Genomic DNA, 115,343 nt, shown 5'->3' on the forward strand with positions numbered 1-115,343 from the left:
CTCATGGTTTCGGAACTCTTGGTAAAACAGGTGCTGGTGTAGGTGAAGAACAGGATTGTAACGACCAGATTGATGTTTACTTTTCTACTTTTGCTAAATCTATGGCAGGTTTCGGAGCATTCCTTGCGGGTGATAAAGAAATCATCAGATATCTGAAATTCAACCTGAGATCACAAATCTTTGCAAAATCTCTTACAATGCCAATGGTAATCGGAGGTTTAAAAAGATTGGAGCTTTTGAGATCAAGACCTGAGATCAAAGCTAAACTTTGGGAGAATGTTGAAAAACTACAGAGCGGACTTAAAGAAAGAGGATTCAATATTGGTGACACGAATACTTGTGTAACTCCGGTAATGATGCAGGGAACCCCGGTAGAAGCTACTCTATTGGTTAAAGATTTAAGGGAAAATTACGGTATTTTCACCTCTGTGGTGGTTTATCCGGTCATTCCGAAGGGAATGATTCTCTTAAGACTGATTCCTACCGCTTCTCATACAGATGCAGAGATCAATGAAACCCTTGCAGCGTTTGAAGCAATTCATGATAAATTAGTAGGTGGCTACTACAAAGAGCAGGAACAAAAATTACTGCAGGAACAAGGATTGAGTTTTAAACCGATTTAATCTTAAAAAATAAAGAAAGCCACTGAATCAATCAGTGGCTTTTTTGTTTAATACCTATAAAAGCAAATGAAACTTAGAGGTTACACACTGGGAATTTTATCAGCCGTTTCATATGGTCTGATTCCGATTTTTATACTGCCCGTTAAGCAGGCACATTTTTCAATGGATATCACACTGTTTTACAGATTTTTCTTTTCAGCTTTAATGGTGGGAGGATATCTGCTGTATTCCAGAGAAAATTTTAAAATCAATAAGAAAGAAGCCTTAATTCTTGCCATCCTTGGAGTGTGTTATGCCCTTTCTTCTGAATTTTTGTTTTTAGGATATGATTTCCTAACACCAGGAATTGCCTCCACCGTTTTATTTGTTTATCCGGTCATTGTAGCATTGATCATGTTTTTCTTTTACAAAGAGAAGCTTACCAGATTATCCGGAGTTTCTTTACTTCTGGCATTCGCGGGAGTTATTGTTTTATGTTTAAAAGGAAATGGGCTGGAAATCAATTTTGCAGGATTGGGAATCGTCATGCTTAGTTCACTGTTCTATGCCTTATATATGGTTATCGTCAACAAATCGAATATCAGGGTATCCGGATTCAAGCTTACGTTTTACTCAATGCTTTTCACCTCAATGTTCTTTATGTCCAAAGCTGTAACAGCTCATGCGTCGTTTGCTATACCTTCAACAGAGATTTTCATTAATTTTCTTGTTTTTGCATTTCTTACTACGGTGATCTCCAGTCTTTGTCTGGTATATGCTATTAAATATATCGGTTCTACTCCTGTTGCTATTTTAGGAGCTTTGGAACCTGTAGTTGCTGTACTGATCAGTGTCCTGATGTTTCATGAAAAATTTACTCCCAATTTACTTATCGGGATTACTTTAATTCTTTTGGGAGTTACCCTGAATGTGATTGGAGACCAAAAGAAAACAGGTCACATTTAGGATAATTTATTTGACTGATATAAAAATATAATGCAAAGCCGGACTTCTTGATGAGTCTGGCTTTTCTATTGATTGAGCTTTCTCAAGACTTACCATTTTTCAAAGCAAACTCATGCAGAACCTCCAAAACTAATTGTGAAATAATCTGATATTTCCGCTCAAAAAGTCATCCGTAAGAAAAATATTAAAAAAAATAAATCCTTTACTTTATGGCATAACAAAATTTATCTGACTATATTGCATCTGTCTATTAATAGGTGTTTCCCCACTGAAAAGACCCATGTATATACTTTTAAAAGCCCATGAAAGAATTGCAAAAACTTACCAAAGATCAACTATACAAACAGCTCAAAGAAAAATCAGAAAATCTATACAGCATTGCTCATGAAGCTCTGGAAAACAATTTTTTCAATGAAAGCTATTTAGATGAGGAAAGTCTTGCTGAATTTCTCGAAATGCTGGATGATGAAACAGCGGAAAAGATAAAAGAAGCCTCTCTGCATATTAATCATGAAGATGATGCTCCTGAGATTGTGCTTATACAAAATGAAAATGATAATTCCCTTGAACTGATTACCGAAGAAGGTGAAGGCTATAAAATTATTCTTATAGAAGGCGATCTTTATGTATCCAAGAAACTGTTTGTTGAAGATTATATTGTTCTTATAGTTACCGGTAATATACAGGCAGAAAATATCATCATCAATGGGTCACTGTATTGCTCTGGAAATGTTACCTCAAAAGTATTGTTTGGTGCTTCAGGGAATGATAATGAAACCTACATCGGAGGAAGTATTATGACTTCCCTTATTGCAGAAAACGGACATTACACTGTTGCTGAAGGAAATATTTATTCAAGATACTTAATCAGTTTTCACAACGAGATCACAGGCAAGACCGGCAAATTTATTGAAAATATCAGCCTGGAAAAGCCCAGTGAAATCGAATTATTAAATCCGGTAATTCTTGATGAAGATGGATATTTTGATGAAAATGCTTTCCTAAGTTTTATTGAGAATAATACAACCGATGCTTTGTTTAACAGACCTGTGAATTTATTCTAAACTACTTTTTTATTTTTATAGAGTGGAAATGAAAGAATTGTGACAGAATCAGATTTTAATAAGACGCAATATTTCTAAGACTTTTTCTCAATGTTTATAATCAGGAGAAAAAATTTTTTTCTAAAAAAACTTTAGAATAACTTTGCAAAAAATTTCTGTTGAAAGACCTGCTTCTTATTACTCCGCCTTTTACCCAACTTAACACTCCTTATCCTGCAACAGCTTATATTAAAGGATTTTTAAATACCAAAGATATTTCCAGTTATCAGGCAGATTTGGGGATCGATGTTATTTTGGAATTATTTTCAAAGGATGGAATCCGCAAGGTTTTCAATACAGAAATTGATCTTCAGAACACCTCTGAAAACTCACAGAGAATTTATGCCTTAAGAGAAGAGTATTTAAAAACAATAGATCAGGTAATTCCTTTTTTACAGGGAAAAACACCTACACTGGCCAGACAGATCTGCAGCATGAACTTCCTTCCCGAAGCTTCCCGTTTCAACCAGCTGGATGATATGGAATTTGCTTTTGGAAACATGGGTCTTCAGGATAAAGCCAAACATCTGGCAACGCTTTATTTAGAAGATATTTCCGATTATATTGTAGAAAATATCGATGCTGATTTTGGTTTCAGCAGATATGCGGAACGTCTCGGAAAAAGTGCCAATTCTTTTGACGAACTCTATTCAAAACTATCTGGTGAGCCTACATTTATTGATGAATTTACATTAAAAATTCTTCGTGAAAAAATAGAAACTGTTCAGCCAAAAATGGTTTGCTTTTCAATACCGTTTCCCGGCAACCTGTATTCCGGTTTCAAATGTGCCCAATGGATCAAAAAGCATTATCCTCACATTAAAATCGCTATGGGAGGAGGATTTCCCAATACCGAATTAAGAGAAGTCAAAGATCAGAGAGTATTCGAATTTTTTGACTTTATTACTTTAGATGATGGTGAGCTTCCGTTGGAACTTCTTCACCAAAATTTAGAAATTGCCACTGAGGAAGGTGAGTTTAAAAGAACTTTTCTTCTCGAAAATAAAGAAGTCGTCTATAAGAACAATTCTAAAAGACATGACTTCAAACAGTCTGAAACAGGAACTCCCGATTATACAGATTTAAAACTGGATCAATATATTTCCGTTATTGAAATCGCCAATCCGATGCACAGTTTATGGAGCGACGGCCGATGGAACAAACTGACGATGGCGCACGGATGCTACTGGGGAAAATGTACATTCTGTGATATTTCTTTAGATTATATTAAAATCTACGAACCTATTTCTGCTAAAATTCTGGTAGACCGGATTGAAGAATTAATCCGGACAACCGGTGAAACCGGATTTCATTTTGTAGATGAAGCTGCGCCGCCTGCTCTTATGAGAGAGGTTGCTCTAGAAATTCTCAGAAGAAATCTTGTGGTAACGTGGTGGACCAATATCCGTTTTGAAAAAAGTTTTACCCGCGATTTATGTTATCTCCTGAAGCTTTCGGGATGCGTGGCTGTTTCCGGAGGACTTGAAGTAGCGAGTGACAGACTGCTGAAATTAATTGATAAAGGAGTTTCTGTAGAACAGGTTGCCAATGTAACCAGAAATTTTACAGAAGCAGGAATTATGGTTCATGCTTATCTGATGTATGGCTACCCTACACAAACGGTTCAGGAAACTGTCGATTCCTTAGAAATGGTAAGGCAAATGTTTGAGATGGGAATTCTTCAAAGTGGTTTCTGGCATCAGTTTGCGATGACTGCACATTCACCAGTAGGAATAAGTCCTGAAGATTTTGGAGTAATTCCGGTAAAGCAGGAAATTCTGTTTGCCAATAATGATATTGACTTTAAGGATAAAACAGGAATTGATCATAACAAGTTCAGCTTCGGGTTAAAAAAATCTTTGTTCAATTATATGCATGGAGTCAACTTCGAACTGCCGCTTCAGGAATGGTTTGATTTTAAAATTCCAAGAACAACCATTCATCCGGATTATATTCACGATTGTCTTTTGGAAGATGGGCAGTTTCAATTGAAGACCAATGCCAAAGTCATCTTTTTAACCAAAAACGTAATCGCTGAGAATCGCGTAAAAAATAAAAAGAAATATTCTGGTACGTATACGTTGCTTACATTCCACCTAAAAACCAATATTGTAAAGGTTGAACTGGAACAGGAAAAGGCAGAATGGCTGATGAATATATTGGAAGAAAATGCTATTGAAAATTCTAAAAAGCCTACGATTCAGCAACTTAAAAATCAATTTGAGGAAAATTTCGATGATTTTGAGCTGTTTTGGTTCTCAAAACCGATGCAGCAATTGAAGGAAAATGGAGTTATTTTAAGCTTATAAAAATTTTCATTTTTTTCTCAGGGATTTTTAAAATTGGTGAATTTTTTGTAAATTTTTCTTTTTCTGAATGAATAAGACTTGTTTTGATTAAAATATAATCTCTCACAGATTTCACGGATTACACAAATTCAAATTTTTATTTAAGAGAATAAAATCTTCTATTTTTTATACTAAGGAATCAAAACCAAATTTCTAACTACAATATATAGACCGGCAAAATATTCTGCTCCTCCGGAGGGGTGTCAAAAATTCAAAGAATTTTTGACGGGGTGGTTTTAAAGTTTTGGCTAAAGCCGGATGAATTTGATCCATAATAAAAAACGGACTAAAGCCCGTTCCTATTGATAAAATCTGTATTACATTAATTAGGGCTCTCTTTTGAAACAGTACCTACGTTTACTTTTTCCTGTATTTTAATAAAATTGGGATCCATAATCGCCATGCGCTCAGCCAGTGCTTTGTAGGTCGGGAATTTCAGGATTGAAGCTCTTCCGGACATTTCTCTGTAGATCGTAAAAGACTTTCCTCCCGCTGTTTTCAGCTGTTTTGTTGTGGTGATGTACCTTCCGATAAGTTTACTTTTAGCATCATAAATTTCAATATCAATAGGTGTCTTGTCCATAATGGTATCTTCCGAACCAAAACTTACCGGCAGATTGGTAAAATACCCCACCGGAACGCCATTACTAAGGATCTCTCCCACTTTATTGACCTCAATATTCATCTTGTCTATTTTCTTTCGGATGGCATAAGCATCTTTTGTTTTTGTATCCAGTTTTCTCTTGGGTACATTGGAGAAAAGTTCATCAAGATTTTTGACATTGATCCCTTTGTTATCAATTATTTTAAGGTCCTTAACTGATGTAAAGACTGCAGATTTTTCTTCTCCGGAAAATGCAGAAGGTGATGAATAATCAATTTCGATGGTTTTATCCCTGTTATATACTCTGTTGACACTGATATAGCTGTCGCGAACAGAATCAACGATGCTTTTGTCAATGAATTTTATAGTATACATCGGGGTCTCCTTCAGATCCATAAACGTATATTCGCTGGATTTACTGGATATTTTAGCTACCGGAACCCCGTCAAGATTAATAATTCCTCTTTTGGTTTTGATATTCTGAGCATGGAGGAAAACGCCCAGAACTGTAAATAATATGATTATGCCTCTCTTCATACAATCAGACTTTTACAAATAAAAAAAGTGTAACACAAAGTTACACTTTCTTGAAAATATATTTAGCTTTTCATTTAATTATTCACAAAGGATAATTCCTTTATTATGATTAAATTCTACAACACCGCTTTTGATAGCATAAGCAAAAACAGAGTCTTTTCCGGTTTCTTTAGTGAAGTTTTTAGCATAAGCCTCATCAATAGAATTAGCAAAAAGCTTTACATCACCTCCGATTAAAGAAGAAACAATTCCTGCGTGGTTTTTCATGATGTGAAATTCACCATTTTTTCCAGGCAATAATACTGAGTCTACTTCTCCTTCAAAAACTACGTACTCTGGTGTTAAAATTTTTATATTCATTTTTTATGAATTATAGATTATAGATTTTAAATTTTAAATGATTTTTTTTCAATCTAAAATCTAAAATTTAACATTTAAAATTTTCTTAAGCGTTTTCAGCTAACATTTTTTGTCCTGCTTCGATAGCTTCTTCGATGGTTCCTTTCAGGTTGAAAGCCGCTTCTGGTAAGTGATCTAATTCACCATCCATAATCATGTTAAATCCTTTGATAGTATCTTTGATGTCTACCAATGATCCTGGAATACCTGTAAACTGCTCCGCTACGTGGAAAGGCTGAGATAGGAATCTCTGAACTTTTCTTGCACGGTATACAACAGCTTTATCTTCTTCAGAAAGTTCTTCCATACCAAGGATCGCAATGATATCCTGAAGTGCTTTATATCTTTGAAGGATTTCTTTTACTCTTTGAGCACAGTTGTAGTGATCATTACCTAGAATTTCAGGATTTAGGATTCTGGAAGTAGAAGAAAGTGGATCTACCGCTGGATAGATACCTAATGAAGCAATCTTTCTGTCAAGTACCGTAGTTGCATCCAAGTGAGCAAACGTAGTTGCAGGAGCCGGGTCAGTTAAGTCATCCGCAGGTACGTATACCGCCTGTACTGAAGTAATTGAACCATTTTTAGTTGAAGTAATTCTTTCCTGCATCGCACCCATTTCAGAAGCAAGGGTTGGTTGGTAACCTACCGCTGATGGCATACGACCAAGAAGTGCAGATACCTCAGAACCAGCCTGTGTAAAACGGAAGATGTTGTCTACGAAGAAAAGTACGTCTCTACCTTGTCCGCTTTCTCCACCATCTCTGTAGTACTCAGCTAATGTAAGACCAGAAAGTGCTACTCTGGCTCTTGCACCTGGCGGCTCGTTCATCTGTCCGAAAACGAATGCTGCTTTTGAATCTTTCATAGCTTCTAAGTCTACTTTAGAAAGATCCCAACCTCCGTTTTCCATAGAGTGCATGAAATCATCACCATACTTGATAATACCTGATTCCAACATCTCTCTCAAAAGGTCATTTCCTTCCCTCGTTCTTTCACCTACTCCGGCGAATACAGAAAGACCTCCGTGCCCTTTTGCAATATTGTTAATCAACTCCTGAATCAATACTGTTTTACCTACACCGGCACCACCGAACAATCCAATTTTACCCCCTTTTGCGTAAGGCTCAACCAGGTCGATTACTTTAATACCTGTAAATAAAACTTCTGCTGAAGTTGATAATTGATCAAATTTTGGAGCTGGTCTGTGAATTGGAAGACCACCATCCTTAGAAATATCTTGAAGTCCATCGATAGCATCACCAACAACGTTGAATAGTCTTCCGTTTACCGCCTCTCCGATAGGCATCATAATAGGATTTCCGTATCCAATTACGTCCTGCCCTCTTTTAAGACCGTCAGTAGCGTCCATTGCGATACATCTTACTGTATCTTCGCCAATATGTTGTTCTACCTCTAAAACTACTTTTTCACCGTTTTCTTTTGTAATTTCTAACGCGTCATAGATTGCTGGAACAGCTTCCACATCTGTGAAGACAACGTCGATTACCGGACCAATAATTTGAGAAATTTTACCTTTAATTTGGTTTGCCATTGCTAAATTTTTTCTTGGTGCAAATATAGTGATTCTTCATAAACCCGCAATTGGTAAAAAAAAGATTTTTATCATGCTTTTCAAGAGACGAATGAGTTTATTGTTTAATGGGTAAAATTCAATATTTATCATTATATTTAACAGCAAATCTGCAATTCATTAATTTGTCACTATTATCATACAATATAATGTAAATTATTTTCAGAATTTTTCATTTTCAAATTTTCCCTTTCCCACCATTACATTAAAAATAAAGGTTTTATATTTGCAATCAAAATTTTTCCGTTTTGAAAGTTTTCAAGAATTTTACAGATTATTCCTCACAGAAGCCTTTAGCATTGTCTTTAGGAATGTTTGACGGGGTACATCTCGGGCACAAGAGTATTATCGATGAACTTGCTAAAATAGGGACAGAAAACAATCTGGAAACTGCAATCCTTACTTTCTGGCCGCATCCAAGATTTGTTTTTAATCCTAATGAAGATTTAAAACTTCTGAATACATTAGAGGAAAAGAAACAGCTGGTTGAGAGATATGGCATTGATAATCTGTTCCTAAAAGAATTTGATGAAGAATTCAGAAATCTGACCGGAGAAGAATTTGTACGTCAGATTTTAGTTGATAAACTGAATGTAAAGTACCTTATTATTGGATACGACCATTCTTTCGGAAAAAATAAAAGCGGAAATTTTGAGCTTCTTCAGAAATTATCAAAAGAACTCTATTTTGAAGTAGAGCAAATGGAAGCGATCAATATTCATGAAAATAATATCAGTTCCACGAAAGTACGTAATGCACTTTTAGCAGGAAATATTAAAGAGGCCAACGAAATGTTGGGATACTCCTACTCTGTTTCCGGAACTGTAGTTCATGGGAAAAAGATTGGGAGAACCATTGGATATCCGACAGCCAATATTGATACTGAATCGATTAAGCTATTGCCTAAAAAAGGAGCTTATATTGTTGAAGTATTTGTAAAGGACAATCAATATAAAGGTATGCTGAGCATTGGAACCAATCCTACGGTAAATGGAGAAAAACTAACTGTGGAGGTTTATATCCTTGATTTTGATGATGATATTTATGATGAAAAGATTACGATAAGTTTCAGGGATTTTCTTCATGATGAAATCAAATTTGAAAGTCTTGACAAGTTAATTGAAAGACTGGATGAGGATAAAAAAATAACAGAAAAATTCAATTTTTAAAATACAGGCTATTCAGAAATGAATAGCCTTTTTTGATTATTTTAATATTTTTAAATAGACTTTTTGTGGTTCACCGTTTAATTTCACATTGGGGAATTCTTTATCGTGGTCTATGTAGATATCTCTTTTTTCACCTGCTTTACCATTGCCGTCAGAGTCCCATTCTATTGAGACGTAATATTTCATATCTCCGGCTGCTTTGGGATTAATACGGCTGGCAGCATCTTTAGGTACGGGAAGATCAATAGTAAAAGGAACGGATGTTTGCTCATACTCCTTTTCTGTAATTAATGTAGCTGGAGCATCAGCTAAAAGGGGATCATGGGCATATAAACTTACCTTTAACTTTGGATTTTTGATATTAAAATTATCGGTCCCTGTAAATTCTAATTTTAAATTCTCCTGATCATCAGACGGATTTGACTTTTCAGATTTCGCCTCAGTATTCTCAGAAAGAGCTTTCTTATCACTGTTATTACAGCTGAATACTATAGCAGACAATGTTCCTGCAGCCATTAATAATGTAAGATGTTTTCTCATTTGTTATTTATTTTATTAATGTTAAGTATATTATTTCACCGGTAATAGATAACAAATTCCGTACCTCAATTTATTTTATTTACTATAAAGAATTTACTTCATTCTGAGCTTTTTTAGTCAGGGATTTAAAAACCAGATCATAGGATTGATCAATAAGCTTAAAGATCAGATCTCTTTTCAATCCATCTACAGTTACAGAATTCCAGTGGGTTTTATTCATGTGATAGGCACCTGTAATCTGAGGATATTGCTCTCTAAGCTCTGCGCTCCATTCAGGATCTGTTTTTACATTAATAGCCAACGGTTGTCTCTCAAGTCCCATCAGCAAAAACATTTTGGTGTCTACTTTCATCACAAGAGTTTCATTATCAAACGGAAAACTTTCCGTAACTCCTTTTTTGGCAAGACAGTAATCTAAAATTTCGTTGGCATCCATATCAAATATAAATAATGAGTGATCAGTAATGGGTAATGGGTAATGGGTAATGGGTAATGATTAAATCATATCTGAGATAATTCTTTAATCTTTGATTCAAATTTACTAAATTTAAGAAAGAAATAATCTCACAAAACCACAATTATTATGAAAGCTCTGGTAATAGGTGCTACAGGTGCCACAGGAAAAGATCTTGTCAATCAGTTATTGAATGATAAAGAGTTTGATGAAGTGGATATCTTTGTCAGAAAGCCAGTTGATATTCAAAATGATAAGCTAAAAGTTCATGTGGTGAATTTTGAAAAACCGGAGGAATGGAAAGAGATGGTGAAGGGAGATGTGGCGTTTTCGTGTCTGGGAACCACTTTAAAGGATGCCGGAAGCAAAGAAGCCCAGAAGAAAGTGGATTTTGGCTACCAATATGAATTTGCGAAAGCTGCGAAAGATAATGAAGTGGAAGATTATATTCTGGTCTCTGCTTACGGTGCGAATCCACAGTCTAAGATTTTCTATTCCAAAATGAAGGGTGAGCTGGAAGAAGCTGTAAAACAGTTACATTTTAATAAGATCACCATTTTTAAACCGGGAATGCTTGAACGAAAAGACTCTGAAAGAACCGGAGAAGTTTTGGGAAGCCGCATTATCAAATTTGCTAATAAACTTGGGTTATTAGAAAGTCAAAAACCTCTGCCGACAGATATTCTGGCAAAGGCCATGATCAATTCTTCGAAAATAAAAAGTAATGGTTATTCGAGTATCAAGCTGGGGAACATTTTCTGTTTTGCAGAGAAAAGTAATGACTAGAATTTGAGAACTTGAATGATAAAAAAGCTTCGACTCCGCTCAGCGTGACATTTCTAATACTTTCTGTATTTTCTAAGCTGTCACACTGGGCGGAGTCGAAGTGTTGTTTTTATAACTTTATCTTATTTCAGATACTTTGTAATAGCCTCGTCAGTAGGCTTTGTAGTACTTACAAAAGAATCAATCAGTTTTCCGTTTTCGTCCACCAGGAATTTGGTGAAGTTCCAAAGAATGCTTGTATTTTTTACTCCGTTCAATTCCTTTTCACTAAGGTATTTAAAGATGGGTGCAGTATCATCTCCTTTTACAGAAACTTTAGCGGCCATTGGGAATGTTACTCCATAATTTTTCTGGCAGAAAGCCCCAATTTCGGTGTTGGTTCCAGGTTCCTGTCCACCAAAATTATTAGCGGGAAATCCTATCACAACCAATTTATCTTTATATTGTTCGTACACCTTTTCAAGATCTGCATACTGTGGGGTAAATCCACACTCTGAAGCCGTATTGACAATCAGGATTTTCTTTCCTTTGAAATCTGCGAAATTGATTTCTTTGCCATCAAGACCTTCTACTTTGAAGTCATATATTGTTTTTCCCATAAGTTCTGTGGTTTTAGCTTTAGAAATTTCACTTTTTTGGTTGTTGCAGCTTTGCAGGAATGCCATGAAAGAAAACAGCAGTAAAAAAATCTTTTTCATTTCTTATAATTTTGCGCAGAGAACTGCAGTTGAGTTAAAACTTAAAAATATTAGCGGGGAATACTTTATTGATGTCTACTCTGTTTAATAACATCACATAATCTCCGTCTTTTTTAGCACTTGAAGATTCAATTCTGAAAGGCATGATTATGTTTCCAACTTTTTTAAAATCAGAATAGATCAGCGTTTCATCTTTTTTCACTTCTTTGATCAACATATAAGTTTTTGTATCAAAATAATACATATTCTTATTTACATTTTTGGTAAGTTCTACCTTATGGCAGTAGATCTCTCCTACTTTTTCTTTTCCGAGATATCTGGCATCAAACCCTTTGTTTTCCCAATCAATGAAATCATTATCAAAGCTTTCCGGTACATATTCAGGATATTCCTGAAGCTTGTTGGCTGCATAATTCATGGCATACCCTTTTGTACCATCAAAACCTTCAATTGCGGTTTCTTTTCCACCTGTAGTAATCAATGTCTTAGTAAGATTTGGACGTTGCTGAAAAATTCTGATCGGATATTCATCTTTAATTCCTAATATTACTTTTCCCTGAAGCAATACTGAGTTTAACAATTTCCAATTGGTTAGCCCTCCGGATAATTCAATGTTCTTGTCAATAATTTCCTTTGCGGTCTGTCCGAATATCACATGCGAAAATATCAGTCCAAATACTAATAGTAACTTCTTCATTAATTTTATTTATAAATTCAAATATAGGGGGATTTATGTAAAATTGCAAAAAGGCAAAATGATAAAGGTCAATTTGCTAATTTCAGATCAGTTTCCGGGCTTTTTCAAGATCTTCCGGAGTATCAATACCAACTCCTACGAAATTGGTTTCTATCATTTTGATTTTCATTCCATATTCAAGATAGCGGATGCATTCAATCTTTTCGGATATTTCCAAAGGTTTCATAGCCAGCTTTGAAAACTGTAATAAAGCTTCTTTCCTGAACGCATATACTCCAATATGTTTAAAATAGCTTACATCATAGGAAACTTCTCTGTGGAAAGGAATTACGGAACGGCTAAAATATAAAGCGAAATCATTATTATCAGTAATCACTTTTACATTATTCGGGTTTTCAATTTCTTCTTTTTCATGCAGTTGAATTTTTAAAGAAGCTAAAGATATTTCCTGTTGATTATCATTTTTGAAAACTTCAATCAGCTGCTGTAAAGGTTCGAGCTTAAGGAAAGGTTCATCTCCCTGAACATTGATCACGATGTCACAGTCTATAGTCTGTACTGCTTCAGCAATACGGTCGCTTCCCGTCTCGTGCTGCCCTGTCATCACGGCTTTTCCGTTGTTTTTTACAATTTCATCAAAAATAATTTCTGAGTCTGTGGCGACAAACACTTCATCAAACAGTCCGGTTTCCACTACATTCTGATAGGTAGTGGTAATAACTGTTTTTTCTCCTAAAATCTGCATTAATTTCCCCGGAAAACGGCTTGCTTCGTAACGGGCAGGGATAACAGCGATTATTTTCATTCAATACAATATTAAGTAATTCTTTTAAAATCAGCAGGTTTCATTCCGGTAATTATAAAAATCCGAAAATCCTTTTATCCTGAGATCAAATGTAGTGAAAAGTATCTTATTTACTCAAAAAAACAGAGATTTCAGCAGTTTAAAAAGAGAGTTTTACACCTACCATATTGTATTCCCATTGGCGGGATGCTATAAAGTTGAGATTATACTTTGTCTTTCCGATTGTTCCTTCTGATGATGTGTATCTGCTTTTTGAGATGGTTTTTCCTATAAAATATCCCATTAATAAAGCCAGAGGGTAGTCTGAAGCCCAGTGAACCTTACTCTGCATCATTTGAAAGCATAACGCTCCGGCTAAGGTATATCCTACCGGTTTTATCCATTTTGCATCCGGATAATTGTCTGCAATTACTGTAATCCCAGCCATGAAGGTGGTTAAATGCCCTGATGGCATTGCATCGTAATTCGAAGTATTTTTGCTGAATGCCGAAAAGCTTGGAAACGGGTTCCACGCCCCTCCTTTATGGCCATATTCTTCAGCAATAAAAGGGCTTTCTCTTCCGGTAATTCTTTTAAGGGTTTGGGTAAAAACTCCTGAAAGAATTAAGCTTTCCATTAAACCACTGGCGGTAGCCTGGGCTCTGTAATCATCTTTTATCAGTCCATAGGTTCCGAAACCAATACCTAACAATACTAGTGTAGAACCATTTCCGATCAGGTACAGGGTAGATCCAATGTCTTTAGGAATTTTAAAAACACCTCCCAGTTTGTGATAATTGTTATCCTTATCCATTCCCCATCTTTCTGCCAGTTCTCTTGAATTGTCAATCAGTTTCTGGTCAAATGGTATGAGAATCAACGTCGATGCAACAGCTCCTCCCAGATAGTAAGCGTGGTCTTTTGCTACAAAATCTTTATTGGTATTGATAAAGTTTCTGGGTAATTTGGTTACAAAGTCCAGAAGTTTAGGTTTCGGATACGTTCGGACAGATCCGTCTTTTAAAGTGTAAGTTTGCACTTTTGGAAGCTCAACTTCCTTAGCAAATTCCTGTACCTTCAAAGTATCAACCTCTTGTGAGCATACCAGTATTGAAACTGGCAAGAATAGAAATCTCAGTTTTTTCATCGTGTAATTTTCGACTTATTATATTCAGGTGTGTAAAAACCCCAAAGGTAATTCCTAACTGGGTGTAGAAAAAGTGATTATTCAACTTTTAATATTTATTTAATTTTTTGATCAATAAACGCAGCTTCAATTCAAATATTTGATCATAAAAATAATTCCATACATCCAGGAGATATAGAGAAAAGAATAAATAAGTCCGAATCCAAGACTTTTTAATATATTTCCTTTACATTTCCCTGAATTTTTAAAAACCAATCTGAAGGCTCTGAAAAATATCCAGTATAAAATTGCACCCAGCAAGAATACGGACGACCAAAAGAAAAGTCCGAAAAAATAAGAAAGAAAGATGAGTAGAATGGAAATTACAATCCAAGCAAGAATGGAAAGAATAGTACCTCCTATTCCATCACCTACATCTGGCGGATCAAATTCGAAACCATTAAATTTTGGCGTTTTATCAGCATATCTTTGTATTCTTTCCTTGTTTAAAATATTTCCGATATTATCTTTTAGTTTCAAGCCAGAATACAATCCTACTGTAATAAACAGGAAAAATGCTCCAGCTAAAACAGAGGTTGACAAGATTGAATTCTGAAATAGTGAACGATGATCTGCTTTTCCTGAAAACCAAACACTTAAGATTACTACTGTAATAATCACCAGCGTTGAAAAAAACACATATTTTGTTTCAAGAAAGGATTTCTTCGGAAGTTTCATGGTTTTATAGAATGTGTAAAAAACGTTTCGACTCCGCTCAGCGTGACATTGCTAATACTCATTTTTAGGTTTTAACGATGTCATGCCGGGCAGAGTCGAAGCTTATATTTTATTAGAAAATTACTTTAATTTGTTCAAAGCACTTTCCAGTTTTGGAAGCATTACTTTGATCTCATCTACAGCCAATCCTCCTACAGAAGCACGGAACCAAGGTTCTGTTTTTTCTTCTCCGAAGGCTGAGAACGGTACTAATGCCACTCCTGCTTCATTAATTAAGTAGAAAACCAGATCTGAAGAGTTTTCAATGACTGCTCCGTCTGGTTTTGTTTTTCCGATATAGTCTAATTTAATAGTAAGATAAAGCGCTCCCATTGGTTCAATGCTGTCAACAGCAAGCCCTTTTCCTTTTAAATCCTGAACTCCGTTGTGAAGAACTTTTAAGCTGTTTTCAAGTTTAGCTTTAAAATCATCAACAAAAGTATCTACGTTCTCTGAATTTTCATAGAATTTAGCGGTTGCTTCCTGCTCTGGTTTTGGTGCCCATGCTCCAACGTGTGTAAGAAGCGCTTTCATTTTATCAAGAATATGAGCAGGTCCGAATCCCCATCCTACACGTACTCCGGTTGCTGCAAGGCATTTTGAAATACCGTCGATGTAGATTGTATAATCTTTCATTTCAGGGAAAAGAGAAACCGGATCTACATGTTCAGCACCGAAAGTAAGGCAAGAATAAATCTGGTCATACATTAAGTATAACGGTTTTTCGTCTGCTCCTCTTTTTTTGTTTTCGGCGATCACCAATTCACAGATTTCTGAAAGCTGCTCTCTTGTAAACATGGTTCCTGTAGGGTTCAATGGAGAACATAAAGCTAATAACACAGCTCCATCCAAATGAGGTCTTAAGTCATCAGCAGTCGGAAGGAAATTGGTTTCCGGTTTTGTTTTCACTTCTACAGCATTGGCTGAAGTAAGGTAAGCATAGTGATTGTTGTTCCATGATGGTGTAGGATACACTACCTTATCTCCTTCGTCTACAATGGTTTTGTATACGGCATAGATCAAAGGTCTTGATCCTGCGGTAATCAGAATATTCTCTGGAGAGTAATCAAGATTCCATCTTTTTTTAAGGTCTTTGGAAACTTCTTTTCTTAAAGATAAAAGTCCGTTCGCAGGCGGATAGTTCGTCAGATTATTCTGATATGCTTTCTGAATCTCTTCCTTCAGTAATGCCGGAATAGGATAGATATTAGAATTCAGATCACCAATAGTAAGATTGGCAATTTCCGCTCCTTTTGCTTTTAGATCATTTACTTCGTTACCAATTTTTACAATTTCAGAACCGATCAGGTTCGCTGCTAATTTTGAAACTTTCACTTTTTCTTATTTTAAATTTATATTATCTTTCTCCATGAATCTTCTTGTTTTCATGATCACCTGCTCTTTTCAGAGCATTAATCCAGCTTTAAATCTGTTTTAACGGCTCCGATTTTTGCTTCCAATGATTTTAATTTATCTCTGAAATCTGCTTCTGAAGTAATGGAATCCTTCACTGAAACATAGAACTTGATTTTTGGCTCTGTTCCTGAAGGTCTTACGCATACTTTTGTTCCGTCTTGTGTGTAATAGATCAAAACGTTAGACTTAGGAATATCATTCATTACTTTTTTCTCATTCGTAGAAATGGTAAGGTTTGTCTGTTCTTTAAAGTCTTTCACTTCTTCTACTAATGAACCAGCCAGTTCCTTTGGAGGATTTTCACGGAAATCTTTCATCATATTCTGAATTTCTTCAGCACCTTCTTTTCCTTTTCTTACGATATTGATCAATCCTTCATAATACATTCCAAGATCCTCATAGATCTCAATCATGTACTGATACATTGTTTTTCCGTTGGCTTTGCACCATGCAGCAATTTCGCAGGCTAAAAGAATACTTCCGCAAGAGTCTTTATCACGAACAAAATCTCCGGTCATGAATCCGAAACTTTCCTCACCACCACATACAAATTTCTGTGTTCCTTCTGCTTCACGGATCATTTTTCCGATCCATTTGAATCCGGTAAGACCTACTTTACATTCTACTCCGAATTTCTGGGCAATATCAAAGAAGATATCCGAAGTTACAATCGTAGAACCGATGAACTCTTTTCCGGTAATTCTTCCCTGTTTTCTCCATTCATTCAGGATATAGTAAGTAAGAATGGTATTGGTCTGGTTTCCGTTCAACAGCTGCATTTCACCATCAAGGTTTCTTACCGCAATTCCCAATCTGTCCCCATCCGGGTCTGTACCAATCACGATATCTGCATTCGTAATTCTTGCAAGATCCATTGCCATTTCCAATGCTGCCGGCTCTTCAGGATTTGGAGAATCTACTGTAGGGAAATTTCCGCTTGGTATCATTTGTTCTCTCACAAGATCCACCTTTTTGAATCCTGCTTTTTCAAGGGCTTTAGGAACAGTTGTATAGGTTGTTCCATGGATAGAGGTGAAAACAATATTTAAATTTTCTTTTCCAACATTCTGATAGGTAGAGTTTTCAATACATGCATCAATATATACGTCATCCTGCTCCTCTCCGATCCACTCGATAAGATCATCATTTCCGTTGAATTTAATTTCTTCAAACTTTACAGAATATACTTCATTGATAATGGCTTCATCATTAGGCGGAACAATCTGTGCTCCATCATTCCAGTATACTTTGTAACCGTTGTATTCCGGCGGGTTGTGAGAAGCTGTCAATACAATTCCTCCATTACATTTTTTATCACGAACAGTGAAAGACAATTCCGGAGTCGGTCTGTGATCTTTGAAAAGCAGTACTTTAATTCCGTTAGCCGTCAAAACGTCTGCTACCAGTTTCCCGAATTCTTTTGAGTTATTACGAACATCATAAGCGATGGCCACTTTAATTTCTTCTCCTTTGAACTGCTGTAACATATAGTTGGCCAATCCCTGAGTAGCCTGTCCCAATGTATATTTATTCAAGCGGTTGGTTCCTACTCCCATTATCCCACGCATTCCTCCTGTACCGAATTCCAGTTCTCTGTAGAAAGAATCTTCCAGATCAGGGGAATTGCTGTCGATCAAAGCCTGTACAGCATCTCTCGTTTCTTTATCGAAGGTATCACTTAACCAAAGTTTCGCTTTTTCTAGTGTATTCATATTTATGTCTAAGTTTTTTAAGCTGGAAGTGGGAAGCGGGAGGCTGGAAGTTATATTCTGCCCGGCTTCAAAATTCCGGCTTTGTTTTATTTTTTCTATTTTTTATTTTTCAAATTTGGAAGAAAATTTTCAATCTTGAAAACAATAAGTATGAAAAACCAACATTACTCCCAGCTTCCAGCTTCTCTCTTCCAGCCAAATCTATTCTTTTATCTGATTCCTAAAAGCTATAATCTGGTTCATAAGATTATAGCTTTCAGAATATAGTTTATTAAATTCTTCTTCTATGATATATTCTCTATTTTTAGCTTTATATAAACAGGTTACTGTTTCTGCCAAAGATCGGATTGAATATCCCAAAAATTTTTTAAATTCTAATTTTGACTGCAAAATACATCCCTCAGAAATATTCAGTGCAATCGAATCGCAAGCTCGTCTTATTTGTGAAGTTAAATTAAACATTTCATCTTTTGGAAACTTTTGAGACAATTTAAAAATAGACTCTCCAAAATCCATAGATTTTTGCCAAATTACTAACTTTTCAAATTTAAAACTCATATTTTTTTTAAGCTGGAAGTTGGAAGCGGGAGGCGGGAAGTTATATCCTACCCGGCTTCAAAATTCCGGCTTTGTTTTATTTTTTCTATTTTTTATTTTTCAAATTTGGAAGAAAATTTTCAATCTTGAAAACAAGAAGTATGAAAAACCAACATTACTCCTAGCTTCCAGCTTCCCACTTCCAGCCCAAATTACTCTAATTTCTTATTCTCAACCTTCGTCGTCTTATCAATCTTAAAAGCCCTGATCGGGTCGTTGTAATAGATAAATTTTGCAGTATTCTGAATATGTCCTTCTAACGAATCTTTTACATTGACTTCTGCATAATTTCCGTTTTTAGAATCAATATTCAGATTGGTAATTTTCCAGTAAGGAGCAATTAAACTTGCTGTATCTGAAATCTTTATAACAGCATCTTTAGACAATCCCAGAAAGTTGGCGCGACTTCTGTTGTGCATTTCCAATTCTGCTCTTCTGGTGTTTACAGATCCCATGAAGCTTGCATTGTTTTTCATAGTAAGCCTGAAATTGTCTGTTTTGATCTCACTTGAAATATTCACTTCAACAGAGTCGGAAACTGCTACTTTTTCCAGATTATATTTGGAATAAATTGTCACGTTATAAAAATCCACTCCTTTTGTAGCTCTTTTTTCTTTAATGAAAAGTGTTTTGTCTTTTACATCTACATCAAGATTCCCTGCCACATTGGGATAGGTTTCTATTTCTACAAAATTCTTTGGACCTTTGGCATAAAATACACGGAATTTTCCTTCCAGATCAAGGTTGACGAACTCCGAAACATCCACATCTTTCTTTTCAATATTTCCTTTTGGGGAAACTTTCCCGCAGGAAACCACTACCACCAGCATCAATGTGTATAAAACTTTTTTCATATTTAATTTTAAATATTACATTACAATCGTAACGATCTTTACTGAAAATCTCTGAAAAGTTTTTTCATGGCTCTCACAGGACTTTCAATATTACTTTGAACAAAAATAGGATTAAAATTTCTAAAAATCTTTGTCTTTTGACAATAAAATACCTGATAATTTTCAATTTTCTGGCTTTTGAGAAAAAGTCTGTTTCTGATTCTCTTTTTCTTTTACTTTTTAATCTGATAAGTTCAAAAATACAAAAAGCACTCTGTTTTTTGCAGAGTGCTTTTTGTATTGGGATTGAAGTTATTATTATCCAGCTAACCACCCCGTCAAAAATTCTTTGAATTTTCGCCACCCCTCCAAAGGATGGGAATGGTCATACATCGAATGGTTATTTATACTAACAGATTGATTTTCATTCTGTTTTGAATGAATAACTTTCTGTTTTATATCACTTCATCAATATTATAATTCTTATGCTCACGGTTGGTTCTGATAATCATTTCTCCCAAGAATCCTGCGACAAACAGAAGGCTTCCCATAATCATCATGGTTAAGGCAATATAAAACCAAGGATTATTGGTAATTAAATGTCCGTAGATTCCTCTTGCTACATCAATCAGTTTAGAAATTCCTAACCAAAGTGCTGAAAGAAAACCAACAATGAACATTAAAGTACCAACAGCTCCAAAGAAATGCATGGGTCTTCCTCCGAAACGGCTTACAAACCAAAGCGTTATCAAATCCAGAAATCCTCTGATAAATCTTTCGGTTCCGAATTTTGAAGTTCCGTAAGGTCTTGCCTGGTGCTGAACTTCTTTTTCAGTAATCCTTCTGAAACCTGCATTGGCAGCCAGTACCGGAATATAACGGTGCATATCTCCGTATACATCAACAGATTTTACCACCTGTTTTTTATAAGCTTTCAGACCACAATTGAAATCGTGAAGATAAACTCCCGAAACTTTTCTTGCTGCCGCATTGAATAGTTTTGACGGAATATTTTTCGTCATTACATTATCAAAACGCTTCTTTTTCCAACCGGAAACGATATCATAATTATCATGAATGACCATATTATAGAGTTCCGGAATTTCTTCCGGGAAATCCTGTAAATCGGCATCCATTGTAATCACTACATCACCGTTTGTTCTTTCAAAAGCAGCATGAAGCGCCTGTGATTTTCCATAATTTCTGGAAAATTTAATAGCGTGGATCTGAGGATACTGAACTTTCATATTCTCAATAATACTCCACGACAAATCCGTACTTCCATCGTCTACAAACCAGATCTCATAAGATAAATTGCTGGTTGTGCATACTTTGTCAATTCTTGAAAAAAGCTCTTCCAGAGAGTCTTCTTCGTTCAGTAACGGAATAACTATAGATAAATTCATTTAATTTTAATAAAAATTAGGCTTGATTTGTTTCTTCGGGCTGATGTATCGTTCTTGTTCTGAAAAACGCTCCGAAAAACACCGACAAAACTACGTAAAATATAAGAATTGCTGCAAAATATCCTGAAAAATGACTTGCGGTAAGCATATCTTTTCCTTTAACCGCCTCAGGAGTGAAGCTTTGCAATCTTTCTTTGTATTTCTGATCAAGTTCATCAATATCCTTCTGATGCTTCAGAATTTTTCTTGCAGAAGTGTATTCTGTATCCAGTTCTGATTTTTGTCTCTGAACATATTGATAATTCAACAGGCTTTTAGCTGCAGGATCTACAAAAGTTAAAAAAGCATAAATACTGAAGATGGAAAGAATTCCTCCGATGAACATCGGAACGAAAGCTCTTTTAAAAGCTTCTTTGAATTTTACCACTCTATGGTTGTTCCAAAATGATTTTACCGACCAGAAAGCAACTCCGGCATATAAAAGAGGTAAAACAAAAGCATTGGCTTTCAAAGAGATATCAAAATAATTGATTCCTGAGAAAAAAGTATATACTACAAAGAAAACGATCATTGTAGCGATAAAAAGTATAATTCCTAGTGTTGATGGACTTTTCGTCATATGTAAATTTTTAAAAAAAGTTGAAAAATTTTCCCTCTAAATGTCAGGCGTTTAGCTTTACCACTGCATTTTTTCAACTAATTTTCTTTAATAAAGTTTTGAAGTTTATAAAATATTCCTACCTTTGCAACGGCAAGTCCTAAACAACCAGCTCCTGAGAATCCTCCAGGGTGGGAACGCAGCAAAGGTAATCGGTCGTAGCGGTGTGATTTAGGTAGCTTGCCATTTTTTTTTGGTTTAAAGTAAGAAGAGAGGTAATTTGATAATTATCTTTTTTTGTTTTTAATACCTTACACATCATTTTCATTTTTCTAATTTTCAGATTACCTCCGGTTCAGTTATTGATTAAAATTCGAAAGTCTCACCTAATTTTGGTAAAACCAATTCTACATTTTTATCTGCAAAATGCTTTAATGCACTTTCATGGTTAATTTCAATAGCAGGGAAAGTATCAAAATGACATCCGATTACTTTCGGTGTTTTTAATAGCTCTGCCGCTGCAAAAGAAGCTTTTCTAGGGCACATCGTGTAGTGGCTTCCGATGGGAAGGATAGAAAGGTCAATGTTTCCGTATAGTCTCGGGAACAGTTCCATATCTGCCATTACTCCAGTATCACCTGCCAAATAGATGTTTTTACCTTCAGGAAGTCTGAAGATATACCCTACAGGAACACCTCCGTAGCTTCCATCCGGGAAAGAACTTGTATGATGAGCCGGAACCATGGAAATTTTAAGATCGTCGATTTTTGCCGACCCTCCTAAGTTCACATCATCTTTATTTTTTGCCTGCTGGAAGTAACCGCATACTTCAGGAACTCCAATGATGGTAGCTTCCGGATAATGCTGCAACACCTCTGCTACATCGGCAATATGATCACCATGCGCATGGGTCAGCAGGATGTAATCGATTTTTTGAGCAGCAATATCAAAACCTGATTCTGCTTTCTTGTAGTTGTAAAAAGGGTCGCTCAGAATTGTTTTGTCCTTGTACATGAACAGGAAACAATTTTGCCCTAAGAATTGTATTTTCATTTTAAATTTAATTTTAAAATTTTTGAAAAAAAAATGATTCATCAACCTAAGTGAAAGAAACATCTTTTTTAATCTAAGAACACCCCATTGGGGGTTTTAAAAAAAACTCATATACCAACAGACATGTTGGTATTATTATTAAAATCTGGAGAACCAATAGCGGTTTCATTGCTTGCAATTTACCGATTAACACATAAAAAGCTAAGACAGCATTAGAAATGATAATCAAAGTAATCAGGGCGGGAATAAAATCAATTTCAAAAACGGACATTCCCCCCCTTAGCTCATCAATCAAATAATAGATAAACAGTACAGCTAAAACAATCGACAGAGAAGAAGTTATCTTTAAAGCAGTCTTCATGATTTTTATTTCTGCGGGAATTTATCTTCAATTAAGTTGAGATTAATTCCATGTTCCAGATAAGCTTTACAACCGTCTAGAACTGTTGTAAAACCTCCCGTATTGTCATTAATTACTTTTAGCAGATCTTCACCAGTCTGGCTGAATCCATAGCTTTTAATGATCACAAGAGTTCCTTTTTCCATGGTTTTGAATTCATAGTCTACATTTGTTGAAGGTTCTCCCCACTCTGTTCTGATGAGCTGGTTCAGAATTATCTGACGAATTTTCACTTCGGATTTTACTCCGTACATTTCCCATTCCCAGATAACAGTTTTGCCTTCTTCCAGCTTTCCGGTAGATTTTGTAAACCAGAAATTGGTAGTTACTTCCGGATTGATAAATGCTTCAAAAACATCTTCAACCGGTTTTCTGATAAGCATTTGAGCTTCAACATAGATAGTAGAACTCATGATATACTATTTTGGATTAGTTAAACAAATTAAGTCCGGCTGCCGTTAGAATTGCCATTACAAATGTCATGATTCCTACCTGCTTTAAATATTGATCCAGTTCTTTCGGTTCTTTTACAGATAGAATCTTTCTTCTTAGCTTTGATAGTGGAAATAACAGAATCATGACGATGAAAACGTAATAGTTTTGCTGCTGCATAAATCCATTCATTCCTAAAAACACAAGAATAAGCAATAATGGAAGCTGCAACAGAACCATTTCATAGATCATTGCATTTTTGAATCCGATCCTCAATGCAAAGCTGTTTTTTCCAGATAATCTATCACTTTCGATATCTCTCATATTGTTCAGGTTAAGAACAGCCATACTCATCATTCCAACAGCTGTTCCGGGCAACAATATATCCCAGCTGAAAGTTTTCGTAAATAAGAAATAGCTTCCGCATACAGAAACCAGTCCAAAGAAGATAAACACAAAGATATCCCCCAACCCCAGATAACCATAAGGTTTTTTACCTACTGTATATCCAATGGCTGCAAGGATACTTGCTACTCCTAATCCTATGAAGATATAGAATTCATTCATATAGTTTGGAATGAAAGCTACATACAATAAAGCGATGGTAGCAATGAGAGATAAAGCAGCGAAAATAATCACAGCATTTTTCATCTGTTTTGCCGTAATTTTCCCTGATGCTACAGCTCTTGCTTCTGCTTCATTGATTCTTTTGGCATCTGTTCCTTTTACTCCATCACCGTAATCATTGGCATAGTTTGATAAAATCTGGTATAAAAGCGTCACCAAAAGGGCAAGCGCAAAAATCTTCCAATCCCAGGTTCCGCCTTCTCCGTAAAGTCTCCATTTTGCAATGAAAGACCCCATAATAATCCCGCTTAAGGAAAGCGGTAAAGTTCTTAGCCTTGCGGCCTTTATCCAATCCGTCATAAATTTATAAGTAATAGGCAATGGTTAATAAGTAATGAAGAATATTGCTCATTACTTATTACTCATCACTCATGTTATGATATCCATTGATCTTCTCCGAAGTTGGGCTTTCTTTTTTCAAGAAAAGCATTTCTTCCTTCCTGAGCTTCTTCTGTCATATAAGCAAGACGGGTTGCTTCTCCTGCGAAAACCTGCTGCCCCACCATACCATCGTCTGTAAGGTTCATGGCAAATTTCAGCATTCTGATAGAAGTTGGCGATTTGGCTAATATTTCCTGTGCCCATTCGTAAGCAGTATCTTCCAATTCCGCATGAGGAACTACTTTATTCACCATTCCCATTTCGAAAGCTTCCTGAGCGGAATAATTTCTTCCTAAAAAGAAGATTTCACGGGCTTTTTTCTGTCCTACCATCTTAGCAAGATAAGCAGAACCGTAACCGCCGTCAAAACTAGTAACATCGGCATCTGTCTGTTTGAAGATAGCATGTTCTTCACTTGCTAAAGTAAGGTCACATACTACGTGAAGAGAGTGTCCTCCACCAACTGCCCATCCGGGAACAACAGCGATCACCACTTTCGGCATAAAACGGATCAGACGCTGAACTTCAAGAATGTTCAGACGATGTCTTCCATCTTCTCCTACATATCCCTGGTGCCCTCTGGCTTTCTGATCTCCTCCGCTGCAAAATGCCCATCCTCCGTCTTTTGGACTTGGTCCTTCTCCTGACAGCAATACAACCCCTATTGAAGGATCTTCATAGGCATCATAAAAAGCATCATATAATTCTGAAGTTGTTTTAGGTCTGAAAGCATTACGTACTTCAGGTCTGTTGAAAGCAATTCTTGCTACTCCGTTAGATTTTTTATAGGTAATATCTTCGTATTCCTTGGCGGTTTTCCACTCGATCATCTTATAAAAATTTTTCTCAAAGATACGGAATTACAGAGAAATTTTCAGGTTGAAATTGAAGGTTCATCTCTATAAAAAAAGAAATTTTGAATGCATGAATCCGGCATGAAAAATTTTCAACAGAAACTGCATATTAGGGCCGGTAATAAATCAAACCTAACAGGTTTTAAAAACCTGTTAGGTTTACAGATTTAATTCAAAATCATAAAAGGTCTGCAAGACTTCTATATGAAACATAAAATCCTGATAAGAACTTCAGTACTTTGTGTTTACAATAAAAAAAACGGAACATTTCTGTTCCGTTTTTTTTTATCTGTTGTGTCAAAAAATGATTATTTTGCTCCAGCAGCTGTAAGTTCAGCTTCTTTAGCTTTCATTTCTTTAACTTTATCCATGTTTTTAGTTACAATGTAAATTTCTTTTAACGCAGTAACCGCATCAAGACTCTTTGGATTTGCTTTATACCATCCTTCAGCAAATGGTAATGCTTTTCCGAATCTTTCTCTTCTTGCATCAATCAGCTTAGAAGCTTCATCTGGCTTGTCTTTTCTTAATGCATTGATCTCTCCTACTACTTTAGCATCATCACCAATAGTAGTATATACTAAATTCTGATAGGCATCAGAGAAATCGGGCTTCAGCTCAATAGCTTTTTTGAATGCTTCCAAAGCATCATTAACAGTAGCCGGGTTTTTAGCCTGCATTACCCCAAGGTTATACCAGTTGGTAGCATCGTTAGGGTTTTTAGCCAACTGCTCTTTTAATCCGGAAACGAACTTATCTGTATTTCCAGACTGAAGATATGCTGTAGTCTGAGCTTCTTTAAGCTTAGCATTGTTTGGAAACTTAACCAAACCTTTTTCGATAATAGTAAGAGCTTCGGTTGGTTTTTTTGCATTCAAAAGTAATGAAGACAAAGTTTCATACAAATCAGATTCTATACTTTTAGTCTGTTCTGTTTTGAAATCACTATAATCCGGGTTCTTTTTCATTAGTTCCCAGGTAGCTTTATCAAGATTTACCACCTGACCACTTTTCTTTTCTTTTGCAGTATAAGTAGTTTCTACTCCTGTAAAACCGGAATTGATAAGGTCTGTATATATTTTGATAGACTGATCAGTGTTATTAGCTAACGCATGACTAAGCCCTGCATAATACATGTATATTTTATTGTCCTGACCGCTAGATTTTAATAAGTCATAAACTTCAATAAACTTAGGTGCTGCTGCTGCATAATTTTTTGCATTATATGCGTCCATAGCCACTTTATTAGCTTCCTGAAGCTGAGCATTCAGAGCATTGGCATCTTTTTTCTGCCCAAAAGCAAAAGCAGACGCCACGATAGCCATTCCTAAAATTAGTTTCTTCATAATAACTATTTATATTTAATTGTACAATTTATTCTTCAGAATCAGAATTCTCATTTTCCTCTGCGGAATTTTCATTTTCAGCCTGAGGTGCCTCGTCGTTTTCCTGGTTATCAAATAGCGATCCTACAACTCCTTCTTCTGTTTCTTCAAGTTCTTCAGAATCTTCTTCTACATCTTTATCCATTTCTACTTTTGCAATGGCTGCAATTTCGTCATTTTTTTTCAGGTTGATCAGTTTTACTCCCTGAGTATTTCTACCCATTACTCTCATTTCATCCATTCCCATTCTTATGGCAACACCGGATTTGTTGATGATCATCAATCCGTCTTCGTCTGTTACGTTCTGAATAGCAATAAGATTTCCTGTTTTTTCGGTAATATTAAGAGTAATAACTCCTTTTCCTCCTCTGTTGGTAATTCTGTAGTCTTCCACCGCAGTTCTCTTACCATATCCTTTTTCAGATACCACAAGTACTGTTTCGTTTTCCACATCATTCACAACAATCATACCAATAGCTTCGTCACCATCTTCAAGCAGGATTCCTCTCACCCCGATAGATCCTCTACCAACTTCTCTTACTTTCTCTTCAGGGAAACGGATACATTTACCATTTTTAGTAGCAATCATGATCTGAGATGTTCCATTGGTAAGATAAGCTCCTAATAACTGGTCATTATCTCTGATCTCGATAGCATTTACTCCATTTACTCTTGGTCTTGAATAGGCTTCTAATGATGTTTTCTTGATGGTTCCGTTTTTAGTTACCATCACAACACTCATTTGATTTACATATTCGGAATCCTTAAGGTTGTTGGTTCTGATATATGCCTTGATCTTATCATCCGGTTCAATATTGATAAGGTTTTGTACCGCTCTTCCTTTTGCCGTTTTGGAGCCTTCCGGAATTTCAAATACTCTTAGCCAGTAACATCTTCCTTTTTCGGTAAAGAACAGCATGTACTGGTGGTTGGTTGCTGAAACAATATACTCAAGGAAGTCGGAATCCCTTGTTGTTGCAGCTTTATTACCTACACCACCTCTACTTTGAATTTTGTATTCTGAAAGCGAAGTTCTCTTGATGTATCCTGCGTGAGAGATGGTAAGAACTACAGATTCATTCGGGATGATATCTTCAATAGACATCTCTCCTCCTGAATAATCAATTTCAGTTCTTCTTTCGTCTCCGTATTTTTCTTTGATTTCTATCAGTTCATCTTTGATGATCTGGAATCTTCTTGGCTCATTCGCTAAGATATCTTCCAAATTTGCAATTTCTTTCATGATTGCATCATATTCATCACGGATTTTATCAAGCTCCATTCCTGTAAGACGAGCTAACCTAAGATCCAGAATTGCCTGAGCCTGAATGTCTGAAAGTTCAAAAGCCTCAATCAAGCCTTCTTTCGCCGCCTGAGGGTTGGCACTGTGACGGATAATAGAGATTGCTCTATCCAGGGAATCCTGAGTTCCGATCACTTTCATGAATCCTTCAAGGATGTGTGCTCTTTCCTTTGCTTTTTTAAGCTCAAACTGAGTTCTTCTTACAATGACCTCATGTCTGTGCTCTACAAAGTGATGAATAATATCTTTAAGGTTTAGCTGCTCCGGTCTTCCGTGTACCAATGCAATATTGTTTACACTGAAAGAGGTCTGAAGTGCTGTATATTTATATAATAGGTTAAGAACTACATTCGGAATAGCATCGTTTTTCAATTCGTAAACAATACGAAGTCCTTTTCTATCCGATTCGTCTCTGATTTCATGAATTCCAGGGATTTTTTCGTCCTTAACAAGCTCTGCTGTTCTGGCGATCATTTCAGCTTTGTTTACCTGATAAGGGATTTCAGTAACGATGATTGCGTTTCTGTTCCCAATTTCGTCAAAGTTCACCTTAGCTCTTAAAACCACTCTACCTCTACCTGTATGGAAAGCATCTCTTACTCCATCATATCCATAGATGATACCACCTGTAGGGAAATCCGGTGCAATGATGTGCTGCATCAGTTCGTCAATCGTAATTTCTTTATTATCAATGTAAGCACAGATTGCATCTACAGATTCTGAAAGGTTATGAGGCGCCATATTCGTTGCCATACCTACTGCAATACCTGAAGTACCATTGACCAAAAGGTTCGGAACTTTAGTTGGCATTACTGTCGGCTCCTGTAAACTGTCATCAAAGTTATTCTGAAAATCAACTGTTTCTTTATCCAGGTCTGAAAGAACCTCATCAGAGATTTTTTTCAATCTTGCCTCGGTGTAACGCATTGCTGCAGGCGGGTCACCATCCATAGAACCGAAGTTACCCTGCCCGTCTACCTGAGGATAACGTAAGCTCCAATCCTGTGCCATTCTTACCATAGCATCATATACAGAGGAATCTCCGTGCGGGTGATATTTACCTAATACATCTCCAACAATTCTCGCAGATTTCAAATATTTTCTGTTAGAAAATACCCCTAGTCCATACATACCATAAAGTACCCTTCTATGAACGGGTTTCAAGCCGTCTCTTACATCCGGCAACGCTCTTGAAACGATAACGGACATCGAATAATCGATATAAGACGACTTCATTTCATCAACAATGTTGATAGGAATCAGTCTTTCTCCTTCTTTTTGCATAAACAAATTTTATTGTAATGATATTCAAACTCTTAGCTGTAGGTTTGAAAATTATTTATTTCCAATTTTTATTAACGGGCTAATTTACGAAAAAAATGCCGATTTTTGCGGTAGAATTTATCCAAAAAATCTTAAAAATTCATAAAAAAATGAGCGTATTAAGTTTAACTTTCCACTGCACAAAAGATAACCTGGAAGAATGGGAAAATTATATTGATGAAACACTGGTTTTGATGACTGAAAACCTGATGGATGTCAACAAATATATTCTTTCCGAAGTTCACAGTGACTTTATCGAGGAAGGCAAAAATTATAATCTCCTGTTAATTTTTGATAATGAAGAATTACGTGAAGACTTCATTAAAAGTGAACTTTTAAATATTTCTGAAAGAATTGAGAAAAAGTTTGGACAGGAAGTTATGGTTTTTAATACTTTTCTTAATCCCAAAAAATCGAGATTATAACTGATCATAAAAAAGCACTGAAAAAATTTCAGTGCTTTTCTTTTTATCTGTGATGTCCATGGCCGCGACCTTTGTGATGATGACCACGATCGTCATAAATATGGACTTTCTTTACCTGGCCGGGTGCATAGTACCTTGCACTTCCGCCATAATACCTTTTGGCATGGCCCGGAGGCATTCTTCTTCCATGATGCTCATGTACAACACAAGAAGACAGCATTAATACGACTACAGCTACCCCAGCCATTTTCAACATACTTTTCATTATTTTCACTTTTTCAATTTCGATAGCGAAATATATCAATGTTAATGCCAAAAGAAATTGAAATTAAGCTAACACATGTTAAAAATGACTATTGTTTTTTTTATTTTGGATATTGTTAATTACCACTTCTTTTTTTCACCTGTCCCGGAGCATAGTCTTTTGCACTTCCTCCAAACACTTTCTTAGCCTGACCTGGAGGGATTGTATTTCCTCTCGCTCCATTGTCATGAACTACACATGATGACAGCATAAGCATCACCACAAGAACTCCGGTAATTTTAATTATATTTTTCATTATTTCTACTTTTTCAACTTTACTTATTATAACAATGGTAATGCCAAAAGTTCAAAATTCAAGGTTTAAGGTTTAAATATAAAGCCTTTTATTGTCAATGGTCAATTTTGCTTCGCAGGTCAATTGTGAATTTTGTTATGGAAATTAGTGTGCTTATCAAACAAATTCATCATTCATCATTCATCATTCATCATTCATCATTCATCATTCATCATTTATAATTTTTTAAATGACTTCGCTTCTTTTTTCCATCAGGATAAGATCTTTCCACTCTCCGTTCAGCTTTCCGATTTTTTTTCGGACACCTACCATTCTGAAACCGTTTTTCTGATGAGATTTAATGGCCATTTCATTTTCGGAGAAGATGTTGGTCTGTAATGTCCAGAATCCGTGATCTTCGCTATCCAAAATTATCTTTTTAAGCAATACGGAACCCAATCCCTTTCCTTGATATTCATTATCAAAATAAATGCTTACTTCTGCGACCCCTTTAAAACATTCCCGTTTGCTGACTGGTTTCAGGGCACACCATCCTATTACTTCATTATTGTCATTTTCCAGCACCCAACGGCAGTCGTTAAAATATTCCATGCTCCAGGCTTCAGCTGTAGGGACTTCTGTTTCCAAAGTTGCGATACCGCCGTCTACTCCCTGCTTAAAAATCTCAAGAACTCTGGGCTCATCACTGGGAAGCATTTCTCTAAGTTCGTAATTCATCTTATTTAATGGTATTTTCTTTTAATTTTTCTTTTAATTCTTGAATAGTGAGTCTGTTTACTCTTTTCATCCTGAGAAACAACACTGATATTTCCATCCACTTCAAGAACGGAAAGTTTTACATCATCTATTTTTTCAATTCCGTGTTCTCTTATAGCTTCTTCCAATTCGCTTTCGGTGATTTTTACCCGATTCAGGGCTGCCTGATCAGCTACTCCATCTCTGATCAAAATAACCGGCTCATCTTCCATAAGAGTCTGAAAGGAGCGGCTGGAAAACATGATCCTTTTCAAAATAAAATTAGCAACAAACAAAACCAATGCCGCAATAATTCCGCCCTGAAGAGAGGTATCAGGACCTACCATTGCGTTTTGAACAGCATTTGAAATTAACAGCAGTAATACAACATCCCCTGCATTAAGCTGGGAAAGCTGATTTTTACCAAATAAACGGATAGCAATTACCATAAAAAGGTAAACACAGAGGGAACGGACGGCAACGTTAAGAATAGGATCCACAATTTTTTTATCTACTCAAATGTATCGATTTTTGTGATTGGTAAAAAATATTTTATGGACAGATAAAGGATGGAGAGTAGATAATGTTACTTTTGATCCCATAGGAAATTCTAAAGATCTTAAAGCCAGATTAACAGAATTTGTTCAAAGTGCAAAATAAGAAAAGCCGCTGATAAAAGCGGCTTTATTTTTAAGGGCACTGAACGATTGGAATTTCGCTGCAAATTACTTTATTCGCCCATTCGCAAAATGTACAGTATTTTACAGGTTCTCCTCCATTCACTGACTTCAAATCTGACTTTGTCAGCTTCTTTAAATTTTTCATATCGTTTTAATTTTATGGTAGCCCAAAATTAAAATCTTATATTCTATTGTTTATTATAACTTCATGTGATAAGTTTTCATTATTCACACATTATTGAATAATATGCAGTAAATACTATCTGTTATGGATCTCTACTGTCACCGGCATTACGTAAGTATAGGCAACCATATTATCAGTCAGTTTTTTGCGGTCTACCTTGTAATCAAGATCACTTAATACCGTTTCAATTTCTTTGCTTACGGTTTTGCAATCTCCGCTGGAATGAACATTTACAATTTTCCCGTTTTTTGCAATATCAAATTTTACCACGGAATTTACGGTTCCCTGTTTGTAATCAGGGTTGGTAAGGTCAAAATTGGCTTCCAGTTTATTTCTGATATCGTTAAACGTTTCACTTTTGTTCAACTGAATTTCCTGAATGGTATTATGATCTGTAGTTTGAGCTTTAGCAGTGTTCAAAACAGCAGCAAATCCGCAAACGAAAAGTGAGGCGATCAATATTTGAATTTTATTTTTCATAACTATTTGGTTTTAAATATTATACTAACCTTATTTTGTATCTCTTACCCAAAGTTATTAAAAATAATTCATATTAATTTTACATTCAGTTAACATTGAGTTAACATTAAAATATAAAATACTGAATATCAGTGTAATAAATTTTAAAAATAATTGAAAATTTAATATTGGAGGGTTATTTTAAGCATAAAAAAAGGCTAAACATGATGAGTTTAGCCAATTATTATCTCGATTTTTATATTAAGCGTTGATCAATATTATAACGTAAATTATTTAGATTCCTTCAGAGTGACAAAATACCGCATAATTTTATGAATACTTATTCCAGTTCCCTCTTCAAAAACTTCCCGGTCAAGCTTTTCTTAGACTTCACAATTTCCTCAGGAGTTCCCTGTGCTACGATCTGTCCGCCGTGTTTTCCTCCTTCCGGACCAACGTCGATGATATGGTCTGCTAATTTGATGACATCCATATTATGTTCGATGATGATGAAAGAGTTTCCAAGCTCTACCAGTTGGTTGATAGCATCCATCAGGATTTTTACGTCTTCAAAATGAAGTCCTGTAGTTGGTTCGTCAAGGATATAAAGGGTGTTTCCGGTTTGTCTTTTCGCCAGTTCGGTTGCTAACTTGATACGTTGCGCTTCACCTCCGGAAAGAGTCGTCGATTGTTGTCCAAGGGTAATATATCCCAAACCTACATCCTGTAATGTTTTTACTTTTGCAAAAATCTTAGGAATCGGCTGGAAGAAATCTACGGCTTCATCAATCGTCATATCTAGGACGTCAGAAATTGATTTTCCTTTGTAACGAACTTCCAGGGTTTCTCTGTTGAAACGTTTTCCGTTGCATGTTTCGCAGTGTACGTATACATCCGGAAGGAAATTCATTTCGATTACTTTCAATCCTCCACCCTGACAGGTTTCGCATCTTCCACCTTTTACGTTGAAAGAGAATCTTCCAGGCTTATACCCACGGATTTTACTTTCCGGCAGCTCTGCAAAAAGGTTTCTGATATCGGTAAACATTCCGGTATACGTAGCAGGATTTGAACGTGGCGTTCTTCCGATTGGAGTCTGATCTACGTCCACAATTTTATCAATATTCTCTAACCCTTCAATCTTTTTGTATGGTAACGGTTCCTGAACCGCTCTGTAGAAGTGTTTGTTTAGGATTGGATATAATGTTCCGTTAATCAGGGAAGATTTTCCGCTTCCTGAGATTCCGGTTACTACTACCAGTTTTCCAAGAGGAATATCCAGCGTTACATTTTTAAGATTGTTTCCTGTAGCTCCTTTTAAAACAATATTTTTACCGCTTCCTGCTCTTCTTTCTTCAGGAATTGCAATTTTTCTTTTCCCATTGATGTATTGAGCAGTGATGGTATCTGCTTTCAACAGGTCTTTTGGTTTTCCCTGCCAAAGGACTTCTCCACCGAATTTTCCGGCTCTTGGACCAATATCCAATACCTCATCGGCTTCAAGAATCATGTCTTTATCGTGTTCTACCACCAATACAGAGTTTCCGATGTCTCTGAGATTTTTCAGGGAATGAATCAGTCTTTCGTTATCTCTCTGGTGAAGCCCGATACTTGGTTCATCAAGGATATACAATACATTGACCAATTGAGATCCGATCTGCGTTGCCAGACGAATTCTCTGTGATTCTCCTCCCGAAAGGGTTTTTGAGCTTCTGCTCAGACTCAAATAATCCAACCCTACATCCAGCAGGAACTGAAGTCTGGTTTCAATTTCTTTTAAGATCTCGTGAGCAATAATCTTATTTTTTTCTGAGAATTTATCTTTAACATCAGCTAACCAGTCTTTTAAATCGGCTAAGCTTAAACCATTAACCTCAGCAATGTTCTTTCCGTCAATTTTAAAACTTAAGCTTGATGGCTGAAGACGGGTTCCATGACATTCCGGGCAGGTTTCTTCCGTTGTGAAATGTCTTTCCAACAAAACAGCTTCATACGAGTCTCTATCATCAATAATCTCCTCCATGAAAGCAATAAGACCATCGAAACCAATTTTTATTTTCTTGGTAATTCCTGCGTATTTGAGGTCTTTATTGAATTCTTTATGACATCCGTTGTAGATATAATCCAGTGCTTCTTCCGGAATATCCTGCAAAGGAGTTGTTAATCCCAATCCAAAGATCTCAAGGATATTTTTAATTTGCGACAGAATCCATTTGTTGGATTTAATATCTTCCAACGGCAATAATCCTCCCTGATTGATGGATAGTTTAGGATTATCGATGAAATAATCGGTATTGATCTTTTTAATAGTTCCAAGCCCTTTACAATTCGGGCAGCTTCCTTTTGGAGAGTTGAATGAGAAAGTATTGGGTTCAGGCAGCGCCAGAGAATGTCCTGTTTCAGCATCCATCAGGTTTTTGGAAAAATATTCAATGTCCGTACTCCCCAGTTTCTGAATTCCGATAATACCTTCGCCCATTTCCATCGCGGTGCGCAATGATTTCTCCATTCTTCCTTCTGAAGCATTCTCCCCGATGATCCAACGGTCGATAACGATGTCAATATCGTGGGTTTTATAACGGTCAAGTTTTAAATCATATTCAATATCCTGCAGTTCACCATCAATTCTTGCCTGTCCGTAGCCTTTTTTAGCCATCTGTACAAAAAGCTCATGATAATGTCCTTTTCTGGAACGCACCACTGGTGCCAAAAGCATGATCTTCTCTTTTTTATAATTTTCTTTGATGGTTTCAAGGATCTGATCTTCGGTATAGCTTACCAGCTTCTGTCCTGTAGACAAAGAGTAAGCATCCGAAACTCTTGCATATAAAAGACGCAGAAAGTCGTACAACTCGGTAACTGTACCCACAGTAGAACGTGGATTTTTATTGGTTGTTTTCTGCTCAATAGCAATCACCGGAGAAAGTCCTTCAATTTTATCTACATCCGGACGCTCCAGTCCGCCTAAAAACTGACGGGCATAGGCAGAGAATGTTTCAATATAACGGCGCTGGCCTTCTGCAAAAATAGTATCGAAAGCCAATGACGATTTTCCACTTCCGGAAAGGCCTGTAATAACGACCAATTCGTTGCGTGGAATTTTAACATTAATATTTTTAAGGTTGTGTTCACGGGCTCCGTAAACTTCTATATATTCTGTTGATTTACTCATAATTTGGGGTGATTTTGCCTGAAAATCACAACGTGCAAAAATACGAAATTTTATAGACTTTTTTTGAATATAAAAGGGATAAAAGTTTCATAAAAAATTCTTAGGTTTTGTTAGTGCACTGAACCCGATGTTATTGTATTTTTCCGGAATGATTTCGTATTTTTCGGATCATTATGTTTTGGCTGAAGCCAATGGAAAGCTTATTTATAAAAAACGGGCTTCCTTCGACTAAGCTCAGGATAATAACCCATTCCTATTGATATGATTCAAAAATGCCGCAATAATTACGGCATTTTATATTTTAAACTGATTTACTTTTGAAGAATCACATATCCTGAAAATCAACATCTTCATTGGTAATTCTTACAATATATTCAATTCCGTCGATGGCTTTGGAAATGATCTGATTTCTGATGATATTGGCCATATTTTCCCAATACGCTCTTCCATAGAAAGAGTAGTTCTGAGGGATAATTTCTACCTCAACCGTTCTTACGAAGCCTTCTTTTGGTTTATTACTGATCATTGTGCCTCTTCTTACCCTTACTTCCCTTACCTCATCTTTCAGAATCATGCGGCAATAGTTTTTAACATCTTCCAAAGAAATGATCTTATCTCTGGTCGTCAATGCATATTTATAAGCCTGAATACTGTCTGTCCCTTTCTGCTCTTCGGCTCCGCCTAATGTTTCAGTAAGCAGCACTACAGTCTGGGATTTCAGCTGATTGGAAAGTTCAGTCCCTGGCCGCATATGATTGGCCAGCGTGCAGTGTGTTACCCAGAAAGAAGCATACGTATGATCAGTTTTTTCTACCGGTTCCATGATCACATAATTCAGTTCCTGTCTGATATTCCTTTTGGCGTTGTTTACTTTCTGCACCATGGATTTCATTTTATCAGACATTTCACTTAAGACACCTTTTACATTGTCTCTGTTTAAAAGGGAAAATGCAGCAATTTCGTCTCTTGTCAGTTCCAGAACATTGGCAATCATATCCACAGCATTTCTGCTTGTGAAGCGTTCCATCCCTCCTTTTCTTACGGTATACAAACCTTTTTTAAGATCATCAGCCGGAGTGAAAGGGATTTCAGTATATTTTCTTCCGTCGCCATCCTGTACCTCATCTACATAAAGGAAATGCTCCCCTTCATCTGTTACCAAAGGAATATTATTCCCCATGATATCCAGGCTGTATTCTGTTTTTTTCCAGCCTCTGTTGTAGACTGGGAAGGCATTCAGTACAAAGGAAAAATTGTCCAGGATTTCTGCTGAAAATTGTGGTGGAAACTCAAAAGTAAGCCATAGATAACGTTTACTATCAAGAAATTTTGTGATCTCTTCTTTTCCGGAAAGAAAATCAAGGTTCTGTGGAAGCTGTCCTGGATCTGAGAACAGACTTTGAGAGATTCCTGTTACTTCAATAAATTTATGACGATAGATACTTTTAATATCCTCAATCACCTTATTTCTGATGGACTGTTCTTTGAACATCTGCTCGTAACCATCATTTTGGTTTTCTGTAAGATAGCTTAATCCTTCTCTTACAAAAAGAGGATTGCCATTACTTGTTACTGTAATGTAAGGCAATAATTTGTATACGAAATCAAGGTGCTCAAAAGCCGGGTTGGAGCAGAATATACTCAGGTATTTCGGAAAGTTTTCACTTACATATTTGCTTACATCTACTCCAATGGTAATTTTTCTGTAATCTTCAGGTTTTCCCTGAAATCTTGCGATAGGGATTTTATTAAATCTGTCATCAATGCTGTAACAGGTATTTCCTACAAACATGATGGAAGTGTGAACTTTATTGATTCTTACATTTCCTACAGGAGTAAAAGGAATGTTCAGCTGCTTGTCTGATTCTGATTTTACAGTAGAAGTCATCTGTTTACGGAAGAAAAATTCCGTGTGTTCCAATAAAATCTCTGAAGACTCATAAGGCTGTGTAAAAGCTACGGAATGAGCCGGAATAGGATGTGTATAGATGGACGGTGTTAAGAGTTTTGCCAGTTTTTCCAATATACGGGCATTCACCGTCTGTATTTCATTATTCGCTTTGAAAATTTCTGTACTGAATGCATCTATCAACAGTTTTACAAAAGGATCTAAAGACTGTGGACTTCTCAATCCCCATACTTTAGTTGCATTTTGCAGCATTCTTGCTTTTACAGATTCTTTGGAATAAATATTCTGATCTAAATTCATAATTTTCTTTCGCTGTTAAAAATATTAATCAATAGACATCGGGCTTAGAAACAATTCTGTGGAAAAACTAAAACGCTCTCCTGTTTCTTCCATTTTTGCATTGATGGCAATTCTTACTTTCTTTTTAATTTCGGTGTGTTCTTTAGTATCATAACTGTGCTCTACAAACTGTATGTGAGCATCAATCTGCGGGTTTACGATTCTTGGTTCATATTCCTGAATCTGTCTCCTTAAGCTTTTGATAAAAACGCTTTCCCAGATGGCACTTGTGACTCCATTATCGAATTCGAGATTCCAGACATCGTTTCCATAGTTTTCATCATATCTGTTTTCCCCTTTTTTGGTGGTAATCAGCAGCATAATATTGTGGGCAATACTTTCCCCCATATCGCAGGTATCGATACTTCCGCCTTCAGTCATTAAAGTAGACGGTACGAAAGGCATTCTGTAATTTGGTGTATCCATAACTTATTGTTTTTACTTCATGGTCCTGTTTTAAAAACGAAATACCAAAATACGCATTTTCGACAAATAATGATGACAATACTTTAAATTTTATTCAAAATTAAGGGCCTTCAAACTGAATTGAAAGCCCTTAATCTGATCTATTTTTATTTTAAGTATTTGCTTTTTTTCTATTGATAAAATAGTATACCGGAAGTCCCAGCAATACCAAAACAAAGCCAGGCCATGTATACTGCTGTTTATAAATAAGCAATAGAATACAGAAACAAGTTCCTATTACAAGGTAAATAACAGGTGTTACCGGATAAAGCCATGTCTTATAAGGTCTTTCCAGTTCCGGATGTTTCATTCTTAAATAGATAACTCCAAAAACTGTAATCATATAAAACAGAACGATCACGAAAGAGATCATATCCAATAAGTTTCCGTACTGTCCGCTTAAACATAAAATAGAGGCCCAGACTCCCTGCATCCAAAGTGCATTTTCAGGAACTTCATTTTTATTATTTTTTTCTGCAGATTTAAAGAACATTCCGTCTTTTGCCATGGTCTGAAAAACTCTTGCTCCTGCCAGAATCAATCCGTTATTACATCCAAATGTGGAGATCATAACCAGTAAAGCAATAATAATGGTTCCGGCACTTCCAAAAATATTCTGAGAGGCAGCGACTGCTACCCTGTCGTTGGCAGCAAATGCAATTCCGTCTCTGTCTAATGCATTTAAGTAGACGTAGTTTACTGCTATATAAAGGATCATTACGGCAGAAGTTCCGAAAATCATTGATTTTACTACATTTTTTTTAGGATTTTCAATCTCTCCGGAAACAAATGTTACACTTTCCCAGGCCACAGAACTGAAAACAGAACCTACCATTGCAGCAGCAATTCCGCCTAGAAGAGTCATCCCTCCAATGGGTTCCCAGCCTTCTTTAAGGAAATTACCACTCAAATCTTTTTTAAGGTTATTGAAAGAATCTGTTCCCCAGCTGAAGTTTTCTGCTAAATGAGAAATGTCTACCAATATAAAGCCAGCAGCAATCAAACCCAATAATGCCATAATTTTGGAACCTGTAAAAATATTCTGAAGAATTTTACCGCTTTCCACTCCTCTGGTGTTGATATAGGTAAGCAAAACAATGACGGCAATCGCCAGAATCTGTATCCATGTAATTTTAAATTCACCACTCTGAAAAATAGGCGCAGCATCATTTAATGAGGGAATCAGGTAGGCCGTAAATTTTCCAAAAGCCATTGCTACGGCAGCAATTGTTCCGGTTTGTATTACGGTAAACAATCCCCATCCGTAAAGGAATCCCATTCTTTTACCGAAAATCTCTTTCAGGTAAGTATATTGTCCTCCGGCTTTCGGAAACAGTGCAGACAGTTCTCCATAGCTTATGGCAGCTGCTACGGTCATCACTCCTGTAATTACCCATACGATAATCACCCAAAATCCTGATCCCAGGTTTCGCATCATATCAGCACTTACAATAAAGATCCCGCTTCCGATCATAGATCCCATCACGAGCATGATGGCATCCCATAGTTTCAGTTTTTTTTGCATAGTCAAGTATAGGGATCAAATATAATCAAATCTGCCTTTCATTTTCAATTTTGTTAAAAATTCATCAAAACACCTGTTTTTTATCATTTTTTATTCCTTTATGATTCAATTTTAATTAGTATTTTTGAGAAAAATATTAAACATGAAATTTAAAGTTTTATTATTTGCAGCCGCTTTCACAGGTTCATCGTTAGCATTTGCTCAATCCGGACCTCCGGAAGGGAAAGCTTTGGTAGGTGATACTTATGGCAGCCAGGTAACTTCATCAGCTGAATCCAAAGCGATCACCGTAGATAAATTGAGTAAGCAGCTTAAAAAAGATAACAAAAAAGTTGAGAATGTATCTATTAAAGGAAAAGTAACTGATGTATGTGACAAAAAAGGCTGCTGGCTTACGATCCAGACCGAAGATAATTCTAAGTTTTTTGTAAAAATGAAAGACTATGCTTTCTTCGTACCTACAGCGTTAAAAGGAAAAAATGTAGTATTGGATGGGAATGCAGAAAGAAAAGTAATTTCTGTAAATGAGCAGAAACATTATGCAGAAGATGCTAAACAACCTCAGTCTGAAATTGATGCTATCACTCAACCAAAAGAAGAGATCAGATTTGTAGCGAATGGAATTAAAGTGGTTAACTAATCTTTAGAGGAATCGACATTCTAAAATTAAGTTTTGGCTAAAGCCGGATGAATATTCATTAAATTAAATGGGCTTTAGCCCATTCCTATTGAATAACATTATAAATGAGTGGACAGCCATTTGAATTTTGGAAATTAGTTATACAAAAGCTTCGGCAGCCCTCAAGGGCTGCCGAAGCTTTTGTATGAGGAGATTATTTAAAATCTTTTAATCTTCAATTTTAAATTCCACCACAGAATCCAGTTTCGGATATTTAGTGGCAGAAATAAATTTCTTTCCGGTACAGTCTATTTCCACCCAGCCTTTCTTTTGTTTTACATCTCCTGCTTCCATTACAAAAGGAATAAATGAGATTTCACTTTTCCCCTCTTCTTTGATCTCCCTGTACTGAACTGCAATATCCAGAATACATTCATGCTCTGTATTTAGCTTTACATTTCTGTAAATAATATCATAATGCGTTTCCTTGTTTTCAGGAATTTCAAGATAAGTTTCCCATCCTGTACTATCAGAGTTCAGTTCACTGATTGCTTTCAGTGCATAATAAAGAGCAATTGTATAATATTTTCTTGTTCCTGTTCTGTTATAGTCATCTACAAAGTGGCCTCCTTCAAATAAGATGGTCGGCATTCCTGCTTTGATAAAGTTATCTCCGGTAGAAGTAGGATAAAATTCATCAGAATATCTTCCGATCTGGTTGGGAATCATTCCTTTTAAATGGTTGTATACACTTCCGATTACTGCCATACATTTTTTTCTGTTCTCGGTAACGGTACGTTCTACATTTTCGGAAGGAGCCAAAAAGGAAAGTGTAGCAGGATGAATTCCATCAGTAGTAAATATGGTTCTCTGCTCATGAAGGTTTAAAGCGTAATCATATTTTTTGGAAGCAGCTGCTTTTTTCAGGAATTTAATCTCTTTACTTGCTTCGTTATGAAAGTCTCTGTTCAGATCAATATCGGCTGCATTCAGTCTGGTCCATCTTTCAGATCCGTCCGGATTCAGCATGAAGATGAAATCAAGTGTTATCTTACTGAATAAGTCTTCTTTCATTTCGGGAGCTTTATCAAGGCTTACCAAAAGGTCAAGCATAGCATGAGTGGCATTGGATTCATTTCCGTGCATTTGTGACCATGCCAATACGTGAATGTTTCCGGTACCGATGCTTAACTGATAAATAGGTTTATCTAAATAGGATGTTCCGATCTCCTGAATATAATCGCTGAGATTGGTCTGTAGATAAGAAAATAATTTTTCAGGGGAAATATAGCGATTTGAGAAATCGGGGTTTTGAGAATAGATCTGTTCAAAATTCATTGTAGGAATAGTTTACAAAAATCAAATTTAGCCATTTTTAGCCAAAAACATGAATTAACATTTGTAAATATCATCAAAAACCACAAATTTACATTTGACAAATGATTTAATTATAATTTACAAACATTCATTATTTCCATTTTTAAACTTAATGGATGAGTTAACTCTTGTAACATTGTCAAACAGTGCATGATGACAATTTGTCTGTGGATAAAATTGTGGATTGCGAATAATTTAATAACCAACAAATAAAATATTAAAAGTCATCACTTTATGAGATTTATATAAATAATAATTATAACAATACTTGAAGTGCAAAAAAGGCTATTTAAAGGCGTTTGAGTGTTATTTTATTAAACATTAAAATTGTGGAAAACCAGGCTGTTTAGTGATGTATACATATGTAAAATGAGTAAAAACAAAATGCCCTTCAGAAAATTATTCAAATAACACTTTTTTTAAGAGCTTTAATCTTACAAAAAATTAGTTGCTTAATAGGAAGGTTTTTTTCCTTTAAATTGAGCTTAATAGGGGCTTAAAATAGTGCATTTACATCGGTAATTTACAAATCTGCCATCAAACATAATAAGTTCTATATGTATTTTCATGAAGATTTTAATATAAACCTACCCAAGAGAGAGGTTTAGTAGTTTAATAATGTAAATCATATTTTTATTGAGATCTAACGGTCAAAATATCATGCAAAAAAGCATTAATTTACAATTTTAAACTAATATTTAAGTAAAATAATGATCCGTTACTCCATCAAAGATGCTTACAGAAATATACTGAATAAGATTATCATATTAAATAAATACAATTGTAATTAAAGTATAATCTATTGATTTAAAAATAATTAAATATAAGTTACAAATGTATACGGAGCATATTTGCATTTATTTACATTTGTGTTTTGCATTTGTAAATTATTAGAGTTACATTTGTAAAATAATTAAAGACTTATTTTTATGAGCTTAAATGAAAGAATTTCCAAAATTATAGAGTATTCTCGTCTTACTCCTTCTGAGTTTGCGGATGAGATTGACGTACAGCGTTCATCTATTTCACATATCACATCAGGAAGAAACAAACCGTCTCTTGAATTTATCATAAAAATAAAATCCCGTTTTCCGGAACTTCTTTGGGACTGGCTGGTTACTGGTGAAGGTGAAATGCTGAAATCTCAACTGCCGGAATCAGAAATTAACGAAGAGCATACCGAAGAAGAGAAAATAAAAACGACTCCACTACCCGATCTTTTCACCATGATGAATGATGATGATGAATTCGGAAGTGATGAAACGGAAACAGAGGCTTCAAAATCAAGTCCCGGAGAATCGTTTATACCAGCCGAGGATAAAGCTCAGGAAAAAATATCGCATTCTCAGCGATTAGAAAATTCCGGTGATCATATTTTAGGCCAACTGTTTGGTAATCAGCAAAGTAAAATAAAACGTATCGTTCTCTTCTACGAAAATGGAAAATTCGAAAGTTTTGAGCCTTAAAAAAACCTGATCAAAGAAAATGATCAGGTTAAAAAATATTTGAAGAAGAAAACTAAAGCTATTGCTTTATTTTATTTTTAAAATTTTTACAGGGTATCCAGTTGATAGAGTTTTTTCTTTTTATGATTATCTGTTTGCTCCTATAATGATAGTTTTTTACAATTTGGGCTATTTAAAAGGATAATAGTACTGGATTATTATAATGGTGAGATTCTATCCTAAGTAGAATTATAACAGTAATTGAAAATATTTTTTTTGCATTAGTTTTTATGACTCTATCAAATATAATTATTTAAAATCAAATCAGCAATAAAAATAAATTTATTTTAATATATAATCACCACAACAGACAATTGTTTCGATTATTACTAATTATCATGTTTCCGCAGTCGCTCAATTCCAATAAAAAAGACCTGCAAAACTGCAGGCCTGATATGTATATTGAGAACAATATTATTATTTCTTTCTTCTTTCAAGTTCTTTTTTGATCAGTCCAAGCTCTCTTCCGGTTTGTCCGGCTACAGAGGTATTTTCCTGGGCTCTTCTCGTCAAATAAGGGACAACATCCTTTACAGGTCCGTATGGAAGATATTTGGCCACATTATAGCCTTTATTAGACAAATAGAAAGTAATATTATCACTCATCCCGTAAAGCTGTCCGAAATACACATGAGGATTACCGCTTTCCAGAGATTTCGCTTTCATTTTATCCATGATCAGCTCAGAAGAGATTTCGTTATGAGTTCCGAAGAACGCTGAAACCTTATCCAAATGATCCATCACAAAGTCGATTCCTGAATTATAGTTTTTATCTGACGCTTCTTTGGTTGGCTGAATCGGATCTGCATACCCTTTTTCTGCTGCTCTGGCTCTTTCTTTTTCCATGTAAGCACCACGTACGATCTTGTAACCGATAAAGTAATTCTTCTCTCTTGCTCTCTGTAGATGAGCTTCCATATATTCCAGTCTTCCGGTTCTGTACATCTGGATGGTATTCCAAACGATAGGTTTCTGCTGGTTATATTTCTCCATCATCTCTTCACAAAGGTGGTCTGCTGCATCCTGCATCCAGGTTTCTTCAGCATCTACCATTACTTTTTTATCATGCTCATGGCAAAGACTGCATACTTCATCAAATCTTTTTACCACTCTTTCCCATTCTTCTTTCTGGCTGGTAGTAAGCTCAGCTCCTTTTCCGACAGCTTCATAAAGATCAATTCTTCCGAAAGCAGTAGGCTTAAACACAATAAAAGGAATCGCCGGATTTCCTACTGAGAATCTTACAATGTCCTTAATTTCTTTGCAAACTGCATCAAAAGTTTCTTCATCTTCTTTTCCTTCAATGGAATAATCAAAAATACTTCCAACTCCTCTTTTGAACAGCTGCTTCACCACTTTCATACTTTCTTCACGGGTTTCACCACCACAGAACTGTGCAAATAAGGTATTTTTTACAATTCCGGTAACGAAAGGAAAGTTATTGTGTACTGTGAAATTCAGAACAGATGTTCCAAGGCTGGTAAGAGCTGGCTGTTCAATCATTTTAAACATCCAGTAAGCCTTTCTCAATTGTGCATCAGACTTATCTGCAAATGCAATTTTAGTATCATTAAAAATGGGCATTCCTATTTATTAAATTTAGTTATGCAAAGGTAATAATAACCTCAGTTTATTTAAAGATTTTTTTTACAATTTATGCTCTATTCCATTTAACAGCATGGCAATGATTCCGACAAAAACCCAGAACCTTAATACATTCAATGTCAGAAAGTTGCTTCTTCTTGAAGCTTTTAAAAGAAGATAAATACATACAATCATGACAAAAAGCCCTCCGGCAAAATAATAAGCCATGAATCCGGTAATGCCGGTTTTTGTAATAATCTTCATTGAAACTGCCATAGTAACTATCAATAAAGATGTCAGAATGATTTTTGTATTTCTGCTTTTAAAATAATTAGGAATAGTAGTATATCCGAAAGCTTTATCCACACTTCTGGTAAGAGTATCTTTCACAATATCAATACAGAGCAGGATAAGAAAGAGAAAGACAGCCATCAGGAAAACCTTTTTGGAAAAGGTTTCGTAGTACACCATCATTCCAAAGAACGGATACAAAGTGAGACTGACAAAAGTAAGGTTGTTTAAGATCAGTATTCTGCTTAGTTTATGGCTGTAAAACCACATAAAGAACTGATAGACTACAAAAAAAGCAAATACATTATGAGAAATCATCCAGGCTACGCCTAAAGAAATAGCACTGAGCGCCAGATAGGCATAAAGAAAATATTTCTGTTTGATGAAACTCTGAACTCGTGTTCTGAAGGGTTTTACTACATGATCTTTCTCCAGATCGTAGAATTGGTTGATAATACCACCCGCCAGAATGGTAAGGACAGTACAGAAAATAATTCCGTGTACTTTGAAATCGAAGACAAATTTTCTGAAAGATTCATCCTGGTTGAACAGGAAAAAAGTAGAAACATAGAGAGCAAACGTCAGGAGAGCTGCTACAAAAAAACGTGCTCCGAGGAGAAAGCCCACGAATTGTGAAAATCTGTAAAATAGAGATTTTGATAAATAGTTTTTAGATTGGAAAGGTTCTTTTTCAGAATTCATTCCAATCTGTTTAAAATCTGTAAATCACTTCTTTTTGGAAGCCGTCAAGCATTTTTTCAGCTTTTGCATAATCTTTTGTAAATCCTAAGATATAGCCGCCTCCACCGCTACCACACAGTTTCAGATAATAAGCATTGGAATCCAGCCCTTTTTTCCAGATATTAAAGATACTTTCAGGGATCATAGGACGGAAATGTTCATAAGCCCAGTGAGAAAGCTTCTTAAGATTTCTGAAGAATGGATTCATGTCCTTTTTAAGGAAAGATTCGATACATGCGTTGTTGTAACGGATGAACTCTTCTTTCAGGGTTTTTCGGAAACCTTCTGTTTTCATTTTTTCAAAGAAAATCTGAATCATAGGTCCTGTTTCGCCAGTCATTCCGGAATCAATCAGGAAAATAGCTCCTTTTCCTTCTTCACCTTCCGGAATATTTACCCTGTCTAAATTTTCTTTATTTTCGATAAGAATTGGCAGATTCATATAACAGATCAATGGATCCATCCCTGAACTTTTTCCATGGAAATAGCTTTCCATTTCACCAAAAACAGCTTTTAATTTTTTAAGATTATCTTTTGAAATGTTTTCAGGATTCAGCTTACTGATTGAATATTTTTCAAAAATAGCAGCGACTAAGGCTCCTGAACTTCCCACTCCATATCCCTGAGGAATATTGGAATCAAAGAAAAGTCCGTTTGAAATATCTTTTTTAAAGCTCTCAATATCCAGCTTAAAGTCGTCGGAAAGATCAAGTGCTGTAAGAAATTCAGAATATTTCTGCAGATGTCTGTTGGAGTTAAGTTCAAAATCAGAACTCAAATCTGAGAATTTCAAAGTTCCTTTATAGAAGCTGTAAGGTACAACAAGCCCCTGGGAATCTTCAATCATTCCGTATTCTCCAAACAGGATTATTTTTGCATAAAATAAAGGGTTGGTCATATTGACAATAAATCTTTTTGCAAAGTTAAAAATTATTCCGCTGAATATAAGCAAAACTCAGGCCGAATTTTTTCTATATAAAGATACGAAAAAAGCCTGATAAAATCAGGCTTTTGTAAAGATTTGTACTATAATTACTGTTTGATCAGCTTTTTATTGATGGTTTGTTTTTCTGTTTCCACAGTGATTACATAGTTTCCTGTCTGAATTGAGGAAAGATTTATTTCCTGTTTATTTCCTTTTAAAGAAGAATCAGAAATAATCAACCTCCCTGCTTCATCATAGATCTTATATCCTCTTAATCTTTCTTTTGAAGACAGCGTTATCATATTTTTGGCAGGATTCGGATAAATGTCTATTGAATTATTTGAGGGATTGATATCTTCTACTGCTAAAACGCTGCAAGAGAAATTTACATTCCAGCCATTTCCTGTAACGCCTCCATCTGAAACAAATTTTACTGTTATTGCTCCTGAGGGATCTGTGGATGTGAACGGACCTGGTATAGTACTTCCACTCAAATTATTTCCATTGGCAAACAATGGTGAAGCCGTAGAAGCCCCATTATACACATACATGTAATCATAGCCTTGTTCAAGATCGAATGCAGTAAACGTCATTGTTAAAGAGGAACCGGACGCAGGATAGAATGTTTTTACTAATTCTTCATTATCTCCATATTGACCTGCTGAGCCTCCTGTGTCCAAGAATTGAATTCCGTCGCACCATGCTCCATCAGTTAAAAACAACTTTGATAGCTGGAATGCATTAGGGCCGCTGCAATTTGTGCCTACATTTAGTCTGTAATAAGTGGCAGGCTGAAGGTTTGTAAAATTAAAAGAAGGTGTATTGGTACTTCCGGAAGATACGAGCGCTCCGTTACTTGTAGTTAATTTATATTTCCATGATGATGAACTTGCGTCTGTAAAATTTGCATTTGCAGAGTTCTGTGTGATATTGGTAATTGTAAAATTGGTCATTGATGCAGGACATGATGCTATGCAATTCGTACCAAGGCATCCTTTTGAATCCACGATATTTCTGACCAATGCTCCAGGCTGCACACCAAAGCCATTCGCAAAATTAATTCCTACGCTGCTTACCAGATGGCAGTAACTCATAATGGTACCACCACCTGCCGGAGGAAGAGCTGCGGTACATCCTTCATTATTTCCTGAAGCTGGTCCACAGCCATCAATAGCTGTATTATTTCCGTTCCAGAAACAGGCGTGAGTATGTGGTGAACCTAAATTATGCCCAAGTTCATGGGTCATAGCTTCTATATTCCATGAGTAAGTGGGTACATTTTGATAATTAAAATTCGTACCGCAGTAAGAATATCTGTAATCGGTACATAATGAATTTACATATGCGATACTTGTTGTGGCAGGATTTCTTAATAATTGTGCCAAATCACCATTAAAAGTGGTTCTGGTGGTTCTAAACTGGTTCAGAATTGTGCCAGGTGATCCTGTATAAGGATCTGTGGTTGTCCAGACAAAAACTTCACTTAATGCTACATTAACATTCTCATTGGCATAAAGTGTTGAAACATTATTATGCATAGCGGTAACCCAATTGGTGGTAGTGGTAGTGTTACTCCCATTTTGGGTATAAGGACCATAACCTGCTTCATAGTAGATCCTTACGCAATTATCTGTTTTTTTGCTAGTATTATCCGGTGTAAAGACAGGTCTCTGAACCTGATTTTCTTTCAGCCCGTCTACATCACAGGCAAACGGGTTAGATCCTGTTAACTTAGAATCTGAATAGCTTACAAAATCTTCAGAATTTTTAGCTTTTCCTACCACTATATTTCCTGATTCAAGGGTAGAAGCAACTCCAACAATGTCGTTATTGAAAAAGCTAAAGGCTGCGATAGAAGCATTATCTCCTTTTACTATTCCCTGATAATAAACTCCAGGCGTATATTCTACGGTTGTTCCTTTATCTGTAATTACTTTAAAATCGCTGGTTAAGATCTGATGTCTGTACATTTCAAGAATGATCTGTCTCCCGTCATCAAAAGGAAAAGAAATTTCAATAAAATCAGGTTTATCTTTGATTAATCTTTTTAATTCTGCAGACTTTAAAGACATTACAGTGATGTCTGTTGCTGCTTTTTTGTATTCGGCTGTTTTATCTGCAGATTTATTCGTTTCAAATAAGTCATACGTTTTAAATTCTAATTTTCGATTATGAAATTCTAAAACTTTTTGAGCGACCGGTTTTAAATTCTGAGAAAAACCTAGCACAAAACACTGCAAAAAACAAATTAATAGAAAATTCTTCATGATTTTGATAATTTTGTCATTTTTACAAATAAACAAAAAAAATCAACACATAGTGAAAAACAACTACTATATTCTAGTATTTATAGAAATCATATAACGAAATCCAATCAAAAAACCTAATAAATGTTTTTTATTCTTTAGAATAAAAAAAGACGTTAAAAATAACGTCTTTCAATTTTATAATGTTTCTCTGTCTTTTCTCATTTTAACCTTCAGGAATCTGATTAAAATCAATCCTGCGGCAAAGAATATGGTCATGGACAATGCTGCAATACGCATATTATTGAAATGCTCGATCAATGTTGCAAAGATAAATGTTCCGATAATAATGGCAATTTTCTCCAATACATCATAGAAACTGAAGTAAGTAGTGTTCTCCATTGAGTTTTCCGGAAGTAATTTTGAATAAGTAGATCTGGACATTGCCTGAAGACCACCCATTACCAAACCTACTACTGCAGCCACTCCATAAAACTGGTATTCAACGGTCGGGTTTTCTTTATTCAGGAAATAAGCCCAAAGACAAGCCACAATCCAAAGGATGATTGCAATTGAAATAACATTTTTATTACCAATTCTTTTGGATAATCTTGAGAAAATAACGGCTCCAATGATTGCTTCGATCTGAATCACCAAAAGAGTTCCGATCAGTTTATCCTGAGCAAGATTAATTTCACTTTTCCCGAATAATGTAGCCATAAGGAAAATGGTCTGCATTCCTACACTATAAAAAAAGAAACTCGACAGGAAGAATTTCAGATTTCTATCTTTGAAAAGTTCTCCCCCTACTTTAAAGAGTTCGTGAAAACTTTCTTTTGCAATATCTTTATAGAAGTTCAGATTATCTTTAAATACCTCAAAGAAACCACCTTGTTCTTCATGTCTTTTGAAGATATTCTTATAGTTTAAAAGCACTAAATCTTTAGGAAGTTTATCTTTCACATCTCCAAACTGAGGAAGGTGCTTGAATGTATATTGAGAAAAACCGAACCACCACGCTCCTGTTAACAGAAAACTGATTCTTGTAAACAATAGCTGCTGAGCTGCCCCTTTGGCAAAAACCTGAATCAATACTAAACAGATTACCACTAAAACTACAGAACCGATATATCCATAAACATACCCTCTTGCAGAAAGAGCATCCTGTCTGTCCGGTGTGGCAATATCCGGAAGGAAAGAGTTGTAAAATACCAAACTTCCCCAGAAACCGACACTGGCTGTAATACTGAATAAAAGTCCCAGAAATACGTTATGCATTCCCGTAAACATGGCCAATCCCATACAAGATGTTGCTCCAAGATAACAGAAAAACTGCAGGAAAGACTTTTTATTTCCAATCGTATCGGCTAAAGAAGACAGAAATGGAGACAGTAATACTACAACAAAAAATGATATGGTAAGGGAATATCCATACACGGCATCCGGCTGATATTCTTCTCCGAAAATTCTGATCATATGCCTTACCGGAACATCAATCCATGTTTTGGTTTCTGCCACGTATTCTTTTTTCTCGTAAGCAGTGGTAAGGATAGAGTAATAAATAGGAAAAATAGTAGAGGTAATAACCAGCGAATAAACAGAATTTGCCCAGTCATATACAGCCCAGGCCTTCATAATTTTCGGATTATTCTTTATGTTTTTAGGCTGTCGATTCTCAGTTTCAGACATTTCAAATATATATTAGTAGCACAAAAATAGAAAAACTATGGAACATTCTACGGTTTTTAATATTATTTTGAAAATAATAATTGTAAGGCATTGAAATCATTCATCAAAGTTTTAATCTAATTTATACTTTCTCAGATTAGAGCATATGTGTTGTAAAGTTTAAAACTCTCTCATTCATATCAGTAAATCAACTGATCGGATATACAATCGAAAGGTTCAAAAAATAATGCATAGTAATGTAGGACTGTCAGATAATTTTATCCTATTCTGTAACTAAAAATCGGGGTTCAAAGACCCCGATTTTTATATCTTAAACCACAAAATATGGTTATATCCTTATCAATTATAAGTTTTCAATTACGATAGCAGAAGCTCCACCGCCTCCGTTGCAGATTGCTGCTGCACCGTATTTACCATTGTTTTGCTTCAATACATTGATCAATGTAACGATGATTCTTGAACCTGAACTTCCCAGTGGATGTCCTAATGCTACAGCGCCTCCGTTTACGTTTACTTTAGCAGCATCTAATCCTAAGATCTTGTTGTTTGCCAGCCCTACCACTGAGAAAGCTTCATTGAATTCGAAGAAATCAATATCAGAAACTTCTAATCCTGCTTTTTTAAGAGCGATAGGTAATGCTTTTGCCGGAGCAGTTGTAAAGTTTTCAGGCTCATGCGCTGCGTCAGCATAAGATACGATTTTTGCAAGAGGCTTCAATCCAAGTTCTTCCATTTTTTCTTTGGAAACAAGAATCAGTGCAGAAGCACCGTCGTTCAGAGTAGATGCATTTGCTGCTGTTACGGTTCCTTCTTCTTTTTTGAATACGGTAGGAAGCGTTGAAATTCTGTCAAAGTTTACTGCTTTATATTCTTCATCTTCAGCAAAAATTACAGGCTCTCCTTTTCTCTGAGGAATAGAAACCGGCACAATTTCTTCGTTGAATTTACCTTCGCTCCAAGCTTTTGCTGATCTTTTGTAAGATTCTACTGCGAAGTTATCCTGATCTTCTCTTGTAATATTATAGTCTGCGGCGCATTTTTCTGCACATACTCCCATATGTACTTTGTTGTATACGTCTGTAAGACCGTCAAGTACCATTCCGTCAAGCATTTTGATATCACCTAATTTTGTAGCCACTCTTGCATTGTAATAATGAGGAACTAAAGACATATTCTCCATACCTCCTGCAACAATTACATCAGCATCACCAGCTTTGATAGCCTGCGCTGCCATTGTTACAGCTTTCATTCCTGAAGCACAAACTTTATTAACTGTAGTAGAAGGTGTATTGATTGAAAGACCTGCTCCTAAAGCCACCTGACGAGCCGGCGCCTGGCCTTCTCCTGCCTGAAGAACATTTCCCATATAGATTTCCTGAACAGTATTAGGATCTAAACCGATTTTATCTAATGCACCTTTTACGGCAGTTGCTCCCAGTTTTGTAGCCGGAACTGTTGATAAGCTTCCCATAAAACTCCCCATTGGTGTTCTTACTGCGGAAACAATGAATACTTCTTTCATGTATATAATTTTTATTTAGCTAAAACGGAATAAAGATTCCATTCTTATAGTTAGAATTTATTTCACTTTTATGTATACCAGATCGAATTGAGTCCCTTCAATTTTGGAATTCACTTTCAGAAGATTATCCTGAGTGGCTACTATTTTATTATTGAAGACATCCCCTATCTGTGCTGGATCATTTTTATCGGATTTCTCTATCACGATTGCTTTATAATTGCAGTCATCCACAAAAACCAATGTCGATTTGATATAATCTTTTCCATTATTGAAATATTCGGTTTGAACATTATCTTTAATGGTCATATACCATATTGCTTCCGGATATTTAGGTCTTAAAAACTTCCCTTCTTTTATGTTAGTACACTTAGGTGGATTATCCGGTTTTTTCTGTTCTGTTGACTGGGCATACGTCTGTGCGGCCGTCATCAACAAAATTCCTGCTGAAAATATTTTTAAGAAGTTCATATTTATATTTGTGTTCTATTATTTACTTTTTTACTTCCTCCTGCAAAAACCATCAGAAAAGCCCCTAAAAACTCTACAGCCCAACCCCATTTCAATGTAACAATTCCTGCAAAAGTCTCCTGCCAGGATTTGAAGGGTAAAAAGCTAAAGTATTGCAGCGATTGCATTTTCACAGCAACCAGGGTAAATCCGAATAAAAGAATAAGCAGAATACCAAAAAATCTAACGATTTTAGCACTGTTATTTACAATTCCAAAAACTGCACAAGCGGAAAAGATCCAGCAGGCAATAGCCAGATAATGATCAAGCTTCCAATAGTTCCAGTTCCCTATTACAGGCACATGTACCAAGGGTAGAAAACTACCTGCAATTACTAACAGTAATCCTAATAACTGAATATTTTTCATATTTACTAAAGTGCCAAAATACAAAAAAAAACACACTTTTAAAGAGTGTGTTTTAAAAATACAATTTCACTACACAAACGTTCGTTAGTCACAAAAAAAGATCGCTATTATTATTTATTAGACAAAGAAATAATTTATTTATTATAGAATTAAAAATCACCGCTTACAATTTCAATACCGATATGAATCCATATTTTTCTTCAGCAAAGCTTTAATTATATACAAGGATATGAAAATAAAAAAATTGCATTTTTTTTCAAAAATGCAATTTAATATCTTAATAAATTATAAGTTTCAATTAGTGTTTCACTGATGAAACATCTTCCGGGTTATGTTTATGTTTAAACAGTACGGCAAAGAACACCGCAAGTATTAACGCATATATTGCAAAAGAAAGCCATATCTGCTGCCAGTCTTTTACCATCACCACAGAGGAAAGAGTTCCGTCTGTATTCACTGCTGCGTTGAAGCTCTTCTTTAAAATGTTCAGGAAAGTAGGATTATCAGGGGTTGTCTGCAGATAAGCAGAAAGATCTGAAGCCGTAGAAAACTTGTGGGTAAAGAACTTATCAATAGCCCATCCAGCGGCGTAACTTCCGAAAACCGCTCCAAAACCGTTAGTCATCATCATGAATAATCCCTGAGCTGAAGAACGTATCTTTTTATCGGTAGTCGTTTCCACGAAAAGGGATCCTGAGATATTAAAGAAATCGAAAGCCATTCCGTACACAATACATGAAAGGATGATCAGTGAAAGTCCAAACCCGTCGGGCACCCCATAAGCAAAGAATCCGAATCTTAATACCCAGGCCAGCATCGATATCAACATTACTTTCTTAATTCCGAATTTCTTCAGGAAGAAAGGAATTGCCAAAATAAACAGGGTTTCTGAAACCTGTGAGATGGACATAATAATGGTAGATCTCTTTACTACAAATGAGTCTGCATATTTAGGAAAATGAGCAAATTCACTTAAAAATACGTCTCCATATGCATTGGTAAGTTGAAGTGCAGCTCCCAAAAGCATTGAAAACATAAAGAATAATGCCATTTTATAGTTTCCAAAAAGCTTAAATGCATTCAAGCCTAACTGCTCGGATAATGGTGAGTGTTTGTCAATCAGTTTTTGTGGTGGACATTTAGGAAGGGTAAGGGCATAAATCCCTAAGAAAATTGCTACAACACCTCCAATATAAAACTGACCTTCTGTTTCTTTATTCCCGCTAAGGTTTGTGATCCACATCGCAACAATAAAACCAATAGTTCCCCATACACGAATCGGTGGAAAGTCTTTCACCACATCCAGATTATTATTTTTCAGGATCGTATAAGAAATTGAATTAGCAAGTGCAATGGTAGGCATATAGAAGCACATGGCCAAAAGCATTACTGAAAAGAAGGAATTCGGGTCTGCAGAATGAGGTAAAATAAAAAGAATAACCCCATACAGGATGTGTAATACTGAAAATATGCGTTCCGCATTTACCCAGCGGTCAGCAATAATTCCGGTAATGGTTGGCATAAAGATAGAAGCAATTCCCATTGTTCCGAACACAGCTCCAAACTGAGTTCCATCCCAATGTTTTGTGCCAAACCAGAAGTTTGCCATCGTAATCAGCCAAGCTCCCCAAACGAAAAACTGGAGAAAACTGAGGATGGTCAGTCGTAATTTTAAATTCATAGTTTATATAAAAAGTATCTCTTTAATCAATTTTCTTTTTCCTCCTCTTGATTTCTTCCTGGATTTCAAGGGCGGTATCATAGTCTTCTTCTTTAACAGCTTCATCTAATAATTTCTGAAGCTCTTCCATAGAAATAGATTTTAAGTTATCTTCTGTCTGTACCGTTTCTGAGAATGATTGTTCTTCTTTTGAAACATCTTCCAGTTCCAATAAAATTCCGGCTTCATTTAAAACCTGCTGAGTCGTAAATATTGGCGCGTCAAATCTTACGGCCATGGCAACAGCATCGGAAGTTCTGGCATCAAGAATCAGTTCTTCTTCGGTTACTTTATTTTTAAAGTTGATATTGGAGAAGAAAACTCCGTCTACAATCTGATAGATAATGACAGAAATAAGCTCAAAATTGGCAGAAACTATAAATTTTGTAAATAAATCATGTGTAAGAGGACGCGGCGGATGAATATCTTTTTCCAGTCCGAGAGAGATAGACTGGGCTTCGAAATTTCCTATAACAACAGGTAATTTTATGTGTGTTTCTTCATGCTCCAGTAACAATGCGTACGCCCCCGACTGGGTCTGGCTGTACGATATTCCGCGAATAATTAGCTGCTTATAATCCATAGCTACAAATATAGATTAATTTTTTATTGTGTTTTCACTTTTTTACGCAAAAATAAAAGCCCGGAAAGCCGAGCTTTTATCTGTATTGTTGATGATTGTCAAACGTCAATAGTGAATTTTGCTTCGCAAGTGAATTATTTAATTAAAAATTGACGAGCAAAGCGAATTGACTATTCACAATTCACTTTCTTATCCTTTTATTGCTTTAATTTTCTCTGTTAGTGCAGGAATAATCTGGAAAGCATCTCCTACTACTCCGTAGTCAGCAGACTTGAAGAACGGTGCTTCAGGATCACTGTTGATTACCACGATAGTTTTTGAAGAGTTTACTCCGGCAAGGTGCTGAATCGCTCCTGAAATCCCTACCGCAATGTAAAGATTCGGAGAAATAGCTTTTCCTGTTTGCCCTACATGCTCTGTGTGAGGTCTCCATCCGATATCAGAAACGGGTTTAGAACATGCTGTAGCTGCTCCTAAAACGTTTGCCAGATCTTCGATCATTCCCCAGTTTTCAGGTCCTTTCATCCCTCTACCAGCAGAAACAACAACTTCAGCTTCTTTAAGGTCTAATTTACCTGAGCTCTGCTCGTGAGAAATTACTTTAGTATCTTCATTAGCTACCGATAAGTTTCTTACTTCTTCAGAACCTGATACTGCATTTTCTTTAACACCGAAAGCGTTTTGAGAAACAGTAACGATTACTCCGTTCCCTTCTGCTTTTGCATGCATGAAACCTTTTCCGGAGAATGCTCTTCTTTTTACCTGGAAAGGAGAAAGGCTTTCAGGAGCTTCCAATGCGTTAGTAATTAAAGAATAGTTCTTCATTACCGCAAGCATAGGAGCAATGGAAGAAGCATCAGTAGTGTGAGGGAAAACGATGATATTTCCGTCTGCTACTTCACTTACAGCCTGTGCAAATGCTTTTGCTGAGAAATTTTTAAGACCTTCGTCTTTGATATTGATTACGTTTGATGCTCCATATTTGTATAATAAATCTGAAGAATCTGTTGGGTTTACAGAGATTGCCGTAACGGTATCTCCTGCTTTATCAGCGATAGCTTTAGCATAAGAAACTGCTTCGAAAGCTGCTTTTTTGTAAACTCCGTTTATATTTTCTGCGTATACGAATACTGCCATTTCTAATTTGTTTAAGGTTTAACGTCCAAGATTCAAGGTTATCCAATTCTGAATAGTAATGAAATTCAGATCATGTCTGATGACATCACATTTTATCCTGAATCTTTTTACTTTTTACTTGATTCTTATTAAATTACTTTAGCTTCTTCGTGAAGTAATCTTACCAATTCATCAAGATTATCCGGAGAAACCATTTTCACAGCAGCTCTTGGCGGAACGCTGTCATAAGATACTCCCTGAACTTTTACTTCTGAAGAAGAAGGTTCTACTACCTGCAAAGGTTTTGTTCTTGCAGACATAATTCCTCTCATATTCGGGATGATAAGATCTTTCTCATCTACCAATCCTTTCTGACCTGCAATAACTGCCGGTAATTTTACTGAAATAGTTTCTTTTCCTCCTTCAATTTCTCTTACTGCAGTAGCTTCGCTTCCGTTAACGTCTAATCCTACTGAAGCGTTTACGAAAGGCTGGTTTAATAACTGAGCTACCATTCCCGGAACAGAACCTCCATTATAATCGATAGATTCTTTTCCGCAAAGGATAAGATCATATCCTCCGTTTTGAGCCACAGCTGCAATTTCTTTTGCTGTAGAATAGCTGTCTTTCGGATCAAGATTTACTCTTACCGCATCGTTAGCACCAATTGCCAAAGCTTTTCTGATTACAGGCTCTGTAGCAGCATCACCTACGTTGATTACTGTTACTGTTGCTCCCTGAGATTCCTGAAGTTTAACCGCCTTTGTCAACGCAAATTCGTCTAGAGGGTTGATTACCCACTGAATTCCGTTTTTGTCGAAAGCAGATTTATCTGCTGTAAAGTTAATTTTGGAAGTAGTATCCGGAACACTACTAATGCAAACTAATATTTTCATATGTTGTTCTTAATTTTTTTATTGGTCATATGTAACCTTAAGGTTTCACGTTTACTATTTTATTTTTCCTTTAATGCATAAAATCATGACAATTTATGCAGAGATTTTGTTTGAATTAATTTTTGCTAATATAAATAAAAAATATATTATGCATGCATAATACTTATTAAATTATTATTCAATACATTAGATGTAGTTACTTAGCTGGTTTCGTTGCCCTAAACTCTATTTTACTTGGCAAAACTCTTGGATTCATCTTCAAAATATCCAATATAAGATTCCCAATATCCTCAGGCTGGATCTTCCAACTGTCCTTTTCAGACGGAATATTTCCATTAAAATGGGTTGCCACAGATCCCGGCATGATCACAGTAGATTTAATATTGTATTTTCTTAAATCGATCATGGCAGCCTGTGTGAAACCTACCACTCCGAATTTGGAAGCATTGTATCCTGTTCCGTTTTCAAAGAAATTAGCACCTGCAAGGCTGGAAATGGTAATATAGTAACCTTCTGTCTTTTTTAACTCTTCCACTGAGGCTTTTAAAGTATAGAAAACACCTGTAAGATTGGTTTCTATCATATCATTCCATTCTTCTGCCGTAAGTTCATCTACAGGCTTAAAAATCCCCAATCCTGCATTGGCAATGATATAATCCAGTCTTCCGAATTTTTCAACGGTATATTTTACAGCCTCCTGTTCGCTTTCCAGACTTCTTACATCAGAAACAATTCCCAATACATTCTCAGAATATTGCTTAAGTTCTTCTTCCGCCTTTATTACATCATCTCTTTTTCTTCCTGAAAATGCCACAGCAATGCCATTTTCAAGTAAAATTTTTGCAATCCCGAAACCTATTCCTTTGGTTCCTCCTGTTATATAAGCTGTTTTTTGATCTGACATATGATTGAAATTTTAATTCTCTAAAATAACAAAAACGCTCCAATTGGAGCGTTTTGCTGATCCTAAGATTTATCAGTAATTATTTTTTGATGAACTTCTCTGTAAAGTTTCTTCCTACTGTTTCTACATTCAGTAAATAAGCTCCGGCAGCCAGGCTGCTAACATTTACCTGATCTCCGTTTAATGTTACCTCCACTCTCTTTCCAGACATATCATATACTTCAACATGTTTGATTTTGTTTGGAGTTGTGATTTTTACAACATCAATAGCGGGATTCGGATAGATAGACAGTTTTATGTCATTTTTCACTGCGTCTTTTGTAGACAATGCAGCTTCACTATTAATTTTGATATTATCGATATAAGCTGATCCTAATGAATTATTATGTACGAAACGAAGCTGGTTTATATTCAAGGAATTTACTGCTGATCCTGTATAGATCAGTATGTTATTAAGGTAATACCGCACATCTGTGGCACTTCCAACTACTTTCAAGCGATACCAGGTATTCGGCAGCCAGGCTGAGGGTATAGAAATAAGATTCTGTATGCCAGATAACATATCGAGGACCTTTATCCATCCTGTCTTTCCAAAATCCAATCTTACAACAAACTCGTCATCAGTATTGTTTACTCCCTGAAAACCAAAATCTGAGCCATTGAGCTGTGACATATTGATATCGAATGATACAGAAAAATTATTGTAGGCCAAAGGGGTTGAAAGGTTATAAAATCCCCCGATAACAGGTTCATTTTGAGTTCCATACGTATTTTCTTTCACGATTCTCAGGGAACGGTTTCCATCACTGGCTTTATCTGAATTGATGGTCTGATGGGTTACATTTTCCGGCACACCTCCAGTAGGAGTACTGATCCAACCTGCCTGCCCATTAATATCTCCAACGTTGAATCCCTCAATAGGTTCAAAGGATATGGTTTGTTGGGCAAAAATGCATAAAGATGATAGTAAAAATGCAATTGAGTAGAATATTTTCATGGTGTTTCAAGTTTTGTAATAAATTTATAAACTTTCCTTGAATGAAAGAATAATTTATTAATAAATAAAAACAAAACATTTATTTTTAATCTTTTACAATGAATAATTCAATATCGCTAAGATTATAAAACACAAAAAGAGGTGTTCCCTTATGAAACACCCCTTTCTTATTATGATAATGTCTCGTCCTAACATAGCGTTACATATAAAAAAGTTATGTTATGGAACAATTTAATAATCAGTATGTAAAACGTAGTCAAAAAGATTACAGTTTATCCTTTAAATTAGCCGTAGTGGGTGAAGTAGAAAGTGGTTCGCTTGGAAATCGGGCAGCCATGCGCAAATATGGTATCCAGGGACATGGTACTATTACCGAATGGCGGAGAAAATATGGTAACTTTGATATAGACAACCATTCACAAAGTAAATCTATGCAAACCCCCGAACAAAAAATTCAAGAGCTTCAAGAGAAAATAAAGCGATTGGAACGTCAGAATGGATTCCTTGAAAACCGTTTAACAGAGTCGGAAGACAAAGCTTTGATTTTAGATAAGCTGATTGATCTGGCAGAAGAAGAATATTTAATTAAGGTAAGAAAAAACTTCTCTCCCGATCAATCCAATCTATCAGCAAAGAAAACCAAAAAGCGATAAGCTATCTTTGCGGATTGGTCGGGATCAACCGACAGTATTACTATCGTAGCTTTTGGCTTGTTAAAGAAAAAAGGAACAGAGCTGATCAGGTTATTAATCTGGTGAATAATTTACGGGGCATGATGCCTCGCCTGGGAACAAGGAAGCTTTATCATATGCTCCAACCCTCGCTGGGCAGATTGAATGTAGGAAGAGATAAACTCTTCAGGATTCTAAAGGCTAATAATATGTTGATAAAGCCTAAAAGAAATTATCGAATAACCACTGATTCCCATCATCGGTTCAGAAAGCATAAAAATCTGATAGAAAAAATTTCATTAGAGCGGCCTGAACAGGTCTGGGTCTCAGATATTACTTATATTGGAGACAGAGACCGTAATTGTTATCTTGCTTTGATAACCGATGCTTATTCAAAGAAGATAATGGGGTATGATGTTTCTGAGAGTCTGGCAGCAGAAGGTGCTCTCAGGGCACTGAATAGAGCCTTAAAGCAAAGAATGTATAGTAATAAAAGTCTGATTCATCATTCGGACAGAGGATTACAGTATTGTAGTACAGAATATCAGAAAGCATTGCAAAAGAAAAATATTAAACCTTCAATGACTGAAAGCTATGATCCATATGCTAATGCAATTGCAGAGAGGGTAAACGGTATACTCAAGCAGGAGTTCTTCTTAGAAGATTATCGTGTCAATATACAAACTATGAGATTACTGGTAAAAGATGCTATTGCTATTTACAATACAAAAAGACCACATTGGTCATGTTATATGAAAACCCCTGAACAAATGCACAAACAAAATAGGGTAAGAATAAGAACATATAAAAAACAAATATAGTTGTCGGAACAATCCAACAACTATATCATAAATATTAGTATTTTTATATTATTAATCTGTAACGATTATTTAGGACTAGTCATAAATAATTCCTATTTTTTAATAAATTTTCTTGAGTATGTTGTAGTACCAGCCGTAATATTGATCAGATAAGCTCCTTTATCCAGGTTTTGCACATCTATTTTATCATTATTCAAGACAGCATTCACTTTTCTTCCCATACTATCAAAAATTTCCGTTTTGATAATCCTGAATTTCGATTTTAAGTGTATGTAATCAGAAACCGGATTAGGGTAAATAGTCAGTTCTGAAGCCAAATTGGTTTCTGAAACACTAAGTAAAGATTCCTGAGTAATCCGTACAGTATCCAATGATATAGCTCCGGGCGCATTCGAAGAATTAAACTGTCTAAAGTATATCTTAATATCCTGTCCTGCATAACTTGATAAATTGATACTTTTTGCTTCAGCATTGTTGCCAATTGTTATATCTTCTTCAAGAACAGGTGTTTCTGTACCTGTAAATGAATTTCCTGCAGGTAGGATATAGACGGCATAATGATTGTTCGGTTGCCAAACTCCCCCTGCCGTAAGTGTGCCTATAAGAAAAGTCAGAGAATAGGAATTTCCTGTCTGCAGATTAATAGCTGGAGATATCAAAAGTTCATCAGATGAAGTATCAAATAATATCAGAGTTGCCATTTTCCCTGAAAAACCATTATAAGAATTGACTCCCAAGTCAATGACCTCCCATTTAGAAAAAGTTCCACTACGATCTATTGCTTCCCAATTAGCTGGAATCTCTTGATCAGCAGTCGAATCAAATGTTTCTTCAAAAATTACAGTTTGGGCATTTATTAAATTAAACGATAATGCCGTACTTAAGGCTACCATAAAAAATAATACTTTTTTCATATGAATGTTTTTTAATGTTATTAAATACATAATTGAAACTTCAAGTTATTTACATATAAAATAAAATCAAACTTTTACTGAATGAAAATTAGCACACCCCTGAAAAAACATATGAAATGCTTAAAAAAAAAGATTATTTTAAAGCATTAATGATAATAATGACAAAAAAAATAAGACACCCTGTTAACAGAATGTCTTATTTTTTCTTAATATTTGTTGTATCATATTATTACTTTGAATAATTCTCAAAGAACAATGGAATACTTTCAATCCCTTTATAGAAATTGAACAGCCCATAATGTTCATTTGGAGAGTGGATGGCATCAGAATCCAACCCAAAGCCCATTAATACAGACTTAGCTCCTAAAACCTGCTCAAACATGGCTGTAATCGGAATACTTCCTCCTCCTCTGTACGGAAGAACTTCTTTTCCAAATACAGCTTCCATTGCCTGTTTTGCAGCAGCAAATTCTTTTGTATTGGTTGGTAAAACGTAGGGCATTCCTCCGTGGTGAGGCGTTACTTTTACTTTTACCGTGTCCGGAGCGATTTTTTCGAAATATTTCGTGAATTTCTCTGTGATTTCCTGGGGAGTCTGGTAAGGAACCAAACGCATTGAGATTTTAGCAAAAGCTTTTGAAGGAATTACTGTTTTAGCGCCTTCTCCTGTATATCCTCCCCAGATTCCGTTGCAGTCTAAAGTAGGACGGATAGAAGTTCTTTCTAAAGTAGTATACCCTTTTTCACCTTCGATATTGCTTAATCCGATTGATTTTTTAAATTCTTCCGGATTGTCTTTCAGTGTGTTCATTTCAGCTCTCTCAGCATCTGAAACCGTTTCAACATTGTCGTAGAACCCGTCAATGGTGATATGACCGTTTTCATCGATCAGATTAGCAATCATTCTGGAAAGAACGTGAATAGGATTCGGAACTGCTCCACCATAAAGACCTGAGTGTAAGTCTCTGTTTGGTCCTTCCACTTCTACTTCTACATAGCTTAAACCTCTTAAACCTGTTGTTACAGTTGGTTGTTCGTTGCTGTAGATATGTGTATCGGAAATTAAGATACAGTCACACGCTAATTTCTCTTTATTTACATTTACCCAGTCGCCTAAGCTTACAGAACCTACTTCTTCTTCTCCCTCCAAGATAAATTTAACATTACAAGGAAGAGCATTGGTCTTCATCATGGCTTCAAAAGCTTTCAAATGCATGAAGAACTGTCCTTTGTCATCAGCAGAACCTCTGGCAAAAATTGCTCCTTCAGGATGTAATTCAGTTTTCTCAATATAAGGCTCGAATGGCGGTTTTGTCCATAATTCCAACGGATCTGCCGGCTGAACATCATAATGCCCATATACCAATACTGTAGGTAAGGTTTTATCTAAAATTTTCTCCCCGAAAACAATTGGATACCCTTTTGTCTGGCACACTTCCACATTGTCAGCTCCAGCATTTTTAAGGTGTGCTGCCACTACCTCTGCACATTTCAAAACGTCATCTTTATACGCCGGATCTGCAGAAATAGAAGGAATTCTCAATAACTCAAATAATTCATCCACGAAACGCTGTTTGTTTTCGTTGATGTAATTTAATGTCTCTTGCATTGTAAAAATTTATTTTGTTAAAATTAAAAAAAATGCCCGGCAGGGACAAACAAAAAGAAAGGATTTTCCCAATCTTGTGCTAATGAACCTTATAGCCTTCTTTTTAATAAAAAATGCCCTGCAGAAACAGGGCACTTATATATTTTGTACTTCTAATTAGTGTTCAGCTTTTGGAGCTTTATCAGCTTCAGCAGGTTTTACTGCAGCAGTACTGTCTGTTTTTGGAGCAGCAGCTTCTGGTTTCGCATGAGCCTCTTCTTTGTGCTCAGCAGCTCCGGCTTCATGCCCGTGAGCTTCTCCCTGAGGAGCGTCAGAATATCTTTCTACTCCTTCTTCAAGTTTTAAAGTAGCTTTGTTTCCTCCTTGCGGAACTTTTTTACAGCTTACCGCTACCGTTGCAATCGCTAAACATATAACTAATTTTTTCATATGTAAAATTATTTTTTTTAAAAGGTAATATGAAACCGTGCTATTTTCAATCTATTCTGACCGTCCAAACAGCAAGCGATTACATGCTTCAATTTTTGATTGCCCAAAAGTAAGAAATCCTGCTTTTTTCGGCAACATTTTTATACTGATTTTAATATTATTTTCCCTTTTTTGGATTGGGTAAAAATAAGATACTGATCTCCTCCGTCTTTTAAACCGTATTTCTTTTTGATTTCTTCAGGTTTCAAAGGGTAATTTTTTGCAATAATATTAAACTGCCCTTTCTTTTTAATACTTTTAGAATCAACAGATTCCATTTCAAAAGTTCTGCCGGGAAAGTTCTCAATTTTTTCACTGGAAGTATAAAGATGGCTGTTAGGATGAAGCTTTTTCAGGGCAAATTTTTGAGAAATCAAATTAAAGACTCCTGCCTTCAAAATGGAATGATTGGGAATATAAATATAGTTTTCCGGTTCAGAATATTCCGATTCCGCAGTTTCTTCTTCCCCAAATGTAAAGCTAAAGACAGGTTCACTGCTGTCCAGGTTCACACAATTACAAATGATCTTGTCCGCATTTTCGCTGGAAAGCAATACAACTACTTCTTTCACATCATTTTTGAGGGCAATAACATCAATCCTTGAAATACCCGGAAGTACTGAAACAAGATATTTAAGATCAATAAGCGGGGAAAGTTTAATAATTACCTGACTGGAAACAGAACGCAGTTTTTCGTGAATTTCCAGAATATCAGGTGACAGATCTTCCAAAAGAAAAACTTTGTTTTTTTGTTCATCTCTTCTGGCCGGATCAAGATAAATGACATCAAAGCGTTCCTGATTCCTGCTCAAAAAATCTTCAAGTGTAAGATTGATAAATTTCGCCTTACGACCTAAAATACGCCAGTTATTTTCAACAATATTTAAAAGCTCAGTATTTTGTTCTACTAAAGTGATATCGTCAAAATTTTGAGACAGATAAAAGGCATCAATCCCAAAACCGCTCGTGAGATCAATGAATTTATTTCCTTTCAGCATTTCAGATTTATAAAGAGCTGTCTTTTCTGAAGATGACTGTTCCAGATTAAGCTGTGGCGGAAAAAGAATTCCTTCTTTTAAAAGAAATGGAAATTTTCTTTCTGCAACCTGTTTTCCTTTGATCTGCTGCACAATTTCATGCATGGAAAACTCTGGAAACGGAGATTTTTTTAATAACAATGAGTGCAGATCTGTTTTTAGATTTGCATTAATATAGTTTTGAATTTCTTTGTTTAGTAATTTAACCACAGATTTTCACAGAATTACACAGATGATTATGTTTTATATTTTAAAGGATGCCAAATAAATTATGTGCAATCATCTGAGGAAATCCATGTAATCTGTGGTGAAATTAAAGTATCCTACAGTTTTCATAAACTTTCGAAGATGATTATTCTTTATTTTTTAGTCTAACTTTCCATTTATCTTTCTAAAAATACTTTTATCAATATAGTCTGTATTAAAGTTAACTAAAATCCCTAATTTCAAATTTGTTAGTTTTAAATATGTTAATAATTGCTGATGATGGATATTTGATATTTCAGTAACTGCCTTAACTTCTATGATTATTTTATCTTCAACAATTATATCTGCTATAAAACTTGAATCAATAAATACATCTTTAAATTTAATATTCATTGAAACTTGGGTCTGTACCCTTAAACCATTATTTTCCAGCTCATAAGCTAAGGCTTTTTCATAAACTTTCTCCAAAAGACCTGGACCTAGTTCGTTGTAAACAGAAAATATAGATTTTCTGATATAAAAACTTATCTCATTTTCTTTCATTACATTGTATTTGTATCAAAAGTACAATATTATGAGATACACTATAGTTTCTTAATTTAACCAAAATTCAAATAGAACTTATATTTCAACTTTAACTGGTTTTAATTTTATATAATTGTTCATATTTAAGCTTTTGATAAAAAAAATTCACAGAATATTATGAATAATCATCTGTGAAAATCTGTATAATCTGTGGTTAAAATATTATTCAAACATTTCAGCCCAACGAACGGGTTTTATTTCTTTTTCGCTGTAAAGATCTGCAATAGACTTTTTAACGTCTAATTTAGGGTACATATTCACTCCTATCAGCTTTATTTTCCCTTCTTCAATCCATTGCTGTTCTTCAATGGCATGATCGTAGATCTTTTTCTGAATAACTCCCTGTTTCAACAGTTCAAGATATCCACCAGCCTCTTCTATTTCAACAAATAAAGCCCATGCTTTTTCTGCAAACTGTCGGGTAATATCTTCAACATAATAACTTCCGTTAGAAGCATCTTCAAATACGTTGATGATACTTTCATAAGCCAAAACAATCTGCTGTTTGAAAGAGATTTCTTCCGAGTTATCCGTACTTCTGTCTACAAGATAATTGTTAGAAAAAACAGCATCTGCTCCACCGATCATTGCAGAAGCAAGTTCCAGGGTAGAACGGATCAGGTTGTTTTCATTATCAGAAACGGCCTTATTTCGAAGGGAAGTCTCTGCAAATATATAAGGAACTTCATCCAGACCGTATTCTTTTGAGAGTTGGTTAAAAACGATCTTAAAAGCTCTCAGTTTAGCCATCTCAAAGAAATAACTGCTTCCTACTGCTATTCTGAATATGAGTTTATTTAAAATTTCGGATCCATAAACTTCTACTAACTCCTTAGCTTTTGCCAGGGCAATTCCAAGCTGTTGATAGATGGCTGCGCCGGCATTCTGGTGGAGTGAAATATCTACACAAATATTTCTTTTAAAATCTTTTGACAGTAATTCTTTTACCAGTTGATCATCTATGCTTCCTTCTTTTTCATTAAAAACATCGATCAGCGAAAAATACTGATCTTCTTCTGTAGGACTGATGTGCCCTGCCAGATCTTTATTATTAACAAAAAGAGTTTTTTGATCCAGATTTTCTACATTCTGATCCAGCATAAATGCAAATACTTCTTCTTCCAGACTTTCATGATATCTAGCTACCAAATGAGTACTTTCTTCAACCCTTGGCAGGTTTACCAAAGGTTTCTGAACCTCTGTGTAAAAAGGCTTCACCTCTATTCCTTCCAGATTTTGTTTCTCTAAAACAGGGTAAATATCCTCTGTTTTAAGCTGTTTTTTGACTAGATTTTCCCAGTTTGAAAGTATATCTGTATTTGACATTAGTTTTTTATTATTTGTGAATTACCAATAGTGAATTTTGCTTCGCAACTGAATTTTTTAAAAACTAAAAATCCATTTCATCATTAATGTAATTCTATTCAACTTTTATTATTTTTTAGCCACTTTTGTGCTGTCTACCACCAGAATGAAGATCTCTTCATTCGGTTTTTTCATAAAATAATTTTCTCTTGCGTATTTTTCTTTCTCCGATTTGTTGTTCATCAGTTTTTTATAAAAAGCATCGTTTTTCTCATATTCTTTTTTATAATAATCCAATTGCTCTTCATATTTATGAATCTCACCATTTAGTTCATTAATGACAAGAAATGAAGTTTTATCGAAAAAAATCATCCATACCAAAAACAGACAGATCGTAATGGTATACTTGTTCAAAACATATTTCTGGATAAGTTTGAATGTTTCAGATTTCGGCTGAATGTCTTTGATAAGGTTGTTTTCTTCCATTTTTTTAATGTTTTTTCAACGAGTTTTTAATAACAGTAGTTAAAAAATCAATGGCTACGGAATTTTGTTTCATATTGGGGATAATAAGATCGGCCTCATTTTTAGACGGCTCTATGAATTCCTGATGCATTGGTTTCAATGTGGTCTGATAACGGTGCAATACCTCGCTCAGATCTCTTCCTCTTTCCTGAGTATCTCTTCTGATCCTCCTGATTAATCTTTCATCAGAATCAGCATGAACAAATACCTTCAGATCAAATTCTTTCAGTAATTCTTTGTTGGTAAGAACAAGAATTCCTTCTACTACCAGTACGTTTTTAGGTTCTACAGTGACATGATCTCCTGTTCTGGAATGGGTAACAAAGCTGTAAATCGGCTGTTCAATCGGTTCATTATTTTTTAAAGCTTTTACGTGTTTTATCAGTAAGTCAAAGTCTATTGATTTTGGATGGTCGTAGTTCAGAGCTTCTCTTTCCGTCAATGTAAGACCTTGGTTGTCGTGATAATAATTATCCTGAGAGAGGATATTCATTCCCTCAATATCAAGCTGCTGAAGTATCTTATCAACAACTGTAGTTTTGCCGGATCCTGTACCACCGGCAATTCCTATTACAAGCATTGTTTTTTTGTTTCTTTATAGTTGGTACAAATATACTATTTTAGATAAAATATGACAATGTAAGAGTATTGAGAAATTAAAAGATTAAAGCATTTAAAAATTGAAAGATTAGCCGAAAGTCTTTCAGTCTTTGTGATTCGTTGCTATCCCTCTGCTTTCTGCTTCGGATTCCATAAAAAAATCCGACAAATTGTCGGATTTTTATTTTATACGATTTCGCTTGTTAATTCACGCGAAATTAATTTTTCATGCATAGGCTTCAAAACATCCATTGAGCCTGTTTTTACGGTGCATTTGCCTTTGTAGTGAACCAGCATGGTACACTGCTCAGCCTGTTCCAACGTATGCTTGCATATTTCGATCAGGCAGTCTATTACGTAATCAAATGTATGAATATCATCGTTATGCAGTACCAGTTTATAAACTTCATCTGTATCATCTAAGACGAGAACTTCTTCCTCGTACTGACGTTTTGGGTTTTCGTAGTCTTTTATGCTGTTATAAAAACTCATTCTTATTCTTTTAAACTTCTCCAATTTTATCTGCTAAATGGTCAATAGCATTGGGTTCCTGATATACCAGCTCCACAAGTTCCACACTCTTATTATTCATTTTCAGGATCTTGAAGTGATAATTTTCAAGATCAAACTCCTGGTTTTCTTCCGGAATTTCTTCCAGTTCATGAAGAATAAATCCGGCCAATGAATTGTATTCGCTTTCTTCGGAAAGAGGAAGCCTTTTGGGTAAAAACTCGTTGATTTCGTCCAAAGGCTGCGTAGCCTGCACCCAATAAGTATTATCCGCTATTTTGTCAACGATTTTTTCTTCGTCATCTTCTTCATCCTGAATTTCTCCCACAAGTTCCTCAAGAATATCTTCTAATGTGATAATCCCTTCAGTTCCACCAAATTCGTCAATAACAATAGCAATATGCTGTTTTTTAAGCTGGAACGTTTTCAATAAGTCTGAAACTTTTTTGCTTTCTACCACGAAAAAGGCATCACGCATTAAATCTTTAAGGTCTTCATGGTCAAGATCTCCTTTTCTCTTCACAAATTCTCTTATAATTTCCTTTGTGTAGAAAATTCCAATAATATTGTCAATAGAATCGATATATACAGGAATACGGGAATATCCGCTATCCATGATCTTATTGATAATGTCATTGACATCTTCTTCAAAGTCTATGGAAGTAATATTCTGTCTTGGAACCATGATCTGCTTGGCAGAATGATCTGTAAAATCAAATGCATTTTTAATAATTTCGTAGTTCTCTTCTTCAATCTCACCGCTGTCTGCACTTTGTTTCACCAAGAGCTGAAGTTCTTCCGTAGAGTGAATTTCCTGTTCGGAAGCGGGATGAATTTTTACAAGTCTTAAGAAACCATTTGACATGGAGTTCATCAACCAGATAAACGGTTTAAAAATCGTATAGAAAACTCTCAACGGAACAGCTGTTGCCATTGTAGTTGCTTCGGATTTTCTGATCGCGATTGATTTTGGTATAAGCTCACCAAACACAATGTGCATGATGGTGATTAATACAAAACTGGTCACCACTGAAATTGTGGTAATTGTTGTTTGGGTCAAGTCTATATTAAACGAATGAAAGAGGCTTTCAACCACGTGGTGCAAAGCACTTTCTCCCACCCAACCAAGGGCAAGGGACGCCAATGTAATTCCTAATTGTGTAGCAGAAAGATATTCATCAAGATGTTTGATGATATGTTCTGCCTGCTTGGCCATAGAGTTTCCTTCTGCGGCTTTTAACTGAATTTGTGAGTAACGAACTTTAACAATTGAAAATTCTGCGGCTACGAAGAAGCCATTGAGTAAAACAAGAAATAAGGCCAGCAAAAGCCTGACTATGTCCGAGTCCATTTAGAGATTGTATAAATTTTATTAGCTACAAAGATATGCAAAATAAAAATAACCTGAATCCGGGATAGATTATTTCGATGAAGTAATTTTCGGAACAGAAACTGACACTATAAAATACCGCTATTTTCAAATAAAAAAAATAATTGGAACAACTACTCATTTTTTAACAGAAACAATATTTTTAAGTGGTAAATATCCGTTCAGCCTTCCACAAACAAAAAAGCACCGATAATTTCGGTGCTTTTATTGGTATAATAAAATAATTCTTTATGAATTTTTCAAAGCTTCTGCTCCGGAAACAATTTCCAGGATCTCGTTGGTAATTGCAGCCTGTCTTGCTTTGTTGTAGAAGATCACAAGATCATTCTTTAAAGCCTGAGCGTTGTCTGTTGCTTTGTGCATTGCAGTCATTCTCGCTCCGTGCTCAGACGCTACTGAATCTAAGATGGCTTTGAAAACCTGAGTTTTGATAGACTTTGGAATCAAATTATCCAGGATTTCAGCTCTGTTAGGCTCAAAGATATAATCTGTTTCAACCTGTGGCTCAGTATTTTCCGGCATTGAGATGGGAAGAAGCTGTTCTGTAGTTACTTCCTGAGTAGCAGCATTAACGAATTTGTTATAGATAACATAAACTTCGTCAAATTTACCTTCTTTGAAGCTCGTCATTACCCCTTCAGCGATATGAGCAACTGCATCAAAACTCAGATTATCATAAACAGAACTTCCATTAGTATATACAGTACGGCTTTTTCTTACAGCATCATATACTTTTTTACCTACAGGAAGAACTTCAACCTCGTATTGAGCGTTGTTCTGGAACTGAAGGTTAAGCTCTTTTACGATAGAAGAGTTAAAAGCTCCCGCAAGACCTCTGTTTGAAGTAACAGCGATGAATAGTACTCTTTTAACCTCTCTTTTCTGAGCATATACAGAAATCTGATCAGGATCAGAGCTAGAATTTACATTCTGGATAAGCTCCTGTAATTTTTCAGAATAAGGTCTTAACATTACGATTGCATCCTGTGCTTTTTTAAGTTTCGCTGCGGAAACCATCTTCATAGCACGTGTAATCTGCATCGTAGATGAAATTGACGTAATTCTGCCTCGTATTTCTTTTAAGTTTGCCATTAATTTGGGTTCAAAGTTTAAGGTCTAAAGTTTAAGGTTTAAAACACTATATTTCAAACCTTAAACATTGAATTTTTTAGTTGTATTTAGAAGCTAAATCGTTAGCTGCCTGCTTAAGAACACCTGTAATATCGTTATCGATTTTTCCAGCCTTGATAGCAGCCATTGTATCCGGGTGCTTAGATCTCAGGAACTCGATGTATTCGTGTTGGAATTCTTTAATCTTGTTCAATGGAACGTTTCTCATTAAGTTTTCTGTTCCGGCATATACGATCGCTACCTGACTTTCTACAGGAAGTGGTGCATTTACCGGCTGCTTAAGGATTTCTACGTTTCTTTCTCCTTTAGAGATTACTGCTAACGTAGAAGCATCAAGGTCAGAACCGAATTTAGCAAACGCTTCTAGTTCTTTATATTGAGCCTGGTCAAGTTTCAATGTACCAGATACTTTTTTCATTGATTTGATCTGAGCATTACCTCCTACCCTTGATACAGAGATACCTACGTTGATTGCAGGACGAACCCCTGAGTTGAATAGATCAGACTCCAGGAAGATCTGTCCGTCTGTAATAGAGATTACGTTTGTAGGGATGTATGCAGAAACATCACCAGCCTGAGTTTCGATAATCGGAAGGGCTGTTAATGAACCACCACCTTTTACGATTGGTTTAAGAGACTCCGGCAAATCGTTCATCTGCTTAGCAATGTTATCATCAGCGATTACTTTTGCCGCTCTTTCCAATAGTCTTGAGTGAAGGTAGAATACGTCTCCAGGGTAAGCTTCACGGCCCGGTGGTCTTCTCAATAGTAGAGAAAGCTCACGGTAAGCAACAGCTTGTTTAGATAAATCATCATAAACGATAAGTGCTGGTCTACCTGTGTCTCTGAAGAACTCACCGATAGAAGCTCCTGCCATTGCAGAATATACCTGCATTGGAACCGGATCTGATGCGTTAGCTGCAACGATTACCGTATAAGCTAAAGCTCCTTTATCAGATAGAGTTTTAACGATTTGTGCTACAGTAGAAGCTTTCTGACCGATAGCAACATATATACAATATACTGGCTTACCAGCATCAAAGAATTCTTTTTGGTTGATGATCGTATCGATAGCAACAGTAGTTTTACCTGTTTGTCTGTCACCAATGATAAGCTCTCTCTGACCTCTTCCTACAGGGATCATCGCATCAATTGCAACGATACCAGTCTGTAAAGGCTCAGTTACCGGCTGTCTGAAGATTACTCCAGGAGCCTTTCTTTCCAATGGCATTTCGTATAAATCCCCAGTAATAGGACCTTTACCATCGATTGGGTTACCAAGAGTATCTACTACTCTTCCTAACATACCTTCTCCTACTTTGATAGAGGAGATTCTGTTTGTTCTTCTTACCGTATCACCTTCTTTTACTAATTTACTTTCACCAAGTAGAGCAACCCCCACGTTGTCTTCTTCAAGGTTAAGTACAATACCTTCTACATCACTAGAAAATTTCACCAACTCTCCGTATTGTACGTTTTCTAACCCGTATACACGAGCAATACCATCACCGATGGTTAAAACTGTACCTACTTCCTCAACGTTGGATTGAGTATCGAAGTTGGCCAATTGCTGTTTTAAGATCGCAGATACTTCTGCCGGATTTATTTCTGCCATTGTATGGTTGTTTTTTCTTATTTAAAAAGTTTAATTTTTAGATCTTCGTTAGAATATTTAGCTATAAACAAGTCTATTTTAGATTCATCAGCATTTCCGTTTTCGTCAAAAATACCAGACTTATAAATATTTTTAATAATATCTTTATCTGCTAAATCTGTAACAAGTTCTTTGTTGTATTTCAAAAATCTTACGGTGTAAATTACTTTAGTCCAGTAAGGAGATTCGTTCGGATAAAGCGGTGGTGTTTTAGAAACCTGATAAGTAGAGCCTAAAGCTGAAACAACTGCATTATCTTTGATGTCAGATAGAATAAAATTAAAATCATTCGTTTCAATATGATAGGTTTCTTTATCATCGATAAACACTTTATCTTTTTTAATCTTAACTTTTTGACCAAAAGCTAAGAATGAAAAAGCAAGCATTGATATATATAAAACCTTTTTCATATTAATTCAATTGAAAATCTTTTTTAACTTGGTTCAGTTTTGTCTTCACAGAAGCATCTACCTGCTGGTCACCTACTCTCAGAACATATCCTCCAAGAATTTCAGGCTTCACATTTACTTTCAGATCAAAGTTTGAATCAGCATTTACAAGATGGGTAGATCTTAAAATCTGGTCAAGATTTTCTTTTGAAAGCGGAGTTGCTGTAGTAAGCGTTACTCTCTGTACACCACTAAGGTCTTCTACTTTGTTGATGAATTCCTGAGCGATATTTTTCAATTGGTTTTCACGCCCGTGCTTAATTACCAATCTGATCAGGTTCTGAGAAGAAACAGATAAACCTTTGAAAATTTCGTTTGCTACTTCTATTTTCTTTTTAGAATCAATATAAGGAGTCATGAAAAATTTATTTAAGTCCACAGACTCTTTCATGATCTTTACTACATCTTTCATTTCAGAAAATACAGTAGCTGTCTGACCTGACTCGTTTGTGAAATCAAGTAAACCTTGTGCGTATCTTTTAGCTACTTTAGATGTAAGCATTCTTAGTTAAGGTTTGATTTGTTTAAATAATTTTGAACTAATTCGTTTTGAGCTTCACTGTTGTCCAGCTTTTGCTTCAGGATAGACTCAGCAATGTTTACAGATAAAGTACCAATTTGAGTTTTGATGTCTGCCATGGCAGCATTTTTCTCAGCGTTGATAGTCTGTTTAGCAGCTTCGATCATTTTGTCTCCTTCAGCTTTAGCAGCATCTTTAGCTTCTCCTACGATTCTGTCTTTAATTTCTCTGGCTTCTTTAAGGATAGCATCTCTTTCGATTTTAGCTTCACGAATGATTCTTTCGTTATCCTCTTTTAAAGTTTCCATTTCTTTTCTAGCTAATTTAGCTTGATTAAGAGCGTCAACAATAGATGTTTCTCTGTCGTCGATTGACTTTAAAATAGGCTTCCAAGCGAATTTACCTAACAAAAATAATAATGCTAGAAAAATAACAGACTGGATAATAAATAGTCCTGATGAAAACTGATGAATTAATTCCATTATATAAATGTATAAATAATTATTACTTTTTTTTTAAAATTAACATTGCTGCAGCCAACCGCTGCAACAATGTTTTTGTTTTGTTTGGCTTATGATGCGAATAACGCAGCAAATGCAACACCTTCAACTAGTGCAGCTGCAATAAGCATAGCAGTTTGGATTTTTCCAGATTGCTCAGGCTGTCTAGCGATAGCTTCAAGAGCAGCAGCTCCGATTTTACCAAGACCGATACCTACACCTAGTACGATAAGACCTGCACCAATAATTCTAGGGATTTCCATAATATATAATTTTAAAAAATTGTTTTAATATTTGTTTAATTTCTCTTTTTACCTTCTAATTAGTGAGCAGCATGATGTTCGTGCTCGTGCTCTTCTACAGCCATTCCGATAAATAAAGCCGATAGCATTGTGAAGATATATGCCTGTAGGAATGCTACCAATACTTCAAGTAAATAAATTACTAATGTTAAGAATGGGAATGCTACTCCTGCGATCCAGTTTTTAAAGATATAGATAGATCCAATCAAAGTCATTACTACGATGTGACCTGCCGTCATGTTGGCAAAAAGTCGGATCATCAAAGCGAATGGCTTAGTAATAGTTCCTAATAATTCGATTGGCAACATAATGAATTTCATTGGAACCGGAACACCTGGCATCCAGAAGATATGCTTCCAGTAATCTTTATTAGCTGAGAATGTTGTAATCAAATACGTAAGGATAGCTAGGAAGAATGTCATTGTAATATTACCTGTAACATTAATTCCAAAAGGCATCAATCCTAAAACGTTAAGGAAAAGAATAAAGAAAAATACAGTTAATAAATAACCCATGAATCTTTTATACTTATGTCCGATATTAGGAAGAGCGATCTCATCTCTCACAAAAATCACCAAAGGCTCTAAGAATCTTGCTGCTCCTGTAGGAACCGCTGACTTCTTATAAGATTTAGCCATTCCAACAAATAATACAAACATGAAAACCGCCACTAAGATGATAATTAATACACTTTTTGTAATAGAAAGATCTAAAACTTTCTCTTGTGTTGGGTGATGGTCTTTATCCAGAGTAATTGTTCCCTTTTCGTCTGTTTTATAGATTTTCTCATGATGCAGCACATAATAAGCACCGTCTACTTCAGTTGGTTCTCCATGCATAAAACCTTCTTTATTACTCATAAAAGAGTGGAAACCGTTATCATAAAAAATAACAGGAAGAGGAAAACCTATATGATGACCATCTTTATCAACCATCAATGTGAAATCATGAGCATCCAACAAGTGATGATCGATGAACTCTTTGTTTTCTTTAGTTACTTTGTCTTTCTCTGAAAGCTCTTGAGCAGGAGCCTCACCCGTGGTGGCCTCACCATGCTGTGCAGACACTAAGTTTAATACAAAAATACTGTAAAATAAAACTGCGAATTTCTTAAACATTGATAGGTTTTTTTCGTTGTGCAAAAATATGATAATTTTTCTAGTTTCAATAAATAATTTTACTGTTTTTTATCATGATTAATTAACCCGATCGCATAGTATGTAAGCAGTGCTGTCAGGACAAAATAAGGCATAATAAAATGAAATTTGTAGCCAGGAATCACTTCAAAGTCCAGTTTTTTTCTGATTAAGTACATCAAACCGAATTTTAAAAGGATCAAACCAATAACAGATAATCCTAAAAATTGTGGTGCTACTCTATTAATTAAAATTACAAGAGTGATCATCATCATAAACATGACGCTTAGAAAAAGGTAAAATTTAATGATTATAATTTCATCCAGGTGAAAAACAAATTTCCAAAGGGAAAAATGCACCAGGAAGGTCAGAAAGAATAAAATGACAACAAGAATATTGGGATTGATCTTCATTCTATATTTTAATTGATCGCAAAAATAGACTTTTTCTATCGGATTATACCATGATTTGATATTTATCATTTTTCTTGTTTGTAATAATATTACGTATATATATAATATTACGTGATCAAACACTTTGGATATGCTAAAAATTCCTTATTTTTGCAAACCTATAATTTACAATAAATATGTTTAATAGTTTACAGGATAAATTAGACAAGGCATTACACAATATTTCCGGTAGAGGAAAAATTACTGAAATCAATGTTGCGGAAACCGTAAAGGAAATCCGTAGAGCATTGGTAGATGCCGACGTTAACTATAAAGTTGCGAAAGATCTTACAAAAAGAGTTCAGGATAAAGCATTAGGAGAAAACGTCCTTACTTCCCTTACTCCGGGACAGCTGATGACGAAAATTGTTCATGATGAGTTGGTAGACCTGATGGGAGGCTCTCAGGAAGGAATTAATCTTTCAGGAAAACCTTCTGTAATTCTTATTGCCGGTCTTCAGGGATCTGGTAAGACTACTTTCTCAGGAAAGCTTGCTAATTATTTACAGACAAAAAGAAATAAAAAACCTTTATTGGTAGCCTGTGACGTTTACCGTCCTGCAGCGATTGACCAGCTGAAAGTATTAGGAGGACAAATCAATGTTCCCGTTTTTACCGAAGAAGGTTCTACAAATCCTTCTACGATTGCTGAAAATGCAATCAACTTTGCAAAAGCAAACGGTCATGATGTTGTAATCGTGGATACAGCAGGTCGTTTGGCGATTGATGAGCAGATGATGAACGAGATCAAATCTGTACATTATTTCATCAAACCAAATGAAACACTATTCGTTGTTGACTCTATGACAGGTCAGGATGCTGTAAATACGGCAAAAGCATTCAACGATGCTTTGAACTTTGACGGAGTTGTTTTAACGAAATTAGATGGTGATACAAGAGGTGGAGCTGCATTAACGATCCGTTCTGTTGTTGAAAAACCAATCAAGTTTATCTCTACAGGAGAAAAAATGGAAGCTTTAGACCTTTTCTACCCGGAAAGGATGGCAGACAGAATACTGGGAATGGGAGATGTTGTTTCCTTAGTAGAAAGAGCTCAGGAGCAGTTTGACGAGGAAGAAGCTAAAAAACTTCACAAAAAAATCGCTAAAAACGAATTCGGTTTTGATGATTTCCTTAAGCAGATCAATCAAATCAAGAAGATGGGTAATATGAAGGATTTGATGGGAATGATTCCTGGAGTTGGAAAAGCAATTAAAGATGTAGAAATCAGTGATGATGCATTCAAACACATTGAAGCGATCATCTACTCTATGACTCCTGAAGAAAGGAGAAGACCTTCTATCATCAATACTCAGAGAAAAGGAAGAATTGCCAAAGGTGCCGGAAGAAAAATCGAAGATGTGAATCAATTGATGAAACAGTTTGATCAGATGGGTAAAATGATGAAGATGATGCAGGGACCTCAGGGAAAACAAATGATGCAGATGATGAGCAAAATGCCGAATATGCCTGGAATGGGTGGAATGTTCGGGAAATAAGAAAGACAAAATCATTCATAAAAAAACTCTCAGAAATTCTGAGAGTTTTTTGTTTTTATAGAGATATGTTTATTTAAACTTGTATCCTACTCCTAACTGGAAGAAATTCATTTTTAATGTTTCACCATCCACAGGATTCTTGATCATATTGGTAAGACCAAAGCTATAACGCGCATCCACAAATAATCCTTTGTATACATTGTAATCAGCACCCAGGAATAGACCAAAATCGGTAGATTTCAAACCATCATTCAGCTCTCTTTCCAAATAACGCTCTCCTTCTTTAAGTCCGGAAGGATCTACCATACCCGCATTAGGACCACTTACTTCAAATTTTGCTTTATTATTCGTTTTAAAGCTCACATATGGACCTGCATAAATACCCAATTCCGGAGTTGCATAATATCTTGCAGATACAGGAATAACAATTCTGTTAAGGTTCATCTTTTCAGTTAAGGTAATACCTGTACCCGGTATTCCAACTTCAGCTTTTCCGCCAAGATTGGCATATTCTATCTCTCCCTGAACAGCAAACTTATTATTGAATTTATGCTCAACCAAACCTCCGATATAAAACCCTGATTTGGATTTTAAACTGGCTTCGAATCCTCCAAATTCGAAATCCCCCTCACTGGAATTTAATTTTGATAAAGCATACCCTGCTTTTACACCGAATGTAGTTTGTGCATTTAAACCAGCAAATAAAGCGATTGCAGACGCTAATAAAATTTTTTTCATGATTTATTGTATTAAAAAATGTTCGCGAAAATACAAAAAAGCCCTCAGAATCCTCAGGGTTTCTTGCTATATGCTCTGTTTATTATTTTGCAAATACATATTTCACTCCAAAAGTCACGGAAGTTAAACTGATACCCAATTTGTAATCATCAGTTCTTTTTGCCCCGTCAATGTCTCTTTTGTAAGTATTGTATCCGAATTCCCCAATTGTAGCTTCAATTGACCAGTTCTTAGTCAGGAAATAGTCCAGACCTGGTTTAATATTGACTCCAATATTGGTATAGTTATTTTCGCTGTTCAAGGCAGCTGTAAGTAAAGGGTCCGCATCGTTAATATTATTTTTTGCATCCATTTTTTCCTTACCAAACTCCAATGGAACCTGTAACTGTCCAAAGATGTATAATTTATCAGATAAAGTCCAGTACTTTCTCACGAATGGTGCTACCACAAAAGCATTATCTGTATATTTAACTTCAAATGCATTACTTATGGCTGGATCGCCCAATTTGTATTTTGTAACAGCACTTTTATAGCCTATACCAAGCCCTACTGCTACGTTGTTATTAACGAAATAACCAGCTGTAGGAAGAATTCTGATTACATCATCCTTTCTTTTAGTATTGAATTCGTTCTTTTCACTGTGATAATATCCTACATGGCCTGAAAGATAGGAAGTTCCTTTTGCAATCTGTGCATTTGATAAACCAAAAAGTGCAACAGCACCCATCAATACGATTTTTTTCATGATCATTATATTAGTTTTGTATAGCAAAAAAGCCCTAAGAGTTTCTCAAGGCTTTCTTGCTATATGCTTTGTTTATTATTTTGCAAATACATATTTAACTCCGAAAGTTACAGAAGATAAATTCAATCCGAAGTTGTAGTTGTTGGTAGCATCACCATCTTTTGGCTTGTAGTTGCTATAACCGAACTCACCGATAGTAGCTTCAATAGACCAGTTTTTGTTTAAGAAATAATCTAAACCTGGTTTAACAGTAACACCGATTTTTGTGTATTTAGCTTCAGTAGAATTTGAAGTTGAAATTGTGTTATTTCCTACTGTAGTTACAGAGCTAGTTTCAGTTTCAGTTTTTCCAAACTGCATTGGAACTGCTAATTGTCCGAAGAAATATAACTTGTCAGATAAAGTCCAGTATTTTCTTACGAATGGAGCTACAACAAAAGCTGGCTGCTTAGTGATGCTTTCTCCTACTGTGTTACCAAGAGTAGTAGTTAAAGTGTTTTTTTCAGTTTGATAACCAACTCCTAATCCGATTGCTAAGTTAGTGTTTACGAAATATCCAACTGTAGGTAATACGTTGAAGTTTTCTTTTTTATCGTTACCGTTGTTAGATTCTACTTGAGAATAACCAACAGATCCTGATAAATATGTAGTTCCTTTAGCAATCTGAGCGTTTGATAAACCGAAAAGTGCAACAGCACCCGCTAATAATATTTTTTTCATTGTAAAAAATTTTAATACTTTCTGAGGGCAAATTTACAGTGGCTACCAGTAATATTAAAATTTGTTAATGTGATTAATATCATTGTTAAAATTGAGGGTTTTATAAAAATAAATCCTAATTAAGAGATGTTATTGAGTTTTTCACAATATTATGAATAAAAAGATCCTATTTTTTTAACAAGACTCCAATATATTTACTTTTTTAAATTTTCTTATTTTTTCTAAAACCCGATGAATTCTGGAAAAATGCTAAAATTAATTAACCTAAATCACTAATTTTAAAGTTATTAACTCTTAAAATCTAAACAAATGTTTATTATTCAAGTTATCTTCTTTATTTCTAATCATCATAGATCCTCTCTATTAAGAATTTCTGATCAGGAATCCGTACAACTTATATATGAGTAATCAAAAATAGGCTGTCCGAACTTTTCGGACAGCCTATTTTTATCATTATTTTGAAGCTAAAATTTCAGAATTAGTTTCCTCCGAATTTGAAGCCTACTCCAATCTGAGCAAAGCTATTCTTTACAGTCCCTCCGCTATTGTCATTAGATAGGTTTGATACTCCCAAGCTGTATCTTGCATCAAAGAAAAGTCCGTTTTCCAACATATATTCAACACCTAAGAACGGAGCAAGGTTTAATGATTTGATATCTTTTTTAATATCTACCTCACCGCCTTCACCTTCTATTTCCACATCAAGGAAATCTGAACCAATTACAGTCTTTTGTTTAGCTGTAAGAATGATTCCTACATTAAGACCTGCAGCTACAGAGAAACCTTCTGTGATAAAGTATTTGGCAGAAACAGGAACCAAAAGAGTTCCAAAATTCACTTTAGTTGACTCACCAAAATAAATTCCTCCAGCGTTTACGCCATCAATTTTTTCTTTAGCTCCAAGTGGAGAATACAAAACCTCTCCCTGAACAGCAAAGTTATCATTGAATTTGTACTCAGCCATTCCACCGATATAGAAGGTATATTTTGGAGACATTTTTCTTCCGTCAAGATCGTCTTGCTTATCATCCAGTTTAATAGTAGACATTGCGAAACCAGCTTTTGGACCAAATCGAAATTCTTGTGCGTTGGCACAAATTCCCATAGCAGCGACCGCCGCAACAAGTAAAAGTTTTTTCATGTTTAATTAGTTTTTACATTCAAGGTTTGCAAAACTAATTATTTTTTTCAAATTAACAAATTTTAACTGTCAAATTTAAGGTTAATAAAAAGTTAACGAAAACTTTCACTTATTTTTACTAGTCGTTTCTTAGTCTTTTTTCCTCATCGTTATAAGCAAGGATAATCTTTCTTACCACCGGGTGTCTTACCACGTCCTCTTCTGTAAGATGTACAAATCCTATCTCCTTTACGCCGTGCAAAATTCTCATAGCTTCTTTAAGCCCGGACTGTTGATTTTTCGGAAGGTCAATCTGGCTTGGGTCTCCTGTGATGATAAACTTGGCATTCATCCCCATTCTGGTAAGGAACATTTTCATCTGTGCATGAGTGGTATTCTGTGCTTCGTCAAGAATCACAAAAGCATCATCCAGTGTACGCCCTCTCATGAAGGCTAATGGTGCTACTTCAATCACTTTCTTTTCCATGAAGCCTTCCAGTTTCTCATGCGGAATCATATCACGAAGTGCATCATATAACGGCTGCAAATACGGATCCAGCTTTTCTTTAAGGTCACCGGGAAGAAATCCCAGACTCTCTCCCGCTTCTACAGCCGGTCTCGTCAGGATAATTCTTTTCACTTCCTTATCTCTTAAAGCTCTTGCTGCCAATGCCACACTGGTATATGTTTTTCCGGTACCTGCAGGTCCAATGGCAAAAACCATGTCCTTTTTCTCCGTTTCCTTTACCAGCTTTTTAAGATTGGTCGTCTTAGCTTTAATAACTTTTCCGTTAACTCCTTTTACAATGATATCCTGGTCAAATACCAGCTGTTTCTCGTTTTCGTCCTTAATATTCAAAATATTTTCAACATCTTTCAGCCCTATTGAATTGTTTTTGGAGATAAAACTGACAATATCATCCAGTTTTTGTTTCAGTATGTCTAAAGCTTCCTGATTTCCCATGGCAAAGATAAAATGATCTCTTCCTGTAATTTTAATGGTTGGAAAGCTTGATTTTATTAAGTTGAAATATTGGTTATTAACTCCATAGAAGATTTTCGCATCGATATCTTCCAAATCATATGTTAATTCAAACATGCAGTATTTTTATTTTTAGATTTTAAAATTAAAGCTTTTTTTCAAATTTATATCAAATTCTTTTCAACAATCTTTCGGGCTTTCTTTTTATTTTAAATAACTTTGCAATACTACACTATTCTATAAATTGCTCATGTCAATTATTACCCTTACTTCGGATTTCGGAAATTTAGATTACAGAGTTGCTGCTGTGAAAGGCAAAATTCTATCTCTAAACCCTGAGGTTAATATTATTGATATCACCCACGAAATCCAGGCATTCAACCTTATACAGACTTCGTATATTGTAAGAAATGCTTATAAATATTTTCCCAAAGGAAGCATTCACATTCTTTCTGTAGACAGCTTTTATCACAAATCCAGAAAGAATATTATTTATAAAGCTGACGGATCTTACTTCCTGGCGGCAGACAATGGCCTTTTAAGCCTTATATTTTTTGATATTAAACCGGAAGCCATCTACGAGCTTACGCTGAACAACCGTTTTGATGACGTTATCAACTTCACTTCTACAGACATTTTTGTTCCTGCAGCGGTACATCTTGCCAATGGCGGACTCCCTGAAGTCATAGGAAGAAAAATAAACACGGCAAAACAACTGATGTTCCCTCGTGCGGTTTATAATGAATCGGAAGGGATGATTATTGGTGAAGTGACTTATATTGATAATTTCGGAAATATAATATCAAATATCAATAAAGATTTTTTTGAGAACATCAGTAAAGGCTACAGCAGTTTTACCATAAAATTCAGAAATTTAAGCCTTTCAAGAATATTTTCAAGTCACACGGAAGTTGTTTCAGACTGGAAAAGGGAGACCGAATTCCATGGACAGTCTGCTGCTATCTTCAATGATAGCCAGTTATTGGAGCTTACCATCTACAAAGGAAGCAAGAAAAACGGTGCTAAAAGCCTGTTTGGACTGAATGTAGGCGAAAATATTTATATCGAATTTAGCTAAGATTATATATTTCTTAAAAAAACCGATTTTTTTTATATATTTGTCAAAATCTAAAAATCAAAAATGGCAGAATACAAATTATTGCTTCCTTCCATGGGAGAAGGTGTTATGGAAGCGACAATTATCACTTGGTTATTCAATGAAGGTGATAACGTAAAGGAGGATGACTCCGTGGTAGAAATTGCAACAGATAAGGTAGATTCAGACGTACCGACACCAGTTTCGGGGAAAATTGTGAAAATTTTAAAGCAAAAAGATGAAGTTGCAAAAGTAGGTGAAGCCATTGCTATTTTAGAAATTGAAGGAGAAGGTACAGCTTCAGAAGAAGTAAAAGCTGAAACTCCGGCGGCTGCTCCGGATGCTGAAACTTTAAAAGCGATTGAAGAGCCTCTACAGACAGCAGCTGCTTCAAACGTAGAATTCTCAGGAGACCTTTATCTGTCTCCACTCGTAAAATCTATCGCTCAACAGGAAAACATTTCTGAAACTGAACTGAAATCCATCAAAGGCAACGGTTTGGAAGGAAGAATTACAAAAGAAGATATATTAGCATATGTTGCTAACAGAGGAAGCAAGCCAGTTCAACAGGCAGTTCCGGTACAGGCAGCTTCTGCTCCACAACCAGCGGCAGTATCTGCTCCGGCAGCTACCATTCCGGTGAGCGCAGGTGATGAGATCATTCCAATGGACAGAATGAGAAAGATCATCGCTGAAAATATGGTGAAAGCAAAACAAATTGCTCCACACGTTACTTCTTTCATCGAAACAGACGTTACCAACGTTGTAAAATGGAGAAATAAAAACAAAGCAGTATTCGAAAAACGTGAAGGTGAAAAACTGACTTTCATGCCTATTTTCGTAAAAGCGGTAGTGAAAGCTATTCAGGATTTCCCGATGATCAATGTTTCTATCAATGGTGAGAACATCATCAAAAAGAAAAACATCAACATCGGTATGGCTACTGCCCTTCCGGACGGAAACCTTATTGTTCCTGTTATCAAAAATGCTGATCAGTTATCACTTTCAGGTCTTGCAAAAGCAATCAATGATTTAGCTTACAGAGCAAGAAATAAGAAATTGAGACCAGAAGATACTCAAGGGGCAACGTATACAATTTCTAACGTAGGAAGCTTCGGAAACCTTATGGGAACACCAATTATTCCTCAGCCTCAGGTAGCTATTTTAGCCATCGGAGCTATTGTTAAGAAGCCTGCAGTTCTTGAAACAGCTGACGGAGATGTAATTGCTATCAGAAACTTAATGTTCATGTCTCACTCTTATGACCACAGAGTGGTAGACGGATCTTTAGGTGGAATGATGTTGAAGCATGTTCACGACTACCTTGAAAACTGGGATCTTAACACAGAAATATAAACAATGAATAATCAGTAATAAGTAATTTTGCTTATTGCAGATCATATAAATGAAAACCTTCGATTAAATCGGAGGTTTTTTTGTTTTTTTATTATTTAAGCTCTACAAAACCCTAAAAGACTAAACATCCCTCTAAATAAATATTAGATATTCAATAAAAACAATAATTAAAGACCAAATCAACAATTATTAAAATCATTTATATACTATACCAACTTTTTTGGAAATTAGATTGATTAACATTATTTTTAAACAAATATTATTTGAGAAAATGGATCCGGATTACAGAAAATATGACATGACGAGATTTTTTGATTTCACCGAGGAAGATGAAAAATTAATTACTGAGTTTTAATCCGCTTTCTAAGTCACATTATAATATCATCTCAACTCAAAGAAATACAATTTCCGGAATTTTACCGTAATTTTATCCTTCAAAACCTACAAATGCTGAAAATTTTCACCCTCATAAAAAGATCTCTTAAAAACTCCTTCGACAATATTCGAAACGAACAGCTGAAACACAACCTGCTTCAGGCCATTCCTTTTTGGATAGGATCTGTTATTACAGGTTTTTTCGCAGTGATGTATGCGCAGGTATTTGCCTGGGGTGAACATCTCATGAATTTTATTTTCAACTGGCATGCATGGATGATTTTCATCATTGCTCCCATAGGATTTGTATTATCATGGTGGCTGGTGAAAGAATTTGCTCCCAATGCCAAAGGAAGTGGTATTCCTCAAGTGATGGCGGCTGTAGAACTGGCTAACCCGAAAGAACATAGGAAAATCCGGAATCTTTTAAGTATTAAAATCATTTTCTTTAAAATCCTATCCTCTGTTGTTCTGGTCATCGGAGGAGGTGCAGTAGGACGTGAAGGCCCTACGATTCAGATAGCAGGTTCCGTTTTCAGAAAAGTGAATGAGTACCTTCCTGAATGGTGGCCAAAAATTTCCAAGAAAAACATGATTATGACAGGAGCGGCAGCCGGACTTGCTGCAGCGTTCAATACTCCCCTTGGAGGAATTGTTTTTGCTGTGGAAGAGCTGTCAAAAACCCACATTAATTATTTTAAAACTGCCTTATTTACAGCGGTGATTATCGCAGGTTTAACAGCTCAAACATTGGCCGGGTCTTATTTATATCTTGGATATCCGAAAACCAATGATGTTTCTTTAATGGTTATGTTTCCCATCATATTGGTTGCAGCCACTGCCGGCATTATGGCAAGCCAGCTATCTGTCATTATGCTTAAAATCAATAGCTGGAAGAAGAAAAAACTGAAAACAGATAAGGCTAATGTAATCTTTCTGATCATTTGTGCATTAATTATCGCTTCCATTGCATACTTCATCAACAAAGAAATTCTGGGTTCAGGAAAAGAAATTATGGAGCGTGTTCTTTTTACCAAAAATAAACATGAAGAGTGGTATGTCCCTATTTTAAGAATGCTTGGCCCTGCCCTTTCTTTCACTTCGGGTGGTGCGGGCGGAATTTTCGCTCCCGCTCTTACTGCAGGAGCAAGCATAGGCTCAGTTATTTCAGGAGCCATTCATTTAACACCTAACGAAACCAATGTAGTAGTTCTCGCCGGAATGGTTGCTTTTCTTACCGGGATTACGAGAGCCCCGTTTACTTCCGCTATTATTGTTTTGGAAATGACGGACAGGCATTCCCTGATATTCCATCTGATGCTTGCCGGAATGGTCTCTTCCATTGCTTCAATCCTGGTAAGCAGACATTCTTTGTATGATGTTTTGAAGGTTAATTTTCTAACGGAGTTGAGAGAGAAAGATAGTTAATAGTTTTAAATTATTATATTTGGTAACTAACAGAAATTATGTTTTAAATTTATGGCAAAAAAAATTACTCAATATTCAATCTTTGTCAGCTCTCCCCAAGATTTGGAACCAGAAAGAGCTGAAATATCAAATGTTATTTCCGAACTAAATTTAACTTATGCATCAAGAAAATCAATAAATATTGACGTTCTTAAATGGGAAACCCATTCAGCACCTGGAATATCAGAAAGTTACACCCAAAATATCATTAATAATGATATTGGCGAAGATTATGATATTTTTATTGGAATGCTTTGGCAAAGATTCGGTACCAAAACTGAAATAGCAAATTCTGGAACTGAGGAAGAATTTTTAAAAGCTGTTGAAAGGTTTAAAAAAGGTGAAAAAGTTCAAATAATTTTCTATTTTAAAACTACTACTCCAATTTCTTTAGATCAAATAAACATTGAAGAATTATCAAAAATTCAAAATTTTAAAGATTATTTAAAAAAGAATAACATTTTATATGGAAATTTCAACTCGATAGAAGATTTACAAACCAATTTAAGATTGCACATACCGAAACGAATTGATGAATTAATTGATAAAAACAATTCATCAATTGATGATGAACAGAATATTTCAAATCAAATAATATCAAAAGAACATATAAAAATTATAGTAGATAATGAAAGTGATTTAGGCTTTATTGATTTTATATATCAATTTGAAGATTACTTAGCTGATGCTAATTTAGCATTACTTAATATTTCCGATAGTACTAAAAGAATTGGAGAAGACTTAACAGAGAAAGCTGAAGAAATTACTCGAATTTCAAAATATCCTAATCCAAACAAAAATACAATTATTGAATATTTTCGACGTTCTGCAAAGTCTTTAAATTCTTATTCGGATAGAATAGAATTGGAAACCCCAAATTTCTACGATAATTTTGAAGAAGCAATAAATGTTGGATTGAGATATTTAAATATGGTTGATAAAGAAAATATAAAAGACAATTATGAAACTTTAAAATCGAATTATGAATCAATCACTGAATTAAAGAAAAGTATACCATCAGCAATTGAAGGAATGACAACCTTTTATGAAGAAGCAAAAAAACTTCCCAACATGCAATCTGACCTTAACAAAGCAAAAAGAAGGTTATTGCTAAGATTAGAAGATTTAATTTTTAAAATGAAAAAGTCTTATGAACTCACAAATGAATTTCAAGGGCAGTTAGAGTATAAATTAGGATTATATAATGATGATCAGAATGAGTTTTAGATAATATTATCTACCTAGCCAAACAGAATGATGAATTGAAAAGGATTATTTATGAGTAAAATTGATCATCCTCTTGCATATACGGAAATTATTCTCTACTTTTGCACCTCGAAATAATTAACAAATTCATTTAACATTATGAACAATTACGAAACTGTTTTCATTTTAACTCCCGTTCTATCTGAGTCACAGGTAGAGGAAGCAGTGAACAAGTATGTAGATCTTATCAAAGAAAAGAACTGCGAAATCGTTGCTAAAGAAAACTGGGGATTAAAAAAATTAGCTTATCCTATCCAATTGAAAAAGAACGGGTTTTATACTCTAATTGAATTCAAAGGAGAAGGTACTGTAGTAGCTGATCTGGAATTAGCATTTAAGCGTGACGAGAGAGTAATCCGTTACCTTACTACAAAACTTGACAAGCATGCTGTTGAGTACGCTGTAACTAGAAGAACTAAAGTAAAAGCAGCTAAAGCTTAATTATTAACCCTATTTTTTAAAAAAGACAAGACATGGCAATAGATGAAATGGCTAAACAAGCCTCAGCTGGAGGAGAATCAGAAGTAAAATTCCTTACTCCGCTTGATATCAATACAAAATCTGAAAAGAAATATTGTAGATTCAAAAAATACGGAATTAAGCACGTTGATTACAAAGATGCTGACTTCTTATTACAATTTGTAAACGAACAAGGTAAAATTTTACCAAGAAGATACACTGGAACTTCTTTAAAATACCAAAGAAAAGTTTCTGCTGCTATCAAAAGAGCAAGACACCTTGCATTACTACCATACGTAGCTGACTTATTGAAATAAGACAAAAAATAAATAAAAGAAGAGGTCTCCCTCTTCTTTTGTTGCTGAATAAATCATTAATTCTAACTTGATTTTAGCTATAAAACTAAAATCTAAAAAAGGACAACAACAATGGAAATTATCCTAAAAAAAGACGTAGAAAACTTAGGACTTGAGTTTGATACAGTAAACGTAAAGCCAGGTTATGCTAGAAACTTCTTAATTCCTCAAGGAATTGCTCTTTTAGCTACCCCTAAAAACAAAGCTGCTTTAGAAGCTACATTAGAAGCTAGAAAAGAAGAGGAAGCTAAATTAATCGCTGCTGCTAACGCTGTAGTTGAGCAATTGAAGAAAACTTCTATCACTATTCCTGCAAAAGTAGGTGCTGGTGACAAATTATTCGGATCTATCAACAATGCTGATCTATCTGCTGCTTTAGAAAAAGCTGGTGTTTCTGTAGAGAAAAAATACATCAAAATTCCTGGTAATACTATCAAGAGAACTGGTAAATTCACAGCTCTTATCAGACTTCACAGAAATGTTGAGTACAACTACGAGTTTGATATCGTATCTGACGCTCCAGTGGAAGCAGCTCCTAAAAAAGAAGAAGCTAAAACTGAAGAAGCTTAATAAGCAACTGAGAATTTCTCACAATACAAGACCACTTCAATTTATTGAGGTGGTTTTTTATTGAACTACTCCGTCTTTTTGCTTGGCAGAAATCCACCCTTCAGAGAAAGGGAATGTAGGAAATCTTAATAACTATTAGATTATTAGATTAGCTTTTTCAAACCCTACATTTAAGGACAGGCAAGAAAACCTATCCCATACTATAAAACCCGTTACCTCGTAACACGCACCCCGAATCTCAAACTCTCAAACTCTCAAACTCTCAAACTCTCAAACTCTCAAACTCTCAAACCCTCCAACTCACTACTTATCCCCTCTCAATTTATGCTGATATTCTGTAGGAGCCATTCCGATTACCTTTTTGAAAATATTGCTGAAAGACGAGAGGCTGTTGTATCCCACCATCATAGCAATTTCGTACATATTGTATTTTCCTTCAAGCATCAGCTCAAGAGATCGGGTAATTCTCAAAGCTCTTAAAAAACGAATGTAATTCATCCCCAGAATCTCCTTAAATTTCCTTGAAAGGGTTCTCGTACTCATTCCGAATTCTTTTGCTGTAGATTCAATCGTAAGAGGCTTCTCAAGGTTTGCATGAATATATCTTGCAATCTTCAGTAACGTTTCATCTTTGGGAAACGGATGCTGTATCGGAAAGGCAAGGTGTTTTTGTTTTTTCTCCTGCAAAACTCCTTTGAGTGCTTTGAGGAAAAAGTATTTAGAGGTATCATTTTTTGTGATTTTACCATCCCATTCTTTGGTGTACAAAATCATCTCCCGAAGTAAATTATTAACAGAATAAATGTTGATTTCATCAAAAAAGCCACTTTCATTTTCTTCTTTCTTAAAATAAAAGTTATACAAATCAACCTTTGGACTGGTAGAAAAAATATAGTGTGGAGTTCCGGCTGGAATCCACATAAAGCATCTGGCAGGAAGATACCAGTGTTTCTGATCTGTAAAAACATGTACTATACCGCCTTCTGCATACACTAATTGTGCTGAGCTGTGATAGTGAATTTCGGTAGTGACATTTCCGGTAAGGACATGATAAACGTAAAATTCGGTATCATTTTCTTCTACTTCTTTAAAATGGCTGTTGTTCATCCTCTAAAGGTAGGAAGAATTTTCAAATTGGCGTAAATGAGCAAATCTTTTTCTGTTTTCACAAATCGGGTACTATGCTTGTCGTCGTAAATTTGCTGCATCAAAATCATTTTAGCAAAAATCCTTTAATTAATTTATGAATATCATATTTAACGCATGCCGGTATCTGTGCATCGCGTTGTGCTTATTATTGAGCAACTTCTTGCATTCACAGAAAACAGATTACCAGCATCTTGGCTTACAACAGGCTATAGAGATTGGTTTGAAAAATAACAAAAATATACAGATAAGTCATCTCAAACAGGAAATGTCCATAACCAAAGAGAAAGATCTCAAAATGGAAAAGCTTCCGGACATTGAATTCCATACAAGCTACAATCAGGTCACGAACCTGTTTCAGCATCAGAATGGTGTATTTAATAAAGCCACCAAATATGATGTGATTAATGGAATGTATGATTTTACATTATCCGCTTCAATCCCGGTGTACATGGGAGGAAAAATTAAAAATACGGAAAAGAAAGCGGCTATAGATACTGAAATTTCAGCTTTAAAAGCCCATCTCGATGAGAGACAGCTTAAAATAGCCATCATTACTGCTTTTCTACAGATCCATCATTTAAAAGAGCAACAGAGTCTTATTAATGATAAAATGAAGGAGGATTCCGTCAATATCAAGCAGGTAAAAGCTTTGAAAGCAAATGGTGTTGTAACGGTCAATGAAGTCTTAAGGACTTCACTGCAGTTGTCCAATCATAAAATGAGCTGGACGGAACTGGATAATGATATTCAGATCGCAGAACATAAGCTGAAAACGATTCTTTCTCTTCCTGAAAATCAGGAAATGCATGTAGATACAGAGGATCTTATTTCAGACAGTACTACAATTCCTTATGTTGATGAACTGACGGAAACAGCTTTAAACAAGAATGAGTCTGTTGAAATCACCCATAAGAATCTTTCTCTGAAGGAATTGGATCAAAAGATTACCAAAGCGAATTATTTACCTAAAATTACAGCTGGCGGAGAATATTTTTTAAAGTATCCGAATATGATGTTCTTTCCTCCTGAACCCTATGCATATCGTTTGGGAATGGTAGGCGTAAACCTTACCTATCCTATCGAAAATCTGTACAAAAATAAATACAGAATGCAGGAAGCACGGGAAAATATTGACCTTGCCCAACTTCAGATAGAGGAAAACGAGGAAAATGTAAGACATAACGTCTATGAAGCTTATAAAAGATTTGAAGAGACAGACCAGAAAGTAAAAATTGCTGAAGAAGCGATTAATCAGGCCAAGGAAAACTACCGTATCGTAAGAACCAAATATGCCAATAAGTTAAGCCTTATCACTGAGCTGATAGACGCCGACAATGCTTATCTGGAAGCTGAATCTAATCTTATTTCCGTAAAAATCAACAGACAACTTAAATATTACCAACTCCAATATACGATTGGAAACTTATAAAAACTATGGCACAGAAACAATTGACACAAAAAGAAAAAAGAATCAACAAGTCCATTACTTTACTGGCCTGGATCCTGATCATCAGCGGAATCACGGGAATGATCAGTTTTTATCTTTTTTCGAGAAAAAATGTAACGACGAATGATGCTCAGATCGAGCAATATATTACGCCTGTATCCAGTAAGGTATCTGGTTTCATCAAAACGATACGATTTAACGAAAATCAGTTTGTACATAAAGGTGACACTTTAATTGTCATTGACAACAGAGAGTTTGTGAATCAGGTACACATGGCCGAAGCCAATCTTCATGCCAATACTGCAACCATCAGTACCATTGAAAGCGGTGTCAGCACCAAAGAAAGCGATACGAAAATTATTGATGCTAAAATTGCTTCCGCCAGAATTGATATCTGGAAAACAGAACAGGATTACAAAAGATATAAAAACCTGTTAGCAGAAGACGCAGCAACAGAACAGGAGTTTGAGAATGTAAAAGCATCTTATGAACAGTCAAAAGCTAATCTTTTAGCATTGGAACAGCAGAAAAACGCAGTAAAAGCCGGAGCGAGTGAACAACAGACGAAAGTTGCTCCTGTAAAAAGCCAGATCCAGCAAAGTTCAGCGAGTCTTAATAATGCTAAACTTTATCTTTCTTACACTGTGATTACTGCTCCTTATGACGGATGGGTGGGAAAAAAGACCATTCAGGAAGGACAGCTGATTAAAGAGGGACAAGCCCTTGTACAGATCGTAAGCAAAGAAAAATGGATCATTGCAAACTATAAAGAAACACAGCTTGGGCAGATTGACCAAACCCAGGAAGTAATTATTACAGCAGATGCCTATCCCGATGTAGAATTTAAAGGGAAAATACTTTCTGTTTCTCCTGCTTCAGGCTCTCAGTTTTCCTTAATAAAACCGGATAATGCCACCGGAAACTTTGTGAAAATCGAGCAGAGATTTCCTGTGAAAATTATCCTAGATAACAATAAAGACAACGAAAAACTGCTTTCCGGAATGAATGTTCTGGTGAGTGCGAAGAAGATATGAGTTTGAGTGTGGGAGGGTTTTAGGCTTTTAGAGTACAAAATTAACCTCCAATCCACCTATTTCAGATTTTACGACTAAATTATTTTTTAGCGAAAAGGCAAACTGCAAAATAGCGAGTCTGCCAATTTTTTCTTACGCATATTTACCATTTTACCTTTTACTTATTTACACCTTTGCCCTTTGTCTTTTCGCATTTTTCAAATATCTCTTAATAGCAATTTGCTATTTTGTTTTTTAGCTTAATGTTTCCAAAAATTATGCAGCATAATACAGTTTATCATAAATGGGTGCCACAATGGCTGAAACTGCCTCTTCTTATACTGGCATTGTTTCCCCACCTGATGTTGTTGTCGCTTTTACACTCGAACAGTGCCTTCACCTCTTCTTTTATGGATGTAGATTCAGATGACATCCAGTATTTAATGATTTTGATGTACGGGACATTTGTGGTTACCCTTTTAGTTTTACAGCGGTTTATGGCGTATTTCAGCGTCAAATATTATGTACTGCTGATGGCTTCCATTTCCGTGATCATTCTTTATGTTTTATCAGTCACCCATGATTATCATGTCATATTGGTCATCCGGTTTTTAGAAGGAATTTTTGGTTTACTGGAAGGTGCTATTTTTCTGCCTTTAATTATCGCTGAATTAAAAACAAAACACGCCAAAGTTTTAGCGTATCTCTTCATGTATACCATTATGCTGACCGGAGGAACCATTACCACATCCCTGCTGAAATCAAGTATTGAAAATTACGATTTCCGGCATATGATCCTGATGATGGTGTATTTCCATATATTTGTACTGATCATTGGGATTGCCCTATTCAACAGAAACAGATTCTTTCCGAAAAAACCTTTATACCAATTGGATATTACCAGCTGGTTTTTGCTTTGGGTTTGTCTTCAGGCTGGTGGTTATGCAATTATTTATGGCAAAAGACTCATGTGGTTTGAATCTGATACCATTATCATGTGTCTTTTTATATTCCTTCTTTCAGGAGGGTTATTTATGCTTAAACAAAGAAATTCTAAAAGACCGTTGTTTCATTTCGAAGTTTTCAGTTCAAAAAATGTGATTGCAGGAATGATTCTGTTTTTTATCTTTTATCTGATCCGCTCCGGGTTGAATAATGTCTACAGTATCATGGCTACGGTATGGAAATGGCCCTGGGATTATATTGTGAACATCCAGTACTGGAATGTGGCAGGAACTCTTTTGGGAATTTTATTATCCGGAATCTGTCTGGTTCGTGGAATTTCTTCAAGAATTGTTTTCTTTACAGGATTTCTTTTACTAGCCATTGACTGCGCGTGGTTTACCTATACTTTTTACCCAGATACGACCCTTTCCACAATCTGTCCGCCCTTATTTCTGCAGGGTGTCGCTCAGGGATTATTATTTACACCGCTTGTTTTCTTTTTAATTTCAGGAACTCCTGAAAAATATGTATCCAACGCTACCGCTTTGGGGACAACCACGCGTTTCTGGACAACCGCTATCGGTTACGCACTCATGCAGAACCTGATGTTATTTTTAACATTAAAACATTCTGATACACTCAGTGCTAATCTTACAGATACCAATCCTGTCTTTTACAGTCAATGGAATCAGCTTTTCGGAGCTAATATTTCCAAACTGTCAGTTAATGATTCTTTATCCATCACAGCAGGAGCTTTTAAAGCTAAAATAACCGCTCAGTCTATTCTTCTTTCCAATATGGAAATTTTCACGGGTCTGTTCTGGCTGGCACTTATTACCGCAATGGGTCTGCTCCTTTACCATCCTGTAAAAATAGCGGTAAGAAACATTATGTAAAAGAAGGAATCAGAGACTGGAAACTACGACGTTTATGTAATGATGTTGTTTAAACTTTTATATTATTTTAGGCACAAAAGTTTTAAACACTTAAGTTTTGTAAAAATCTTTGCCTATTGAGCGAAGTCGAAATGTTCATCTTATGTGAACTTTTTTGCGGTATCCTATTAAACTTACTGAAGTGAAATCAAGTGTTTTAGAATGAAACCTTTTGTGTCTTTTGTGGTTTTGGAAAGTTTAAACAACTTTAATAAATTATTCTCAGCTTCCAAAATTCAGAAAAAACTTCCTGCTTAAAGTTTTTGGCCGGTTTATTGTTCATATTTCGCAATTGCAATATTGCATACCTCACTGCGTTTAATACAAAAGCTTACGAATGGAAATTGAAAGAATTTTACTGAGTCAAAGGGATTTTTTTAAAACACAGCAGACCAAAAGCCTCGCTTTCAGGAAAATGTACCTTGAAAAACTGAAAAATCTAATTATTTCTAATGAGAATATGCTGTATGAAGCTATAAAAAAAGATTTTGGAAAATCAGAATTTGATACTTTCACTACAGAATTATCCTTCATTCTCAATGATATTAATTATTATATCAGGAACTTAAAATCTCTGTCAAAGCCTAAAAAAGTAAGCACCAATCTTGTCAACCAACTGGGAAACAGCAAAATTTATGCTGATCCATTGGGTTGTGTATTGGTAATCGGTGCCTGGAATTATCCTTATCAATTATCCCTTTCTCCCATTATAGCGGCAATGGCAGCCGGAAACTGCTGTATTCTTAAGCCCAGCGAAATAGCAGAAAATACAATGAAAGCTATGGCATCCCTTATCAATGAAAACTTTCCATCTGAATATCTTTATGTGTATGAAGGAGGCATTAATGAAACCACCGCTGTTCTCAAATTAAAATTTGACAAGATATTTTTTACAGGAAGCACAAAAGTCGGTAAGATTGTTTACAAAGCAGCCGCAGAACATCTTACTCCTGTAACCCTTGAACTGGGCGGAAAATCTCCGGCTATCGTCACCCAGCACGCCTCTCTCGAAACAGCTGCCAAAAGAATTGTCTGGGGAAAATTCCTCAACGCCGGACAAACCTGTGTTGCTCCGGATTATCTGCTGGTGGAAGAAACCATTAAGGAACAGTTTCTGGAAATGCTCAGAAAGTATATCAAAGAATTCAAATATGAGCCGGATTCTGATCAATACACAAGAATTATTAACCAAAGGAATTTCCAAAGGCTTATCCATCTTATTGATCATGAAAAAATCTATTGCGGCGGGAATTTCGACGAAGAAAAACGGTATATAGAGCCTACTATTCTGAATCATATAGACTGGAATGACAACATCATGCAGGAAGAAATTTTCGGTCCTATTCTGCCTGTCATCAGTTTTAAAAGTTACCATGCTGCGCTCCAATCTATTCTGGAACTTGAAAAACCACTGGCAGCCTACCTTTTTACCAATAACGCTGAGGAAAAAGAAAATTTTACAAGGAAACTGTCTTTCGGAGGAGGTTGTATCAATGATACGGTAATGCATTTAAGTAATGATCATCTTCCGTTTGGAGGTGTGGGAAGCTCAGGGATTGGAAATTATCACGGAAAATATGGCTTTGAAGCATTCTCGCATCAAAAATCAGTTCTTGAAAAAGCAACCTGGGGCGAACCGGATATCAAATATCCGCCTTATTCTAACAAAAAATTAAGCTGGATAAAAAAATTATTATAACTTATCCCTGATAAGGGATTTTAAATAAAAAAACAATATATTTGGAGCCTAAAACTAAATTCAATAACCATGAAAAATTTAAAAAGATTATCCAGAGAGAAATTAAGTAAATTAACAGGAGGACTATCATGCGCTTCATCTTGTTCAGATGGCAGTATGGTATATATCAGTTCTTGTACTTCCTGTATTCAGTATTCAGGCGCAGCAGCTTGTTATGATGCTAACGGAAGAGGCGCAATACGTATGGAGTTTTGTGCTGCTTAATATAATAAACAATAAGCTTTCTGATTCAGAAAGCTTATTGTTTTTAAAGAATTTTTCCTTTTTCTAAAAATTCTTTTACTTTTTCTTTGCTATACCCTTTTCCATCTTCTAAAATTTCGCTTTGCTGAACATGAATCTTTTTACCATTCTTATCTAAAATAATAAAGAAAGGATAAAACTGTTGTTCCTTAATATTGATATATTGGGCAAAAACTTTTTCATTCTTATTTTCCGGAGAATAGTTCAGGTGATAATATATATAATTCTTATCTGCCAATTCCTTCAGTTCGGGAGTAGTCTGTACAAAATTATTAAAGCGCAGACACCAGATACACCAGTTTCCACCAGCCTGGATCATTATATTCTTACCTTCTTTCTTAGCCTGGGCAATCAATTTATTAATATCAGCCTGAGCGTCGGCTTTTGGGTCATATGGCTTAGGAAGCTTTGCTTTTTCTTCAGCTGCCTTTTTCTGAGAATCTAATTTGGCTTGCTCTGCAGGCACTATAATAGCTGCTTTTTTTACATTTTGCGAAAAAGCAAAGGAACTTAATCCCAGGAAAGCGAATATTATCAATTTTTTCATAATATAAAGGTAAAAAAAATAATATATATCCTTCTGCAAAAATAGAACCATAATTTTATTATCACTAAATTTGCGTGTTTTATGAAATTTCTAATCAAAATATTATACCTGATATCCAAGCTTCCGCTTAAAATATTATATATTTTTTCGGACGTCATCTTTTTCCTGAATTATTATATTGTAGGTTACAGAAAAGATGTTATTACCCGAAATCTTAAAAACTCTTTTCCAGACAAATCTGAAGAGGAAATTAAAGAGATCCGGAAAAAATTCTATCTTAATTTTTCAGATTATCTGGTAGAAACTATAAAGTCTTTCAGCATTTCGGAGACAGAAGCAAGAGTAAGAATGCAGCATATCAATCAGGAACTGTTCCATGAAGCCAAAAGGGAAGGTAAAAATATTATCCTGCTGGCCGGACACGTTTTCAATTGGGAGTGGATTAACGCACTAGCAAAGATTGTTCCCCAGGCTCATTGTCATCCTGTATACAGAAAGGTGAATAATGATTTTTGGGAAAATCAGATGAAGAAGGTCCGGAATAAATTCGGGAATGAAGCCCTGGAAGCCAATGAAGTAATTCTGAATATCTTCAGATCTAAAAATAATGGAGATTCGGCATATATGTTTGTTGCGGATCAGACTCCTCACTTTGCCCACATTACTTACGGACTAGAGTTTTTAAATCAGCGGACACCTGCTTTTGTGGGATACGACAAGCTGGCTACAAGAATGGATCTTGTCTTTATCTATTGTGAGATGAAAAAGGTAAAACGAGGTTATTATCAGGTTAATTATCACAGAATATACCCGGATGGTGAAAAGTTTACGGAAAATGAAGTGGTGAGAAAATTTCATAAATTACTGGAAAATACTTTACACAAAAATCCTGACAATTATCTTTGGTCACACAGAAAATGGAAATATCAGAACTCTATCAAAAATTTTGATTCTGAAAAAAAATAGATTGACATGCAGAAAAAACTGGCAGTTGCCATCTTAAACTGGAACGGTAGAAATTGGCTTGAAAAATTTCTTCCGGGTGTGGTTCAATTTTCTCAGAATGCGGATATTTATGTTATTGACAATCTTTCTACGGATGATTCCGTAGAGTTTCTACAGAAGAATTTTCCCACAGTATATATTATTAAAAATGATAAAAACTATGGTTTTGCAGGCGGTTACAATGAGGGGTTAAAGGCTGTCAAAAATGAATATTACTGCCTTCTCAATTCTGATGTAGAAGTTACAGAGAACTGGACAGTGCCTGTATTGGAATTATTGGAGAATAACTCTTCTATTTCCGCAGTACAGCCTAAGATTTTATCATATCATAATAAGAACTATTTTGAGTTTGCAGGTGCTGCAGGCGGATTGATAGACAATCTTGGATATCCTTACTGCAGAGGAAGAGTTTTTGATGATCTGGAAGAAGATAAAGGACAGTATAATGATGAAACAGAGATCTTCTGGGCATCAGGATGCTGCTTTTTTATCCGTTCAAAAGATTTCTGGAAACAGAATGGTTTTGACGCAAGGTTTTTTGCTCATCAGGAGGAGATTGATCTTTGCTGGAGGCTTATTAATTCCGGAAAAAAGATTTATTATACCGGGAAATCCAAAATTTATCATGTAGGCGGCGGAACGCTCAACAAACAGAGTGCACAAAAGACTTATTTAAACATCAGAAATAACCTTTCTATGATGTTTAAAAACCTTCCTTTTCCTCAATTGATCCTGTTGATATTTTTCAGATTATGTTTGGATAGTGTTGCCGGAATTTATTTTGGTTTGAAGCAAGGCTTTCCACATCTGTGGGCTGTCATAAGAGCTCATTTTGGATTTTACGCCCAGCTTCCCGGAACATGGAAGCTTCGCCCAAAATACCAGAAACATCATTTTTATCAATCAAAATGGCTGATTTTTAAACATTTTTTGGGAGGATAGAACAGGTAAAAGATAGTAGATTGCAGGTTGCAGGCATCAGGAAAACCATTATTCTATTAAATAAGAACTTATTTTTTAGTAAATCATGACTTCAACTGGCCTTAAACTTTGCTCCCTAACCCTTGAAACATTAAACTCGAAACCAGAGAACTGGCAACAACTTATAATTTTAAAAAATGGATTTCTGTGCGATAGATTTTGAAACAGCCACTCATGAGAAAAGTTCAGCTTGTGAGATGGGGATTTGTGTAGTACAGAATTCTGAAATTGTAGAGACTAAAACCTGGCTGATTAAACCACCCAGCTTTCCTTATTTCAGCAGATTCAATATTGCGGTGCATGGAATTCATCCTGAAGATGTAAAAGATGCTCCTACTTTTGATGAAGTATGGTATGAAGCTCAGGATATGATGTATGGCAGTCTTATGATTGCTCATAATGCAGGTTTTGATGCTTCTGTTTTAAGAGGCTGCCTGGAGCATTACGGAATGTTTACCCCAAAATTGAACTATTTGTGCAGCATACAGCTTGCCAAGAAATCATGGAATTATCTTCCAAAGTATGGATTGAAGCCATTGGCAGAGTACCATAAAATTGATTTTACCCATCACAGAGCAGGAGCTGATGCGGAAGTTTGTGCCAAAATATCTTTGCTGGCATTTGAAAAACTTTTCCTCACCAGTAATGATGAAGTAAACGAGTATATGAAAGCAAAAATTAAAAAGCTTTAGTTATCTTAAAAACAAATAGAACCCGGGTTACTTGTAAAAACCTGTACATTATACAGGGCATCAATTATTAATTACTCAACACTTCAGACAACAGATTGAATTTTGGAATATCAATTTCAAAAGTTTCCTGTGTCTCCATATTTTTAACAAGGTATTTTCCACTCATATTCCCTACTCCGGAACGAAGCATTACATTGGAAAAATAAGCAAAATTTTCACTGGTTCCTATCTCAGGAGTCAATCCAATCACTCCGTCGCCTATTATTTCTGTGTATCCGAATCCTACATCAAAAATTAACCATTTTCTTTTCAATACTTTGATAGGAAAGCTTCCGTCATTTTCTATCGTGATATTGTATTTAAAAACGTAACGGTTTTCGGAAGGATAACTGTTTTTACTATCATATTCAGGTATTACTGAAACTTTGATATTGGAAGTCATTTTTGAAAACATCATTGTAGTATTTTCTTAATAAATACAAAAATCTCGCCTTTTTTAAGGCGAGATCATATATTATGTTATAATTTTATTAAAAACTATAATCCAAGGCCTTTTCTTTCGTCACCTCCCATTAAAATTTCAACAGGGTTGTCGATACCTTCTTTTACCGCTACAAGGAATCCTACAGATTCTTTACCGTCGATAATTCTGTGGTCATAAGACATTGCTACATACATCATTGGTCTGATTACTACCTGTCCGTCAACAGCAACCGGTCTCTGGATGATGTTGTGCATTCCTAAGATTGCAGATTGCGGAGGGTTGATGATTGGTGTAGACATCATAGATCCGAAAGTACCACCGTTTGTAATGGTGAAAGTACCACCCGTCATTTCGTCAACTGTAATTTTACCGTCTCTTACTTTAGTAGCAAGATCTTTAATGTTGGCTTCAACAGCACTGAAAGACATGTTTTCTGCATTTCTTAATACAGGAACCATCAATCCTTTAGGACCTGAAACCGCAATTGAAATATCGCAGAAATCATAGTTTACTTTGAAATCACCATCGATAGATGCGTTTACATCAGGATACATTTGTAATGCTCTTGTAACAGCCTTTGTGAAGAAAGACATGAAACCAAGTCCAACTCCGTGTTTCTGAGCAAATTCTTCTTTATACAGTTTTCTCAATCTGAAGATTTCAGACATGTCAACTTCGTTGAAGGTAGTTAACATCGCTGTTTCATTCTTCACAGAAACTAATCTCTGAGCGATTTTTCTTCTTAAAACTGAAAGTTTAGTCGTTGTAGTAGATCTTGAACCTGTTGCAGTAAGAGGGCTTCCTCCTAATGCAGGTACTGCTGCTAATTCAGCATCAGTTTTAGTAATTCTTCCGTCTCTTCCTGTTCCTGAAACCTGTGCAGCATCCATTCCTTTTTCGTCAAGGATTTTCTTAGCAGCCGGAGATGGAGCTCCTGTTGCATAAGTTTGTGGCGCAGCTACCGGAGCAGCAGGTTTTGGAGCTTCCTGTTTAGCAGGTTCAGCAGCTTTCGGAGCCTCTTCCTGTTTTGGAGCCTCAGCAGCAGGTGCAGCACCTTCCGGCTTTTTAGCATCCATATCAATTAAACAAACTACCTGACCTACTTGTACCACATCACCTTCTTCTGCTTTTAAAGTGATAACACCACTTTGTTCTGCAGGCAATTCAAGAGTTGCTTTATCTGAATCCACTTCGGCGATAGGTTGATCTTTTTCTACATAATCACCATCTTTTACAAGCCAAGTTGCAATTTCAACTTCTGTAATTGATTCGCCCGGTGAAGGAACTTTCATTTCTAAAACTGACATATCGAGTATTTTTTATTTTTTAATTGATTATTATTTAAATTAAGCTGTTACTGGTCTTTTTGCAGGAGCATCATCTCTGTCGAAAACTCTGTTGATCACTGCATTCTGGTTTTTCTCAAACATTTTGTGGCTACCCGGAGCCGGAGCACCGCTTGGTACCGGCGCAACTACCTGAATTCCTGTATCTCTGAAGTTTCTCAGGATATAAGACCATGCCCCCATGTTTTCTGGTTCTTCCTGAGCCCACACCAATTGTTTTCTGTTTTCATATTTGCTGAAAATGGTTTCAATAGCATCTGTCTGAAGCGGATATAACTGTTCGAATCTTACTAATGCAATATTTTCACAGTTCAGTTCTTCTTTCTTCGCTAATAATTCGAAGTACAGTTTACCTGAACAAAGAACTAATTTTTCTACTTTTTTAGGATCTGCTGTAGGGTCATCTAAAATTGGCTGGAATGAACCTGTTGCGAAATCTTCAAGTGGAGAAACCACTTTAGGGTGTCTCAACAGAGATTTAGGACTCATTACGATCAATGGTTTTCTGAATGCCCATTTCAACTGTCTTCTCAATAAGTGGAAGTAGTTGGCAGGTGAAGTAATATTGGCTACTACCATGTTTTCATTTGCACAAAGGGTAAGGAATCTCTCCAATCTGGCTGAAGAGTGCTCTGCTCCCTGTCCTTCTGAACCGTGAGGCAATAACATCACCAAGCCGTCCTGAATTTTCCATTTTTCTTCAGCCGCCGCCAGATACTGGTCAACGATAATCTGAGCACCATTCACGAAATCTCCGAACTGAGCTTCCCAGATGGTTAATGTATTGGGAGAAGCCATTGCATATCCATAGTCGAAACCTAGAACACCATATTCTGAAAGGTGAGAGTTGAATACATCAAATCTGTTTTCAGATACATGTCTTAACGGGATATATTCTTCTTCGGTATCTTCAGTTTTTACGACAGCGTGTCTGTGAGAGAATGTTCCTCTTTCCACATCTTCTCCTGAGATTCTTACATTGTGTCCTTCTACAAGAAGTGTTGCATACGCTAACCATTCTCCTAATGCCCAGTCTAAAGAATTTCCTTCAATCGCTTTGATACGGTTATCGAAAAGTCTTGTAATTTTATTGATAAACTTTTTGTCTGCCGGAAGTGTTGACATTTTAATCGCCAATTCTTTCAGCTTCTCCAAGTCATATTTTGTATCTACCGGTAACTGAACTGCTCCTCTCTTACCAATTGGATAGTTTACCCAATCTTCAGCCATGAACACATCCATTACGTTTTTCTCGATCTCTTTAGAAGCGTCGAAATCTTTATCCAAAAGAGCTTTGAATTCCGTTTCCATTTTAGCAATTACGTCGTTGGAAGTAACGCTGTCTTTTAATAATTTATCTTTATAAATTTCTCTTGGATTCGGGTGTTTTGAAATGGTTTTATAAAGGTTAGGCTGCGTAAATCTTGGCTCATCCCCTTCGTTGTGACCATATTTTCTGTATCCTAAAAGGTCGATATAAACATCTTTTCCGAATTTTGCTCTGAAGTCAGCAGCAAAATGGATGGCATGAACAACCGCTTCAGCATCATCAGCATTTACGTGCATTACAGGAGATTCTGTAACTTTTGCAATATCTGTACAGTATGTTGAAGATCTTGCATCCATATAATTGGTTGTAAACGAAACCTGGTTATTGACAACGATATGAACTGTACCTCCTGTTCTGTATCCTTCCAGAGTCATCATCTGAGCCACTTCGTAAGCAATGCCTTGTCCGGCAATAGCACCGTCACCATGAATGATGATTGGTAATACTTTAGAATAATCTTTGTATTTGTCATCTACTTTTGCACGGCAGATACCTTCTACCAAAGCAGCAACTGTTTCCAGGTGAGACGGGTTTGGAGTCAGGTTGATACAAACTTCTTCTCCTGAAGCTGTTTTGATTTTTTTAGATGATCCTAAGTGATATTTAACATCCCCTGAGAATACATCTTCTTCGAATTCTTTTCCTTCAAATTCTGAGAAGATCTGCTTATACGATTTACCGAAGATATTGGTAAGAACATTAAGTCTACCTCTGTGAGCCATTCCTAATACCACTTCATCCACTCCTAGTTGAGAAGATCTTGAGATCAGCTGATCTAAAGCCGGGATTAATGTTTCACCTCCTTCTAATGAGAACCTTTTCTGTCCTACAAATTTTGTGTGAAGATAGTTTTCAAACGCAACCGCCTGGTTTAATTTTAATAAGATTTCTGTTTTTTCGTTGGCAGAAAGACTTGGATGATTTTCGTTTACCTGAAGCCATCTTTTGATAAAATCTTTTTCTTCAACGTTGTTGATGTGCATGTATTCTACTCCGATAGAATCACAGTAGATGTTTTCAAGGTGTTTGATAAGATCTGCAAGAGTAGCAGGCTCTTTCATTCCTGTTTCAACGGCACAGTTGAATTTTGTATTTAAATCTTCTTTGGAAAGACCAAAATTTTCGATATCTAAAGTAGGCGTGTAATGTCTTCTTTCTCTAACCGGGTTGGTCTTTGTAAAAAGGTGTCCTCTTGTTCTGTAAGCCTCAATAAGGTTTACTACTTTAAATTCTTTCTTGATATGCTCAGGAACTTCTCCGTTGGATACTGCCTGAGAAATCTGTTGCTGTACTGCCGGGGCAGCGTTGGCCGAAGCCTGAATAAACTGGGTGTTATCGTCATCTCCGTAGTTCTCCAATGCAAAATCGAAGCCTTGAAAGAAAGCTTTCCATGATGGTTCTAGAGAGTCCGGGAATTTTAAGTACTGTTGGTATAAATCCTCAATTAACTGAGAATGAGCTGCGTTTAGGAATGAAAATCTGTCCATTATTACAGTTTATCTATTTATTAAAATTTATTTGTAGAATTAATCTTCAAATTTAATAAAAAAAACCGAGTTAGAACAGTCTGAAACCGTTAAAAAAACTTAAGAAGAAATAAATTAAAAAAAAATTACTTATACACTGATAATGAGAGCTTAACGTTTACCTCCTGACCATCCATCGGACGTTCAATAAAGGTCTGGCGGATATCTCCGAAGCGCATCTCGTCTTTTTTGGCTTTCTGAATGAGCTGCTGAATTGCCCGAATTCTTCCCTCATAATTCCCTTTGTAGTAAATTACATAATTTTGAGACGGATTTATGGATCTAAAATTGAAATTATTATCAGACACTCCAATTTTCTTAGAAAGTGGAATTCCGAGAAAATAAGAAACCTCTTTGTCTTTGTAATTATCTGCATCAGTAATCAGGATCGGGTATCCGAATTCATCCTCTCTTTTCCCAAGATCCATTGTTACGAAGTTATGGACTTTGTTATAATTCATCACGATATTTTTGTAAAGAGCGTCTTTTTTGTTTGATGTACTTACATTAATTCCCAACAACAGTTTGTCTTCCTCATTCTCCACCATCAGGCTGTCATATTTGATGGCTGCCATCTGGTTGTCTTTTTCTACTTTATTTCCTAAAGAATTTTTAAGATTCACCATACTTTTGTTGATGTTTTCGGCAAAACGGTCTTCAGTCCAGAAATTTTCTACTCTTTTCCAGACTGCTAATTTGGGAGTATGAACATACCAGATAATCTTTGTTTTTTCTGCGGAAACAGGTTTGAATTTAACGTCAACCAATGTCGGATTTTCGTTTTTATCCTCAAAAAGCTGATATTTTAATGTTTTATTGGGGTTTTCATACCTGATGAACATTTCTCCGTCTGTATCATTTTTAGGATCTACGTAGCTGATGGCACTTCCCTGCCCTTCATAAGGCGTGTAATAATCAATATCTATAGACGGTGAGCTGGTAAAAAAGTTGTTCCATCTTGTAAAATTCTGAAGATTATTAAACTGGGCAAAAACTTTATCCACGGGATAGTCGATCTCTTTTTCAATCGTAAAGTTCTTACTTTCATCTACAAAATAATACATGGAAGCAGCATAAGCTCCCCCCAAAAGAATAATGATTACCGCTAAGATTTTAAAAATACGCATCGCACAAAAATAATACAAATATAAAGAGTGACCAATATACTGATCACTCCAATGATATGTTTAACAATAATTAACCTTGTTAAAGGCTGGAAGCGGGATGCAGGAAGCTGGAAGTTACTATTTGACGGATATTGCTACCAGATTTTTGATTAAAAAATTCTTTAAACCAATAGAATAAGCCAGGATTTCGTGTGAAAAGATAACTTTTTCTACTCCGCCATTCATAACTTCCAGCTTACAGCTTCTTGCTTCCCTTCTTTTTTTAATCTATTCTTTATTTTTATCATATGTTTCCTTCCAGATGCTCACTAAATCCTCTGCATATCTTCCCATTATTGGAATTGCTTTGTGATCCTTAATATCATAATATTTTTCAGGAAACTTATATGTTCTTACTTGAGCAATTTGTTCTTCAGTTAAATTATAAGGCAAATCAAAATTGACAGATTGATCAAAATCTATTTTAGAAGGTGGATATTGGTCAAGTTGATATATCTGTTCTGCTTTAGGCTTCACTGGGGTTGCCCATCTTCCGTCAGCTGTTTTGTATAAAGGAAAAAACTGATATTTCAAATGAATTAAATCACCACAGTATTCCCCTACAAAAATCAATACATGATCATAGTTTCTAAAATCAAATTCATACATACTGTTGTGGTCATAAGCTGTAAAAATAATTGTTGAAGAGGGGTAATGCTCTGAAAACTCCTGTTCAATTTTATATTCAGCTCTATATTCGCTATCCATCATTTCACCACAATATTGCGATCTGTCTACAGAAGTAACATTTATTTTTTTCCCCACGAAAATATATAACTTTGATGGGGTTTTCTGATCACATTCTTTATTAGGAATACATGGTGCCCGCTTTAAATTAACCTGAATATTATTCCTTACGATATCCGTAACTTTATATTTTTGGGTGACATACTTTCTTTTAGAAAAATACAATGTATCTGTAACTTTTGCTGTTATAACATAATTCCCCACAGAATCAGGTATTGTGAAAAGGTTTTTATTATTAGCTAGTGCATCATATCCTTTCCAATCATTATTTTCAAATGCTCTGTCTTTAAACTTTCTTATTGTATCATTTACGCTAATTGCTATCAGGTTATTTAAAGAATCCCTGGCTATTCCTCGAACGGTAACTGTTTGTGATGAATAACATTCAGCTATTAAAATTGTTAAAATCAGGAGTGTTTTAAAAAGAATTTGTTCATATTTCATCTAGAATAGCTTTCTTTTTTAAATTATGTTTTTATTGGTTGACAAGAATCAGAATTATTGAATTGTATTTCTTTACAATATAAAGAGTGACCAATATGCTGATCACTCCAATGATATGTTTAACAATAATTAACCTTGTTAAAGGCTGGAAGCGGGATGCAGGAAGCTGGAAGTTGCTATTTGACGGATATTGCTACCAGATTTTTGATTAAAAAATTCTTTAAACCAATAGAATAAGCCAGGATTTCGTGTGAAAAGATAACTTTTTCTATTCCGCCATTCATAACTTCCAGCTTACAGCTTCTTGCTTCCCTTCTCTTACCCGATATGTGTTCCCGGAGCAATTACAGCGCCTTTCTTCACAACCACAATCCCATCCTGAACAGAATAAGTTCCATAATCACCATCCGGAATATGTTTTCCGCCAGTGATCTTCACATTGTCACCGATGTAACAGTTTTTATCCAGGATTGCTTTTTCTATATAACAGTATTTTCCGATTCCCATATTAGGACGTCCACCCCTGTCGTTCAGGACAATTTCTGTTGTATTTTGGTAGAAATCAGCTCCCATAACATAAGAATTCACGATGGTACTTCCTTTATCAATTCTGGTTCTGTTTCCGATCACGGAATTTTCAATTTTATCTGCCATGATGATACATCCATCTCCAAAAACAGCTTTGCTTACATATGAGCCATTAATTTTTGATGGAGGAAGCATCCTAGCTCTGGTATAGATGGGGGAAGATGAAAACAGATTAAACTGTGGCAGATCCAAGCAAAGGTCCAGATTCGCTTCGTAGAAAGACTCTATGGTTCCGATATCCGTCCAATAGCCTTCGTACTGATAGCTTAATGTTTTGTATTTTCCGATAGAACTCGGAATGATATCTTTTCCGAAATCATCACCTGCCCCTTCATCAAACATCTTTTTAAGAATATTCTTGGTGAAAATATAGATTCCCATGGAAGCCAGAAACTCTTTTCCGGCATGTTTATTTTCTTCTGAAACTTCAGATTTCAGACCTGTTAACATATCAAAATCCGGCTTTTCATAGAAAGAAGTAATATTTCCCTCATCGTCCGATTTTAAGATTCCAAAACCTGTGGCATCTTTTGCATTGACCGGAATGGTAGCAATGGTAAGATCGCCTCCGTTTTCAATATGGAAATCCAGCATTTCTCTGAAATCCATCTGATACAATTGATCTCCTGAAAGAATAAGGATATAGTCATAGTCATATTTTTCAAGATGCTTCATAGACTGACGCACAGCATCAGCTGTTCCTTGATACCAGCTGTCATTTTCTACATTCTGCTCGGCTGCCAGAATATCTACAAAACCTTTGCTGAAGATATCAAAGTGATAAGAATTCTTAATATGTGAATTGAGGGAAGCAGAATTAAACTGCGTTAACACCAGAATTTTATTCAGTCCTGAGTTCAAACAGTTTGAAATAGGAATATCCACCAGTCTGTATTTTCCTGCAATAGGAACAGCCGGCTTGGATCTGGTATACGTTAACGGAAATAATCTTGTTCCTCTGCCTCCTCCTAACACAATGGAGATTACATTTCGATTCATAAATATCTTGCGTTTTATTTTATTAAGTTTACTGTTCTGTTTTTAGTGTTTACTGCTACTTTAAAGCATTCTTTGTTTTCATATTTCAGATTTGAATTGATCACTGTCACTTCACACTCTCCCCGATCATTAAGTTCTTTAACCTGTTTATTCACATCATCAATCGGAATGTTGTAGTCTCTCAACTTGCTCCTGAATAATTTGCTTACAATCAGAACATCCATTACATCCGCACTTTTCATAGCAAAATCTTGTAAATCCTGATGATATTTTGCTTCCCAGCCTTTGCCATATTTCTTTGTAATAGCAGCCAGTGTTTTTTTATTCGCTCTGTTTATCTTTTTTTCCAATTCATCATCAATAATACATCCTCCGGCATGCACTGTTTTTATTTTCCATTTCTCAGAAATACCATTGGCTGCTTCTTCACCATACCTATCTTTAAGACCGGATCCGTACAGCCAGAAATAGCCATTACGAAGTCCGTCATCTTCTTTTTTACAGGAAGAAATTAGAATTATGATGAATAGAAAGGAAAAAAACTTTCTCATATTTAGCTATTATATAAAGCTATGTATTTTTCTGCAGATTTCTCCCATGCAAAGTCAAAATTCATGTTGGCATGGATAAGATCTTCCATAACCCCTTTTTGATTATAAATCGCCATTGCCCTGTTCATAGCATGTACAACATCATCTACCCCCGGATAAGTAAAGTTCAGTCCTGCTCCACCCGTCGAAATATCTTCTACGGTATCTTTGAGACCTCCCGTAAATCTTACCACGGGAACAGTTCCGTATCTCATGGAGTACATTTGATTCAACCCGCAAGGCTCTACTCTGGAAGGCATCAGAAGGAAATCTGCTGATGCATAGATCTTATGGGAAAGATGTTCTTTATATCCAAGATCCAGTGCAAAATTGGTGTAGGTATAATCGTATTCTTTCAGTTTATTTTCAATATAGGCATTTCCTGATCCGAGAATCATAATATTTAAAGCTCCATAACTTTGTTTAATACTTCGCCATACTACATCCGGAAGCAGATCTGCACCTTTTTCCGTGGCGAATCTTCCGATAAAGGCAAATAAAGGAAGCTCGGGCTTTAACCCATATTCTTTACAAAGTTTTTCTTTATTTTTCTTTTTCTGAGCTACAGCATTTTTACTGTTAAAATTAAAATCGAGCATCGGATCGGTTTCAGGATTCCAGACTTCGGTGTCAATACCGTTGATAATACCATAAGCTTTTCCGAATTCCTGACGAACCAGACTTTCCAGTCCGCGGAAGCTGATAAAGAGTTCTTCAAGATATCCTTCGGAAACGGTGGTAAAAGCGTCGGCACATTTAATCATACTTGCCAGAGGATTCATGAATCCGTTCCAGTCTATCAGTCCCCATTTATAATCATCAAAAGAAGGCATATAATTGGCCATATTCCAGCTCATCATTCCCTGATATTCTCCGTTATGAATAGTTCCTATTGTTTTTACTCCTTTTAAGAATCCGAATTCCGGACAATTTTCTACCATAAAAGGAATCAAACCAGTATGATAATCATGACAATGCAGCACATCAGGACGGATTTCCATGGCACACAGCCAATGCAGTATTCCATGTTGAAAAGCCAGAAACTGGAAACTTTCATCCTGATACCCATAAGGATTATCCCTGTCTAATAATCCCGGAATTCTTACCATATACAGCTCAAATCCCAGAACATTTGTCTTTTCTTTCAATACCTGAACCTGCAGCATACTGATCCCCTGATGGATAAAGCCATCAAAAACAACATCGAATTCATGATCACGAATAAAAGGTTTATTATACCAGGGCATCACTACTTTTGCCTCTATTCCTTTTACTTTATTCTGATACTTTGGTAACGCTCCAACCACATCTGCCAGACCGCCTACTTTTGCTACAGGATAACATTCTGTACTTAAATGATAAACAACCATTCTTTATCTCTTGTGTTTAATTCTATGTAATTTATACTTTTTATCTTTCTTCTGTCTTAAAATAATTCCTGCCAATGGCGGTAATTTCACCGTCATTGTTTTAGAATAATTCCTCCATTCTTCATACTTCTCATCAAGGATTTCAGGCTCTACTCCGCTTCCACTGTATTTTTCATCATCCGAATTTAAAATAACTTCCCAGTGGGTGCCTGCAGGAATCCCGATTTTATAATCCAATACGTTGGGTGCCAGATTTAAAACGACCATCAGGACATCTTCTTTCTTTTTTCCTTTTCTGAGATAAGCATATACTGAATTTTCCAGATCATCTGCTTCTACCCATTCAAAGCCATGTTTATCAAACTGATTTTCATAAAAAGCGGTTTCTGATCTGTAAAGGTGATTGAGGTCTTTCACCATTTCCTGCATTCCTTGGTGAACAGGATATTTAAGCAAATGCCAGTCCAGGCTTCTGGTAAAATTCCATTCACCGGTCTGCCCGAATTCATCGCCCATGAAAAGCAGCTTGGCTCCGGGATGGGTATACATATATACATATAAGGTACGGAGATTGGCAAATTTCTGCCATTCATCACCTTTCATTTTATAAATAAGGCTTGCTTTTCCGTGTACCACTTCATCATGTGACAAAGGCATCATATAATTTTCATTATACATATACATGGAAGCAAAGGTCAGTTTATGATGATGGAATTTACGGTTAACAAAATCTTCTTTGAAGTAATCCAGCGTATCATGCATCCAGCCCATCATCCATTTCATTCCAAATCCTACACCGCCGTCATGAACAGGTTTTGTAAGCATGGGAAAATCTGAACTTTCTTCTGCTATGGTGATGATATTATTCCCAAATTCTTTATAAACAGCCGTATTAAATTCCTGTAGAAAAGTTTTAGCTTCCAGGTTCACATTGGTTCCATATATATTAGGTTCCCATTCTCCTTCATTTCTTGAATAATCAAGATGAAGCATTGAAGTTACGGCATCCACACGCAATCCGTCTGCATGATAGCGATCCAGCCAGAACATGGCATTTGAAATCAGAAAAGACTTTACTTCATTTCTTCCGTAATTGAAAATATGCGATTTCCAATCCGGATGAAATCCTTTTCTCGGATCTTCATGTTCATACAGATAAGAGCCGTCAAAGCGGTGAAGACCATTGGCATCTCCCGGAAAATGGGACGGAACCCAATCCAGAATAACGCCTATTTCATTATTATGAAGTTCATCAATAAGAAACATCAGATCCTGTGGTGAACCAAAGCGCGAAGTGGCCGCATAAAAACCGGTAATCTGATATCCCCAGCTGGGCTCGTAAGGGTATTCCATCACCGGCATAAATTCTACATGGGTAAATCCCATTTCTTTGATATAAGGAACCAGTTTTTTGGCAATGTCTCTATAGTTTAAAAAACGTTGGGGCTGATTTTCTTCTCTTACCCAGGAGCCCAAATGCAGCTCATATATAGATATCGGAGCTTCCAGCCTGTTTCTTTTCCAGCGGCTGTCCATCCATTCCTGATCATCCCACTCATACCATGTAGTGGAAACCAAAGATGCAGCCTGAATATTCTGTTCCCAGCTTACAGCGTAAGGATCACTTTTCTCCAGAATTTCGCCTCCTTGCGTTTCAATAGCATATTTATATAATGTTCCCCAGGTTAATCCTTCAATAAATCCTTCCCAGATCCCGGATTCATCCCATCGTGGAAACAAGATATGATCTTTATGATTCCAGTTGTTAAAATTTCCGATCACAGAAACTTTCTTTGCATTAGGTGCCCAAACGGAAAAATATACGCCCTTTACGCCCTCTTTTTCTGCAGAATGTGCTCCAAATTTACCATACAGCTTGTAGTGTCTACCTTCTTTAAAAAGGTATACATCATGATCGGTGAAAAGCGTGTAGGTCTTAACAGAATTCATCAAGATCAGTTTATATTTATATTTTTCCTGAAACTACGAAAAATACTGACAATAGTGATGAATTATTCATCAAATAATTATCAACATCATTTCGTGTTTTGTCTATCTATCAAATATATCATTTTTTACTACATATTTTTATAATTTCAAAACAATCTTTTTTTTATAAATTTAACATCAATATTTTATTAAACACAACGATGAGGTTCGAACTTTATACAGTAGAAATAGACAACAGACCGGTATTTATTACCGGAAATTTCAATAGCTGGAATCCTAAAGATTATAATTTTCAGCTTATACAAACTGACACATCCCATTATTTTATAGAAATTGAAGATCAGGCTCTTCCTGATGATATTGAATATAAATTCACAAAGGGAGGTTGGGAAAATGTAGAACTGGACCAATATGGAAATATCACACCCAACCGGAAAGTAAAAAAATCTGCAGGTAAAACAGCTGACTCTGTAGAAAAATGGAGATTGAACTGGGGACCGTTCAAGGAAGAATATTATCCTATAGCAGAAGTTATTTCCGAAAATTTTTACATTCCACAGCTTGACCGTTACCGTAAGGTTTGGGCACTCCTTCCCTACGACTATCATAACACGGATAAACGGTATCCTGTTTTATATCTTCAGGATGCACAAAATCTGTTCAATGAAGGAAGCGGCTTCGGAAATTGGGAAATCGACAAAAAGCTATCCATCCTTGCAGAATACGGACGCGGTGATCTTATCATCATTGCGATAGAACATGGCAGCGAGGAAAGAATTAAAGAATATATTTTTGATAATGACCATGTCGCCAACGGTTCGGAAGGGAAAAAATACATCCGCTTTATTGCAGATACTTTAAAGCCTTTTGTGGACGAAAATTACAGAACAAAAAAAGACCGCGACAATACCGGAATCGGGGGCAGCTCATTGGGAGCGCTTATCAGTATATACAGTGGTTTTCTTTATCCTGAAGTGTACTCCAAACTATTGATCTTCTCACCTTCTCTCTGGGTAGAACCGAATAACAACTTTCCGATGATGAATTTCCGGGTTCCGTTTAAAACTAAAATTTATCTTTACGGCGGCGGTCAGGAAGGCTCTAAAATGGTCAAAAGAATTCATATTTTTGAAGAATATCTGAAAAAATGGGAAGAAAAAAAGCTTTTTGATTTTGAATTTAAAACCAATATCAATCCTGAAGGTACTCACAATGAATTTTACTGGTCACAGGAGTTCCCAAGGGCTATAGAATGGTTATTCTATGATAATACAGAAAATCCGGTAGAAGTAAAACCACACCAACAAAGCATCAAGAACTCAATATAAAATTGCTGTAGAAAATTTCATTTGAAAACAGCAAAGTTTATGAATTTAGAAAATATAACATCTGTTTATGAAACTAATCAATAAAAAAAACAAAAATTACACACAGGTTTTTCATCTTTTTACTGAGGAAGAATGGACAAAAACCAGTAAAAATTTCAATAAAAACATCTCCACTTTTTTCACTGGGAAGAAACATGAAGTGTTTGTCAATGCCCATGAAGAAGGAATTACTTATTTCATTGGATTAGGAAAATCTGCTTTACAAAATTATGAAATCCAACAGGTGGCAGCCAGGTTTTCACAGTCTCAAAAAGAAAAACTGCAGGCTGTGCCTACATTAGCACTTGCTGATTTTATGAATGAAAAGCAGTTTGAGGAATTCGTTAAAGGACTTTTAACAGGAACTTACAACTATCCTTTTGATAAAAAACACGCTTTCTGGAATACAAAATTTGAATTACATTTTGAAAATTTAAGCCAGAAAAAATTAGATCATATCAGCCAGAAAGCAGAAGCTCTTATTAACGGGCAGACCGCCTGTCAGGACTGGCTCAACAAACCAGCCAATCTTAAAAAACCGGATATATTAAGTGCATACCTCAAAAATCTGGCTAAAAAATATGACTTAAAATACACGGCTTTTAACAGAAAGAAATGTGAAGAGCTTGGATTAGGTGCTTATCTTTCTGTGAACCAGGGAAGTGCTTATGATGCTGCTTTCACTATTTTAGAATATAAAACGACAGCAAAAAACGCCAAGACTTTCGGGCTGGTAGGAAAATGTATTTTGTTTGATACGGGAGGAATATCAATAAAAAGCTCTGCCAATCTGCATTATATGAAGTCTGACATGGGTGGAGCTACCGCTGTTTTGGGAACGTTAATCTATGCCGCTGAAATGCAGCTTCCTGTGAATATTATTGCTGTTCTTCCTATTACAGACAATGCTGTTTCTGAAAAAGCTCTCCTTCCAAGTGACGTGATCACAGCCTACAACGGAAAGACCATCGAAGTGCTTGATACCGATGCGGAAGGCAGGCTGATTCTCGCGGACGGATTGTCTTATCTTGCTAAAAACTACAAAACAGATTTCCTGATTGACCTGGCAACTTTAACGGGAAGCTCTGTAAGAATGTTTGGAGATACCTGCGCTGCAATGTTCTCCAATAATGAAGAATTAAAAAATAATCTTATAAAAACAGGAGACCAAACCAATCAGAGAGTATGGAATCTCCCTTTATGGGATGTCTGGAAAGACGATATCCAGTCTGATGTAGCAGATATGAAAAACATCTCTTTAAAACCTGTCGGAGATTGTATTATTGCCGCGAAATTCTTAGAGCAATTCATTGAAAACCATCCTAAATGGGCACATTTGGATATTGCAGGAGTAGCCTTTGGAAGCGTAGGCTACGCTAAAGAAAAAGCAGCAACAGGTTTTGGTGTTCAACTTCTGGTGAATTTAATTGAAAATTATCACTAAAAATTAGTTTTTTACAAAAAAACTCTGTATAATTGATTAGTGAATTTTCAAAAACGCACGATATTTCATTTTTTAATATTAATAAAATAATAAATAAATGCTTTTATTTTTTAAAATTCACTAAATATTAAAAAACATTATATGGAGAAGAAAACAATTGTGTGTATTTCGTGCTACTACAAAGGCTACGATTT

Annotated in this window: 112 protein-coding genes and 1 other RNA gene (2 of these 113 cut by a window edge); 31 read left to right on the forward strand and 82 right to left on the reverse strand. The window is 35.7% G+C overall.

Translation table 11 applies throughout. From position 1 onward, the window contains the following. The 4 genes from ACODR7_RS07250 to ACODR7_RS07265 form a co-directional block, all read left to right on the forward strand. Nucleotides 1–623: the end of an aminotransferase class I/II-fold pyridoxal phosphate-dependent enzyme gene (locus ACODR7_RS07250; protein ID WP_181416087.1), read on the forward strand. The gene continues 649 nt to the left of window position 1, outside the view; the window shows 623 of its 1,272 coding nt (coding positions 650–1,272); its start codon lies beyond the left edge, outside the window; the stop codon is at nt 621–623. 66 nt (nt 624–689) lie between these two features. Further along, the gene (locus ACODR7_RS07255) at nt 690–1,568 is read left to right on the forward strand and encodes an EamA family transporter (RefSeq protein WP_488838415.1); all 879 of its coding nucleotides are present in this window, start codon (nt 690–692) and stop codon (nt 1,566–1,568) included. 302 nt (nt 1,569–1,870) lie between these two features. Beyond that, nucleotides 1,871–2,632 carry a hypothetical protein gene (locus tag ACODR7_RS07260; protein WP_488838417.1) on the forward strand — a complete coding sequence of 254 codons (762 nt, stop codon included), beginning with the start codon at nt 1,871–1,873 and terminating at the stop codon, nt 2,630–2,632. A 158-nt stretch (nt 2,633–2,790) separates the two neighbouring features. Beyond that, nucleotides 2,791–4,980, forward strand: coding sequence for a B12-binding domain-containing radical SAM protein (locus ACODR7_RS07265; RefSeq protein ID WP_488838418.1), 2,190 nt, complete (start codon nt 2,791–2,793; stop codon nt 4,978–4,980). Nucleotides 4,981–5,341: 361 nt separating this feature from the next. On the opposite strand, the gene ACODR7_RS07270 is transcribed toward ACODR7_RS07265, so the two are convergent. From ACODR7_RS07270 to atpD, 3 genes are all read right to left on the reverse strand, one after another. Then, entirely contained in the window at nt 5,342–6,160 is an 819-nt protein-coding gene (locus ACODR7_RS07270; RefSeq protein WP_488838419.1) for a hypothetical protein, read from the reverse strand. A 78-nt stretch (nt 6,161–6,238) separates the two neighbouring features. Further along, nucleotides 6,239–6,520, reverse strand: a complete 282-nt coding sequence (locus tag ACODR7_RS07275; RefSeq protein WP_034697749.1) for a FoF1 ATP synthase subunit delta/epsilon — start codon at nt 6,518–6,520, stop codon at nt 6,239–6,241. A gap of 85 nt (nt 6,521–6,605) precedes the next feature. Continuing rightward, nucleotides 6,606–8,114 carry a F0F1 ATP synthase subunit beta gene (atpD, locus tag ACODR7_RS07280; RefSeq protein ID WP_034697748.1) on the reverse strand — a complete coding sequence of 503 codons (1,509 nt, stop codon included), beginning with the start codon at nt 8,112–8,114 and terminating at the stop codon, nt 6,606–6,608. A 287-nt stretch (nt 8,115–8,401) separates the two neighbouring features. Between atpD and ACODR7_RS07285 the strand changes: the two genes are divergently transcribed. Continuing rightward, on the forward strand, nt 8,402–9,322 hold the full coding sequence (locus ACODR7_RS07285) for a bifunctional riboflavin kinase/FAD synthetase (protein WP_488838420.1): 921 nt from the start codon (nt 8,402–8,404) through the stop codon (nt 9,320–9,322). A gap of 36 nt (nt 9,323–9,358) precedes the next feature. Here ACODR7_RS07285 and ACODR7_RS07290 read toward each other — a convergent pair whose 3' ends face one another. Together ACODR7_RS07290 and ACODR7_RS07295 are read right to left on the reverse strand one after the other, a co-directional pair. Then, a complete protein-coding gene (locus tag ACODR7_RS07290; protein WP_488838421.1) occupies nt 9,359–9,862 on the reverse strand; it encodes a hypothetical protein in 504 nt (167 codons plus the stop codon). Between the two features lie 82 nt (nt 9,863–9,944). Further along, the gene (locus ACODR7_RS07295; RefSeq protein ID WP_047433219.1) at nt 9,945–10,298 is read right to left on the reverse strand and encodes an MmcQ/YjbR family DNA-binding protein; all 354 of its coding nucleotides are present in this window, start codon (nt 10,296–10,298) and stop codon (nt 9,945–9,947) included. A gap of 147 nt (nt 10,299–10,445) precedes the next feature. Between ACODR7_RS07295 and ACODR7_RS07300 the strand changes: the two genes are divergently transcribed. After that, the gene (locus tag ACODR7_RS07300; protein ID WP_488838422.1) at nt 10,446–11,102 is read left to right on the forward strand and encodes an NAD(P)H-binding protein; all 657 of its coding nucleotides are present in this window, start codon (nt 10,446–10,448) and stop codon (nt 11,100–11,102) included. Nucleotides 11,103–11,224: 122 nt separating this feature from the next. Here ACODR7_RS07300 and ACODR7_RS07305 read toward each other — a convergent pair whose 3' ends face one another. The 11 genes from ACODR7_RS07305 to ACODR7_RS07355 all read right to left on the reverse strand — a co-directional run bounded on the left by ACODR7_RS07305 (nt 11,225) and on the right by ACODR7_RS07355 (nt 21,767). Next, nucleotides 11,225–11,800 carry a glutathione peroxidase gene (locus tag ACODR7_RS07305; protein WP_488838423.1) on the reverse strand — a complete coding sequence of 192 codons (576 nt, stop codon included), beginning with the start codon at nt 11,798–11,800 and terminating at the stop codon, nt 11,225–11,227. A 34-nt stretch (nt 11,801–11,834) separates the two neighbouring features. Further along, on the reverse strand, nt 11,835–12,497 hold the full coding sequence (locus ACODR7_RS07310) for a histidine kinase (RefSeq protein WP_076594623.1): 663 nt from the start codon (nt 12,495–12,497) through the stop codon (nt 11,835–11,837). An 82-nt stretch (nt 12,498–12,579) separates the two neighbouring features. Further along, on the reverse strand, nt 12,580–13,302 hold the full coding sequence (gene kdsB, locus ACODR7_RS07315) for a 3-deoxy-manno-octulosonate cytidylyltransferase (protein WP_488838425.1): 723 nt from the start codon (nt 13,300–13,302) through the stop codon (nt 12,580–12,582). A gap of 139 nt (nt 13,303–13,441) precedes the next feature. Further along, nucleotides 13,442–14,428, reverse strand: coding sequence for a phosphatase PAP2 family protein (locus tag ACODR7_RS07320; RefSeq protein WP_488838427.1), 987 nt, complete (start codon nt 14,426–14,428; stop codon nt 13,442–13,444). 126 nt (nt 14,429–14,554) lie between these two features. After that, nucleotides 14,555–15,145: a hypothetical protein gene (locus ACODR7_RS07325; protein WP_488838429.1), complete on the reverse strand. Its 591-nt coding sequence runs from the start codon at nt 15,143–15,145 to the stop codon at nt 14,555–14,557. Between the two features lie 120 nt (nt 15,146–15,265). Then, nucleotides 15,266–16,519, reverse strand: coding sequence for a pyridoxal phosphate-dependent aminotransferase (locus ACODR7_RS07330; protein WP_488838430.1), 1,254 nt, complete (start codon nt 16,517–16,519; stop codon nt 15,266–15,268). Between the two features lie 77 nt (nt 16,520–16,596). Next, a complete protein-coding gene (locus ACODR7_RS07335; protein WP_488838432.1) occupies nt 16,597–18,312 on the reverse strand; it encodes a phospho-sugar mutase in 1,716 nt (571 codons plus the stop codon). 201 nt (nt 18,313–18,513) lie between these two features. Beyond that, nucleotides 18,514–18,870, reverse strand: coding sequence for a four helix bundle protein (locus ACODR7_RS07340; protein WP_110366250.1), 357 nt, complete (start codon nt 18,868–18,870; stop codon nt 18,514–18,516). 191 nt (nt 18,871–19,061) lie between these two features. Then, on the reverse strand, nt 19,062–19,763 hold the full coding sequence (locus tag ACODR7_RS07345) for a GIN domain-containing protein (RefSeq protein WP_488838433.1): 702 nt from the start codon (nt 19,761–19,763) through the stop codon (nt 19,062–19,064). Between the two features lie 434 nt (nt 19,764–20,197). Further along, the gene (locus tag ACODR7_RS07350; protein ID WP_076594614.1) at nt 20,198–21,148 is read right to left on the reverse strand and encodes a glycosyltransferase family 2 protein; all 951 of its coding nucleotides are present in this window, start codon (nt 21,146–21,148) and stop codon (nt 20,198–20,200) included. Nucleotides 21,149–21,164: 16 nt separating this feature from the next. Then, nucleotides 21,165–21,767 (reverse strand): DUF4199 domain-containing protein, encoded by a 603-nt coding sequence (locus tag ACODR7_RS07355; protein ID WP_034697710.1) that lies wholly within the window; start codon nt 21,765–21,767, stop codon nt 21,165–21,167. A gap of 130 nt (nt 21,768–21,897) precedes the next feature. Between ACODR7_RS07355 and ffs the strand changes: the two genes are divergently transcribed. Next, an RNA gene (ffs, locus tag ACODR7_RS07360) (signal recognition particle sRNA small type) lies at nt 21,898–21,995 on the forward strand. 117 nt (nt 21,996–22,112) lie between these two features. On the opposite strand, the gene ACODR7_RS07365 is transcribed toward ffs, so the two are convergent. From ACODR7_RS07365 to gyrA, 7 genes are all read right to left on the reverse strand, one after another. Then, complete coding sequence (locus ACODR7_RS07365) at nt 22,113–22,799, reverse strand: metal-dependent hydrolase (RefSeq protein ID WP_488838434.1); 687 nt, start codon at nt 22,797–22,799, stop codon at nt 22,113–22,115. Between the two features lie 73 nt (nt 22,800–22,872). After that, nucleotides 22,873–23,160 carry a hypothetical protein gene (locus ACODR7_RS07370; RefSeq protein ID WP_488838435.1) on the reverse strand — a complete coding sequence of 96 codons (288 nt, stop codon included), beginning with the start codon at nt 23,158–23,160 and terminating at the stop codon, nt 22,873–22,875. Between the two features lie 5 nt (nt 23,161–23,165). Next, nucleotides 23,166–23,612 carry an SRPBCC family protein gene (locus tag ACODR7_RS07375; protein ID WP_488838436.1) on the reverse strand — a complete coding sequence of 149 codons (447 nt, stop codon included), beginning with the start codon at nt 23,610–23,612 and terminating at the stop codon, nt 23,166–23,168. Between the two features lie 16 nt (nt 23,613–23,628). Continuing rightward, on the reverse strand, nt 23,629–24,558 hold the full coding sequence (gene menA, locus ACODR7_RS07380; protein ID WP_076594825.1) for a 1,4-dihydroxy-2-naphthoate octaprenyltransferase: 930 nt from the start codon (nt 24,556–24,558) through the stop codon (nt 23,629–23,631). Nucleotides 24,559–24,632: 74 nt separating this feature from the next. Next, nucleotides 24,633–25,469, reverse strand: coding sequence for a 1,4-dihydroxy-2-naphthoyl-CoA synthase (locus ACODR7_RS07385; RefSeq protein ID WP_034697698.1), 837 nt, complete (start codon nt 25,467–25,469; stop codon nt 24,633–24,635). A gap of 332 nt (nt 25,470–25,801) precedes the next feature. After that, the gene (locus ACODR7_RS07390; protein ID WP_488838437.1) at nt 25,802–26,839 is read right to left on the reverse strand and encodes a tetratricopeptide repeat protein; all 1,038 of its coding nucleotides are present in this window, start codon (nt 26,837–26,839) and stop codon (nt 25,802–25,804) included. Nucleotides 26,840–26,867: 28 nt separating this feature from the next. Beyond that, on the reverse strand, nt 26,868–29,465 hold the full coding sequence (gene gyrA, locus ACODR7_RS07395) for a DNA gyrase subunit A (RefSeq protein ID WP_488838438.1): 2,598 nt from the start codon (nt 29,463–29,465) through the stop codon (nt 26,868–26,870). Nucleotides 29,466–29,614: 149 nt separating this feature from the next. Between gyrA and ACODR7_RS07400 the strand changes: the two genes are divergently transcribed. Then, entirely contained in the window at nt 29,615–29,929 is a 315-nt protein-coding gene (locus tag ACODR7_RS07400; RefSeq protein ID WP_076594824.1) for a DUF4286 family protein, read from the forward strand. Nucleotides 29,930–29,972: 43 nt separating this feature from the next. On the opposite strand, the gene ACODR7_RS07405 is transcribed toward ACODR7_RS07400, so the two are convergent. The 10 genes from ACODR7_RS07405 to ACODR7_RS07450 all read right to left on the reverse strand — a co-directional run bounded on the left by ACODR7_RS07405 (nt 29,973) and on the right by ACODR7_RS07450 (nt 39,957). Further along, a complete protein-coding gene (locus tag ACODR7_RS07405; RefSeq protein WP_488838439.1) occupies nt 29,973–30,194 on the reverse strand; it encodes a hypothetical protein in 222 nt (73 codons plus the stop codon). Between the two features lie 115 nt (nt 30,195–30,309). Beyond that, entirely contained in the window at nt 30,310–30,489 is a 180-nt protein-coding gene (locus ACODR7_RS07410) for a quinol oxidase subunit 4 (protein WP_488838440.1), read from the reverse strand. Between the two features lie 225 nt (nt 30,490–30,714). Continuing rightward, nucleotides 30,715–31,206, reverse strand: coding sequence for a GNAT family N-acetyltransferase (locus ACODR7_RS07415; RefSeq protein ID WP_488838441.1), 492 nt, complete (start codon nt 31,204–31,206; stop codon nt 30,715–30,717). 5 nt (nt 31,207–31,211) lie between these two features. Continuing rightward, entirely contained in the window at nt 31,212–31,724 is a 513-nt protein-coding gene (locus tag ACODR7_RS07420; protein WP_488838442.1) for a DUF421 domain-containing protein, read from the reverse strand. A 190-nt stretch (nt 31,725–31,914) separates the two neighbouring features. Next, the gene (locus ACODR7_RS07425) at nt 31,915–32,049 is read right to left on the reverse strand and encodes a bacteriocin-like protein (protein WP_488838443.1); all 135 of its coding nucleotides are present in this window, start codon (nt 32,047–32,049) and stop codon (nt 31,915–31,917) included. Nucleotides 32,050–32,163: 114 nt separating this feature from the next. Further along, complete coding sequence (locus ACODR7_RS07430) at nt 32,164–32,568, reverse strand: hypothetical protein (RefSeq protein ID WP_488838444.1); 405 nt, start codon at nt 32,566–32,568, stop codon at nt 32,164–32,166. A 319-nt stretch (nt 32,569–32,887) separates the two neighbouring features. After that, nucleotides 32,888–35,719, reverse strand: a complete 2,832-nt coding sequence (uvrA, locus tag ACODR7_RS07435; protein ID WP_488838446.1) for an excinuclease ABC subunit UvrA — start codon at nt 35,717–35,719, stop codon at nt 32,888–32,890. A 325-nt stretch (nt 35,720–36,044) separates the two neighbouring features. Beyond that, complete coding sequence (locus ACODR7_RS07440; RefSeq protein WP_488838448.1) at nt 36,045–37,928, reverse strand: type VI secretion system baseplate subunit TssF; 1,884 nt, start codon at nt 37,926–37,928, stop codon at nt 36,045–36,047. Between the two features lie 24 nt (nt 37,929–37,952). Further along, nucleotides 37,953–38,393, reverse strand: a complete 441-nt coding sequence (locus ACODR7_RS07445; protein WP_002979175.1) for a GPW/gp25 family protein — start codon at nt 38,391–38,393, stop codon at nt 37,953–37,955. 151 nt (nt 38,394–38,544) lie between these two features. After that, nucleotides 38,545–39,957: an APC family permease gene (locus ACODR7_RS07450; protein WP_488838450.1), complete on the reverse strand. Its 1,413-nt coding sequence runs from the start codon at nt 39,955–39,957 to the stop codon at nt 38,545–38,547. Between the two features lie 142 nt (nt 39,958–40,099). On the opposite strand from ACODR7_RS07450, the gene ACODR7_RS07455 reads away from it, so the two are divergent. Beyond that, nucleotides 40,100–40,597: a DUF4920 domain-containing protein gene (locus ACODR7_RS07455; protein ID WP_488838451.1), complete on the forward strand. Its 498-nt coding sequence runs from the start codon at nt 40,100–40,102 to the stop codon at nt 40,595–40,597. Nucleotides 40,598–40,804: 207 nt separating this feature from the next. On the opposite strand, the gene ACODR7_RS07460 is transcribed toward ACODR7_RS07455, so the two are convergent. Then, nucleotides 40,805–41,914, reverse strand: a complete 1,110-nt coding sequence (locus ACODR7_RS07460; protein WP_488838452.1) for a M14 family zinc carboxypeptidase — start codon at nt 41,912–41,914, stop codon at nt 40,805–40,807. Between the two features lie 968 nt (nt 41,915–42,882). Between ACODR7_RS07460 and ACODR7_RS07465 the strand changes: the two genes are divergently transcribed. Next, nucleotides 42,883–43,419, forward strand: a complete 537-nt coding sequence (locus tag ACODR7_RS07465; protein ID WP_488838453.1) for a helix-turn-helix transcriptional regulator — start codon at nt 42,883–42,885, stop codon at nt 43,417–43,419. 456 nt (nt 43,420–43,875) lie between these two features. On the opposite strand, the gene ACODR7_RS07470 is transcribed toward ACODR7_RS07465, so the two are convergent. From ACODR7_RS07470 to ACODR7_RS07535, 14 genes are all read right to left on the reverse strand, one after another. Next, entirely contained in the window at nt 43,876–45,042 is a 1,167-nt protein-coding gene (locus tag ACODR7_RS07470; protein WP_488838455.1) for a proline dehydrogenase family protein, read from the reverse strand. Between the two features lie 63 nt (nt 45,043–45,105). Further along, nucleotides 45,106–46,035: a UbiA family prenyltransferase gene (locus ACODR7_RS07475; protein WP_076594597.1), complete on the reverse strand. Its 930-nt coding sequence runs from the start codon at nt 46,033–46,035 to the stop codon at nt 45,106–45,108. Nucleotides 46,036–46,045: 10 nt separating this feature from the next. Further along, nucleotides 46,046–46,972: a mevalonate kinase family protein gene (locus ACODR7_RS07480; RefSeq protein WP_488838456.1), complete on the reverse strand. Its 927-nt coding sequence runs from the start codon at nt 46,970–46,972 to the stop codon at nt 46,046–46,048. 134 nt (nt 46,973–47,106) lie between these two features. Continuing rightward, nucleotides 47,107–49,266, reverse strand: a complete 2,160-nt coding sequence (locus ACODR7_RS07485) for a M12 family metallo-peptidase (RefSeq protein WP_488838457.1) — start codon at nt 49,264–49,266, stop codon at nt 47,107–47,109. Between the two features lie 177 nt (nt 49,267–49,443). After that, nucleotides 49,444–50,934, reverse strand: a complete 1,491-nt coding sequence (locus ACODR7_RS07490) for an MFS transporter (RefSeq protein ID WP_488838459.1) — start codon at nt 50,932–50,934, stop codon at nt 49,444–49,446. A 343-nt stretch (nt 50,935–51,277) separates the two neighbouring features. Beyond that, a complete protein-coding gene (locus ACODR7_RS07495) occupies nt 51,278–52,456 on the reverse strand; it encodes an acetyl-CoA C-acyltransferase (protein WP_076594594.1) in 1,179 nt (392 codons plus the stop codon). 57 nt (nt 52,457–52,513) lie between these two features. Then, complete coding sequence (locus ACODR7_RS07500; protein ID WP_136522307.1) at nt 52,514–52,924, reverse strand: hypothetical protein; 411 nt, start codon at nt 52,922–52,924, stop codon at nt 52,514–52,516. 2 nt (nt 52,925–52,926) lie between these two features. Then, on the reverse strand, nt 52,927–53,331 hold the full coding sequence (locus tag ACODR7_RS07505) for a hypothetical protein (protein WP_488838461.1): 405 nt from the start codon (nt 53,329–53,331) through the stop codon (nt 52,927–52,929). Nucleotides 53,332–53,629: 298 nt separating this feature from the next. Further along, on the reverse strand, nt 53,630–55,012 hold the full coding sequence (locus ACODR7_RS07510; RefSeq protein WP_488838462.1) for a nucleoside permease: 1,383 nt from the start codon (nt 55,010–55,012) through the stop codon (nt 53,630–53,632). Nucleotides 55,013–55,034: 22 nt separating this feature from the next. Next, on the reverse strand, nt 55,035–55,634 hold the full coding sequence (locus tag ACODR7_RS07515) for a bifunctional nuclease family protein (protein WP_488838463.1): 600 nt from the start codon (nt 55,632–55,634) through the stop codon (nt 55,035–55,037). Between the two features lie 189 nt (nt 55,635–55,823). Continuing rightward, the gene (locus ACODR7_RS07520) at nt 55,824–56,771 is read right to left on the reverse strand and encodes an electron transfer flavoprotein subunit alpha/FixB family protein (protein ID WP_076594589.1); all 948 of its coding nucleotides are present in this window, start codon (nt 56,769–56,771) and stop codon (nt 55,824–55,826) included. A gap of 128 nt (nt 56,772–56,899) precedes the next feature. Beyond that, on the reverse strand, nt 56,900–57,646 hold the full coding sequence (locus ACODR7_RS07525; protein WP_047429867.1) for an electron transfer flavoprotein subunit beta/FixA family protein: 747 nt from the start codon (nt 57,644–57,646) through the stop codon (nt 56,900–56,902). Between the two features lie 196 nt (nt 57,647–57,842). Continuing rightward, a complete protein-coding gene (locus tag ACODR7_RS07530) occupies nt 57,843–58,550 on the reverse strand; it encodes an SDR family oxidoreductase (RefSeq protein ID WP_488838465.1) in 708 nt (235 codons plus the stop codon). 79 nt (nt 58,551–58,629) lie between these two features. Further along, complete coding sequence (locus tag ACODR7_RS07535; RefSeq protein ID WP_488838467.1) at nt 58,630–59,547, reverse strand: T9SS type A sorting domain-containing protein; 918 nt, start codon at nt 59,545–59,547, stop codon at nt 58,630–58,632. Nucleotides 59,548–59,768: 221 nt separating this feature from the next. On the opposite strand from ACODR7_RS07535, the gene ACODR7_RS07540 reads away from it, so the two are divergent. Beyond that, nucleotides 59,769–60,200 carry a transposase gene (locus ACODR7_RS07540; RefSeq protein WP_488838469.1) on the forward strand — a complete coding sequence of 144 codons (432 nt, stop codon included), beginning with the start codon at nt 59,769–59,771 and terminating at the stop codon, nt 60,198–60,200. 14 nt (nt 60,201–60,214) lie between these two features. Next, on the forward strand, nt 60,215–61,039 hold the full coding sequence (locus tag ACODR7_RS07545) for an IS3 family transposase (RefSeq protein WP_488838471.1): 825 nt from the start codon (nt 60,215–60,217) through the stop codon (nt 61,037–61,039). Between the two features lie 92 nt (nt 61,040–61,131). Here ACODR7_RS07545 and ACODR7_RS07550 read toward each other — a convergent pair whose 3' ends face one another. From ACODR7_RS07550 to ACODR7_RS07635, 18 genes are all read right to left on the reverse strand, one after another. Continuing rightward, on the reverse strand, nt 61,132–61,953 hold the full coding sequence (locus ACODR7_RS07550) for a T9SS type A sorting domain-containing protein (protein ID WP_488838473.1): 822 nt from the start codon (nt 61,951–61,953) through the stop codon (nt 61,132–61,134). A 229-nt stretch (nt 61,954–62,182) separates the two neighbouring features. Next, complete coding sequence (locus ACODR7_RS07555) at nt 62,183–63,562, reverse strand: dipeptidase (RefSeq protein WP_488838475.1); 1,380 nt, start codon at nt 63,560–63,562, stop codon at nt 62,183–62,185. Between the two features lie 156 nt (nt 63,563–63,718). Then, nucleotides 63,719–63,991, reverse strand: a complete 273-nt coding sequence (locus ACODR7_RS07560; protein ID WP_076594584.1) for a hypothetical protein — start codon at nt 63,989–63,991, stop codon at nt 63,719–63,721. 140 nt (nt 63,992–64,131) lie between these two features. Continuing rightward, nucleotides 64,132–65,277 (reverse strand): class I SAM-dependent methyltransferase, encoded by a 1,146-nt coding sequence (locus ACODR7_RS07565; protein WP_488838477.1) that lies wholly within the window; start codon nt 65,275–65,277, stop codon nt 64,132–64,134. 156 nt (nt 65,278–65,433) lie between these two features. Further along, nucleotides 65,434–65,817 (reverse strand): GxxExxY protein, encoded by a 384-nt coding sequence (locus ACODR7_RS07570; RefSeq protein ID WP_488838479.1) that lies wholly within the window; start codon nt 65,815–65,817, stop codon nt 65,434–65,436. Between the two features lie 204 nt (nt 65,818–66,021). Further along, entirely contained in the window at nt 66,022–67,185 is a 1,164-nt protein-coding gene (locus ACODR7_RS07575; protein ID WP_488838481.1) for a methylmalonyl-CoA mutase family protein, read from the reverse strand. 108 nt (nt 67,186–67,293) lie between these two features. Continuing rightward, nucleotides 67,294–67,650 (reverse strand): FtsB family cell division protein, encoded by a 357-nt coding sequence (locus ACODR7_RS07580; protein ID WP_002979124.1) that lies wholly within the window; start codon nt 67,648–67,650, stop codon nt 67,294–67,296. 4 nt (nt 67,651–67,654) lie between these two features. Beyond that, nucleotides 67,655–68,269, reverse strand: a complete 615-nt coding sequence (gene udk, locus ACODR7_RS07585; RefSeq protein WP_002979122.1) for a uridine kinase — start codon at nt 68,267–68,269, stop codon at nt 67,655–67,657. A 206-nt stretch (nt 68,270–68,475) separates the two neighbouring features. After that, nucleotides 68,476–68,781, reverse strand: a complete 306-nt coding sequence (locus tag ACODR7_RS07590; protein WP_110366265.1) for an ATP-dependent Clp protease adaptor ClpS — start codon at nt 68,779–68,781, stop codon at nt 68,476–68,478. A gap of 10 nt (nt 68,782–68,791) precedes the next feature. Then, the gene (locus ACODR7_RS07595) at nt 68,792–70,150 is read right to left on the reverse strand and encodes a hemolysin family protein (RefSeq protein ID WP_488838484.1); all 1,359 of its coding nucleotides are present in this window, start codon (nt 70,148–70,150) and stop codon (nt 68,792–68,794) included. A 267-nt stretch (nt 70,151–70,417) separates the two neighbouring features. Beyond that, nucleotides 70,418–71,281: an ATP synthase F1 subunit gamma gene (atpG, locus tag ACODR7_RS07600; RefSeq protein WP_488838486.1), complete on the reverse strand. Its 864-nt coding sequence runs from the start codon at nt 71,279–71,281 to the stop codon at nt 70,418–70,420. A gap of 76 nt (nt 71,282–71,357) precedes the next feature. Continuing rightward, nucleotides 71,358–72,935, reverse strand: coding sequence for a F0F1 ATP synthase subunit alpha (gene atpA, locus ACODR7_RS07605; protein ID WP_076594579.1), 1,578 nt, complete (start codon nt 72,933–72,935; stop codon nt 71,358–71,360). A gap of 17 nt (nt 72,936–72,952) precedes the next feature. Next, nucleotides 72,953–73,384 (reverse strand): hypothetical protein, encoded by a 432-nt coding sequence (locus tag ACODR7_RS07610; RefSeq protein WP_488838488.1) that lies wholly within the window; start codon nt 73,382–73,384, stop codon nt 72,953–72,955. 1 nt (nt 73,385) lies between these two features. Next, the gene (gene atpH, locus ACODR7_RS07615; RefSeq protein ID WP_076594578.1) at nt 73,386–73,925 is read right to left on the reverse strand and encodes an ATP synthase F1 subunit delta; all 540 of its coding nucleotides are present in this window, start codon (nt 73,923–73,925) and stop codon (nt 73,386–73,388) included. A 2-nt stretch (nt 73,926–73,927) separates the two neighbouring features. After that, nucleotides 73,928–74,425 carry a F0F1 ATP synthase subunit B gene (locus ACODR7_RS07620; RefSeq protein ID WP_110366266.1) on the reverse strand — a complete coding sequence of 166 codons (498 nt, stop codon included), beginning with the start codon at nt 74,423–74,425 and terminating at the stop codon, nt 73,928–73,930. An 89-nt stretch (nt 74,426–74,514) separates the two neighbouring features. Further along, nucleotides 74,515–74,706, reverse strand: a complete 192-nt coding sequence (gene atpE / locus ACODR7_RS07625; RefSeq protein WP_027384648.1) for an ATP synthase F0 subunit C — start codon at nt 74,704–74,706, stop codon at nt 74,515–74,517. 59 nt (nt 74,707–74,765) lie between these two features. After that, entirely contained in the window at nt 74,766–75,863 is a 1,098-nt protein-coding gene (gene atpB / locus ACODR7_RS07630; RefSeq protein WP_110366267.1) for a F0F1 ATP synthase subunit A, read from the reverse strand. Nucleotides 75,864–75,922: 59 nt separating this feature from the next. After that, entirely contained in the window at nt 75,923–76,363 is a 441-nt protein-coding gene (locus ACODR7_RS07635) for a hypothetical protein (protein WP_146212843.1), read from the reverse strand. Between the two features lie 107 nt (nt 76,364–76,470). On the opposite strand from ACODR7_RS07635, the gene ffh reads away from it, so the two are divergent. Next, complete coding sequence (gene ffh / locus ACODR7_RS07640; protein WP_488838491.1) at nt 76,471–77,832, forward strand: signal recognition particle protein; 1,362 nt, start codon at nt 76,471–76,473, stop codon at nt 77,830–77,832. A gap of 69 nt (nt 77,833–77,901) precedes the next feature. On the opposite strand, the gene ACODR7_RS07645 is transcribed toward ffh, so the two are convergent. The 5 genes from ACODR7_RS07645 to ACODR7_RS07665 all read right to left on the reverse strand — a co-directional run bounded on the left by ACODR7_RS07645 (nt 77,902) and on the right by ACODR7_RS07665 (nt 82,254). Beyond that, a complete protein-coding gene (locus ACODR7_RS07645; protein ID WP_488838493.1) occupies nt 77,902–78,570 on the reverse strand; it encodes a porin family protein in 669 nt (222 codons plus the stop codon). A gap of 82 nt (nt 78,571–78,652) precedes the next feature. Next, a complete protein-coding gene (locus ACODR7_RS07650; RefSeq protein ID WP_488838495.1) occupies nt 78,653–79,315 on the reverse strand; it encodes an outer membrane beta-barrel protein in 663 nt (220 codons plus the stop codon). A 75-nt stretch (nt 79,316–79,390) separates the two neighbouring features. Further along, nucleotides 79,391–80,035: an outer membrane beta-barrel protein gene (locus ACODR7_RS07655; protein ID WP_076594574.1), complete on the reverse strand. Its 645-nt coding sequence runs from the start codon at nt 80,033–80,035 to the stop codon at nt 79,391–79,393. A 478-nt stretch (nt 80,036–80,513) separates the two neighbouring features. Continuing rightward, the gene (locus ACODR7_RS07660) at nt 80,514–81,176 is read right to left on the reverse strand and encodes a porin family protein (RefSeq protein ID WP_488838497.1); all 663 of its coding nucleotides are present in this window, start codon (nt 81,174–81,176) and stop codon (nt 80,514–80,516) included. A gap of 118 nt (nt 81,177–81,294) precedes the next feature. Beyond that, nucleotides 81,295–82,254, reverse strand: a complete 960-nt coding sequence (locus tag ACODR7_RS07665; protein ID WP_488838499.1) for a PhoH family protein — start codon at nt 82,252–82,254, stop codon at nt 81,295–81,297. 133 nt (nt 82,255–82,387) lie between these two features. Here ACODR7_RS07665 and ACODR7_RS07670 point away from each other — a divergent pair, with 133 nt between their 5' ends. From ACODR7_RS07670 to rplI, 7 genes are all read left to right on the forward strand, one after another. After that, entirely contained in the window at nt 82,388–83,215 is an 828-nt protein-coding gene (locus ACODR7_RS07670) for an SAM hydrolase/SAM-dependent halogenase family protein (protein WP_488838501.1), read from the forward strand. A gap of 63 nt (nt 83,216–83,278) precedes the next feature. Continuing rightward, on the forward strand, nt 83,279–84,589 hold the full coding sequence (locus tag ACODR7_RS07675) for a dihydrolipoamide acetyltransferase family protein (protein WP_488838503.1): 1,311 nt from the start codon (nt 83,279–83,281) through the stop codon (nt 84,587–84,589). A gap of 447 nt (nt 84,590–85,036) precedes the next feature. Continuing rightward, nucleotides 85,037–86,392, forward strand: a complete 1,356-nt coding sequence (locus ACODR7_RS07680) for a chloride channel protein (RefSeq protein WP_488838505.1) — start codon at nt 85,037–85,039, stop codon at nt 86,390–86,392. 51 nt (nt 86,393–86,443) lie between these two features. Then, entirely contained in the window at nt 86,444–87,658 is a 1,215-nt protein-coding gene (locus tag ACODR7_RS07685) for a DUF4062 domain-containing protein (RefSeq protein WP_488838506.1), read from the forward strand. Nucleotides 87,659–87,796: 138 nt separating this feature from the next. Continuing rightward, complete coding sequence (gene rpsF / locus ACODR7_RS07690; RefSeq protein ID WP_047429790.1) at nt 87,797–88,138, forward strand: 30S ribosomal protein S6; 342 nt, start codon at nt 87,797–87,799, stop codon at nt 88,136–88,138. Nucleotides 88,139–88,170: 32 nt separating this feature from the next. Next, a complete protein-coding gene (gene rpsR / locus ACODR7_RS07695; protein ID WP_002979091.1) occupies nt 88,171–88,473 on the forward strand; it encodes a 30S ribosomal protein S18 in 303 nt (100 codons plus the stop codon). Nucleotides 88,474–88,584: 111 nt separating this feature from the next. Then, nucleotides 88,585–89,082, forward strand: coding sequence for a 50S ribosomal protein L9 (gene rplI, locus ACODR7_RS07700; protein ID WP_076594569.1), 498 nt, complete (start codon nt 88,585–88,587; stop codon nt 89,080–89,082). A 303-nt stretch (nt 89,083–89,385) separates the two neighbouring features. Here the strand turns inward: rplI and ACODR7_RS07705 are convergent, their stop codons facing one another. Then, nucleotides 89,386–90,189, reverse strand: coding sequence for a helix-turn-helix domain-containing protein (locus ACODR7_RS07705; protein ID WP_488838508.1), 804 nt, complete (start codon nt 90,187–90,189; stop codon nt 89,386–89,388). A gap of 136 nt (nt 90,190–90,325) precedes the next feature. Between ACODR7_RS07705 and ACODR7_RS07710 the strand changes: the two genes are divergently transcribed. The 5 genes from ACODR7_RS07710 to ACODR7_RS07730 all read left to right on the forward strand — a co-directional run bounded on the left by ACODR7_RS07710 (nt 90,326) and on the right by ACODR7_RS07730 (nt 96,534). After that, a complete protein-coding gene (locus tag ACODR7_RS07710; RefSeq protein ID WP_488838510.1) occupies nt 90,326–91,660 on the forward strand; it encodes a TolC family protein in 1,335 nt (444 codons plus the stop codon). A 5-nt stretch (nt 91,661–91,665) separates the two neighbouring features. Next, a complete protein-coding gene (locus tag ACODR7_RS07715) occupies nt 91,666–92,712 on the forward strand; it encodes an HlyD family secretion protein (RefSeq protein ID WP_488838512.1) in 1,047 nt (348 codons plus the stop codon). Between the two features lie 257 nt (nt 92,713–92,969). Continuing rightward, nucleotides 92,970–94,532, forward strand: a complete 1,563-nt coding sequence (locus ACODR7_RS07720) for an MFS transporter (RefSeq protein ID WP_488838514.1) — start codon at nt 92,970–92,972, stop codon at nt 94,530–94,532. Between the two features lie 376 nt (nt 94,533–94,908). Beyond that, on the forward strand, nt 94,909–96,270 hold the full coding sequence (locus ACODR7_RS07725; protein WP_488838515.1) for an aldehyde dehydrogenase: 1,362 nt from the start codon (nt 94,909–94,911) through the stop codon (nt 96,268–96,270). A gap of 69 nt (nt 96,271–96,339) precedes the next feature. Beyond that, nucleotides 96,340–96,534, forward strand: coding sequence for a hypothetical protein (locus ACODR7_RS07730; RefSeq protein WP_488838516.1), 195 nt, complete (start codon nt 96,340–96,342; stop codon nt 96,532–96,534). 43 nt (nt 96,535–96,577) lie between these two features. On the opposite strand, the gene ACODR7_RS07735 is transcribed toward ACODR7_RS07730, so the two are convergent. Then, nucleotides 96,578–97,120 carry a thioredoxin family protein gene (locus ACODR7_RS07735; protein ID WP_488838517.1) on the reverse strand — a complete coding sequence of 181 codons (543 nt, stop codon included), beginning with the start codon at nt 97,118–97,120 and terminating at the stop codon, nt 96,578–96,580. Between the two features lie 81 nt (nt 97,121–97,201). Here ACODR7_RS07735 and ACODR7_RS07740 point away from each other — a divergent pair, with 81 nt between their 5' ends. The 3 genes from ACODR7_RS07740 (at nt 97,202) to ACODR7_RS07750 (ending at nt 99,798) form a co-directional block, all read left to right on the forward strand. Continuing rightward, nucleotides 97,202–98,086: a lysophospholipid acyltransferase family protein gene (locus ACODR7_RS07740; protein WP_488838518.1), complete on the forward strand. Its 885-nt coding sequence runs from the start codon at nt 97,202–97,204 to the stop codon at nt 98,084–98,086. A gap of 6 nt (nt 98,087–98,092) precedes the next feature. Further along, nucleotides 98,093–99,067: a glycosyltransferase family 2 protein gene (locus tag ACODR7_RS07745; protein ID WP_488838519.1), complete on the forward strand. Its 975-nt coding sequence runs from the start codon at nt 98,093–98,095 to the stop codon at nt 99,065–99,067. A 176-nt stretch (nt 99,068–99,243) separates the two neighbouring features. Next, nucleotides 99,244–99,798: a 3'-5' exonuclease gene (locus ACODR7_RS07750; RefSeq protein WP_488838520.1), complete on the forward strand. Its 555-nt coding sequence runs from the start codon at nt 99,244–99,246 to the stop codon at nt 99,796–99,798. A gap of 67 nt (nt 99,799–99,865) precedes the next feature. Here ACODR7_RS07750 and apaG read toward each other — a convergent pair whose 3' ends face one another. The 9 genes from apaG to glgB all read right to left on the reverse strand — a co-directional run bounded on the left by apaG (nt 99,866) and on the right by glgB (nt 112,338). Then, on the reverse strand, nt 99,866–100,255 hold the full coding sequence (gene apaG / locus ACODR7_RS07755) for a Co2+/Mg2+ efflux protein ApaG (protein WP_002979078.1): 390 nt from the start codon (nt 100,253–100,255) through the stop codon (nt 99,866–99,868). Nucleotides 100,256–100,335: 80 nt separating this feature from the next. Beyond that, nucleotides 100,336–101,589, reverse strand: coding sequence for a 2-oxoglutarate dehydrogenase complex dihydrolipoyllysine-residue succinyltransferase (odhB, locus tag ACODR7_RS07760; protein ID WP_110010291.1), 1,254 nt, complete (start codon nt 101,587–101,589; stop codon nt 100,336–100,338). A 39-nt stretch (nt 101,590–101,628) separates the two neighbouring features. Further along, nucleotides 101,629–104,445, reverse strand: a complete 2,817-nt coding sequence (locus tag ACODR7_RS07765) for a 2-oxoglutarate dehydrogenase E1 component (protein WP_488838521.1) — start codon at nt 104,443–104,445, stop codon at nt 101,629–101,631. Nucleotides 104,446–104,570: 125 nt separating this feature from the next. After that, nucleotides 104,571–105,611, reverse strand: a complete 1,041-nt coding sequence (locus ACODR7_RS07770) for an SRPBCC domain-containing protein (protein WP_488838522.1) — start codon at nt 105,609–105,611, stop codon at nt 104,571–104,573. Between the two features lie 267 nt (nt 105,612–105,878). After that, nucleotides 105,879–106,841, reverse strand: a complete 963-nt coding sequence (locus ACODR7_RS07775; RefSeq protein WP_488838523.1) for a hypothetical protein — start codon at nt 106,839–106,841, stop codon at nt 105,879–105,881. A gap of 318 nt (nt 106,842–107,159) precedes the next feature. Then, complete coding sequence (locus tag ACODR7_RS07780) at nt 107,160–108,428, reverse strand: glucose-1-phosphate adenylyltransferase (RefSeq protein WP_076594559.1); 1,269 nt, start codon at nt 108,426–108,428, stop codon at nt 107,160–107,162. Nucleotides 108,429–108,442: 14 nt separating this feature from the next. Continuing rightward, nucleotides 108,443–108,979, reverse strand: a complete 537-nt coding sequence (locus tag ACODR7_RS07785; protein ID WP_488838524.1) for an FEKKY domain-containing protein — start codon at nt 108,977–108,979, stop codon at nt 108,443–108,445. A 2-nt stretch (nt 108,980–108,981) separates the two neighbouring features. Then, the gene (locus ACODR7_RS07790; RefSeq protein WP_488838525.1) at nt 108,982–110,388 is read right to left on the reverse strand and encodes a glycogen synthase; all 1,407 of its coding nucleotides are present in this window, start codon (nt 110,386–110,388) and stop codon (nt 108,982–108,984) included. A gap of 3 nt (nt 110,389–110,391) precedes the next feature. Further along, the gene (gene glgB / locus ACODR7_RS07795) at nt 110,392–112,338 is read right to left on the reverse strand and encodes a 1,4-alpha-glucan branching protein GlgB (protein WP_488838526.1); all 1,947 of its coding nucleotides are present in this window, start codon (nt 112,336–112,338) and stop codon (nt 110,392–110,394) included. Between the two features lie 200 nt (nt 112,339–112,538). On the opposite strand from glgB, the gene ACODR7_RS07800 reads away from it, so the two are divergent. The 3 genes from ACODR7_RS07800 to ACODR7_RS07810 form a co-directional block, all read left to right on the forward strand. Beyond that, nucleotides 112,539–113,666 carry an alpha/beta hydrolase gene (locus tag ACODR7_RS07800; protein ID WP_488838527.1) on the forward strand — a complete coding sequence of 376 codons (1,128 nt, stop codon included), beginning with the start codon at nt 112,539–112,541 and terminating at the stop codon, nt 113,664–113,666. A 67-nt stretch (nt 113,667–113,733) separates the two neighbouring features. After that, nucleotides 113,734–115,149 carry a M17 family metallopeptidase gene (locus ACODR7_RS07805; protein ID WP_488838528.1) on the forward strand — a complete coding sequence of 472 codons (1,416 nt, stop codon included), beginning with the start codon at nt 113,734–113,736 and terminating at the stop codon, nt 115,147–115,149. 141 nt (nt 115,150–115,290) lie between these two features. Continuing rightward, nucleotides 115,291–115,343: the 5' end (the start) of an ATP-grasp domain-containing protein gene (locus ACODR7_RS07810; RefSeq protein ID WP_488838529.1), read on the forward strand. 1,162 nt of this gene lie beyond the right edge of the window; 53 of the gene's 1,215 nt are visible here — the first part of the coding sequence; the start codon lies at nt 115,291–115,293; its stop codon lies beyond the right edge, outside the window.

This window comes from Chryseobacterium sp. FG46, from assembly GCF_057809135.1.

What these genes read in the sequence shown, in the direction of transcription:
- rpsF (WP_047429790.1), top strand. Translation starts at nt 87,797, where the DNA reads ATGAACAATTACGAAACTGTTTTCATTTTAACTCCCGTTCTATCTGAG.
- ACODR7_RS07405 (WP_488838439.1), bottom strand. Translation starts at nt 30,194, where the DNA reads ATGAAAAGTATGTTGAAAATGGCTGGGGTAGCTGTAGTCGTATTAATG.
- ACODR7_RS07680 (WP_488838505.1), top strand. Translation starts at nt 85,037, where the DNA reads ATGCTGAAAATTTTCACCCTCATAAAAAGATCTCTTAAAAACTCCTTC.
- ACODR7_RS07320 (WP_488838427.1), bottom strand. Translation starts at nt 14,428, where the DNA reads ATGAAAAAACTGAGATTTCTATTCTTGCCAGTTTCAATACTGGTATGC.
- ACODR7_RS07440 (WP_488838448.1), bottom strand. Translation starts at nt 37,928, where the DNA reads ATGAATTTAGATCAGAATATTTATTCCAAAGAATCTGTAAAAGCAAGA.
- ACODR7_RS07500 (WP_136522307.1), bottom strand. Translation starts at nt 52,924, where the DNA reads ATGAACTTCTTAAAAATATTTTCAGCAGGAATTTTGTTGATGACGGCC.
- ACODR7_RS07370 (WP_488838435.1), bottom strand. Translation starts at nt 23,160, where the DNA reads ATGAAGACTGCTTTAAAGATAACTTCTTCTCTGTCGATTGTTTTAGCT.
- ACODR7_RS07510 (WP_488838462.1), bottom strand. Translation starts at nt 55,012, where the DNA reads ATGAATTTAAAATTACGACTGACCATCCTCAGTTTTCTCCAGTTTTTC.
- ACODR7_RS07650 (WP_488838495.1), bottom strand. Translation starts at nt 79,315, where the DNA reads ATGAAAAAAATCGTATTGATGGGTGCTGTTGCACTTTTTGGTTTATCA.
- ACODR7_RS07475 (WP_076594597.1), bottom strand. Translation starts at nt 46,035, where the DNA reads ATGAATTCTGAAAAAGAACCTTTCCAATCTAAAAACTATTTATCAAAA.
- atpE (WP_027384648.1), bottom strand. Translation starts at nt 74,706, where the DNA reads ATGGAAATCCCTAGAATTATTGGTGCAGGTCTTATCGTACTAGGTGTA.
- ACODR7_RS07340 (WP_110366250.1), bottom strand. Translation starts at nt 18,870, where the DNA reads ATGAGTTTTAAATTTGAAAAGTTAGTAATTTGGCAAAAATCTATGGAT.
- ACODR7_RS07550 (WP_488838473.1), bottom strand. Translation starts at nt 61,953, where the DNA reads ATGAAAAAAGTATTATTTTTTATGGTAGCCTTAAGTACGGCATTATCG.
- ACODR7_RS07540 (WP_488838469.1), top strand. Translation starts at nt 59,769, where the DNA reads ATGGAACAATTTAATAATCAGTATGTAAAACGTAGTCAAAAAGATTAC.
- ACODR7_RS07725 (WP_488838515.1), top strand. Translation starts at nt 94,909, where the DNA reads ATGGAAATTGAAAGAATTTTACTGAGTCAAAGGGATTTTTTTAAAACA.
- ACODR7_RS07290 (WP_488838421.1), bottom strand. Translation starts at nt 9,862, where the DNA reads ATGAGAAAACATCTTACATTATTAATGGCTGCAGGAACATTGTCTGCT.
- ACODR7_RS07520 (WP_076594589.1), bottom strand. Translation starts at nt 56,771, where the DNA reads ATGGCAGTATTCGTATACGCAGAAAATATAAACGGAGTTTACAAAAAA.
- ACODR7_RS07645 (WP_488838493.1), bottom strand. Translation starts at nt 78,570, where the DNA reads ATGAAAAAAATTTTATTAGCGTCTGCAATCGCTTTATTTGCTGGTTTA.
- ACODR7_RS07300 (WP_488838422.1), top strand. Translation starts at nt 10,446, where the DNA reads ATGAAAGCTCTGGTAATAGGTGCTACAGGTGCCACAGGAAAAGATCTT.
- ACODR7_RS07275 (WP_034697749.1), bottom strand. Translation starts at nt 6,520, where the DNA reads ATGAATATAAAAATTTTAACACCAGAGTACGTAGTTTTTGAAGGAGAA.
- ACODR7_RS07365 (WP_488838434.1), bottom strand. Translation starts at nt 22,799, where the DNA reads ATGAAAATACAATTCTTAGGGCAAAATTGTTTCCTGTTCATGTACAAG.
- gyrA (WP_488838438.1), bottom strand. Translation starts at nt 29,465, where the DNA reads ATGCAAAAAGAAGGAGAAAGACTGATTCCTATCAACATTGTTGATGAA.
- ACODR7_RS07390 (WP_488838437.1), bottom strand. Translation starts at nt 26,839, where the DNA reads ATGAAGAAACTAATTTTAGGAATGGCTATCGTGGCGTCTGCTTTTGCT.
- ACODR7_RS07780 (WP_076594559.1), bottom strand. Translation starts at nt 108,428, where the DNA reads ATGAATCGAAATGTAATCTCCATTGTGTTAGGAGGAGGCAGAGGAACA.
- ACODR7_RS07485 (WP_488838457.1), bottom strand. Translation starts at nt 49,266, where the DNA reads ATGAAGAATTTTCTATTAATTTGTTTTTTGCAGTGTTTTGTGCTAGGT.
- ACODR7_RS07445 (WP_002979175.1), bottom strand. Translation starts at nt 38,393, where the DNA reads ATGGATACACCAAATTACAGAATGCCTTTCGTACCGTCTACTTTAATG.
- ACODR7_RS07505 (WP_488838461.1), bottom strand. Translation starts at nt 53,331, where the DNA reads ATGAAAAATATTCAGTTATTAGGATTACTGTTAGTAATTGCAGGTAGT.
- atpA (WP_076594579.1), bottom strand. Translation starts at nt 72,935, where the DNA reads ATGGCAGAAATAAATCCGGCAGAAGTATCTGCGATCTTAAAACAGCAA.
- ACODR7_RS07480 (WP_488838456.1), bottom strand. Translation starts at nt 46,972, where the DNA reads ATGACCAACCCTTTATTTTATGCAAAAATAATCCTGTTTGGAGAATAC.
- ACODR7_RS07515 (WP_488838463.1), bottom strand. Translation starts at nt 55,634, where the DNA reads ATGGATTATAAGCAGCTAATTATTCGCGGAATATCGTACAGCCAGACC.
- ACODR7_RS07590 (WP_110366265.1), bottom strand. Translation starts at nt 68,781, where the DNA reads ATGAGTTTTTATAACAGCATAAAAGACTACGAAAACCCAAAACGTCAG.
- uvrA (WP_488838446.1), bottom strand. Translation starts at nt 35,719, where the DNA reads ATGAGTAAATCAACAGAATATATAGAAGTTTACGGAGCCCGTGAACAC.
- ACODR7_RS07450 (WP_488838450.1), bottom strand. Translation starts at nt 39,957, where the DNA reads ATGCAAAAAAAACTGAAACTATGGGATGCCATCATGCTCGTGATGGGA.
- ACODR7_RS07425 (WP_488838443.1), bottom strand. Translation starts at nt 32,049, where the DNA reads ATGAAAAATTTAAAGAAGCTGACAAAGTCAGATTTGAAGTCAGTGAAT.
- ACODR7_RS07770 (WP_488838522.1), bottom strand. Translation starts at nt 105,611, where the DNA reads ATGCGTATTTTTAAAATCTTAGCGGTAATCATTATTCTTTTGGGGGGA.
- ACODR7_RS07385 (WP_034697698.1), bottom strand. Translation starts at nt 25,469, where the DNA reads ATGATCGAGTGGAAAACCGCCAAGGAATACGAAGATATTACCTATAAA.
- ACODR7_RS07495 (WP_076594594.1), bottom strand. Translation starts at nt 52,456, where the DNA reads ATGAAAGAAGTATTCATTGTTTCCGCAGTAAGAACACCAATGGGGAGT.
- ACODR7_RS07335 (WP_488838432.1), bottom strand. Translation starts at nt 18,312, where the DNA reads ATGAATACACTAGAAAAAGCGAAACTTTGGTTAAGTGATACCTTCGAT.
- rpsR (WP_002979091.1), top strand. Translation starts at nt 88,171, where the DNA reads ATGGCAATAGATGAAATGGCTAAACAAGCCTCAGCTGGAGGAGAATCA.
- ACODR7_RS07655 (WP_076594574.1), bottom strand. Translation starts at nt 80,035, where the DNA reads ATGAAAAAAATATTATTAGCGGGTGCTGTTGCACTTTTCGGTTTATCA.
- menA (WP_076594825.1), bottom strand. Translation starts at nt 24,558, where the DNA reads ATGACGGATTGGATAAAGGCCGCAAGGCTAAGAACTTTACCGCTTTCC.
- ACODR7_RS07595 (WP_488838484.1), bottom strand. Translation starts at nt 70,150, where the DNA reads ATGGACTCGGACATAGTCAGGCTTTTGCTGGCCTTATTTCTTGTTTTA.
- ACODR7_RS07535 (WP_488838467.1), bottom strand. Translation starts at nt 59,547, where the DNA reads ATGAAAATATTCTACTCAATTGCATTTTTACTATCATCTTTATGCATT.
- ACODR7_RS07800 (WP_488838527.1), top strand. Translation starts at nt 112,539, where the DNA reads ATGAGGTTCGAACTTTATACAGTAGAAATAGACAACAGACCGGTATTT.
- ACODR7_RS07260 (WP_488838417.1), top strand. Translation starts at nt 1,871, where the DNA reads ATGAAAGAATTGCAAAAACTTACCAAAGATCAACTATACAAACAGCTC.
- ACODR7_RS07660 (WP_488838497.1), bottom strand. Translation starts at nt 81,176, where the DNA reads ATGAAAAAACTTTTACTTGTTGCGGCGGTCGCTGCTATGGGAATTTGT.
- ACODR7_RS07325 (WP_488838429.1), bottom strand. Translation starts at nt 15,145, where the DNA reads ATGAAACTTCCGAAGAAATCCTTTCTTGAAACAAAATATGTGTTTTTT.
- ACODR7_RS07705 (WP_488838508.1), bottom strand. Translation starts at nt 90,189, where the DNA reads ATGAACAACAGCCATTTTAAAGAAGTAGAAGAAAATGATACCGAATTT.
- odhB (WP_110010291.1), bottom strand. Translation starts at nt 101,589, where the DNA reads ATGTCAGTTTTAGAAATGAAAGTTCCTTCACCGGGCGAATCAATTACA.
- kdsB (WP_488838425.1), bottom strand. Translation starts at nt 13,302, where the DNA reads ATGAAAATAATCGCTGTTATCCCTGCCCGTTACGAAGCAAGCCGTTTT.
- udk (WP_002979122.1), bottom strand. Translation starts at nt 68,269, where the DNA reads ATGCTTGTAATAGGAATTGCCGGTGGTACAGGATCCGGCAAAACTACA.
- apaG (WP_002979078.1), bottom strand. Translation starts at nt 100,255, where the DNA reads ATGATGTTTTCAAAAATGACTTCCAATATCAAAGTTTCAGTAATACCT.
- ACODR7_RS07465 (WP_488838453.1), top strand. Translation starts at nt 42,883, where the DNA reads ATGAGCTTAAATGAAAGAATTTCCAAAATTATAGAGTATTCTCGTCTT.
- ACODR7_RS07710 (WP_488838510.1), top strand. Translation starts at nt 90,326, where the DNA reads ATGAATATCATATTTAACGCATGCCGGTATCTGTGCATCGCGTTGTGC.
- ACODR7_RS07575 (WP_488838481.1), bottom strand. Translation starts at nt 67,185, where the DNA reads ATGTCAAATACAGATATACTTTCAAACTGGGAAAATCTAGTCAAAAAA.
- ACODR7_RS07525 (WP_047429867.1), bottom strand. Translation starts at nt 57,646, where the DNA reads ATGAAAATATTAGTTTGCATTAGTAGTGTTCCGGATACTACTTCCAAA.
- ACODR7_RS07730 (WP_488838516.1), top strand. Translation starts at nt 96,340, where the DNA reads ATGAAAAATTTAAAAAGATTATCCAGAGAGAAATTAAGTAAATTAACA.
- ACODR7_RS07635 (WP_146212843.1), bottom strand. Translation starts at nt 76,363, where the DNA reads ATGATAAATATCAAATCATGGTATAATCCGATAGAAAAAGTCTATTTT.
- ACODR7_RS07410 (WP_488838440.1), bottom strand. Translation starts at nt 30,489, where the DNA reads ATGAAAAATATAATTAAAATTACCGGAGTTCTTGTGGTGATGCTTATG.
- ACODR7_RS07750 (WP_488838520.1), top strand. Translation starts at nt 99,244, where the DNA reads ATGGATTTCTGTGCGATAGATTTTGAAACAGCCACTCATGAGAAAAGT.
- ACODR7_RS07430 (WP_488838444.1), bottom strand. Translation starts at nt 32,568, where the DNA reads ATGAAAAATAAAATTCAAATATTGATCGCCTCACTTTTCGTTTGCGGA.
- ACODR7_RS07775 (WP_488838523.1), bottom strand. Translation starts at nt 106,841, where the DNA reads ATGAAATATGAACAAATTCTTTTTAAAACACTCCTGATTTTAACAATT.
- ACODR7_RS07355 (WP_034697710.1), bottom strand. Translation starts at nt 21,767, where the DNA reads ATGACGAAAAGTCCATCAACACTAGGAATTATACTTTTTATCGCTACA.
- ACODR7_RS07415 (WP_488838441.1), bottom strand. Translation starts at nt 31,206, where the DNA reads ATGAATTACGAACTTAGAGAAATGCTTCCCAGTGATGAGCCCAGAGTT.
- atpG (WP_488838486.1), bottom strand. Translation starts at nt 71,281, where the DNA reads ATGGCAAACTTAAAAGAAATACGAGGCAGAATTACGTCAATTTCATCT.
- ACODR7_RS07255 (WP_488838415.1), top strand. Translation starts at nt 690, where the DNA reads ATGAAACTTAGAGGTTACACACTGGGAATTTTATCAGCCGTTTCATAT.
- atpD (WP_034697748.1), bottom strand. Translation starts at nt 8,114, where the DNA reads ATGGCAAACCAAATTAAAGGTAAAATTTCTCAAATTATTGGTCCGGTA.
- glgB (WP_488838526.1), bottom strand. Translation starts at nt 112,338, where the DNA reads ATGAATTCTGTTAAGACCTACACGCTTTTCACCGATCATGATGTATAC.
- ACODR7_RS07270 (WP_488838419.1), bottom strand. Translation starts at nt 6,160, where the DNA reads ATGAAGAGAGGCATAATCATATTATTTACAGTTCTGGGCGTTTTCCTC.
- ACODR7_RS07455 (WP_488838451.1), top strand. Translation starts at nt 40,100, where the DNA reads ATGAAATTTAAAGTTTTATTATTTGCAGCCGCTTTCACAGGTTCATCG.
- ACODR7_RS07685 (WP_488838506.1), top strand. Translation starts at nt 86,444, where the DNA reads ATGGCAAAAAAAATTACTCAATATTCAATCTTTGTCAGCTCTCCCCAA.
- ACODR7_RS07790 (WP_488838525.1), bottom strand. Translation starts at nt 110,388, where the DNA reads ATGGTTGTTTATCATTTAAGTACAGAATGTTATCCTGTAGCAAAAGTA.
- ACODR7_RS07665 (WP_488838499.1), bottom strand. Translation starts at nt 82,254, where the DNA reads ATGTTTGAATTAACATATGATTTGGAAGATATCGATGCGAAAATCTTC.
- ACODR7_RS07305 (WP_488838423.1), bottom strand. Translation starts at nt 11,800, where the DNA reads ATGAAAAAGATTTTTTTACTGCTGTTTTCTTTCATGGCATTCCTGCAA.
- ACODR7_RS07350 (WP_076594614.1), bottom strand. Translation starts at nt 21,148, where the DNA reads ATGAATTTATCTATAGTTATTCCGTTACTGAACGAAGAAGACTCTCTG.
- ACODR7_RS07580 (WP_002979124.1), bottom strand. Translation starts at nt 67,650, where the DNA reads ATGGAAGAAAACAACCTTATCAAAGACATTCAGCCGAAATCTGAAACA.
- ACODR7_RS07805 (WP_488838528.1), top strand. Translation starts at nt 113,734, where the DNA reads ATGAAACTAATCAATAAAAAAAACAAAAATTACACACAGGTTTTTCAT.
- ACODR7_RS07735 (WP_488838517.1), bottom strand. Translation starts at nt 97,120, where the DNA reads ATGAAAAAATTGATAATATTCGCTTTCCTGGGATTAAGTTCCTTTGCT.
- ACODR7_RS07560 (WP_076594584.1), bottom strand. Translation starts at nt 63,991, where the DNA reads ATGAAAAAATTAGTTATATGTTTAGCGATTGCAACGGTAGCGGTAAGC.
- atpB (WP_110366267.1), bottom strand. Translation starts at nt 75,863, where the DNA reads ATGTTTAAGAAATTCGCAGTTTTATTTTACAGTATTTTTGTATTAAAC.
- ACODR7_RS07745 (WP_488838519.1), top strand. Translation starts at nt 98,093, where the DNA reads ATGCAGAAAAAACTGGCAGTTGCCATCTTAAACTGGAACGGTAGAAAT.
- ACODR7_RS07490 (WP_488838459.1), bottom strand. Translation starts at nt 50,934, where the DNA reads ATGTCTGAAACTGAGAATCGACAGCCTAAAAACATAAAGAATAATCCG.
- ACODR7_RS07740 (WP_488838518.1), top strand. Translation starts at nt 97,202, where the DNA reads ATGAAATTTCTAATCAAAATATTATACCTGATATCCAAGCTTCCGCTT.
- ACODR7_RS07670 (WP_488838501.1), top strand. Translation starts at nt 82,388, where the DNA reads ATGTCAATTATTACCCTTACTTCGGATTTCGGAAATTTAGATTACAGA.
- ACODR7_RS07530 (WP_488838465.1), bottom strand. Translation starts at nt 58,550, where the DNA reads ATGTCAGATCAAAAAACAGCTTATATAACAGGAGGAACCAAAGGAATA.
- ACODR7_RS07400 (WP_076594824.1), top strand. Translation starts at nt 29,615, where the DNA reads ATGAGCGTATTAAGTTTAACTTTCCACTGCACAAAAGATAACCTGGAA.
- ACODR7_RS07675 (WP_488838503.1), top strand. Translation starts at nt 83,279, where the DNA reads ATGGCAGAATACAAATTATTGCTTCCTTCCATGGGAGAAGGTGTTATG.
- ACODR7_RS07460 (WP_488838452.1), bottom strand. Translation starts at nt 41,914, where the DNA reads ATGAATTTTGAACAGATCTATTCTCAAAACCCCGATTTCTCAAATCGC.
- atpH (WP_076594578.1), bottom strand. Translation starts at nt 73,925, where the DNA reads ATGCTTACATCTAAAGTAGCTAAAAGATACGCACAAGGTTTACTTGAT.
- ACODR7_RS07470 (WP_488838455.1), bottom strand. Translation starts at nt 45,042, where the DNA reads ATGCCCATTTTTAATGATACTAAAATTGCATTTGCAGATAAGTCTGAT.
- ACODR7_RS07570 (WP_488838479.1), bottom strand. Translation starts at nt 65,817, where the DNA reads ATGAAAGAAAATGAGATAAGTTTTTATATCAGAAAATCTATATTTTCT.
- ACODR7_RS07295 (WP_047433219.1), bottom strand. Translation starts at nt 10,298, where the DNA reads ATGGATGCCAACGAAATTTTAGATTACTGTCTTGCCAAAAAAGGAGTT.
- ACODR7_RS07715 (WP_488838512.1), top strand. Translation starts at nt 91,666, where the DNA reads ATGGCACAGAAACAATTGACACAAAAAGAAAAAAGAATCAACAAGTCC.
- ACODR7_RS07785 (WP_488838524.1), bottom strand. Translation starts at nt 108,979, where the DNA reads ATGAGAAAGTTTTTTTCCTTTCTATTCATCATAATTCTAATTTCTTCC.
- ACODR7_RS07720 (WP_488838514.1), top strand. Translation starts at nt 92,970, where the DNA reads ATGCAGCATAATACAGTTTATCATAAATGGGTGCCACAATGGCTGAAA.
- rplI (WP_076594569.1), top strand. Translation starts at nt 88,585, where the DNA reads ATGGAAATTATCCTAAAAAAAGACGTAGAAAACTTAGGACTTGAGTTT.
- ACODR7_RS07765 (WP_488838521.1), bottom strand. Translation starts at nt 104,445, where the DNA reads ATGGACAGATTTTCATTCCTAAACGCAGCTCATTCTCAGTTAATTGAG.
- ACODR7_RS07610 (WP_488838488.1), bottom strand. Translation starts at nt 73,384, where the DNA reads ATGAAAAAGGTTTTATATATATCAATGCTTGCTTTTTCATTCTTAGCT.
- ACODR7_RS07345 (WP_488838433.1), bottom strand. Translation starts at nt 19,763, where the DNA reads ATGAAAAAAGTTTTATACACATTGATGCTGGTGGTAGTGGTTTCCTGC.
- ACODR7_RS07555 (WP_488838475.1), bottom strand. Translation starts at nt 63,562, where the DNA reads ATGCAAGAGACATTAAATTACATCAACGAAAACAAACAGCGTTTCGTG.
- ACODR7_RS07620 (WP_110366266.1), bottom strand. Translation starts at nt 74,425, where the DNA reads ATGGAATTAATTCATCAGTTTTCATCAGGACTATTTATTATCCAGTCT.
- ffh (WP_488838491.1), top strand. Translation starts at nt 76,471, where the DNA reads ATGTTTAATAGTTTACAGGATAAATTAGACAAGGCATTACACAATATT.
- ACODR7_RS07375 (WP_488838436.1), bottom strand. Translation starts at nt 23,612, where the DNA reads ATGAGTTCTACTATCTATGTTGAAGCTCAAATGCTTATCAGAAAACCG.
- ACODR7_RS07310 (WP_076594623.1), bottom strand. Translation starts at nt 12,497, where the DNA reads ATGAAGAAGTTACTATTAGTATTTGGACTGATATTTTCGCATGTGATA.